Source organism: Streptomyces sp. NPDC048417 (assembly GCF_040651615.1).
Taxonomy (GTDB): Bacteria; Actinomycetota; Actinomycetes; order Streptomycetales; family Streptomycetaceae; genus Streptomyces.
This window is the reverse complement of sequence record NZ_JBEZKI010000024.1, coordinates 56241-169696: the sequence shown is the minus strand read 5'-3', so window position 1 is coordinate 169696 and position 113456 is coordinate 56241. Positions and strand designations below refer to the sequence as shown.

Annotated in this window: 100 protein-coding genes and 10 pseudogenes (2 of these 110 cut by a window edge); 45 read left to right on the top strand and 65 right to left on the bottom strand. The window is 69.5% G+C overall.

What is annotated here, in order from left to right; genetic code table 11:
- From AB0D59_RS33935 to AB0D59_RS33925, 3 genes are all read left to right on the top strand, one after another.
- A protein-coding gene (locus AB0D59_RS33935; protein WP_362573847.1) for a hypothetical protein crosses the window boundary here: on the top strand, positions 1-300 show its 3' portion. The gene continues 186 nt to the left of window position 1, outside the view; only the last 300 of its 486 coding nucleotides appear in the window; the start codon falls outside the window, past its left edge; its stop codon occupies positions 298-300.
- A gap of 32 nt (positions 301-332) precedes the next feature.
- A complete protein-coding gene (locus tag AB0D59_RS33930) occupies positions 333-1127 on the top strand; it encodes a winged helix-turn-helix transcriptional regulator (RefSeq protein ID WP_362573844.1) in 795 nt (264 codons plus the stop codon).
- 98 nt (positions 1128-1225) lie between these two features.
- Positions 1226-2074 carry a DUF317 domain-containing protein gene (locus AB0D59_RS33925; protein ID WP_362573841.1) on the top strand — a complete coding sequence of 283 codons (849 nt, stop codon included), beginning with the start codon at positions 1226-1228 and terminating at the stop codon, positions 2072-2074.
- A gap of 72 nt (positions 2075-2146) precedes the next feature.
- Here the strand turns inward: AB0D59_RS33925 and AB0D59_RS33920 are convergent, their stop codons facing one another.
- A complete protein-coding gene (locus AB0D59_RS33920) occupies positions 2147-2335 on the bottom strand; it encodes a hypothetical protein (protein WP_362573939.1) in 189 nt (62 codons plus the stop codon).
- Between the two features lie 521 nt (positions 2336-2856).
- Between AB0D59_RS33920 and AB0D59_RS33915 the strand changes: the two genes are divergently transcribed.
- Together AB0D59_RS33915 and AB0D59_RS33910 are read left to right on the top strand one after the other, a co-directional pair.
- Positions 2857-3081 (top strand): hypothetical protein, encoded by a 225-nt coding sequence (locus AB0D59_RS33915; protein WP_362573839.1) that lies wholly within the window; start codon positions 2857-2859, stop codon positions 3079-3081.
- Between the two features lie 128 nt (positions 3082-3209).
- A complete protein-coding gene (locus AB0D59_RS33910; protein ID WP_362573836.1) occupies positions 3210-3506 on the top strand; it encodes an esterase in 297 nt (98 codons plus the stop codon).
- A 135-nt stretch (positions 3507-3641) separates the two neighbouring features.
- Here AB0D59_RS33910 and AB0D59_RS33905 read toward each other — a convergent pair whose 3' ends face one another.
- The gene (locus tag AB0D59_RS33905) at positions 3642-4166 is read right to left on the bottom strand and encodes a proline dehydrogenase (protein ID WP_362573833.1); all 525 of its coding nucleotides are present in this window, start codon (positions 4164-4166) and stop codon (positions 3642-3644) included.
- A gap of 557 nt (positions 4167-4723) precedes the next feature.
- Here AB0D59_RS33905 and AB0D59_RS33900 point away from each other — a divergent pair.
- Both AB0D59_RS33900 and AB0D59_RS33895 read left to right on the top strand, forming a co-directional pair.
- Positions 4724-5542, top strand: a complete 819-nt coding sequence (locus tag AB0D59_RS33900) for a hypothetical protein (RefSeq protein ID WP_362573830.1) — start codon at positions 4724-4726, stop codon at positions 5540-5542.
- 88 nt (positions 5543-5630) lie between these two features.
- Entirely contained in the window at positions 5631-5786 is a 156-nt protein-coding gene (locus tag AB0D59_RS33895) for a hypothetical protein (protein ID WP_362573828.1), read from the top strand.
- A gap of 373 nt (positions 5787-6159) precedes the next feature.
- Here AB0D59_RS33895 and AB0D59_RS33890 read toward each other — a convergent pair whose 3' ends face one another.
- The 8 genes from AB0D59_RS33890 to AB0D59_RS33855 all read right to left on the bottom strand — a co-directional run bounded on the left by AB0D59_RS33890 (position 6160) and on the right by AB0D59_RS33855 (position 12687).
- On the bottom strand, positions 6160-6567 hold the full coding sequence (locus tag AB0D59_RS33890; RefSeq protein WP_362573825.1) for a hypothetical protein: 408 nt from the start codon (positions 6565-6567) through the stop codon (positions 6160-6162).
- Between the two features lie 67 nt (positions 6568-6634).
- Positions 6635-8380 carry a relaxase/mobilization nuclease domain-containing protein gene (locus tag AB0D59_RS33885; RefSeq protein WP_362573823.1) on the bottom strand — a complete coding sequence of 582 codons (1746 nt, stop codon included), beginning with the start codon at positions 8378-8380 and terminating at the stop codon, positions 6635-6637.
- A gap of 2 nt (positions 8381-8382) precedes the next feature.
- Positions 8383-8733, bottom strand: a complete 351-nt coding sequence (gene mobC, locus AB0D59_RS33880; protein ID WP_362573820.1) for a plasmid mobilization relaxosome protein MobC — start codon at positions 8731-8733, stop codon at positions 8383-8385.
- A gap of 272 nt (positions 8734-9005) precedes the next feature.
- Positions 9006-9227, bottom strand: a complete 222-nt coding sequence (locus AB0D59_RS33875; RefSeq protein WP_362573817.1) for a hypothetical protein — start codon at positions 9225-9227, stop codon at positions 9006-9008.
- 92 nt (positions 9228-9319) lie between these two features.
- The gene (locus tag AB0D59_RS33870; RefSeq protein WP_362573933.1) at positions 9320-10315 is read right to left on the bottom strand and encodes a DUF2637 domain-containing protein; all 996 of its coding nucleotides are present in this window, start codon (positions 10313-10315) and stop codon (positions 9320-9322) included.
- Between the two features lie 26 nt (positions 10316-10341).
- A complete protein-coding gene (locus tag AB0D59_RS33865; protein WP_362573815.1) occupies positions 10342-10938 on the bottom strand; it encodes a WhiB family transcriptional regulator in 597 nt (198 codons plus the stop codon).
- A gap of 100 nt (positions 10939-11038) precedes the next feature.
- Positions 11039-11746 (bottom strand): ATP-binding protein, encoded by a 708-nt coding sequence (locus tag AB0D59_RS33860; RefSeq protein WP_362573812.1) that lies wholly within the window; start codon positions 11744-11746, stop codon positions 11039-11041.
- Positions 11746-12687: a hypothetical protein gene (locus AB0D59_RS33855; protein WP_362573809.1), complete on the bottom strand. Its 942-nt coding sequence runs from the start codon at positions 12685-12687 to the stop codon at positions 11746-11748. Before AB0D59_RS33855 ends, AB0D59_RS33860 begins: the two co-directional genes overlap by 1 nt.
- 1194 nt (positions 12688-13881) lie before the next feature.
- Here AB0D59_RS33855 and AB0D59_RS33850 point away from each other — a divergent pair.
- A complete protein-coding gene (locus AB0D59_RS33850; RefSeq protein WP_362573807.1) occupies positions 13882-14784 on the top strand; it encodes a helix-turn-helix transcriptional regulator in 903 nt (300 codons plus the stop codon).
- Positions 14785-14796: 12 nt separating this feature from the next.
- Here AB0D59_RS33850 and AB0D59_RS33845 read toward each other — a convergent pair whose 3' ends face one another.
- From AB0D59_RS33845 to AB0D59_RS33830, 4 genes are all read right to left on the bottom strand, one after another.
- Complete coding sequence (locus AB0D59_RS33845) at positions 14797-15321, bottom strand: peptidylprolyl isomerase (RefSeq protein ID WP_362573805.1); 525 nt, start codon at positions 15319-15321, stop codon at positions 14797-14799.
- 311 nt (positions 15322-15632) lie between these two features.
- Entirely contained in the window at positions 15633-16832 is a 1200-nt protein-coding gene (locus AB0D59_RS33840) for an amidohydrolase family protein (protein WP_362573802.1), read from the bottom strand.
- A gap of 28 nt (positions 16833-16860) precedes the next feature.
- Positions 16861-17976 (bottom strand): MAB_1171c family putative transporter, encoded by a 1116-nt coding sequence (locus AB0D59_RS33835; protein ID WP_362573799.1) that lies wholly within the window; start codon positions 17974-17976, stop codon positions 16861-16863.
- Positions 17977-17979: 3 nt separating this feature from the next.
- Positions 17980-18576 (bottom strand): hypothetical protein, encoded by a 597-nt coding sequence (locus AB0D59_RS33830; RefSeq protein WP_362573796.1) that lies wholly within the window; start codon positions 18574-18576, stop codon positions 17980-17982.
- Between the two features lie 642 nt (positions 18577-19218).
- On the opposite strand from AB0D59_RS33830, the gene AB0D59_RS33825 reads away from it, so the two are divergent.
- Entirely contained in the window at positions 19219-19659 is a 441-nt protein-coding gene (locus AB0D59_RS33825) for a TIGR03618 family F420-dependent PPOX class oxidoreductase (RefSeq protein ID WP_362573793.1), read from the top strand.
- Positions 19660-19718: 59 nt separating this feature from the next.
- On the opposite strand, the gene AB0D59_RS33820 is transcribed toward AB0D59_RS33825, so the two are convergent.
- The 12 genes and pseudogenes from AB0D59_RS33820 to AB0D59_RS33765 all read right to left on the bottom strand — a co-directional run bounded on the left by AB0D59_RS33820 (position 19719) and on the right by AB0D59_RS33765 (position 32539).
- The gene (locus tag AB0D59_RS33820) at positions 19719-20192 is read right to left on the bottom strand and encodes a hypothetical protein (RefSeq protein ID WP_362573790.1); all 474 of its coding nucleotides are present in this window, start codon (positions 20190-20192) and stop codon (positions 19719-19721) included.
- A 303-nt stretch (positions 20193-20495) separates the two neighbouring features.
- Positions 20496-22829, bottom strand: a complete 2334-nt coding sequence (gene fxlM / locus AB0D59_RS33815; RefSeq protein ID WP_362573788.1) for a methyltransferase, FxLD system — start codon at positions 22827-22829, stop codon at positions 20496-20498.
- 122 nt (positions 22830-22951) lie between these two features.
- Positions 22952-23998: pseudogene (locus AB0D59_RS33810) on the bottom strand (ABC transporter ATP-binding protein); the annotation flags it as partial.
- Between the two features lie 5 nt (positions 23999-24003).
- Positions 24004-24897 (bottom strand): phosphotransferase, encoded by an 894-nt coding sequence (locus AB0D59_RS33805; protein WP_362573785.1) that lies wholly within the window; start codon positions 24895-24897, stop codon positions 24004-24006.
- A 562-nt stretch (positions 24898-25459) separates the two neighbouring features.
- Positions 25460-26263 (bottom strand): SAM-dependent methyltransferase, encoded by an 804-nt coding sequence (locus AB0D59_RS33800; RefSeq protein WP_362573782.1) that lies wholly within the window; start codon positions 26261-26263, stop codon positions 25460-25462.
- A 527-nt stretch (positions 26264-26790) separates the two neighbouring features.
- Positions 26791-28155 carry a cytochrome P450 gene (locus AB0D59_RS33795; protein WP_362573779.1) on the bottom strand — a complete coding sequence of 455 codons (1365 nt, stop codon included), beginning with the start codon at positions 28153-28155 and terminating at the stop codon, positions 26791-26793.
- Positions 28152-29471 carry a cytochrome P450 gene (locus tag AB0D59_RS33790; RefSeq protein WP_362573777.1) on the bottom strand — a complete coding sequence of 440 codons (1320 nt, stop codon included), beginning with the start codon at positions 29469-29471 and terminating at the stop codon, positions 28152-28154. The genes AB0D59_RS33795 and AB0D59_RS33790 overlap by 4 nt, the downstream gene beginning before the upstream one ends.
- Positions 29468-30001 (bottom strand): ATP/GTP-binding protein, encoded by a 534-nt coding sequence (locus AB0D59_RS33785; protein ID WP_362573931.1) that lies wholly within the window; start codon positions 29999-30001, stop codon positions 29468-29470. The genes AB0D59_RS33790 and AB0D59_RS33785 overlap by 4 nt, the downstream gene beginning before the upstream one ends.
- 49 nt (positions 30002-30050) lie before the next feature.
- Positions 30051-30413 (bottom strand): DUF742 domain-containing protein, encoded by a 363-nt coding sequence (locus AB0D59_RS33780; RefSeq protein ID WP_362573774.1) that lies wholly within the window; start codon positions 30411-30413, stop codon positions 30051-30053.
- Positions 30410-30886, bottom strand: coding sequence for a roadblock/LC7 domain-containing protein (locus tag AB0D59_RS33775; RefSeq protein WP_362573771.1), 477 nt, complete (start codon positions 30884-30886; stop codon positions 30410-30412). The genes AB0D59_RS33780 and AB0D59_RS33775 overlap by 4 nt, the downstream gene beginning before the upstream one ends.
- Positions 30873-32309 carry an ATP-binding protein gene (locus AB0D59_RS33770; RefSeq protein WP_362573768.1) on the bottom strand — a complete coding sequence of 479 codons (1437 nt, stop codon included), beginning with the start codon at positions 32307-32309 and terminating at the stop codon, positions 30873-30875. The genes AB0D59_RS33775 and AB0D59_RS33770 overlap by 14 nt, the downstream gene beginning before the upstream one ends.
- A 35-nt stretch (positions 32310-32344) precedes the next feature.
- Positions 32345-32539: a hypothetical protein gene (locus tag AB0D59_RS33765; RefSeq protein ID WP_362573765.1), complete on the bottom strand. Its 195-nt coding sequence runs from the start codon at positions 32537-32539 to the stop codon at positions 32345-32347.
- 856 nt (positions 32540-33395) lie between these two features.
- Between AB0D59_RS33765 and AB0D59_RS33760 the strand changes: the two genes are divergently transcribed.
- The 4 genes from AB0D59_RS33760 to AB0D59_RS33745 all read left to right on the top strand — a co-directional run bounded on the left by AB0D59_RS33760 (position 33396) and on the right by AB0D59_RS33745 (position 37972).
- Positions 33396-34802 (top strand): helix-turn-helix transcriptional regulator, encoded by a 1407-nt coding sequence (locus AB0D59_RS33760; protein WP_362573763.1) that lies wholly within the window; start codon positions 33396-33398, stop codon positions 34800-34802.
- Complete coding sequence (locus AB0D59_RS33755) at positions 34799-35527, top strand: haloacid dehalogenase-like hydrolase (protein WP_362573760.1); 729 nt, start codon at positions 34799-34801, stop codon at positions 35525-35527. The genes AB0D59_RS33760 and AB0D59_RS33755 overlap by 4 nt, the downstream gene beginning before the upstream one ends.
- A gap of 100 nt (positions 35528-35627) precedes the next feature.
- Positions 35628-37100 carry a helix-turn-helix transcriptional regulator gene (locus AB0D59_RS33750; protein ID WP_362573757.1) on the top strand — a complete coding sequence of 491 codons (1473 nt, stop codon included), beginning with the start codon at positions 35628-35630 and terminating at the stop codon, positions 37098-37100.
- Entirely contained in the window at positions 37097-37972 is an 876-nt protein-coding gene (locus AB0D59_RS33745; RefSeq protein WP_362573754.1) for an aminoglycoside phosphotransferase family protein, read from the top strand. Before AB0D59_RS33750 ends, AB0D59_RS33745 begins: the two co-directional genes overlap by 4 nt.
- Positions 37973-38172: 200 nt before the next feature.
- Here AB0D59_RS33745 and AB0D59_RS33740 read toward each other — a convergent pair whose 3' ends face one another.
- Positions 38173-42330 carry a trypsin-like peptidase domain-containing protein gene (locus AB0D59_RS33740; RefSeq protein ID WP_362573751.1) on the bottom strand — a complete coding sequence of 1386 codons (4158 nt, stop codon included), beginning with the start codon at positions 42328-42330 and terminating at the stop codon, positions 38173-38175.
- A gap of 4 nt (positions 42331-42334) precedes the next feature.
- Positions 42335-42670, bottom strand: coding sequence for a CU044_2847 family protein (locus tag AB0D59_RS33735; RefSeq protein ID WP_362573749.1), 336 nt, complete (start codon positions 42668-42670; stop codon positions 42335-42337).
- Positions 42671-42933: 263 nt separating this feature from the next.
- On the opposite strand from AB0D59_RS33735, the gene AB0D59_RS33730 reads away from it, so the two are divergent.
- Positions 42934-43542, top strand: coding sequence for a hypothetical protein (locus AB0D59_RS33730; RefSeq protein WP_362573746.1), 609 nt, complete (start codon positions 42934-42936; stop codon positions 43540-43542).
- A 353-nt stretch (positions 43543-43895) separates the two neighbouring features.
- Here AB0D59_RS33730 and AB0D59_RS33725 read toward each other — a convergent pair whose 3' ends face one another.
- Positions 43896-44534, bottom strand: coding sequence for a hypothetical protein (locus tag AB0D59_RS33725; RefSeq protein WP_362573743.1), 639 nt, complete (start codon positions 44532-44534; stop codon positions 43896-43898).
- Between AB0D59_RS33725 and AB0D59_RS33720 the strand changes: the two are divergent.
- The 5 genes and pseudogenes from AB0D59_RS33720 to AB0D59_RS33700 form a co-directional block, all read left to right on the top strand.
- A pseudogene (locus AB0D59_RS33720) lies at positions 44535-44714 on the top strand (hypothetical protein); the annotation flags it as partial.
- Between the two features lie 150 nt (positions 44715-44864).
- The gene (locus tag AB0D59_RS33715) at positions 44865-45221 is read left to right on the top strand and encodes a hypothetical protein (protein WP_362573928.1); all 357 of its coding nucleotides are present in this window, start codon (positions 44865-44867) and stop codon (positions 45219-45221) included.
- A 5-nt stretch (positions 45222-45226) separates the two neighbouring features.
- On the top strand, positions 45227-46528 hold the full coding sequence (locus AB0D59_RS33710; RefSeq protein ID WP_362573740.1) for a radical SAM protein: 1302 nt from the start codon (positions 45227-45229) through the stop codon (positions 46526-46528).
- Complete coding sequence (locus AB0D59_RS33705; protein ID WP_362573737.1) at positions 46525-47433, top strand: radical SAM protein; 909 nt, start codon at positions 46525-46527, stop codon at positions 47431-47433. The genes AB0D59_RS33710 and AB0D59_RS33705 overlap by 4 nt, the downstream gene beginning before the upstream one ends.
- Before the next feature lie 7 nt (positions 47434-47440).
- Entirely contained in the window at positions 47441-48226 is a 786-nt protein-coding gene (locus AB0D59_RS33700; RefSeq protein ID WP_362573734.1) for a hypothetical protein, read from the top strand.
- Positions 48227-48276: 50 nt separating this feature from the next.
- On the opposite strand, the gene aspS is transcribed toward AB0D59_RS33700, so the two are convergent.
- Positions 48277-49599, bottom strand: coding sequence for an aspartate--tRNA(Asn) ligase (aspS, locus tag AB0D59_RS33695; RefSeq protein WP_362573731.1), 1323 nt, complete (start codon positions 49597-49599; stop codon positions 48277-48279).
- A gap of 1237 nt (positions 49600-50836) precedes the next feature.
- Here aspS and AB0D59_RS33690 point away from each other — a divergent pair.
- Complete coding sequence (locus AB0D59_RS33690) at positions 50837-51271, top strand: hypothetical protein (RefSeq protein WP_362573728.1); 435 nt, start codon at positions 50837-50839, stop codon at positions 51269-51271.
- A gap of 25 nt (positions 51272-51296) precedes the next feature.
- Here AB0D59_RS33690 and AB0D59_RS33685 read toward each other — a convergent pair whose 3' ends face one another.
- Entirely contained in the window at positions 51297-51773 is a 477-nt protein-coding gene (locus tag AB0D59_RS33685; RefSeq protein ID WP_362573726.1) for an NUDIX hydrolase, read from the bottom strand.
- 110 nt (positions 51774-51883) lie between these two features.
- On the opposite strand from AB0D59_RS33685, the gene AB0D59_RS33680 reads away from it, so the two are divergent.
- Both AB0D59_RS33680 and AB0D59_RS33675 read left to right on the top strand, forming a co-directional pair.
- Entirely contained in the window at positions 51884-53095 is a 1212-nt protein-coding gene (locus tag AB0D59_RS33680) for a helix-turn-helix transcriptional regulator (RefSeq protein ID WP_362573723.1), read from the top strand.
- Between the two features lie 557 nt (positions 53096-53652).
- Positions 53653-54216 carry a helix-turn-helix transcriptional regulator gene (locus AB0D59_RS33675; protein WP_362573720.1) on the top strand — a complete coding sequence of 188 codons (564 nt, stop codon included), beginning with the start codon at positions 53653-53655 and terminating at the stop codon, positions 54214-54216.
- A 241-nt stretch (positions 54217-54457) separates the two neighbouring features.
- Here the strand turns inward: AB0D59_RS33675 and AB0D59_RS33670 are convergent.
- Positions 54458-55002, bottom strand: a pseudogene (locus AB0D59_RS33670) (glutamate--tRNA ligase); the annotation flags it as partial.
- Between the two features lies 1 nt (position 55003).
- On the opposite strand from AB0D59_RS33670, the pseudogene AB0D59_RS33665 reads away from it, so the two are divergent.
- Positions 55004-55533: pseudogene (locus tag AB0D59_RS33665) on the top strand (transposase); the annotation flags it as partial.
- A gap of 536 nt (positions 55534-56069) precedes the next feature.
- Here the strand turns inward: AB0D59_RS33665 and AB0D59_RS33660 are convergent.
- Genes AB0D59_RS33660 through AB0D59_RS33645 form a run of 4 tightly spaced genes read right to left on the bottom strand, consistent with a single transcriptional unit; the run spans position 56070 to position 60828 of the window.
- Positions 56070-57071 carry a Gfo/Idh/MocA family oxidoreductase gene (locus AB0D59_RS33660; protein WP_362573717.1) on the bottom strand — a complete coding sequence of 334 codons (1002 nt, stop codon included), beginning with the start codon at positions 57069-57071 and terminating at the stop codon, positions 56070-56072.
- Entirely contained in the window at positions 57064-58509 is a 1446-nt protein-coding gene (locus AB0D59_RS33655; protein WP_362573925.1) for an NDP-hexose 2,3-dehydratase family protein, read from the bottom strand. Before AB0D59_RS33655 ends, AB0D59_RS33660 begins: the two co-directional genes overlap by 8 nt.
- A 5-nt stretch (positions 58510-58514) precedes the next feature.
- Entirely contained in the window at positions 58515-59828 is a 1314-nt protein-coding gene (rfbH, locus tag AB0D59_RS33650) for a lipopolysaccharide biosynthesis protein RfbH (RefSeq protein WP_362573714.1), read from the bottom strand.
- A 37-nt stretch (positions 59829-59865) separates the two neighbouring features.
- Entirely contained in the window at positions 59866-60828 is a 963-nt protein-coding gene (locus AB0D59_RS33645; RefSeq protein ID WP_362573711.1) for an NAD(P)-dependent oxidoreductase, read from the bottom strand.
- Positions 60829-60980: 152 nt separating this feature from the next.
- Here AB0D59_RS33645 and AB0D59_RS33640 point away from each other — a divergent pair, with 152 nt between their 5' ends.
- Positions 60981-61598 (top strand): dTDP-4-dehydrorhamnose 3,5-epimerase family protein, encoded by a 618-nt coding sequence (locus AB0D59_RS33640; RefSeq protein ID WP_362573708.1) that lies wholly within the window; start codon positions 60981-60983, stop codon positions 61596-61598.
- Here the strand turns inward: AB0D59_RS33640 and AB0D59_RS33635 are convergent.
- A complete protein-coding gene (locus AB0D59_RS33635) occupies positions 61565-63232 on the bottom strand; it encodes an FAD-dependent oxidoreductase (RefSeq protein ID WP_362573705.1) in 1668 nt (555 codons plus the stop codon). The genes AB0D59_RS33640 and AB0D59_RS33635 overlap by 34 nt on opposite strands.
- Complete coding sequence (gene rfbB, locus AB0D59_RS33630; RefSeq protein ID WP_362573702.1) at positions 63229-64209, bottom strand: dTDP-glucose 4,6-dehydratase; 981 nt, start codon at positions 64207-64209, stop codon at positions 63229-63231. Before rfbB ends, AB0D59_RS33635 begins: the two co-directional genes overlap by 4 nt.
- Positions 64210-64506: 297 nt before the next feature.
- On the opposite strand from rfbB, the gene AB0D59_RS33625 reads away from it, so the two are divergent.
- Together AB0D59_RS33625 and AB0D59_RS33620 are read left to right on the top strand one after the other, a co-directional pair.
- Positions 64507-65286: a cyclase family protein gene (locus AB0D59_RS33625; protein WP_362573699.1), complete on the top strand. Its 780-nt coding sequence runs from the start codon at positions 64507-64509 to the stop codon at positions 65284-65286.
- Positions 65283-66035, top strand: a complete 753-nt coding sequence (locus AB0D59_RS33620) for an alpha/beta fold hydrolase (protein ID WP_362573696.1) — start codon at positions 65283-65285, stop codon at positions 66033-66035. Before AB0D59_RS33625 ends, AB0D59_RS33620 begins: the two co-directional genes overlap by 4 nt.
- On the opposite strand, the gene AB0D59_RS33615 is transcribed toward AB0D59_RS33620, so the two are convergent.
- Positions 65992-66843 carry an ABC transporter permease gene (locus AB0D59_RS33615; RefSeq protein WP_362573693.1) on the bottom strand — a complete coding sequence of 284 codons (852 nt, stop codon included), beginning with the start codon at positions 66841-66843 and terminating at the stop codon, positions 65992-65994. The genes AB0D59_RS33620 and AB0D59_RS33615 overlap by 44 nt on opposite strands.
- Positions 66843-67844, bottom strand: a complete 1002-nt coding sequence (locus AB0D59_RS33610; RefSeq protein ID WP_362573690.1) for an ATP-binding cassette domain-containing protein — start codon at positions 67842-67844, stop codon at positions 66843-66845. The genes AB0D59_RS33615 and AB0D59_RS33610 overlap by 1 nt, the downstream gene beginning before the upstream one ends.
- Before the next feature lie 180 nt (positions 67845-68024).
- Here AB0D59_RS33610 and AB0D59_RS33605 point away from each other — a divergent pair, with 180 nt between their 5' ends.
- A complete protein-coding gene (locus AB0D59_RS33605) occupies positions 68025-69128 on the top strand; it encodes a polysaccharide pyruvyl transferase family protein (RefSeq protein ID WP_362573687.1) in 1104 nt (367 codons plus the stop codon).
- A gap of 61 nt (positions 69129-69189) precedes the next feature.
- On the opposite strand, the gene AB0D59_RS33600 is transcribed toward AB0D59_RS33605, so the two are convergent.
- The 6 genes from AB0D59_RS33600 to AB0D59_RS33575 all read right to left on the bottom strand — a co-directional run bounded on the left by AB0D59_RS33600 (position 69190) and on the right by AB0D59_RS33575 (position 75792).
- A complete protein-coding gene (locus AB0D59_RS33600) occupies positions 69190-70410 on the bottom strand; it encodes a nucleotide disphospho-sugar-binding domain-containing protein (protein ID WP_362573683.1) in 1221 nt (406 codons plus the stop codon).
- Between the two features lie 16 nt (positions 70411-70426).
- Positions 70427-71320 (bottom strand): glucose-1-phosphate thymidylyltransferase RfbA, encoded by an 894-nt coding sequence (gene rfbA, locus AB0D59_RS33595; RefSeq protein ID WP_362573680.1) that lies wholly within the window; start codon positions 71318-71320, stop codon positions 70427-70429.
- A gap of 21 nt (positions 71321-71341) precedes the next feature.
- On the bottom strand, positions 71342-72595 hold the full coding sequence (locus AB0D59_RS33590) for a nucleotide disphospho-sugar-binding domain-containing protein (protein ID WP_362573677.1): 1254 nt from the start codon (positions 72593-72595) through the stop codon (positions 71342-71344).
- 62 nt (positions 72596-72657) lie between these two features.
- A complete protein-coding gene (locus AB0D59_RS33585; protein WP_362573674.1) occupies positions 72658-73767 on the bottom strand; it encodes a nucleotide disphospho-sugar-binding domain-containing protein in 1110 nt (369 codons plus the stop codon).
- A gap of 52 nt (positions 73768-73819) precedes the next feature.
- Positions 73820-75028: a nucleotide disphospho-sugar-binding domain-containing protein gene (locus tag AB0D59_RS33580; protein ID WP_362573671.1), complete on the bottom strand. Its 1209-nt coding sequence runs from the start codon at positions 75026-75028 to the stop codon at positions 73820-73822.
- Between the two features lie 11 nt (positions 75029-75039).
- The gene (locus tag AB0D59_RS33575; RefSeq protein ID WP_362573668.1) at positions 75040-75792 is read right to left on the bottom strand and encodes an SDR family NAD(P)-dependent oxidoreductase; all 753 of its coding nucleotides are present in this window, start codon (positions 75790-75792) and stop codon (positions 75040-75042) included.
- A 168-nt stretch (positions 75793-75960) separates the two neighbouring features.
- Here AB0D59_RS33575 and AB0D59_RS33570 point away from each other — a divergent pair, with 168 nt between their 5' ends.
- The 5 genes from AB0D59_RS33570 to AB0D59_RS33550 all read left to right on the top strand — a co-directional run bounded on the left by AB0D59_RS33570 (position 75961) and on the right by AB0D59_RS33550 (position 83133).
- A complete protein-coding gene (locus AB0D59_RS33570; RefSeq protein WP_362573665.1) occupies positions 75961-77472 on the top strand; it encodes an FAD-dependent monooxygenase in 1512 nt (503 codons plus the stop codon).
- 84 nt (positions 77473-77556) lie between these two features.
- The gene (locus AB0D59_RS33565) at positions 77557-78315 is read left to right on the top strand and encodes a TetR/AcrR family transcriptional regulator C-terminal domain-containing protein (protein WP_362573662.1); all 759 of its coding nucleotides are present in this window, start codon (positions 77557-77559) and stop codon (positions 78313-78315) included.
- A 108-nt stretch (positions 78316-78423) separates the two neighbouring features.
- The gene (locus AB0D59_RS33560) at positions 78424-81546 is read left to right on the top strand and encodes an AMP-binding protein (RefSeq protein ID WP_362573660.1); all 3123 of its coding nucleotides are present in this window, start codon (positions 78424-78426) and stop codon (positions 81544-81546) included.
- Positions 81546-82301: a glucose 1-dehydrogenase gene (locus AB0D59_RS33555; protein ID WP_362573657.1), complete on the top strand. Its 756-nt coding sequence runs from the start codon at positions 81546-81548 to the stop codon at positions 82299-82301. Before AB0D59_RS33560 ends, AB0D59_RS33555 begins: the two co-directional genes overlap by 1 nt.
- A gap of 61 nt (positions 82302-82362) precedes the next feature.
- Positions 82363-83133, top strand: a complete 771-nt coding sequence (locus AB0D59_RS33550; RefSeq protein WP_362573654.1) for an alpha/beta hydrolase — start codon at positions 82363-82365, stop codon at positions 83131-83133.
- 31 nt (positions 83134-83164) lie between these two features.
- Here the strand turns inward: AB0D59_RS33550 and AB0D59_RS33545 are convergent, their stop codons facing one another.
- Together AB0D59_RS33545 and AB0D59_RS33540 are read right to left on the bottom strand one after the other, a co-directional pair.
- Positions 83165-84622 (bottom strand): NDP-hexose 2,3-dehydratase family protein, encoded by a 1458-nt coding sequence (locus tag AB0D59_RS33545; protein ID WP_362573651.1) that lies wholly within the window; start codon positions 84620-84622, stop codon positions 83165-83167.
- Positions 84619-85812 (bottom strand): nucleotide disphospho-sugar-binding domain-containing protein, encoded by a 1194-nt coding sequence (locus AB0D59_RS33540; RefSeq protein WP_362573648.1) that lies wholly within the window; start codon positions 85810-85812, stop codon positions 84619-84621. The genes AB0D59_RS33545 and AB0D59_RS33540 overlap by 4 nt, the downstream gene beginning before the upstream one ends.
- Positions 85813-86002: 190 nt before the next feature.
- Between AB0D59_RS33540 and AB0D59_RS33535 the strand changes: the two genes are divergently transcribed.
- Positions 86003-87202, top strand: a complete 1200-nt coding sequence (locus tag AB0D59_RS33535; RefSeq protein WP_362573645.1) for a nucleotide disphospho-sugar-binding domain-containing protein — start codon at positions 86003-86005, stop codon at positions 87200-87202.
- On the opposite strand, the gene AB0D59_RS33530 is transcribed toward AB0D59_RS33535, so the two are convergent.
- From AB0D59_RS33530 to fabG, 4 genes are read right to left on the bottom strand one after another with little or no spacing between them, the layout of a single operon-like run.
- A complete protein-coding gene (locus AB0D59_RS33530; RefSeq protein WP_362573642.1) occupies positions 87195-88427 on the bottom strand; it encodes an FAD-dependent monooxygenase in 1233 nt (410 codons plus the stop codon). The genes AB0D59_RS33535 and AB0D59_RS33530 overlap by 8 nt on opposite strands.
- A gap of 23 nt (positions 88428-88450) precedes the next feature.
- Complete coding sequence (locus tag AB0D59_RS33525) at positions 88451-90679, bottom strand: AMP-binding protein (protein WP_362573639.1); 2229 nt, start codon at positions 90677-90679, stop codon at positions 88451-88453.
- Positions 90672-91610 carry an aromatase/cyclase gene (locus tag AB0D59_RS33520; RefSeq protein ID WP_362573636.1) on the bottom strand — a complete coding sequence of 313 codons (939 nt, stop codon included), beginning with the start codon at positions 91608-91610 and terminating at the stop codon, positions 90672-90674. The genes AB0D59_RS33525 and AB0D59_RS33520 overlap by 8 nt, the downstream gene beginning before the upstream one ends.
- Before the next feature lie 29 nt (positions 91611-91639).
- Positions 91640-92425 carry a 3-oxoacyl-ACP reductase FabG gene (gene fabG, locus AB0D59_RS33515; RefSeq protein WP_362573633.1) on the bottom strand — a complete coding sequence of 262 codons (786 nt, stop codon included), beginning with the start codon at positions 92423-92425 and terminating at the stop codon, positions 91640-91642.
- Positions 92426-92613: 188 nt separating this feature from the next.
- Here fabG and AB0D59_RS33510 point away from each other — a divergent pair, with 188 nt between their 5' ends.
- On the top strand, positions 92614-93057 hold the full coding sequence (locus AB0D59_RS33510; RefSeq protein ID WP_362573630.1) for a nuclear transport factor 2 family protein: 444 nt from the start codon (positions 92614-92616) through the stop codon (positions 93055-93057).
- Positions 93058-93137: 80 nt separating this feature from the next.
- On the opposite strand, the gene AB0D59_RS33505 is transcribed toward AB0D59_RS33510, so the two are convergent.
- The 4 genes from AB0D59_RS33505 to AB0D59_RS33490 form a co-directional block, all read right to left on the bottom strand.
- Complete coding sequence (locus AB0D59_RS33505) at positions 93138-93392, bottom strand: acyl carrier protein (protein ID WP_362573627.1); 255 nt, start codon at positions 93390-93392, stop codon at positions 93138-93140.
- Positions 93393-93438: 46 nt separating this feature from the next.
- The gene (locus tag AB0D59_RS33500; protein WP_362573624.1) at positions 93439-94695 is read right to left on the bottom strand and encodes a ketosynthase chain-length factor; all 1257 of its coding nucleotides are present in this window, start codon (positions 94693-94695) and stop codon (positions 93439-93441) included.
- The gene (locus AB0D59_RS33495) at positions 94692-95960 is read right to left on the bottom strand and encodes a beta-ketoacyl-[acyl-carrier-protein] synthase family protein (protein WP_362573618.1); all 1269 of its coding nucleotides are present in this window, start codon (positions 95958-95960) and stop codon (positions 94692-94694) included. The genes AB0D59_RS33500 and AB0D59_RS33495 overlap by 4 nt, the downstream gene beginning before the upstream one ends.
- Positions 95961-96102: 142 nt before the next feature.
- Positions 96103-96906, bottom strand: a complete 804-nt coding sequence (locus AB0D59_RS33490) for an AfsR/SARP family transcriptional regulator (protein WP_362573615.1) — start codon at positions 96904-96906, stop codon at positions 96103-96105.
- A gap of 412 nt (positions 96907-97318) precedes the next feature.
- Here AB0D59_RS33490 and AB0D59_RS33485 point away from each other — a divergent pair.
- Positions 97319-97924, top strand: a pseudogene (locus AB0D59_RS33485) (histidine kinase); the annotation flags it as partial.
- A gap of 361 nt (positions 97925-98285) precedes the next feature.
- Here AB0D59_RS33485 and AB0D59_RS33480 read toward each other — a convergent pair.
- The 5 genes and pseudogenes from AB0D59_RS33480 to AB0D59_RS33460 all read right to left on the bottom strand — a co-directional run.
- Entirely contained in the window at positions 98286-98945 is a 660-nt protein-coding gene (locus AB0D59_RS33480) for a response regulator transcription factor (RefSeq protein ID WP_362573612.1), read from the bottom strand.
- 107 nt (positions 98946-99052) lie between these two features.
- A complete protein-coding gene (locus AB0D59_RS33475) occupies positions 99053-100159 on the bottom strand; it encodes a PLP-dependent aminotransferase family protein (protein ID WP_362573922.1) in 1107 nt (368 codons plus the stop codon).
- A 106-nt stretch (positions 100160-100265) separates the two neighbouring features.
- Positions 100266-101330 (bottom strand): class I SAM-dependent methyltransferase, encoded by a 1065-nt coding sequence (locus AB0D59_RS33470; protein ID WP_362573609.1) that lies wholly within the window; start codon positions 101328-101330, stop codon positions 100266-100268.
- 131 nt (positions 101331-101461) lie between these two features.
- Positions 101462-101605 carry a hypothetical protein gene (locus tag AB0D59_RS33465; protein ID WP_362573606.1) on the bottom strand — a complete coding sequence of 48 codons (144 nt, stop codon included), beginning with the start codon at positions 101603-101605 and terminating at the stop codon, positions 101462-101464.
- 595 nt (positions 101606-102200) lie between these two features.
- Positions 102201-102308 (bottom strand): annotated as a pseudogene (locus AB0D59_RS33460) (transposase); the annotation flags it as partial.
- Positions 102309-102425: 117 nt separating this feature from the next.
- On the opposite strand from AB0D59_RS33460, the gene AB0D59_RS33455 reads away from it, so the two are divergent.
- The 6 genes and pseudogenes from AB0D59_RS33455 (at position 102426) to AB0D59_RS33430 (ending at position 105828) form a co-directional block, all read left to right on the top strand.
- On the top strand, positions 102426-102851 hold the full coding sequence (locus AB0D59_RS33455; protein WP_362573604.1) for a winged helix-turn-helix domain-containing protein: 426 nt from the start codon (positions 102426-102428) through the stop codon (positions 102849-102851).
- Positions 102848-103000, top strand: a complete 153-nt coding sequence (locus AB0D59_RS33450; protein ID WP_362573601.1) for a hypothetical protein — start codon at positions 102848-102850, stop codon at positions 102998-103000. The genes AB0D59_RS33455 and AB0D59_RS33450 overlap by 4 nt, the downstream gene beginning before the upstream one ends.
- A 27-nt stretch (positions 103001-103027) precedes the next feature.
- Entirely contained in the window at positions 103028-103330 is a 303-nt protein-coding gene (locus AB0D59_RS33445) for a hypothetical protein (RefSeq protein ID WP_362573598.1), read from the top strand.
- Positions 103331-103413: 83 nt separating this feature from the next.
- Positions 103414-103524 (top strand): annotated as a pseudogene (locus AB0D59_RS33440) (transposase); the annotation flags it as partial.
- 301 nt (positions 103525-103825) lie between these two features.
- Complete coding sequence (locus tag AB0D59_RS33435) at positions 103826-104470, top strand: TetR family transcriptional regulator (RefSeq protein ID WP_362573595.1); 645 nt, start codon at positions 103826-103828, stop codon at positions 104468-104470.
- Between the two features lie 125 nt (positions 104471-104595).
- Positions 104596-105828: pseudogene (locus tag AB0D59_RS33430) on the top strand (IS4 family transposase).
- Positions 105829-106203: 375 nt separating this feature from the next.
- Here the strand turns inward: AB0D59_RS33430 and AB0D59_RS33425 are convergent.
- From AB0D59_RS33425 to AB0D59_RS33415, 3 genes and pseudogenes are all read right to left on the bottom strand, one after another.
- Positions 106204-107562 (bottom strand): annotated as a pseudogene (locus AB0D59_RS33425) (IS1380 family transposase).
- 285 nt (positions 107563-107847) lie between these two features.
- The gene (locus AB0D59_RS33420; RefSeq protein ID WP_362573592.1) at positions 107848-108387 is read right to left on the bottom strand and encodes a hypothetical protein; all 540 of its coding nucleotides are present in this window, start codon (positions 108385-108387) and stop codon (positions 107848-107850) included.
- A 34-nt stretch (positions 108388-108421) separates the two neighbouring features.
- Positions 108422-110164: an IS481 family transposase gene (locus AB0D59_RS33415; RefSeq protein WP_362573919.1), complete on the bottom strand. Its 1743-nt coding sequence runs from the start codon at positions 110162-110164 to the stop codon at positions 108422-108424.
- Positions 110165-110843: 679 nt separating this feature from the next.
- On the opposite strand from AB0D59_RS33415, the gene AB0D59_RS33410 reads away from it, so the two are divergent.
- From AB0D59_RS33410 to AB0D59_RS33395, 4 genes and pseudogenes are all read left to right on the top strand, one after another.
- Positions 110844-111113, top strand: a complete 270-nt coding sequence (locus tag AB0D59_RS33410) for a helix-turn-helix domain-containing protein (protein ID WP_362573589.1) — start codon at positions 110844-110846, stop codon at positions 111111-111113.
- A gap of 110 nt (positions 111114-111223) precedes the next feature.
- Positions 111224-112558, top strand: coding sequence for a site-specific integrase (locus AB0D59_RS33405; protein WP_362573588.1), 1335 nt, complete (start codon positions 111224-111226; stop codon positions 112556-112558).
- A 32-nt stretch (positions 112559-112590) separates the two neighbouring features.
- Positions 112591-112710 (top strand): annotated as a pseudogene (locus tag AB0D59_RS33400) (3-hydroxyacyl-CoA dehydrogenase family protein); the annotation flags it as partial.
- A 231-nt stretch (positions 112711-112941) separates the two neighbouring features.
- Positions 112942-113199: a hypothetical protein gene (locus AB0D59_RS33395; protein WP_351700458.1), complete on the top strand. Its 258-nt coding sequence runs from the start codon at positions 112942-112944 to the stop codon at positions 113197-113199.
- Here the strand turns inward: AB0D59_RS33395 and AB0D59_RS33390 are convergent.
- A protein-coding gene (locus AB0D59_RS33390; protein WP_362573586.1) for an NUDIX hydrolase crosses the window boundary here: on the bottom strand, positions 113196-113456 show its final stretch. Its footprint extends 276 nt past the window's final position; 261 of the gene's 537 nt are visible here — the last part of the coding sequence; the start codon falls outside the window, past its right edge; the stop codon is at positions 113196-113198. The genes AB0D59_RS33395 and AB0D59_RS33390 overlap by 4 nt on opposite strands.

The window sequence follows — 113456 nt, the reverse complement described above, 5'->3', positions numbered from 1 at the left end:
CGCTGGCGGCTGGTCATCCAGTACCGGGACGCTCCCGCCTCCTCCCAGCACAAACGGGAGATCTACCTCCTCGCGGTCGGCGAACGCCAAGACCAGGCCGCCTACCGCACCGCGGCACTCCGGCTGGAGCGCGAACGGACGGCCACCGCCACGTCCCCGCACGGCCGGCGAGCCCAAGCCGCCAGGGCCCGCTCCCCCCAGTACCGCGCCGGACGACCGGCCACCACAACCCAGCAGCCTGCGGCAACGACCGCCGTCACGAACCGCACCGCGTCGTCACGCGCCGCGCGGTCCCGCTGACGGCGCTCAACCACCCTTCGGAGAACCCCACCGTGCCCGTCCTCTCCACCGCACCCACCCGTCACACCGAACTCGTCGACCAGGCCGTCGCCCTCCTCTCGCCCCGCTGGACCACCTGGACCCTGCAGACCATCCAGCAGCACGGCCCCATGCGACTCGCCGACATCAACTCCGCACTTCCCTGGGTAGGCGTCCACGCCATGGCCCAGATCGTGCGCCGCATGCAGACGAGCGGCCTCCTGGACCGGCCTCAGGTCGGGGTGTACGACCTCACACCGCTCGCCCGCGACACCCGACACGTCCACCGTGCGCTCTCGGCCTGGCACCGGAACCACCTCGCTGACGGCACGGCGTCACTCGCGGAGCCGGAACGCGTAGAAGACTCCCTCGGCCGGCTCCGCGGGAAGGGCACGATCCCCCTCCTCCACGCCCTCGCGCAGCACGGCCCCCTTCCCAACGGTGCGCTGCGAACCGAAGCCGCACTCACCACCGGCTCCTTCCACTACCGCATCACGCAGCTCCAGACCGACCAGCTCATCACCCGCAGGGGCCCCTTCTCCGGTCGAGGCTCCGAGTACACCCTGACGTCCGCGGCCCGGGGGCTCACACCGGTGTACGCAGAACTCGCGGAGTTCGCCCGCAAGGCACACCCAACGACAACTCGCCCCACCCAACTCAGCCCGCCAGCACAGCTGGCCGTACAGGCGAGCGCGGCTACGCGCCGCAGTCCCGCGGCATCTCCCGAGTTGTTCTCGCACGTCCCCGACTCGCAGCCACACGTGCCTGCGTACGTCACCGCGCTCTCCCACCCATCCCGGACCAGGTGACTCCAGTGCCCACGGCCAGACCCCTCCGCGCGACCGCGCCCTCGCGCCCTCACACGGGCCGCTCAGCCGCCCGTGCCCCACCCCCCGAAGGCCCTCTCATGCCCAGCCCCGCTCCGCCTGCCCTCGCCCCGCACTCGAATGTCCTGGTCAGCCCCGGCTACCTAGCCGGTCCCGGCGACAGCCGCAGCATCTTCGACACCCTCGACCACGCCCCCGGTTGGGCCAAGACCATCGCCTTCGGCACCGACACCTACTACACGAGCCCATGCCAGCGCGTACGCGTCGCCAACGCCCTGGAGAGCTTCTACGGCGGGTGGACCATCACCTACGCCGAAGACCCGCTAGGCGTGCCCGACTGGATCACCACGTTCGACCGGAACACGCCCAACGAGATCGTGGCCGCCTTCACCGAGATCCTCGTCGACGGACTGCACAACAACTTCGCCGACTACCTCAGCGGAGGCCCGCACTACACGGGTATCAGCCCCGCGTCCCTCACCGCGCGACACCGGTGGGAGGCTGTACGTGGCACCCGGCCGTTCCGTACGGTCTCCCCCGACGGCCACGCCGCCTATCAGATGGCCGACGGCTGGCTGCACGAGTACGACGAGCTGCTCACGCCCGAGAAGTCGACGTGGCGCATGTCCGCCGGCCCCGACCCCGTGTACACGCCGAGCTGGCGGGCCTTCTTCAGCCGGTACACCCCGCAGCACCTCATCACCGCCTCCGCCGCCGCGTTCACTGACCCCACCCCTGTGCCGCGCGCCCTGGACCAGATTCCCGACCGTCACCACTCACTGGTCTCGGTCACCCGCACCGAAACGACCAGGCCCGACCCGCTCTCCACGGCGGCGCTGGCCCGCAGCACCCAAGCGATGCGCTCATCTCCGCCTCCAGCCGCGCCAACCGCGCTCACCACGCACGCAGGCTCCCGACGGCAGCGTTGACCCTCACCCATAGCCCCGGAATCCCACCGTGCCGATCACCGCACCTGACGGGGATCCGTACGTCTCCCCGCTCTACCTCGCTGGCTGCACCGTCACCGACGACCAGCACTGGAGATGGCGCTGTGGAGACGCCGGATCAAGAAGGGTTCCGGCCTCGTCGATCACAGCGACCGCCGCATCCTCACCAGTCAGGCCCTTGGCGTTCTCGCCCCAGAACAGCCGCTCGATCTCGCGCCGGGTCGAGGGCCGCCCCGGCGACATCAAGCCCGCTCCTCACTCTTCTCTCCACGCGGCCCTCGACCGGCCGCTCCCGCACCAGCTGAGCGGACCTCCGTTTCATTCCGCGTTGGACGCACAGCAGTCCTCGCACCCGCAGCAGTTCGCGCACGGCAGACGCACACTGCGGGCAACGACTGGAGACACCGGCCAAGACCATGTCAACGTACGGGAGCCCGGAAAAACAGCAGGTCAACGAAGGGTTCTCTGTTCGTGACGCTCACCACCACCGCCCCGTTCCGGCCTCCTGCAGAACCTCCTCTACCCGCCCTCGGCGAGCGTGAGTGGCTCCTCGAATGCCACTGCGCCCGACCCGTGACCGACCTTCTCAAGGACCAGGGATGGGACGTCGTCGCCGACCCGGACTGCAACGTCCACTGTTCTTTCGGACAGACACCCCGGCACAGGCCGTCGCGGGATTCCTCTCCGCTCTGATCGCCTTCCCACCCGCTACTGCACCTGGCTGTGACACCCGCTTCCGAACTCTCATCACCCAGGAGACTGTCTTGCGCTACAAGATCACTGTTGGCCAACTGGTCCATCAGCTCCAGAACTTCGACCCCGACCTGCCTGTGTGCCTCGCCACCAATCCCGACTGGCCCTATGCCCACCGCATCGGCCGCATTCTAGAGATAACTGGATCGAACGGAGCCGTCTATATCGCTGAAGACGGCCAGGAGTGCGTGCTGCCGCCCGCCGTCCGCAACCAGTTGGACTGGGCCAACGTATGACGTACCGCCCGCACGCACGACACGTCGCTTCACCGATCAGCTCCCGCGGCTTCTCGCAACGCCTGCTCCTCAGTGACCTGGTCCGTCACCCCATGCCGCAGTCCGCGCGTGGTGCTCTCCTCCGCTGCGTGCCTCCTCGTCCCACCCAGCCGATCCACACGATGTGGATAACCGACCTCAACGCCGACCGCCTCCAACCCGGCTCCATCCTTCTCAGCTGGGAGCCCCGCCTCGGAGACGGAATGGATGTGACCGCACACCTCCGTCTGGCCTCGGCCGAGGTCCTCCTCGCCAGCTGGCCGGACCTCCACGGCGACTGGACCGCCGTCGTGCACCCCACGATTCACGAGGTCATTGGGCTTCACACCGCGCTGTCCATCGCCACCGACGCGCTGCACCTCGCCAACCACCTGGCGACCCGCTGACGATCCGTTCACCGCGAACTTCCGAGGGCCGTCCCACGACTGGGCCGGCCCTCGTGGCACGGGGACATCGCAGCCTTGTATCGGACAGCCGGGATGTCTTCCTGATGCAAACCGCCGATGCGCCCACAAGCGGGACTAACGTGTCCCGCTGTCGCCCAGGACCTCGGATGCCGCTACGCGAAGGTGCTTCACGGCCTGGTAGAGCAAGTGCTCCCGCTCGGCGGCGAGCGCGGTGTCCGCGGCCTTGGCCGAGGTGTCTTCCGCGCGGGCATCACGCACCATCCGCCGCACGACTTCGGCGAGGCCGTCGGACGCGTGAACCACGCCGTACAGCGCCTCCACTACAGAGGTCGGGCCCTCCAGGATGACAAGTTCGGCGGCCCTGTGGACACCGCGGGCCTGGGCGACGAAGTGTTCCATTTTCTCGTCGACATCCCGCAGGTCCGGCCGGTCAACCCGCAGCGCGTCGCGTACCGCGTCCAAGGCGACATCACGGTCGTACAGCGCGCAAAGGTAGTTCGCGTAGGCGTCCCGGCGGTGCTGCCGACGCCACTGGCCGAACTGCGAGCGCGCCGCCGCACGTCCGGCGACCATCGCGGAGCCGAGGGTCGCGAGTGAGCCTACGGCGGCGCCGAGCAGCGCGGTGAGTCCAGCGTCCATCGCCCCATTCTGCCTACGCCCATACCAGCTAGAAGTTACGTGGAATCTGCCTGGGTGATCATGTAGCCCGGCTTCGTCCACGGACCTGGGGAATGGTCTGAGAAGCACATCGGCGTTGGTGGCCAGGTGGCCGGTACTCGCCCGGCATGAAGATGCGGCGACCTGGTTGGCAGGCGTGGGAGGACCTCGGTCGTGCGCCGCGGACCTTGGACGCGTACGCACGGACGGCCGCTTCCCTGCCTCAGGACGCGCACGGGCCCAGGTGTGCGTGTTCCCCAGGTTCGCTCTTTGCCACGAATCTACGCAGCCAACGGGTTCTCAGACGGCAACCTTGAGGTCCTGGAGATGAGCTCTGATTCGCTCTCACTGCTCGATGAGCTGCTATTCCAGCCCAACCCATCCTCAGGGGGGTGATAGGGGGTGTGGCTCTATCAGTTCCTCCGGCACCGGTGAAGACGGGGCACGGGACGTGCAGTCGGGGTTCGGCCGGACCGCACGGTAGGGGCATGCTCTTCGCGGGGGCGCCGAGGCGGCGCTTACGGAGGGGAGCGGAAGCCATGGCCGAGCGAGTGATGAGCCGGGAAGAGTCGATCGAGTATCTGTTGCGGCGCTCGCAGCGGCGCTACGAAGAGTTCCCGATCCGTCAGGAGTTCGTCCGGACCCGCTTCAGGACCGAGTACGGGGAACCGACCTTCGGGCCGGGGCCCCTGTCCAAGCTTCTGCGAGCCCCACTCGCCCTGGAACTGCTGCTGCTGGTCTATGCCGTCACGACCGGCGGCGACTTCGGCGTTACCGAGCGCTCGCAGCTGTGGGCGCGGGCAGCCGGCATCTACATGCGCCCCGACAAGGGGGCGAGCGTGGCCGTCTCCCGCCAGTGGCAGCACCTGGAGAAGCTGGGCCTGATCGACCGGGTACAGCACCGTCGCTACAAGCGCATCGTCAAGCGTCGGGAATGCGGCGGGCGGATCGGAGGGCTCGCGAGGCCCTACACCGTCCCCTCCGGTGCGGCGAACGATGTCTACTTCCGGGTTCCCTTCGCCTACTGGCGCGAGGGCCTGCACGAGAAGCTGGGGATGCCCGGCAAGGCCGTCCTGCTGGCCGCGATGAGCCGGCGGAAAGAGACCTTCACCCTCCCGCAGGACACCCGCGGCGCCATGACACTGGGCCTGAACCGCCACACGATGGCGCGCGGCATCGGCGAACTGCTGGACCTTCAGCTGCTGGTGAAGAGCGGGACCGACGAGGTGGAGAACGCGCTCACCCCGCGCGGCTTCCAGTGGGTGCACACCTACCAACTCGCCCCGCCGTTCAACGGGAACCTGAGCAACTCCGAGAGAGAGCGCCAGACGGCCGAGCAGCTCAGGCAACCGGGATGACCGCCGACCATCAGCGACCGCGGGGCCGAGGACCGCCGGGCACGGCCGCCGCCCGAACCAAGCGACGAACAGGAAAGGAGGGATGAGAATGGCACTCCACCGTGAAGAACGACCGCGGTCGAAGGCCCGGCACGGCCAGCTCGTGCGCTGGTCGAGGACCGCGCGCGGCGCCTTCGCGTGGCACGCGCTGGACACCGTGCTGCTGGCCGTGCCGGTCGTGCTCAGTTGGTGGGCCGGCCGTTGAGGACGGACCGGCCCCTGGCTACCTGATCCGGGGGTCCGCGCTCGCTTTCGCAGGGCAGGGCGTGGGCCTCCGGCCTCGACGGCCGCCGTCGGCGGGGCCTGCCTGGTACTCGCCGCCCGGCCAGGGTAACCCCAGGCAACTGGGGAGGGCGAGGGCCGCGATGCCGTCGCTGGGGTCACCGAGGAGGGGCTGGAGGCCGCCCTCGATCTGATCGAGGTCCGCAGCGAGTCTCTGACCGTCCCACGCCTGATTGACAAACCTGATTCCACAGAATTGACGTGTGTCCAGAGGCGAGACCAGGTCGTTCGCAAGGAACCTCGTGAGTCTGAGTGCATGCGTCAGCACGCGACGTCTGCGGCGCCCGGCCGCAGGGCTATTCGGGCCTGGGCTCGGTCAGATAGATGCCGACGAGCGTGCCGTCGTAGCCTGCGGCGTGGGCCGCGGCGTCCAGGCTCGGGTAGTCCTGGCCTCCGACGTCGATCATCGCCTCGTAGTCCGCGCGGGTCAGTTCGCGCTCGACCCACTGGTGTGCGCAACGGCAGCGGATGCTGATCTCGTCGCGGTCGCAGATCACCATCCAGTCGCGCCGGGCGCCGCACCGCGAGCACATCGCGGGGATCCCGGTGATGACGATTTCCTCGGGGTGGGTAGTGGCGCGGAGGCCGATGCTGCCGTCGCCGAGTTGCGTCTCCTGCTGGAGCCGCAGCAGAGGATCGTCGCCGAGGGCCGTCTCCGGCAGAACGGTTCTCTGAGGGTGGAGGCCTTCGTCGAGTATCTGCATTGTCTCCTTCTCCATATCAACCAGCCCTAACAGGCGCCGGCCGTCGGTGTCCAGCTCTTTGTGCTGCTCAGCGCTTTGGCCCCCGGTGGCGGGAGTCGACACGGCGGGTGTCGGCCGACCCATCGGGCGCTTGCGGCGGGGACGGGCGAGGGCGTGATCGGGTTGTCTGCGCGTTCGTACGGGCGCGTGGCGGGTCCATGGTGGCGGGGAGTTTACCGATGCGTCGTACTCGCCAGACGAGGACGTCGGTGACGCTGTCCGCGGTGTCCAGTTCACGCCATTCGATGGCCTGCTGGAGCAGGGCATCGGGGTCGTGTCCTGCGCGCTCGGCCTGGTCCAGGGTGGCCACGAGTGCGTCCCAGCCGGGTTCGCGGCGTAGGCAGTCGGCATGCTCGGGTAGGACTGTTTCGAGAGTGCCGGCGTACCCCTCTCGTACGGGTCCGGGGAGGCGCCGGCCCTGCTCGCGCATCGCGTTCATGGGAGCGGCGGCGGCCGAGCGGTAGGCGCCGCGCAGGTGTTGTGCGGCTCGTTGAGCGGCGGCTGCCTGCTGGGCGTGGCCGCGGGCGGAGTGCCAGCGCGCGGCGGCGAGGGTGACGAGGACCATCGTGGACAGGACCATCGCGGTGGCGCCACCGTCTTCGCCTTTGCCGAGGGCGTTACCGGCGCGGATGATGCCGCGGGCGGCGGAGCGGATGGCTCGGTTGTCGGCGCGCTCGGCGCGGATGTGAGAGCGGGTAGCGCGTTCGAAGGCGCGGGCGGCCTCGGAGAGTTCCCCGCGGGTCGAGGGCGGGGCGGTCTGGGCGAGAGCGTCGAGGAGTTCGCTGGCGCCGACGAGTTGTGCGGCGGAGTCTTCGTCATCGTCCCCGTCGAGGATCGATACGGCTCGTTCGGCGACCGTGACTGCCTGGCGCCGTGCAGGGGCCGGGCGAGGTACTCGGTCATCCCCATGGTCCGTGATGGGCTCGCCATCGAGGCGCCCGGCCTCCAGGCGCTGGCGGATCCTGGGGAGGGAGAGGTCCGGGGCGAGTTTCGAGCCGGAGAACCAGACGGGTTCGGCGTCGCGGTTGCGGTCGCCTGGCAGGGCGACCTTGTATCCGAGTGCGTCGCCGGACGGGGCGATGCGTTGTTCGACGCGAAGGCCGGCTTCTGCGAGGCGGTGGAAGAACTCCTCCTCGCTGGCGGCTCCGGCCAGGGCGTGGCGGACGCTCTCCCGCAGGGACTCGCGGGGGGTCTCGGTCCGGCCGGTTCGCTCGGCCTTGGAGCGTTCGGCGCTGGTGGGGCGCTGGGCGGCGGTGCGATCGCCGCCGTTGAGGATCTGCAGGCCGAACTCCTTCTCGATCTTGCGGCATTCGGCCTGGGCGCGGATGCCGTCCTCGTGGCGGCGGGGGCGGCGGCCGTCTTCGCGGACCAGGGTGGCGACAAGGTGGATGTGGTCGTCGGCATGGCGTACGGCGATCCAACGGCAGGCCTTGTCGTCGCCATGTTCGGCGATGCCGGTGGCGTGGACGATGCGGCGGGCGACCTCGGCCCATTCGGCGTCGGTGAGGTGGCGGTCGCCGGGTGCCGTGCGCACGGGGCAGTGCCAGACGTGCCGGGCCGGGCGCCGGTCCTTCGGAAGGGCGAGGACGGGGAGGTCGAGCCGGTCAGCGAGTTGCTTGAGAGTGGCGGCCGGATCGCGTCCGGGGTCGTGGGCAAGTTCGGGCATCCAGGATGCGACGAGGTGCGGGTCTGTGTGCTCTTCGCGGCGGCCGGGTCCGTAGAGGTAGTTGAGGAGTCCGTACGTGCGGCTGCCGGTGGAGATGTCGGGGACCACCGTCAGCGCCGTGCGATCTCGATCGCGGCGGCCTCGACCCGGTCCGCGGCCCGCAGGACGCGCGCGACCGCGTCGTCCGCGTACTCCACCTGACCGCCGGAGTTGAGGATGCGGGCCACCTGGTTCAGGTTGTTGCCGGCGCGGGCGAGCTGTGCGCTGGCGGCCATCAGTTCTTCGACCCGGCCGCGCTGGTCCAACAGCCAAGGCTGCGGGCCTCCTTGGTCCCGGGCGACCGAGACCGCGGCGTCGGCGAGGAACCCGGCGGTCTTCAGGCCGACGGCTTCCGCGGCGTGCTTCACCAACGCGAGTTCGTCGGAGGTCAGTCGGACGCTGCGGACTTGGTCACGGTGCACGCTCTGGCGCAGGCGAGGGCGCGTACGCGTAGTGGCGGGCGGGTTCGGGTCCTCTCCTGGCCGCGATCCGCCCTCGGTCACGGCTTCCGAGCACGGCGCCCCCTGGTGCCGGGCTTCCGCCGCCCCTCCCGGGGCGGGGGCATGCGCTTCCGAAACTCCTCCGCGGCCCGTGGCCGCGGAGGAGTTTCGGAAGCTACAGCTTGCTCGGCCTCGTGCCGGGCAGTCGTCTTGCCGCAGGTCAGAGGTTGTTTCGGGTGATTCGGAGCCTGCCATCAGTGCGTCTGGGCCTTCTTACGGCGCACGTCGCGGAGGATCTCGGCGACGAAGTCGATCGCGAGGACCGGGTGATGCAGGGTGCGGGGCGTGCTGGCGGGGGTTCGCTGCACGGTCCAGGTTCCGTCCGGGCCGGGTTCGGCACGGTGCAGGTGGCCGTACCGCCGGAGCACGGTGATCCAGGCGTCCGCTTCGGCCGGGGTGGTCGGCGTGGTGCGCAATGTGTGTCTCCGGTGTGTGGGGGAGAGTTGGTGGGGTGCGGGCGGGCGGCCAAGTTGTGGCCGCTGGCCGCCCGCCTGTCCGGGCCGGTCGGTCAGCCGGTCCTGGTGGCCGACTTTTGGCTGCTCTCGGCGCGGAGTTGTCGCATCAGGGCGGTCAGTCGGTCGTTGGACAGCGTCTTGCCCTGTCCGCGGATGGCGTCCGCGACGACCTCGCGGGTGACCTTGCCCGCGTCGGCGACCGCCTGGCGGGCGATCGGCAGGAGGGTGTCCGCGGACGCGGCGGTGTCCGGGCCGCCAGTGCCCGAGGCCTCTGAGGCGTTGTCCCGGCTGGTCTCCAGTTCGGTGGCCGTGGGGGCGGCGAGCCGGAGACGGGTGATCGGGGCAGGTCTGCTGACCGGCTGTCCGCCCAGGTCAGTGGTGTCTCCGCCGTGCGTGGACTCCGGCTCCGGGACGCTCTCCGGGTGGTGTCCGGACGCCTCCTCCCGGTCAGCCATTCGCGGCACGTCCGGGCCGGAAGTGACCGCCGGACGGCCGTTCTCCGGCCGGGAGAGCGCGGCCGAGTGCCCGGAGGTGACCGGGACCGGCCGGTGTCCGTCCGCCGCCTGCGGAGTCTCCGGCCGGTCAGTGGTGATCCGGTCAGTGCGGACGGCGACGGTGTCCGGGTGTCCGTGGTGACCGGCCTCGGTGACCCGGCGGGCGATGAGGATGTACAGGTGGACGGCTCCGGCCAGGGCGAGCGGGGCGAGGGTGGACAGGGCGCCGACGGTGACGTCCCCGAGTCGGAGTCCGCCGCCTTCGGGATGCTGCTGGTTGAGGCGTACGGCGTGGAGGGCGTTGGCCCAGATGCTGGCGGTGGTCGCCGTGCCGAACAGCGCCCACACGTACAGGCGGGCGGCGAAGGCGGCGGTGCGCAGGACCAGGAGGGCGCGTACTCCGTAGGCGATGAATCCGTCGATCACCAGAGGGAAGAGGAACGTGAGGGGTCCTCGGACGTGGATGGCGGTGGCCATCTGTTGCAGGGCGTCGTACGAGAGCGCGCATCCGGCGCCGCCGAGCGCGACGATCGCGGCTCGGTCCCAGCCGGTCATCCGCGCCGGTGTTGGGGCGTTGTGGCTCACGCGGCCGTCCCGAGGTCGCCACGTGCGGGGGTCTCGGCTGCGGGTGCCTTGAGCTCCGTGGTGGGGCTGGCCTTGGGCTTCTTCTTCCCCTCGTTCACCTTCTTCCTGTGGTCGACGGCGCGGTTGCGGATCTTCCGGCGGGTGCGTCGGTAGAGCTTCTCGGCGTGTTCCTCGGTGATTTTGAGCAGCCAGGCGAGGCGCTCGGCCGGCACCTTGGCGTGGTAGGCGGCTATGACGACGGCGTCGCGCTCGGCCTGGGTGAGGTGGATGTCGCGGCCGGCGAGTACGGCGTTGACTCGGGCGTAGTCGCAGCGACGGTGGAGCTTGCGGTGCAGGGGGTCGCGTTCCTCTTCGGTCATGCCGCCCCGGATGCCGTCGCGGTCTCCGTTTTCGAGGGCGGCGTCCAGGCAGGTGGCACGGACGGGGCACTGCGCGCACAGGGCCTTGGCGGCGCGGATGCGGTCCATCTCGTCGGGCTCGGGGAAGAAGATGTCCGGATCGACCTGGTGATGGGTCGTCGAGCGGCAGGCGGCGCTGTCGTGCCAGGTGAGGTCGCCGAGGGTGCGCGGCGTCTGGTTCTCGGTGCTGTGCATGTGGGTGTCTCCGGTCGCCCCGGGCGCGTTTTGGGCAGGCGCGTCCCAAGGGTTGGTGCGTGAAGGAGGCGGGGGTGGTGGCAGCCGGTCGCGGCGGGGATCAGACGGCGGGGACGCGGCGACGCTCGGCTGCGAGGGCTCGTCTGCGGTCGGGGCCGTCGAGGATGACCTTGTCGCTCATCTCGGTCAGCCGGGAGGCGACCCGATCGCCGATGTGCTGACGCAGGTCGGCCATGCCGAGGTTGGTGGTGATCAGCGTCGGGAGCATCTCGTTGTAGCGGCGGTTGATCAGCCGCATCGTGATCTCCTCGGTCCACTCGCTGTTCTTGGCCGCGCCGAGGTCGTCGACGATCAGCAGGGGGCAGCGGGCGAGGTCCATCAGCTCCCGCTCGCCGTCGTGCCCGGGGCGGGGTCGCAGTTCGGCGTACAGGTCGGCGGCCGTGGTCGCCTTCCAGCGCAGCCGGACGCCGGCGATGAGCAGCGAGCGGATCGCGCCGTACGCCTGGTGCGTCTTGCCTGTGCCGGTGGTGCCGACGATCAGCAGCGAGCGGCCCTGCGCGATGCCCGGGGCTCCCTCGGGTCCGGGGCGTCCGGCCTCGGCGATCTCGCGGACCCAGGCGGCGACCGCCGGGTGGTCGGCGACGGCGGCCTGGTAGCGGGCCGGGATGCGGGCCTGTGCCGCCTGGAGGGCGGGGATCGGTTCGACCGGGTCGGTGAGTTGCACGGCCGGGTCGATACCCCGTGAGGTGAGGATGTTGGCCAGGCGTCGGGCGATGCCGCCGACGGGCTGGGCGTCGTGGTCGCGCATCACAGCTCCTCGGCGTAGGCGGCGGCAGGGTCGGCGGGATTGGCCCAGGCCCGGTGACCGGGCACGTTAGGCCGCGATTCCGTCCGCACCAAACCGGTGGGGGTGGCGTTCATGGCCTCGTGGACCAGGCTCGGCAGGGTGCTCGGGTGCAGCCCCTTCGCCCGGTGGCGGGCCAGACCGGCCCGGACGTGGTCCGGATCGATGCCCTCCGCGAGGAGCTTGGCGGTCTCCCGTCCGAGGTGACCGAGTACGCCGCTGGGCGGGCGGTGGGCACAGGCAGCGGCGTACTCGGCCATGAGCTGCTGAGTCGAGACGGTCTCCGGTGCGGGGGCGCCTGCTCCCCCCGAAGGAGAAGTAGTTCCTAGATCCAAGTTCCTAGGTCCTAGATCCGGACCGTGAGGGCTCATCGAGGGCTCGCTGAGTCCTCCGTGAGCGCTCCGCGAGGGCTCACGAAGTGTGTTCTGAGCTGCGGTTTTGTGAGGGCTGGGGATCTCGTCCCGGGTACGTGAGCCCTCACTGAGCCCTCCGTGGGTCTTCACGGAGGACTCAGTGCCGTCTCCGTGAGCTCGCGGTGCGTCCGGAACGGGCTGCTCGACATCGTGGTGCGGGCAGGCCGGGAAGCGGACGCCGCTCGGCCGGTTGATCTTCTGGTGCTGGCGCCAGGTGACGACGTGCAGGTACCTCTTGCCGTCGTCACCTCCGTAGCGGCAGATCAGGTGGGCAGCGGCGAGTTGGGTCAGGTCGTCCTCGACGTCCACGGGTCCGTGCTCCGGGCGCAGCGACCACAGCAGTCCGGTGATCACGGCAGGCTGGTCGCGGAAGCGGCCGTGGTCGTCGGCCTGGGTGAGGAGGCCGAAGAAGGTCCGCTCGGCGGCGAGGGAGACGGCGGCGAGCGACTCGGACGCGAAGGCTTCGGGCTTGATAGTTCGGATCCGGGCCACGGGTCAGCGGCCCCCGTCCGATGGAGCGCAGGCCCACGCCGTGGGACGCAGGGACCCGGTGGTCAGGTCGAGGTCATGCGCCCCGTCCCAGTTCGCCTCGGGAAAGGCCCGGATCACCCAGCGGGCGGCGGCGGTTCGCTGGGTCCGGTTGAGAGATATGGGTTGTCCCCGCTCGTCGTACGCGCGGGTATAGGGACTCGGCCAGGTCTGACCGGGCTGGCGCTGCGAGACGCGGAAGATGCGGGCACCAGGCACCATGTCCGCCAGGAGGACAGCCAGGCGGTGCTGACGGATACGGTCCGGGGGTTCAACAGCCTTGGCGGGCCGGGCGGTGATCGCCCTTCCGCTTCGGGACGCGGGCATGCGACAATTCCTCACTCGTAGGTGGGGTGGGACGGCCGTTCTCGTCGAAAAGGCCAGCCGACTCGCCCCGGTTATGAATCCGCACCCTCAGGGGTGGCGGGCTCGGCGCCCGGGAGCCGCTAACTCCTGGGCGCCGTCCTCATTTCCTGCCGGAAATCGCAGAGTTGACGCTGGGCGTGGTTTCGCTTTCCTCCATTGCGGGGTCGTCGCTCGGCGGTGCCGGCGTTGGACCAGCAACATATGCAACACGTGGTGAACACTCCAGCGGACAGCGGGCACTGTGGGAAGCCGACGCCAACTCGACATATACCGCTGGGGCTGGAGAATGCTCCCGGCGGAAGGTCGTGCCGGGTATAGCACTCCGGACCGAATCCCCCACCGCTGGGTGAGCGAGGTTCAGCAGGGGCGGGGATTGGCGCGGGATCGGATATCCACAGTTCCCGAGATCTGGATCCAGATGTGGTTTCCGACGTCCGTTCGACGCAGCAGAGACATGCGGCACTCCTCACGTGACAGCCACTCACAGGTCCCGTTCTGGGTAGGGAGTGGCCGAGGGTGCGCCTTCCGCCCACTCAAGGCTCGAAGCCGCACACGTTCCAACGCCCGAGGGACGGAGCCCTCGGTACCGATTCCTTCCGGGAGCCCTCCGCGCACGGGATGCCGCGGTTGCACTCCGACAGCCCCACCTCGGCCGGGAGCGTTGGCGGGGTCGAAGAGGAAGACCGAGCCGCGTGCGATGCCGCTCACTCTTCGCTAAGCTGAAGCTATTCCCGGCTAGAGAAAAAGTCAACACACTGGATCGACTCCAGCTTGCATAAAAAGCGAGGTCAGATGCCTGCCCGCCACTTCGACCGGAGCCGTCTGCGTGTGGTCCGGCGAGCCGCTGAGATCTACCAGGCCGCCGTGGGCGAGGCCCTGAGTGTCTCCGACTCCGCGGTCGCCAGCTGGGAGAGCGGTGCGCAGACTCCCGATCCGGAGAAGCTTCCCGCTCTGGCCCGCGCGCTCGGCCGGGAGCTGGACGACCTGTTCCCGCGGTCCGGCCCCCCCGACCTGACCGATCTGCGCTGCGACGCCGGCTACTACCAGTACGAGACGTCCGAACTGATCGGAACCCGGAGCGCCGGGCCAGTGGCGGCGGCCGAACGCGGCGAGCGACGCCTCAAGGACAAGTACGTCCCGGCGTTGGCGTCGGCGTACGGGGTCAGCGAGGATGAGCTGCGGCAAGCTGAGGCCAGATCAATCGCCAAGGCACAGGGGCTGCATATCGACGAACCCGAGTTGTCGGGAAAACGGGCGGGCTCGCGTCCCGACGGCCCTCCGGAGTCACTGGCCGAGAAGATCACTCTGCTCCTCGACAACTCGTATCCCAGCCCCCCTGGCCCTCCCTCCGATGCGGAGATGGCCAGCGCAGTGAACGCCCACGCCGGAGCTCAGATCATCACCAAGGAGGAGTTCCGGGACCTCCGTACCGGCGTCGCCGAATCCGCGCCGTCTGCCGTATTGGACGCACTGGCGGCGGTCGTCGGCGTCTCCCGGATGTACTTCGAAGCGGATGACACCGTGGCCGCCCAGGTCTACGAGGGTCTTCAGCTCCTGGCGGCCGCCAAGAAGGGAGCCGTAGGCCGGGTGAGGGCTCGTGGCCTCGGCGCACAGGGGCTATCACCGAAAGCCATGGCGCTGGTCAACGAGTTGGTGGCGGAGCTGGAGGAGAAGGAGACGGACAGAGACGAGTGACGCCGAACCGACTCAGGTCCCCTGTCGGTGGATCTTGATGAACTGGACGACGACATCCGTGATGGGGCGACCGTTGTGGCCAGTAGGGATCTTCGCGACGGCGTCGACGACCTCTTGCCCTTGGATCACCTCGCCGATGATCGTGTGTCGGCCGTTGAGCTGCGGCGCAGGCCTGAGGGTGATGAAGAACTGCGAGCCGACGGTGTCCGGCGCCGTGGTGGTCATGGCCACCATGTACGGCCGGTCGAAATTCAACGACGGGTCGATTTCGTCCGCGAACTCCCAGCCCGGCCCTCCGGTGCCATCGCCTTGCGGGTCGCCTCCCTGGATCATGAGGCCGGCGACCACCCGATGGAAGATCGTTCCGCTGTAGAGCGGCCCGAAGCCCAGTTCGCCCGTCCGTGGATCTCTCCACGTCCAGGTCCCCCGGGCCAGACCACTGAAGCTCGCGACCGTCTCCGGCGCCGACTCCGGAAACAGCCTCACGACGATCTGCCCCAGCGTCGTATGCAACGTGGCGGTCAGCTCTTGCACCATGGACTTCCGTCCCGTCATCCGTGTCCCCGCACATGGAACAGCACGACTGCGCAGGTCAGGGCGAGGACACGCCCGTCGCACGCTCGAACATCAGGCCCCACCGAACCCCATCCGGCACGGCCGCCGTCCTTGGAGTCGGTGGACGACGGTCCGCGTACCGCACCGCCGGTCCGCTGCGGGAGCCTGGCTGCCTACGACTCGTCACCGAAGATCACGATGGCGCCATCATCCTCGCGTCGGAATCGGAGGACGATGGCGGCGGGTCCGCTTGGCCCAGACCGCCCTCCGTGAGCCTCGCGCCGCCCGAGGGGCTACGGCTGATCGGCCCCAGAGCCTGACTTGCGCACCTGGCCGGCAGCGATCACCGCACGGATCTCCTGGAGGGCATCGAGGTCGGTCAGCGGATCTCCGCCGACGACCAGCAGGTCGGCACGGAAGCCGGAGGCGATGCGACCGGCCGAGGCGCCGAGTCCCAGAGCGTCGGCCGCGTGGGCAGTGGCCATGTCGATGATCCTGCCGTTCGTGATACCCAGGTGCGCGTAGAACGCGAGAGCGGGTACGAGCGACCCGTCGAACCCGGTCCGCTGCACACCGGCGTCGGTGCCGGCGATGAGTTTGACTCCGGCTTCGGCCATCTCCCGGACCTGCCCGAAAAGGACCTTCGCCCGCTCCTCGCCGAAGACACGCGGCACCATCTGCCAGTGGGGGCTGACAGCCGGGCAGACGGCGATGTCCCGATCGATGATCTTCTTGAGCACGTCTCGGCGCAGGCCGAAGCCGTCCTCCGTCATCCAGGAACAGTGCTCGATGGTGTCCACGCCCGCGTCCACGACCGCCGAGATGCCGCCCACCCCGTGGGCGTGCGCGGCCACGGGCACGCCGGCCTGATGTGCTTCGTCCACCAGAGCGCGAAGCTCGTCCGCCGAGAACTGGCTCTGCCAGCTCTTCGGCCCGTCCTTGGTCAGACCGCCTCCGGTCGCCATGACCTTGATCACGCCGGCACCCGCCGCCAGGTTGCGTCGCACCAAGTCGCGGACTGACGCCTCGCCGGAGACCTCGCCGCCCAGGAAGTAGCAGTGGCCTCCGGGCGTGGTCAACGGGGTGCCCGCGGACACGACACGAGGCCCAGGTGTGTCGCCTCGGCCGATCTCCTCGTTCAGACGCAGAGCCAGGTGATTGCGGTCGCCCAGGTCCCGAACGGTCGTCACACCGCTGCGGACGAGTTGCTCCGCGCGTCGGCGCATCTCCGACAGGAGGTGTTCGTCGTCCGAAGCACGGAGAGCGGCCACCGGGTCGCTGCTGCCGTCGAACACCAGGTGGACGTGGGTGTCGATGAGCCCGGGAACGACCGTCGCGTCGGGAAACGCGAGGTGCGTCTCGTCCGCGTCCGCACGGACGGCGAGCTGCGTGCGGGGTCCGACCGCGGTGATCGTGGCGCCCTCGACGAGGATGGCGCCGTCCTCCAGGTACGTCCCGGAACCGGTCAGGATCCGGTCGGCCGTGATCAGCATGTCGTGTCGTCTCCTCGTTCTCTCGTGGTCACGCGGTCAGCCGGAGTACGTCCGAAACCGCGATCAGCTGACGGACGTCCTCGTCCCGGTCTTCCCCCTTCGGCATCGCGAGGGCGACAGCCGGCCCCGGTGCCGGTACATCGTTCTTGATCATGTCGGCGGCGACGCGCAGACGCTGGGCCAGCTGAGCGGGCTCAAGGTCCAGGAGGTTCACGTCTTCTCCCCTGCCCACCACGTAGGGGCTGATGTCGACCAGTCCGTCCCGGCACTCCACTATCCGGCGGTGGTACCGGCGGTGGACACCACGGGCCCGCCACCGATCCCAGAGCCCCAACGAAGCGGGACGCAGGTGGTTCTGGGGATAGACCTCGAACAGGAGCTGCCACAGGGGGGCCAGCCGACGGTGATCGCGTCGCCGACGCAGCCACAGCCGCATGGCAGTGGCCCTGGCGCGGGCAACCGAGTACGTGACGCCCGCGGCGAAGAGGAGGCTGGACACGACCAGCAAGAGCGACGCGTAGGTGTTGACCCGATACGGCACAGAACCACCGCTCCACCGCACGGTGACGAAGACCGCGCGGATCGCGGAGGCCGCGGCCATCCCGGCCAGGCCGATCGCGGCCATCCACAGGCCCGTGGCGTGCGGCCGGCGTGACATGCGCGCGTAGGCGGCCGACCACCATGCGGCGGCACCGATCGCGTACATCAGGTACAGGCCGGCGACGGTGTAGAAGAGGAAGATCTGGGGGACCGTCATGTCCACGGTGACATACGGCTTGCCGAGTTCATCCCGCGGCACGGTCACGGCGGCCAGGGTGATCCCCACCGCGACCAGGGCCATGACGACGCCTTCCCACCGGGCACGACGACGCGCTCCCGGCCCGTCCGCCGAGTACAGGTAGAAGCACATCAGGAAGTAGACCGCCAGCAACAGCAACAGGTTCTGGGCGAGCCGGGCCATGCCGTGCCCGGCGAGGGTGTCGATGCCGCTGGCGCCTCCCGGCATGGCCGCCGGATACGACAGCCCCATGAACAGGAAGGCGAGTGCCACCGACCGCGTGGGGGCGTCGTGCGGAGCACGGATCCACAGGTAGAGCCGCCACGCGACCGCGACAGCGATGATCAGCAGAAGGTACTTCGCCACGACCTACAACCACCCTCGCCGGTCGCCCAGAGCAGACTGAACCCGACGCACTCGCGGGTCCTCCGACAACGGAGGAAGCGCGTCCACCACCGAGGACCACTCCAGGATGATCGTGGCCGCCAGCTCGACCGAGCACTCCTCCGCGTCCTCGTACGAGCATCGGGCGGCGACCCGCCGGATCAGCTTGGGGTCCAGGACGGGCATCAGGACTGACCACTCCTCGACGAACTCGTCCCGGGACTCCTCGGCGGCGTCACGGCCTTCCTCCCACTCATCGACGAGGATGTGGAGGAGTTCGTGCAGGATGATCTGCCGCTGGTGCAACGGAGTCGTCTCCTCCTGGTAGAGGATCACGTCCGTCTTCGGCATCTCGACCCACAACCCTGAAGGACCGGGCTTCTCCAGCGCGAAAGGACGCAGGGCCATCGGACGTCCGCGCCGCTCCCCCAGCGCCCTGGCAAGCTCGTCCACATCCAGAGGCGGGACGATGCCGAGGCTGCGCAGCTCCTGCCGCAGGCGTCGGTGCAGGCCACGCTCCACAGTGCGCTTCTCGGCCGTACGCCACCGCCCCAGCCGCCGGCGCCACACCCGCCCCGTCACGGGAACCTTAGGTTCCGGCTCGCCAAGGCGGCTTTCTCCCGGAGACATTGCGCAATCCCTTCGTACCGACCGAACGGGGCTCCCGCTCGGAGCCGTACGTCAGCCACCACGGGTCAAAGACGTTTGCGTCCCGGGCGGCGCTCACGAAGCGCTCGCAGACAACGAGACCAGCACCGTCCGCATGGAGCGAGCCGCCCGAAGCGATGGGGTTGCGAAGGCGTGAGAGCCCTTTCCGGACGCGTCTGATCGCTAGCGCGAACGGAAGTCAACCGATCGGAGCCTTTCGAGGCGGTTCCCGGGAACCTCTCGGACCTTACGTGAGGCTCGTAAAAGACCAAGAATCGAAAGGCTCCCAGTGCGATCCGAGAAGGGCTGAAAACAGCCAGATAAAAGGTGTCAAATCAACCAACGGTAAAGTTGATCAAGGCCTTGAGCTGCCGCTTGCCCTTACGTTCATTTTGGTCGCCTCCACACGCCCGTCACACATTTTCGTTATGTTTTCGAGATATTTGGGACAGAAGCATCAGGCCCATATGGGATTTTATGGGCATGTAGTGCACTCAGCCCCAGAGCGTCGAATCGAGTGCGGGGGCGGTCACGAGTGCGCAAGCCCACCCAAGGCGCCGCGTTATCCTCCTGGTCATGCTTGCGGATATATTCAGCCAGACGCCTGGGTACTCAGAGTTCTGGAGTGAGTACCACTTGTGCACGATGACCACTCTTCGCCCTGACGGGAGTCCGCACGTCGTACCCGTGGGCGTGACGGTCGATGTCGATGCTGGCGTCGCTCGCGTTATCACTCGCAAATCCAGCAAGAAGATCGCCAACATCCAGGCGGCCCGGCCGGATCAAGCACATGTGGCTGTCTGTCAGGTCGACGGAGGACGCTGGGCGAGCCTGGAGGGCACAGCCGAGGTCCTCACCGACGCCGCCGCGGTGGAAGATGCCGTCAGCCGCTACGCCGACCGGTACGGACGGACTCCAGCCCCGGATCCGGAGCGCGTTGTCATCGAGATCACGATTACTCGGGCCATGGGCCTGGCCAGTCGTTCCCGGCCGACACCGTCGGGGCGCACTGCCTGAAACGAAGTTTCTGGGCACTGGGACCGGTGCCGCGCTCCGTGCTGGGCGAGATGGTCGGCTTACCTGCCCGCAGTGGCGAGACTTGCACGCATAGCGGCTTGGAGGTCCTTGCGGGCTTGGTGGAACCGTTCCAGTCCTTCGAGGTACTCCGGCGACGCCAGGGAGAGGCCTGGTTGTGAGCCGAGTAAGTCGCGCCATTGGCGAAGCAGCCTGTACGCCTGATCGGACTTCTCTCGAACCGCCTTTGGCGCTTGCAGGGCGACTCTGTAGCGCTGCGTCAGTACGGAAGTATCACGAAAGGCGTCCAACGCCGCCTGGTACCGCGCGGTCGCATCATTTTCCCTGAGGATGATCACCCGCAGGACCGACGAGCTGTCATTCAGGGCGGCGAGGTACGTGCTGTAGAGATCCCGGAGGGATTCGTGCATGCGGTTCGCTTGTTCACGGCGGGATCGTGTGCGGTCGACGATCCAGGTCGAGCCGATCCCTAAGGCGGCACCAACGACCGTGCCCAGCAGCGTCCCCCAGTCCACGCGTGCCACCGTAGTACGTCCAGCTCGTCGCTGAAACCGGACGAATACCGACACTGTTCTCTCTGTTCACCGACCAACAATGAAGCTCTGAGCAGCCGGCTGGGGTACTCATCGGCGTCTCGCCACTGGGTGGCAGCCGGACGTCCCGTCAGTCGACCAACCGCACCAGGACGCCCGCGCACGTCCGTGAACAGGGCGATCACCTGTCCACCCCTGCGCACGTAACGCTCCATACGCGGCTGGCGACGTCGCCGGCCTTCTCCTACGGGGGCCCATGACCTCCAGGCGTCATGGCCGCCGGCGTCACGAGACGCTCTCCCCCACGGGCTGACAGCCCGCTGCATCAGCGGTCGCGGGGCCGGACGATTCCCAGGCGAACACGAGGTCGGCGTGGGGCTTCCTGATCACACGCTGGTTTGACTCGACGGGGTAGTGGGCGCGGGCGGGGTGGATGGTGAGCGTGGGGGTGCTGTCGCGGGCGGTGTGGTCCCAGGCCGTGACGAGGCTGGCCATCACGTCGGCCAGGTCGTCAGCTTGAGGGCCGTAGGCGTGGACGCCGAACTCCCAAAGCCCGTCGCCGTCATCGCTGATCTTGCGATGCAGCAGGTGGGCGAGAGAGTCGTCGCGGACGAGGGTGGCGGCGTCCGAGCCCTTGGGGGGTTGGAGTACGCCGGTGTCGAGGGCCTTGTCGACGGACAGCCGTGCGAACCCGGTGTCGAGGTGGGTGGCCAGCCACAGCATGAGCCTGTCGAAGGGCACCTGGCCGGGGATGGTGACGCCGGTCCACCGCTCGGTGCGGGGCATGTCGAAAGCGGCTTCGAGGCGGCTGGTGTCGGTGGGGGTGCCGTCGGCGAAGCGTACGGTGATCTCGCCGCCGCGCAGCTCGACAGTGTGGTCCGGGCGGTGGCCGGGGCCCTGGAGGGGGACGAACCCGCACACCTCGAAGCGATCGGCGATCAGCAGGCCGTCGCGTTTGGTGAAGGCGATGGACCAGGTGTAGCCGTGGATGCGGAGTGGGACGACGAGGCGGCCGCCCTCGGTGAGGCAGTTGATCCAGGCTGGCGGGACGTCGCGGGCTTCGACGGTGACGACGACGGCGTCCACGCTGCCCGGTGCGGCGAGATTCGCGGGTGCCTGTTCACCATCGCCGAGATGGACGCGGACCTGGTCGTATCCGGTGTCGTCGAGGAAGCGACGGGCGCGGTCGGTGACGTATGGGTCGATGTCGATGGTGATCACCGTGCCGTGCGGGCCGGCCAGCTCCTTGAGGAGGGCGGCGTTGTAGCCGCCCGAGCCGATCTCGATCACGGTGTCGCCAGGCTGAAGGGCGGCATCGCGCAGCATGACCGCCTGCAGCCAGGGAGCCGAGACACTGCTGGTGGTCTTCCCGTCAGGGGTCTGCCTGGTGACGGGGGCCTTCTTGGCGTCGTAGGCGTCGGCCAGAGGGACATCAGGCAGGAAGCGGTGGCGAGGGACGTGCCGGATGGCGGCCTCGATCATGCTGCCCGCGTCCATGTCGCCCTCCTCGATCAGCCAGTCGGCCATCGTCTGGCGCAACTCAGCCGCTTCCCCGGCCTCTTGGGCGGCCTCGGAGATGGTTGCGGGAGCGATCGGGTAGCGCTGCACAGGCGGCAGTCCGGTCAGCAGGCCGGGCCACACGGTATCGATGACGTGCGCGCTCGGCGTGAACAGCGGTTGGTCGAGATGGGGCAGGTCCGTGACCTCGTGCCATTCCCAGCGGCTGGTCAAATGGGGCTCGGTGACGACCGGTTCGCCGGAGTAGGAGGTGATGCGGACCGCGGCCGTCATCCGCGGGATGCCGTGCGTGGAGTCCATCAGCAGGGCCAGCAGCCGGGCACTTCCCGGGTCGGCCGTGAGGCCGGTTTCCTCCCGCAGCTCCCGCACGGCGGTGGCGAGGAAGTCCTCGTCGGCGTCGTTCTTCCCGCCTGGCAGCTCCCACACCCCGCGCCGCCTCGACCAGCCGAGCAGGATCCGCCCTGCGGTGTCGGTGACGACGACCCCCGCCCCCGTCAGTGCGTGCGCGGAGGGCTCGTTCTTCCCGGTACAGGTGACGTGGCCCGGGGCGGGGCCGCGCAGGACGATGAACGCGAGCCCGTCGGCGTCGTGCCGTTCGGCGAAGCGCCATCCCTCGCACAGCAGGCCGAGTTCGTCATCGTCGAGGGCGATGACGCGCCGGTCGTCGGGCACGTTCGTGGTGGTGGGGGTGATGACGACGAGGGTGCCGTCAGGGCGCAGCCGTTCGCGCAGCCGGTTCATCACGCGGGTGCGGTCACGGATGAAGGCCCAGGCGAGGCGGATGGTGATCAGGTCGTACGCGGGATGGGGCAGGCCGATGGTGCCGTCGCGTTCGATGTCGTGCACCAGGTAGGTGACCGCCGGGGTCGTGGGAGCGTGGGTGAGGGCGGCGGGGGCGAAGTCGATGGCGTCGACCGTGTAGCCGGTGTCGGCCAGATGGCGGGCGAGTTCGCCGATCCCACAGCCCACGTCCAAGGCGAGGCCCTGGTGGAAGGCCGGGGCGTGCTCGGCCAGCAGCCGGCGCTCGGAGTCGCCGAGGTGCCGGAAGGTCTTGCCGTCTGCGTAGTGGGCGTCCCACTCGTCGGGTGTGGTGAAGGCCATCGGGATAGTTCCTTGCCTGGGATCGGGTCAGATGAGGGCTTCCGTGCTCAGGGCGCACAGTCCGAGTTGGATGAGTTCGGGGTCGTCATGGGTACGGCCGTACGCATGCCGCTTACTGCGTTCATCGCCGCGCCGTAGATGACCAGCTGGGACAGGGCGCCCAGCGTGGTCTGCACGGCGAAGACCGCGGTCCCGGCGATCGCCGGCTCGATCCTTCTGGTGGCGACGAGCCAGGCCAGCGCGGTCCAGGTGGCCACGAGAAAGGTGCCGCTGATCGCCGAGCTGGTCAGGTTGATCTTCAGCATCTTGGACGCAGCGGCGAGGGTGCGCGCGTCGATCCGCTCCGAGATGGCCCGGTACCAGAAGGTCAGGTAGCCGGTCATGGTGTTGGCCCGGATCTCGTTGGTGAACTTGGCCGAGGTGGCCCAGCCGCGCAGATTGGTGCGCACGTTGCGGGTGCCGACGTTGGCGTAGTGAGTCTCGTAAGTGACCCGGGCCTGCAGGACCGCGCCGATCCCCGCAGGCACGACGGCGAGCAGCAGCAGGGGCAGCAGCAGCGGGTGCAGCACCGTCAGCACCCCGCTGGCGGTGACCAGGCGAATGGCGGCGGCGGTGAGCCGGTTGGCGTCCTGGATCATGATGTGGCTGCGGACCACCCCCATCTCCGCGGCTTCCTGCCGGTCCGCGCATCCGTCCTCGGCACGGGCGGCGGCCTCGATCCCGCACACCGCCGCCACCAGGGCGCTGTCCGCCTCCGTCGTCAGCCGGGGCGTGATCCGCCCGTCCGCGTACGAGGACAGCGCACCCGCCGTCCGCCCGGTCAGCGCGATCACCACCAGGGCAGGCAGTGCGTGGTGGAGCCGGTCCGCGACCGCCCCGGCGCCGAACACGGCACGCATCGCGTGCGCGGTCGCCGTCAGCTGGACGGCGGAACCGACACCGATGGCCAGCTGGCAGCCAGCCAGCAGTACCACGGCCACCCGGTCGATCGCCCACGCCATGCGCGCGGTCCGCGCCAGCACCGACGGCAACCGCCGGACCAACTGCGCGAACCCCGTCTCCTCCAGCGGGTTCTTGCTGTACTTACCGCCGTAACGCAGCTGGGCGGGCGGCGGGGGCGGCACCCGGCCCGCTCCCACCGCACCGCTCACCCGCTCCGGTCGGGACATGACGCTCACCGTGCACACACCTCGTCGTACACCCGGTCGAGCACGACTCCCCAGCCTGCCGCGGCCACCTGGTCGCCCAGGGCGCGTGCCTCGGCCAGCCGGCGCGCGGAGGTGAGGGCCGTCAGACAGCGCAGGGCGATCTCCTCGTCGTGGCCGGGAGCGCGGCCGTAGCCGGTGAAGAACGCCGTGCGCAGGCGGGGCTGGATCGCCCAGGACCCGCAGGCGAGGTGGACGAAGTCCAGGACCACGGGGGCGAACCGCGTCGACTCGAAGTCGCGCAGGGCCAGTTGCGCGTCGGCGGACCAGAGGAGACATGAGCCCAGAGGGCCACCGTGGATGTAGCCGAGAGGCAGCCGGCCGGCGAAGCGCAGCCGCTCGGCGAGGCCCGTGACCCGCTTCCGTTCGTCCGCCGAGAGGCGGTCGCCGACCGTACCGAGGTGCGCGGCCGCCTCGTCGGCCAGGCGGGACAGGACCGTCGGCGCATCGTGGTGCGCCGTGCCGGTGTGCCTTGCGGCCTGGTGCAGTCGGGCGAGGAGGTGTCCGGCCCGCCAGTGGACCGTCCTGAGATCGGCCTCCGGCATCCGCAGCTCGTCAAGGGGCGTGCCGGGCAAGGTCGTCACGATCAGGGCCAGGTGTGCGGCGGAGGTGGCCAGCAGGCGTGGGGCCGTGCCGGGGCCGAGGGCGGGCACGGCGTGCCGGTGGGCGAAGGTCTCCCGAGTGAAGGCGCCCGGGTCGAGGGCGGTCCTGACCTGGAGACGGGCGCCGTCACCGGTGCGTACGACGTCCCACGCGGGGGCGAGCGGCAGGTCGGTCACGGCGCCGCGCAGCACGACGAGCGGGCCCTGGGTCCGTTCCGCCCAGGCCATGACGGGTGCCGGTGGTGACTGCTGCGCGGTCATGCCCCCCACCTCGGTGTCAGGCGTGGCGTATCCAGGGCGTACGCCGGGGTGCTGCCGGCTGCGGCCACCGTGCCGTTGCGACAGGCCGCCCGGACGGCCGCGGGGCGCGCGGCAACCGGATGAGCAAGAAGAGGCACAGGGACGGGATTCATGATTCCTCCGGATGGTGGCCGAGCGACGACACGACGGGACAACAGCGGTGCCTGGGCCACGAGCGTCCCGAACACCGCCAACTGCGCCGCATCTGAACCGCGTTGGGGATGACGATGATGACCGGGACAACGACCCGCCGGCCCGACTCGAACACGCGTGTTTGAGTCGGATCCCCAGCCGCGTGAATGCGGGGATCGCATCTCGCCGACCGCCATCCAACGCGCTTCTCGGGACGCGCAACGTGGCCGAATCGCCGCGAGCGGATACGCAAGTGACCCATGGGACTGGTGGGAACTGGGCCTTGGCGCAGACCCGAAGCCCGTCCCATCCATGACGGGGGACGCGGACGGGACGGGCGGCATGTAGGTCTGGCGCATCGGTCGGCAGGCCGGCGTGGAAGGCGGCCAGGTCACGGTTTGACGGCGACGGCCGCGAACGCTGCTGACGAACCAGGGGTGTAACCGGGAGAAGGGACGCCGTGCCAGTGGGCGGTCTCCGCCAGTCCGGGGGCGAGTAGGGTCCATCCGTCGAAGAACCGGCCGACTTCACGAGGGCCGCGCAGAGCGATGGGACTGATCGAATCGGTGTACAGATCACCGACCTTGTTCATCGGTCCTGGGTGCAGTGCGGCGGTGGGGTGGGTGATGGAGAGGGCGCTGCCTCGGGCCAACCGACCGGAGAGAGCCGAGACGGCGGGATAGGCGAGGTGGTCGGGTAGTTCGTGCAGGACGTTGTGGGCGAGCACGGCAACCGGCCGCGACAGATCCAGAGCGCGGAGCAGGTCCGGATCGGCGAGGATGCTGTCGGGCTGGGCGAGATCCGCATGCACATGCGCCGTGCGGTGGGGGCGTGGCGCGGTGAGCAGTGTGGCGGCATGGGCCATGACGATCGGATCGTGGTCGACGTAGGCCACGGCGATACCGCTTCCGCGGGGCGTGGCCGCGGCGGCGGTCTCGTACAGCGTCGGGGAAGTGGGAAGCCCACATCCAAGGTCGATGAATTGGGTGATGCCTAGCCGGCCAGCGAGCAGGGCCACCACTCGGGTGGCGAAGGCGTCGTTGATGGCGACCGCATCCTGGAGGAACGGGGCAACATCGAGGAGTCGTTCGGTCAGTTCGCCGTCAACGGGGTAGTGGTCCTTGCCCCACCGAAGGCAGTCCTGGACCCTTGCCGAGCTGGGCTTCGCCGTCAGCTGCCGCAGAGTGGCCGCCAAGCCCAGAGCGGGCAGCGGGACAGACGGTCCGACGGTGTGTGGGGTGGGTGCGCTTCGGCTCTCCCGAGCAGGCTGTGCGGCATGGTGAGCCGCACTCCGGCGGCTGGCGGATGCGGCTTGTATGCGGCGCGGTTCGATCCCATGCGCTTGCTCCAGCAAGCGCAGCAATTCCTGTGTCTGCCTGAGCAGCACCAGCAGGTGTTCGTACGCCAGATCCGGCCGCGGCCTCGAACCGGCACGGTCTTCGACACGCTCGACAAGTGTCCGGAGTTCCGTCTGCTTCCCTCCTCCGACATTGCCGGTGGGCGGATGGACGGTCGTGACGAGTCGCAGTGCGAGTGCTTCGAGGGATGTGAGGGTCGCGGCGACAGCCATCGGAGCGCTCGGGAGGCGGAATGCGATGGCGTCCAGCTCCCGCCGCGCGTTGATCAACACCGTGGGCACGTCAGTGCCCGAAGTGGACGCGGCGGGAGTGGTGCTTGTCATGGGAGCGCTCCGTACGGTGCGGTAGAGGTGGAGGGACCAGGTCAGGCAGCGGGTGTATCGGCGGCGGGCCCGCGAGGTGGCGTTCGGTCGGGAGCCGTCAGCGGTGCGACCTGGACCGTGTGGTGGTCAGGGCTCGTGGGCGTGACCGGTGCACCGTCGAGGTGGACGGGGATCTGCTGGTGGCCGTTGGAGATGAACGAGGCGAGGGGGCGCAGGTTCTCGGCGGCCGTGGCCAGCGTGACGCGGGGGTACCGGCCGAAGAGGGATTCGAGCGCGATGCGGGCTTCGAGGCGGGCGAGGCCGGCGCCAATGCAGTAGTGCGCTCCCACGCCGAAGGACTGGTGGTTCTTGCGCGTGGGCCGGGTGACGTCGAAGCGGTCCGGGTCGGTGTGGATGCGGGCGTCGCGGTTGGCGGCGGCGTAGTTGATGACGACCAGGTCGCCGGCGTCGAAGGTCAGCCCCGTCTCCGCGTCGTGGATGTCGACGGTGGGGAAGCGGGGAAGGATGTTGGCGATCGGGGCCTGGTGGCGCAGGGTCTCGTCCACGACGTCGTCCATCGTGATGCTGGCGGTCTCGGCGGCGACGAGGGCGAGCTGGTCGGGGTGGGCCATGAGGTTGACCGCGGCGTGGTCGATGAGGTTGACCGTGGTCTCGTGGCCGGCGCCTATGAGGAGCAGGAGGCTGTCGATGAGTTCCTGGTGGGACAGGCGGGTGTCGGTGGCGGAGTCGTGGGCCTTGATCAGGTCGGTGGTGACGTCGTCTCCGGGCATCTCGCGCTTGGCGGTGACCAGTCCGTCCAGGGCCTTGTAGAGGGCGAGGTTGCGCGCCTCGGCTTCGGCCTCGGTGAGGTCGGTGGCGAAGGCGCCGCCGATCAGCTCGCGGAAGGTGTCGTGGAGGTTGTCCGGGACGCCCAGGAGGATGTTGACGACGCGCAGCGGCAACACCCAGGCGAAGTGCTCACGAAGGTCCACGGGGCTGCCGGTGCCCCGGTGGCGTTCGAGGTCGTCGAGAAGGGCGTGGGCGATGTCCTCGATGGCGGGGGCGAGCGCGCGGACGCGGCGGATCTGGAAGCCGGTGCCGATCAGGCGGCGCAGGCGCTTGTGCTCCGGTCCGTAGGCGCTCAGGGCGTTGCGGACCTGCGCCCACAGGCGAAGGGGCCACTTCTCCGGGATCTGCCCGTCGGTGAAGGCGGGCCAGTGCTGGTGGGCGTCCTTGGAGACGCGGTCGTCGAGGAGGAGGCGCTCGATGAGGCCCGGGTCGGTGACCGACCAGGCGGCGACGCCTCCGGGGAGTTCGATCCTGGCGGCCGGTCCGAGGGCGCGCAGCTGGCGTGCCTCGGCGTGAAGGTCGGAGCCCGAGGGGTCTATCGCGAACGGGCAGCTGGGCGTCGGGAGTTGAGTGGTCATCGCGGTCCTCTGCTGGGGTTCGGGACGATGGAGGTCGTGCGGGGGAAGGCGACGGGGAGATGTGCCCAGCCGCTCTGGAAGGTGCCGGGGCGGCGCACGAGTTGGGTGGGTTGGCAGGCGAGGGTGAGGTCGGGAATCCGGTCCAGGACGCGTTCGATGGCGGTCTCGGTGATGACGCGGGCGAGGTCGGGTGCCGGGCAGGCACGGATGCCCGCGCTGAAGGCGAGGTGCGCCCGGTTGCCCGAGCGTCGGTCGGAGCCGGCGGCGAGGGCGGGGTCGCTGTTGGCGGCAGCGAAGGACACCAGGATCGGGATACCGGAAAGCAGCCGGATGCCCTCGTAGGTGTGTTCTTCGCGCAGGTAGAGGGGGCAGTAGCTGGACACCGGCGGGTCGTCCCACAGCACCTGGTCGAGGGCGTCGGAGATGGGCCGGACGCCGGTGTGCAGGTCACCGCTGAACCGGTCGTCGGTGATGAGCAGGAGCACGGCGTTGGCGATCAGGTTGGTGCACGGGGTGGTTCCGGCCCCGATCAGCAGGAGGATCTGCTGGATCATCTCCTCGTCCGACAGCTGGGCCTGGTGGGACACGAGCCAGGAGGTGACGTCGTAGCCAGGCCGGTGCCGTTTGAGCCTCGTGAGGGCCAGGCAGGCTTCTTCGAGTTCGGTGTTCACCCGGGCCGCGTCCTGGGTGGTGTCGAACAGCCTGGCGATCGAGGTGACGATGGTCTGGCCGATGTCAGGCGGGCAGCCGAACATCTCGATCAGTACCTGCATGGGCAGGGGATCTGCGAACTCGGCGACCAGGTCGGGGTGTTCCTGGTCCATGAGGCGGTCGAGCAGGCTGTCGGCGATGCGGGCCACGCTGGCGGTCAGGGCGTGGGTGTCGACCCAGGAAAGGCTGTCGGTGACCGCGCTGCGCAGGCGGGTGTGGTCGTAGCCGTCGAGCCACAGCGCGTTCTTCCGCGGTCGCATCATCATCAGCGCGGGGGCGTCGGCGGGTACGCGTCCCTCGCGCAGGGCCTGCCAGTGGTGCGGGTCCTTGCGGAAGATGCTCGGGGTGTTGCGCAGCAGGTACAGGGCGGAGCGGTAGGTGGTGGTGATGTAGCCGTAGACCCCGTGGTCGATTTCGCACGGCGCGATGGGGCCCAACGCCCGGAGCCGCTCGTACGTCTGGCGCGGGTTCGCACTGAATTCGGGCCCGTGGATCGGTAGCGGCTGCTGCGGGGCGGCCGCGTGCGGGTATCCCGCCGTGCTGTAGGGGCAGCCGTTGGCCGCAGAAGGCCAGGGGGGCGTGGGCCCGGGAGATGGCATGGTCATCGGGTTGGCTCCGGCAACAGGGTGAGGAGGTAGGACACGAGGCTGATCAGGGCGTTCTTGGAGCTGGGCCGGTCGCGTGCGTCGAAGAACACCAGCGGGGTCTGCTCGGACAGGTCCATGGCGGCCCGCAGCTCGTCGACGGTGTGCCGCGGAGCGTCAGGGAACTCGTTGACCGCGATGGCGTAGGCCAGCCCGAGCTCCTCCACCGCGCCGATGACGGGATAGCTCTGCGCGAGGTGGCGCGTGTCCACCAGGACCAGCGCCCCGAGTGCGCCGTGGGCGAGGTGACGCAGGATGGGGAAGAACCGTTGCTGCCCAGGAGCGCCGAAGAGGTAGAGGACGAGTTCAGGGCTGAGGGAGAGCCGGCCGAAGTCGAGGGCGACCGTGGTCGCGTTCTTGTCCGGGCGCCCGTCCAGGTCGTCGACCGGGACACTGGCGGCGGTCATCACCTCCTCCGTCCGGAGGGGGCGGATCTCCGACATCGTGCCGATGACGGTGGTCTTGCCCACGGAGAAGGCGCCCGCGACCATGATCTTCACGATGGTCTCGTCACCGCGTAGATGGGTCCCCTCGGCGGGGTTAGAGCTTGCGGAGCCCCTCAAGGACTGCCTCCAATACCTCTCGGTCGGCCGCCTGGACGGCGTAGAACTTGCCGCTGGTGGTGATGTGGCCTCGTTCCATCAGGTCGGCGAGCAGGACCCGAAGGACACTGAGGGGAAGCACGAGATACGCCCCGATCTCGGCCACGGTCAGTGCTCCCGGCTGGCACAGCTCCAGCACGCGGCGCTGCTCCGGGGACAGCCCCGTTCGGTCCAGGCCGGGACCGGAGATGCGTACGGTCGTGACGAAGTCGAAGTGGTTGCGGCTCGGCTCGGAGCGCCCGCCCGTCACGACGTGCAGACCCACCAGCCCCGGCCCCCGGACACGCCGGGACGCGGTCATGACGCGGACGGTGCCGGTTGCCGTGGGGGAAGACCGAGGTAGTCGCCGATGCGGTCTACGACCTTCTCCATCTGGTACGACACGGCCTCGACGTCCGCCTTCTGGCTCATGGCCACGGCCAGGTACGTGCCGGCGCGGGCGGCGATGATGATGATGTACGCCTGCTCGTACTGGATCAGCGTGCGCTGCCACGGGCCGGCGGAGAAGGGCTCGTCCTCGCTGCTCCTCGGCTTGCTGGCGAACTCGGTCGACTCCTGGCTGACGGCCTGCAGTCCGGTGACGGCCGCGGCCACCCGCTCGGACATGGCCCTGGGGATGTCCTGGCTGCGGTCGATGTCCTTGGAGCACACGACCGGCAGTCCGTCGGCCGACAGCACCATGGCGCGCAGGACACCCCGCTGCGCGAGGAGTTCCTCATCGAGCATCCAGCCCAGCCCGCTCAGCATGTCGAGCTTCTTGTTAACGGTCGTCATCGGTGTGCTTCCCTTCGTCGGGGAGGTGGGAGCCCGGGCCTGTGGGTTGGCCGCCCTGGGTGCCAGCGCGTTCGACGCCGCGCAGGAAGGCGCCCACGGCACGGCCGCCGTCACTCGGGGTCTGGGTCTCGTGAACAGGGGAGGCGGCATGCCGGGGCCTGGCGCCTTGCCGGGTGCGCTGCGGGAGGCCGCTGTCGGCGCGCGTCGGATACCGCGGCGGAACATCAGGGGCTGAGGCCTGTTCTGCCGGCGGCGCCGAGGCGCGGTTGGTGACGGGCGGGTGCGTTCGTGCTTGCTCGGCGGCTTTCGGTACGTCCGCGAGGGGCACCAGCAACTCCTGTGGAATGAACACCCAGGCCCGAACACCGCCGGTGGCGGATACCTGATCGGCACCCGCCCGGAAGCCGTAACGGTCGGCGTACTGTCCAGCCGTCACGAACCCGAGCTGGGGCGGGTTACGCATCTGGGTGATCCAGATCTGCTGGCCACCGGAGAGCAGCAGGCCGGCGTTCGCGCGGTTCTCGGGCGTCATCCCGATACCCGCGTCGTCGATGAACACGGTCACCCCGTTGGCTGCCGAGACGTACCAGACCTGGACCTTGGTGCCCGGCTCGGAGTGACGGGCCGCGTTGTCGAGCAACTCGGCCAGACTCAGCACGATGGGTTCCACCGCCCGGCTGGTCACGGCGAAGGGGGCCTCGCCGGTGATCTCGATGCGGTCGTAGTCACGGATTCGCGAGACGCCGCCGCGCACGACATCGATCAGGGGTGCGGGGTCGCGCTGGCGCCCGGGCCAGGAACCGATCAGCACGCTGAAGGCCTGAAGACGCCGGGCCAGCTGGTTGCCACCGTGGGAGATCTCGATCGCGTCCGCGAGCACTTTCGGGTCGTGGTGACGCTCGACCATGGCTTCCACCGCGCCCTGCAACTCGTTCACGAGCGGCTGGATGGCACGGATGAAGGTGCCCAGAGTCGTGCGGGTCACGTTCTCCGCGCGGTCGGCGGACTGGACCGTCGTCTCGTGCACCGTGCGCAGGACTTCCGCCAGAGCCCGGCCGAACTCGCCTTTGCTGAGTTCCGGGTGGAGCGAGGGCGGAGCCGCTGCCTGCTGGCCGCTCAGCACGGTGTGGATCAGGTGGGGCACCTGCTGCTGAGCGAGATGCCGCACCTCGTCGTCACGGGCTTCGACCGCGTGCCGTTCCATCCGCAAGGACGTCTCCAGGCTGGCGACGCGACGCTCTCCGTCGAGCGACGCGGCACGAAAGCGCACGGCCACGACCACGGCTGCGACAGCAGCCAGGGCCAACAGCCAAAGGACCGGATCCAATACGCGCGAGGTCATCAAATCCCCGAAGTAGAAAGAAAGGTTGGCGATGGGGAGGCATCGGTCCCCCGATGCCACGCGGTGCAGGACGAATGACACATCTGCGATTCAGCCCGGCGGCGTGAAACCGACGGCTAGAAACTGATCTTCCCGACGATCTGGGCAAGGCTCGTCACGGCCTGCGTGACGGTGGGCGCGATCGAGGAGTCGGCGAGGTAGAAGCCGAACAGCGTGCAGACGACCGCGTGGCCCGCCTTCAGCCCGCTCTTCTTGACGAGCAGGAAAGTGATGAACCCCAGCAGGACGACGGCCGAGACACTAACCGCCATGCCGGACCTCGACGTTCCGTACCCCGGCGGACCGCGTCAGGGACAGCCAGTGAAGGAGCGCGGACGCGTGGGTGCTCGTGTTCCGCGGGCCGGGCGGAAACAGCCACACCCCCGAGCAACGCGACTGCGGCGTCGGCGGTTCGCGGGTCGAGCACTCCCAGACACCCGGGCGGCACAGCGTCTGTGGAGCGTGCCACCGGTAGGCGGTGTCCGACTCGACGGGGATGTGCATCCTGGCGTGCGACTCACAGCAGAAAACCGGGCCCACCGAAAGGCCGTCCTGCCGGACGCCCTCCACCGCACGGAGCCCCACCCCGAGCCCGACCTGCACGACGTCCACGGCGCCCAGCCGTGGCCTCGGGAACGCCGCCAGTTGAACCCCCCAGCTCAACTCGGACTGCGTGGGAGACGGCGACCGCGCCTGCGACAGCACGGGCCAGCCGGGCGGAGAGCTCCAACCGTGCGACGGCTCCACGGGACCCGCCGGCCCCTGCGGCTGGAAGTGATCAGAAGCAACGCCAACTCGACCTGAAACGAACATCATCGGGAGACTCCTGTGCGTCCGAACGGACCGACTGAGCCGCTCGTCCGGGCGACTTCTGCCACCGGAGCGGGGGGCTGGCCCCCAAGACTGTTCACTGAACAGTGATTACGCACATGCCGAAGGTGATATCACTAAGGTGATTCCGGCTCCGCGAAATGAAGTCCGGAGAACCGCACATCTCGCTCGGGGGAGGGAAGGGTGCCTCGCCAGGCACAACGGCGTTGTGATCGATGCGGCTGCTCCCTGAGCCAGTACAACCCGGATTCCCTGTGCGCTTCCTGCGCCCGCTCGCAACCCAGGCAAGCCCATTTCATGCCGTTCATCCCGGAGTATGTCTGGACGGACAACGAAGTCCGAAGTGCCCTTGGCAACTGGGATTTCAGCCGGGCCAGCCGTCTCATCCGGCTCCGAAGCGGCCTTCGCCAGGAGGACATGGCCCAGCTCACCGGGATGAGCCAGTCCTTCCTGTCCATGTTGGAGTCGGGCAACCGACGGCTCACCAACATCGACAAGATCATCGAGTTCCTGACAGGCCTCGGCGTGCCGTCCGACCTGGTCGCCCTCCCTCTGCCACATGCTCACGGCCCAGCCCAGCAAGCACCGCAGGTCCCGTTCGCCGGCGACGCCGATCCGAGCCTCCCCTGGACCTCGGCCCGTATGGTGGAAGCACTGAACAGCGCGGTGGGAGGCAACGCGATGAACCGTCGACGATTCCTCACCGCGAGCGGCATCGCCCTCACCACCTTCGTCAACGCCTGGGACACCGCCGAAGCCGAGCCTCTGACCAGGGCAGCAGAGGGGAGCCAGCTCACCGGCGACCTCCTGGACGCCCTGCAACGCACCACCGACAGCCTCCGCACCATGGACGCGAGCGACGGCAGCGGAACCCTCACAGCTCTCGGGAACAGCCACCTCCAATTCCTCAAGCACCTGCTGGAGGAGACGTCGTACGACGAGGAGACCGGACGCCGCCTGGCTGCGATCATCGCCGACACCGCCACGCAGACCGGCTGGTTCGTCTTCGACTCCGGCGACCGGGACCGTCCACTCAGTTACCTGTACGCGGCCCTGCGCGCGGCGAAAGCCTCACAGGACGTACGGCTCGGGGCCGGTGCCCTGTCCTACATAGCCATCCACGGCTACTCCACCGGGGCCCCGCACCATGCCGTGGCCGCGGCCCAGCGTGCCCGGGACAGGGTCAGGCACCTCGGTACACCGGCACTCGAAGCCATGCTCCTGACGCGGCAGGCCCGCGGGCACGCCAAACTCGGCGAACGCCAAGCCGCCCTCACCGCGCTCGGACGTGCGGCCGAACTCAGCGCCCAGGGCCGCTCCGAACACGATCCACACTGGCTGTACTGGGTGAACGAGGGCGAGATCCACGGCCAGACCGGCAGTTGCCACCTCGACCTCGGCGACCCGAGCAGCGCCGCCGTCAGCTTCACCAAGGCACGGCAGGCACTCAACCCGGCGGACCACCGGACCCGGGGCCTATTCCTCTCGCGTGCCGCCACCGCCCACGTCGAGCAAGGTGACGTAGAAGCCGGGGCCGCTGCGGCGCACGAGGTGCTCGACCTGGCCGCGAAGCTCCGGTCGGCCCGGTTCGACAGCCACGTCGCGGACATGATCCATGGGCTCCGTCAGGTCGCCCACAGCCCGTACGCTCAGGACGTACTGGAGCGTCACGCCGCCATGCCGGCAACAGGGAGCCGAATTTGACCGCCGCACCTCGGACCCTCGTCCTGTGGGACATCGACCGCACCCTGTTGTACGTCGGCGACATCGACAGGCAGGTCTACCGGGAGACCTTCGCCGAGATCGTCGGTCGCCCCGCGGAGCGCCTCCCGGCACGAGGTACCGGCGTCACCATGCCCCTGGCGATCCGCTCCCTCCTGACGGACAACGGCGTCCCCGAGGCAGAGGTGCCGCACCTGTTGCCGCGCATGGTGGAACTCCTCCCCCGACGTCTCGCCGCGCACACGGAAGACCTTCGCCAACAAGGTGTCCTCCTGCCCGGAGCCGTCTCCGCCCTCAAGAACGTGCAGGCCCAACTGGGATACGTACCGACGGTGGTCACGGGAAACCTCAAGCCCAACGCCCTCCTGAAGCTCCAGGCGTTCGACCTCACCGGCTTCCTGGAGACCGAGATCGGGGGGTACTCGTCCGACAACGACCACCGCCCGAGCCTCGTAGCCGTCGCCCAGACGCGCGCTCAGGCCAAGTACGGCACACGCTTCTCCCGCTCCAACACGGTCATCATCGGCGACTCCCTCGAAGACGTCCGCACGGGCCTCGAAGGCGGAGCACCCGTGATCGCGGTCGCGTCCGGTAAGACCCCCGCCGTCGATCTGGCGGCGGCCGGAGCCGACGTCGTACTCGACAGCCTCGAAGACGTTCCGCGACTCCTGGAAGCGATCACGACACTGACCCGCTCCGGCCTCTGAGCACACCCCGCCGCCCACCGGCTGGGGTATCACCGGCGTGATACCCGCCCGCGAGCGCCCGCACGTACGCTGCCGTCCGCAGACCAGGAACGGGGGCGCGATGCCGAGGAACCCTCGCACATGCGCCGGCTGCGGATGCCGGTTGAGCCAGTACAACCTCGACGAACGGTGCGCGGCATGCGCCCGTACCAAGGGGTGGGAACCGCAACCAGTCCGGAGCATCCCGGACGTGGTGTGGACCGACCGCGACATCCAAACCGCCATCACGGCCTGGGACTTCGGCCGCGCAAGCCGACTCATCCGGGAGCGGGCCGGTCTTCGGCAAGAGGATATGGCGTCCATGGCCGGCCTGAGCCAGGGCTTCCTGTCGATGCTCGAAGCCGGCAGTCGTCGTCTCACGAACCTCGACAAGGTCGCCCGGTTCCTCGACGGCATCGGCACGCCGGACGCCCTGCTGGCTCCGCCTTTCCGCGAACAGGGGCCGTACGACGTCTCCGTCCCCGCACAGATCGGATGGGCGCCCGTCGACGTGTCCCTCGGCGTGACCGAGACCACCGACCTGAACCAGTTGGCGGCCCAGGCCGCCGCGCAGTCCGTGCACTTCGCGGATGACATCACGAAGAGCAACGTGAGTGAAGTGGAACTCGAAGGGATCGAGGCCACCCTCGCCCGGATCGCCGGCGACTACGTCCACGCACCGCTGCACCGGATCTTCGCGGACCTCGTGTCCACACGCGATCATCTCTTCGGCCTGTTGAACGGCCGCCAGCCTCTCGGCCAGACCAGAAGCCTCCTCCTGCTCGCCGGCACCAGCTCCCTGCTGCTCGCTCACGCGTCGCAGAACCTGGGCGCCGAGGACGCCGCCGTCGCACAGTTGCAGACGGCCTGGACGTTCGCCGAACAGTCCGATCACAACGACCTGCGAGCCTGGGTGAAAGGCACGGCCGCCCTGATTGCCGAGTGGTCGTCGCGAAGGCAGACAGCTCTCGACTACACACGGCAGGCGGCCCTGCTGTCCCCTGGTGGAGAAACCCGTATCCGGATAGCGGCGATCGAAGCCCGGGCGGCGGCGCGTATCGGCGACCGCCGGACTGCCACGGCCGCCGTCGAGGAACTCAAACGGGCCCGGGACCGGCATGGGGCTCCAGACGCGCTGACCCGGTTCGGAGGCCTGCTCACGTTCCCAGAGGCGAAGCAGCACTACTACATCGGCGGAACATTCGCGCTCCTTGGGGAGCACCGACTTGCCGAGCAGCACGCGACCACGGCCGTCGAACTCTACGAGGCCGGCCCTCCCGAGCAGCGGTCGTACGGCGATGAGGCCCTGGCGCGCCTCGACATCGCGACAGCGCGCATCACTGCAGGGGAGATCGAGGGAGCCGGAGAGCAACTTCGGCCCGTCCTGGATCTGCCGGCGGACCGACGCATTCGGCAGGTCGGCGACGCCGTGCAGTCAGTGGCTAGGCTGTTGGAGCATCCACGGTTCGCCCGGAACCTCGTCGCGCGTGAACTCTCCGACGCGGCCCGCGGCTACCAGGCGATAGACACCCGAACGAAGGTCCTTGCCCCATGACGACGACGGTCTCTCCCGAGTCCGCCGCCCGCATGGCCTGCCGAGCGTCAGGCCTGGCAGACCACTCACTAACCCGACTCCACGACCACGCCACGGCCGTGTTCCTCCTCTCCGACGAAGGCATCGTCGTACGCGTCAGTCCCGTCTCCCAGCGGCCACGTCTCGATACGGCGGTGTCGCTGACCCGCTGGCTCGTCGCGAACGGCTTCCCGGCGACAGAGCCCGCGGATCTCCCCCAGCCGCTCGTCTACGCTCCGCATGCGGTGACGTTCTGGCACCACTACCCGCAGCCAGAAGGCAGCGGGCCACCGGCCGGCTCTTTGGGCGACCTGCTACGGGAATTCCACTCCTTGCCGATGCCGCCGATCCAGCTTCCCCGGTTTCAGCCCCTCACCTCACTCAAGAGCTCCGTGGAGTCGAGCAGCTACCTGACGTCGGTCCAACAGGAGTGGTTGGCGGCGCGGCGGGAGGAGCTTCTGGACAGCTACGGCAAGCTCGACTTCCCTCTGGGCCAGGGTCACATCCACGCCGACGCCTATCCCGGAAACACGCTCTGGAGTAGTGACGGCGTGCGGCTCGGCGACTGGGACGAGGCAGCGTTCGGCCCTCGCGAGATCGACCTGGCCAACACCTTCCAAGGGGTCCGTTTCGGACGCACTGCCGCAGACCTCGACGAATTCAGCCGTCGGTACGGATACGACATCCGGCAGTGGGATGGACTGCCCGTCCTGCGAGCGATTCGGGACCTGCACACACTCGGCGCCTTCATACGACGCGCGGATCGGGGGGACGAGGCGGCCGGAAAGCAGCTTTCACACCGAATCGCGACGCTCATGGACGGGAGGGAAACGGCCTCGTGGAGTACGGCCTGATCGTGGGCTTTCGGGAATCGGCCGATGGCGGCACATCTCACACAACTTCGTCGGGCAGCAGTGATGCACGCCTTGGACCATGTCAACCCTCACGTAGTTGGTTCTGAAGGCAATTCAGTGAAGGATCACCCTGGCGTACAGCATGAACGCGGAAGCCGTAGAACCGGGATTCACAGCTTGTTGCAGGCACGAGGCCGGAGTCACGGGCACACTCGCCCGACTCTCCTTCCTGGCAGAAAACCTTCCCGTTCGTCCTGGCTGAGATCGCGGCCGACGTTCCCGCAGACGGTATGGACAGCCTCTCCCAGCTCGGGAAGGCCGGTGTCCCACAGACGTACGGTTCGGTCGCTGCCGACGGAGGCGAGGATGCGGCCGTCAGGGCTGAACACCACGGACCACACCGGACCCGTGTGGCCGGTGAGCGTGGCACGCACCTGCCCCGTGCCCGCGTCCCACAACCGCACTGCCCCCTCGTCGCCGCCGGTGGCGAGCGTACGGCCGTCCGGACTGAACGCCACCGAACGCACCGGACCGGTGTGACCCGTGAGCGTGGTACGGGTCCTGGTGGCGGCGATGTCCCACAACCGAGCGGTCAGGTCCTCGCTCGCCGTGGCAACGGTGCGGCCGTCCGGACTGAACGCCACCGCGTCGACCGCGTTCGTATGCCCGGTGAACGTGGCTCCGGGCCTGCCCGTGGCCACGTCCCACATCTGCACGGCGTTGTTGCCGAGGGCGGTGGCAAGGCTGTGGCCGTCCCGACTGAACGCCACCCCGTTCACTCTGAAGCCCGCCCCTTGGGTGACAGGGATGGAGACGCGGACCTTGTGGGTGGCCACGTCCCACAGTTGGGCGGTGTTGTTGTCGGTACCGGTGGCAAGCGTACGGCCGTCCGGGCTGAAGGCGACCGAGTCCACGGCCCCGGCTTGACCGGGCAACGTGCTGCGGATTCTTCCGGAGGGCACGTCCCACATGCGCACCGTCTGGTCATCGCTGCCGCCGGCGACGATGCGTCCGTCCGGGTTGAACGCCAGCGACGAGAAAGACCCGGCATTCCGGGCCAGAGTGCCGCGGGCTCGTCCTGATGCCACATCCCACAAACGCACCGTCTGGTCGTCGCTGCCGGTGGCGAGGAGGCGCCCATCCGGGCTGAAGGCGGCGGCCCTGACGGTAGCGGTATGACCGGTGATGGTCTTGCGTGCTCTGCCGCTTAGCAGGTTCCACAGGCGGGCGGTCTTGTCGTCGCTCCCGGTGGCGAGGGTATGGCCGTCCGGACTGAACGCCACCGCCTCCACTGCGTTCGTGTGCCCGGCGAGGACAGCGCGGTTGGCGCCGGTTGCGACGTCCCACAACCGTGCGGTCTGGTCCGCGCTCCCGGTGGCGAGGGTGTGCCCGTCCGGACTGAACGCCAGTGCCCAAGCCTCAGCCGAATGGCCGGACAAGGTGAGACGGGTGGTGTGAGTGGCAACGTCCCACAGCCGTGCCGTCTGGTCCGCACTCCCGGTGGCGAGGAGGCGCCCGTCCGGACTGAACTTGGCGGGCCAGACCGGCGCTGTGTGGCCTCGGAGGACGACCGACGCCTGATGAGTGGTCACGTCCCACAGCCGGGCGGTGTCGTCCTTGGAGGCGGTGGCAAGCGTGCGGCCGTCCGGACTGAAGGCGACCGAGTACACCCAGTCGGTGTGGCCGCGCAGGATGGCACCGGGCTTACCGGTGGCCGTGTCCCACAGCCGAGCGGTGTCGTCGTTGGCACCGGTGGCGAGCGTGCGGCCGTCCGGGGCGAACGCCACGGAGTTGAGGCCGTCGGTGTGGCCGGAGAGGACTCTGCGGAGACGTCCCGTCGTCACGTCCCACAGGCGGGCCGTCCGGTCAGTGCTGCCTGTGGCGATGGTGCGCCCGTCAGGGGAGAACGCGACCGACCACACCGCGTCGCTGTGGCCCCTGAGCACGGTCCGGGTTCTGCCGGTGCGGCTGTCCCACAAGCGAGCCGTGCCGTCCGTACTGCCGGTGGCGAGCGTGCGGCCGTCCGGGCTGTACGCGACCGAGTACACCTCTCGCTCGTGGCCCGTGAGTGTCCGGTGCAGCGGCAGGGCAGCGGCGTCCTGCAGACTCGCGGAGGCTTCGGGGGTGTGGCTCGTGCGGTAGGCCTGGACGGCCAGCAGGGATGCCAGGTCGGGATTGCTCTGGATCAGCTGACCAGACTTGACGGCGATCTGCCGTGACAGGTCGGCCTGCTGCTCTGCCCTGGCCCTGCGCCACTGCCACGCCGCTCCCCCGGCCGCGATCAGTACGAGGGCCAGCACGCATGCCAGGACGGCGTTGAGGCGCCTGCTGCGTCGGATGACCTCCTGCTGGCGTTGCCGACTGACGGTCAGATACGCGGTGATCTCCCCCGGCAAATGGCGTTGTTGCGCCCACTCCAGGCCCTCGGCGAGCGCTGTCCCGGTCAGCAGGTCGCCGGGGTCGGACGTTTCGTCCCAGCGGGCTCTCGCGGCGCGGGCATGTTCCAGCCAGCCCTGGAAGCGGTGGTCCTGGCGGACCCATTCGTGCAGGGTGCCCCAGTCACGGATGAGTGCGTCGTGGATCAGTTCGGCCACCGGATGCGCCGAGGTCGTGTCGGCGTCCTGCGACGTGTCCGGCGCGTGCGTGGTGACGATGCGGTGCGCGGTCAGGGCGGCGAGGACCTCGTCGAAGTCGCCGTCGTTCTCCGGATCGCGGTTGGGATCGGTCGCCAGGTCGCGAAGCTCGCGCAAAGGGACCTGCGCGCGGACGGCGGGAATGTGGTGGACGGGATCCGCGGGTCGCACCAGTGAGGTCAGGATGCGCTGGGCGATGGGACGCTGGCGCGGCGGAAGCCGGTCCAGGGCGGTGTCCGCCCAGGTGGCGAGGCTGCCCGTCACTCCGCCGATGCGCTGGTAGGCCTCGTGGGTGAGGAAGCCCTCGTGGCGTCTCAGCCACAGCTGGCTCAACGCCACCTCCACCAGGGGGAGCACGGTGGCCGTTGCCTGGCCGGCGGCCGTACCTTCGGGGCTGGTGGTGAGCACGTCGGTGACGATGAGCCCCGGCAGTCCAGGGTCGAAGTGTGCGCCCGCCTCGCGGGCGGGCAACGTGGCCATGTCGTGCAGTTCGTGCTTGCTGAGCACCGCCGGTACGTTGAGGAGTCCCGGCATCGCCGCTTCCAGCAGCTGTGGAGCCACGGCGGCGAGCCGAGGGTAGAAGTCGTCACGCATGACGAGGAGCACGTTGAGTCGATGGTTGGCCTCCAGCGCCTCAGTGATCTGACTGGTGACGCCCTGGCGGCCGTCCGGTGCGCCGACGCTGCTTTGTGTGAGCAGTTCCTCGAACTGGTCGACGACGAGCAGGAGGCGCTGCGCAGTGGGATGCGCCGCGAGTGCACGGGCCACGGCCCCGGAAAGCCCATCGGTGCCGGCTTCGGAGAGCCCCGCTCGCACCCATTCTGCCGCCAGGTCCTGCCTGGGACGGACAAGCAGGGGAAGCCAGCTGTCGCTGCCCGGCAGTTCGCCGCTGGCCAACGCCGGCAGAACACCGGCGTGGATCAGGGAGGTTTTGCCCGAACCGGAGGGCCCCAGCAGAATGGTCAACCGTCGTTGCCGCGCGAGGCCCGCCAGCACCTGCCGTACCGCCTCCGCTCTGCCATGGAACCACCGAGCATGTTCGGCGTGGAACGGCTCCAGTCCCCGGTAGGGAAACAGTTCCTCCTCGGTCAGCTCGGGCCGGATCTCTCGCAGAACCTGCTCAGGAGTCACGTAGGCGATGCCCTGCCCTCTCGCGTAGACGTCCGGAGAGGTGATCTCGGTGAGCATCCCGATGACTAGCCCGGTCACCTCGTCGAGCACAGGCGCCCCGCTGAACCCGGTGGTCAAGTCGTTGGCGGCGGTCAACTGCAGACAGAGTCCCCGGCTCCCGGTGGCACGCAGCAGATCGCCACACACACCGAAGCCGAAATGCCCGCCCGGTGGGGCCTGAGCGGGAAAGCCGAATGAGCGCACCTGGTGGCCGCGGCAACCTTCGGCGGAGCCCAGAGGCAGCGCCGTCACGCCTGGTGGCGTACCTGTCAGGCGCACCACGGCGACGTCGTCCCCGTCCGGGGAGCGCCATGACTCCCCCACGACCCGCCCCCTTACCCGAGGAGCGCCTTCCACCTGCGGAAAAACCAGTTGGACCGTCCCCCCAGGGCCGGGCCCGGCGGCGAGCACGACGTGCGCGCAGGTCACCAAGAGATCCTCAGCCACCAGGAACCCGGCTCCCGTCACCTGGCCCGATCGCCCGATGATCTGGGCCACAGCAGTGCGCAACTCTCGTGCGCGTCTGCTTACCCAGCCCGACTCCGGCGCGTTCATACGATCATCCCAATTTCCCGTCATCGCCGGAGGCCGGGAGATCGTTCGCCCACCGTACGGTCACGTGCAGGTGAGCATGCGCGCCCGCCCTGGTGATGACCGCCCCAGCCTCCACCGCGAGGTCGACACCGAACTCGACGGCGAGTTCATGAGGACCGGCGCTGCGCAGGGCTACCGCTGCGGCGCGAGCCGCAGCGGTGATCGGCCCCAACGCCTCCTGGAGACTTCCCGGCAGGTCATGGACGACTTCGCCGACACGACCCGCCTTGACGGGCCCCTCCACCGTGGACGATGCCTCGACCAGGACGCAGCCTCCGTCCTCCAGTGGAATCCGAGCCAAGTGAACCAAGACACCTCCTCCATCGCCGCTCCGGCCGACTCTTCAAACATGGAGAGAAGCAAAAGTCCGGTTGCCGACTATGCGGACAAGACGTCGCCGGCAGGGACGCCAACCTGATCGTGCTCCAATCCGGCACGCGACGCACCTCCCTGTAGGCCGTTCGCGGACCGTGTCAGGTCGACGCCATCGGGCGATCCAGAACGCATCCTGCGGTTTCCAGTCCACGTCTCGACGGCCACGTAACAGAGCGTCATCATTGATCCATGACCGCGCTCAGCCTCGCCCGGCGGCTCGCCGACCACATGCAGCGCTTTCTCGGCGATGGCCCGTTTCTCCAGACCGGCGGATGGACCCACATGGGTGCTGTCATCTGCGACGCCAGCTTTCATGCTCGCTGCAAGTACGAGGCGACCCTCCGGCCACGACTCCTGCGGCTTCAAACGGACTGGCCCGATGCGGCAACCGTCCACGGCTTCCAGAGACGACTCGCTACAGAAGACCTTGCCGTCGCCATGAACTTCAACCACTCCCGGAAGGTCGCGACGGCCCACGCCATCACCGACCTGCTGGCTGCCAAGGGGGTCGACACCCGCGACGAGCTCCACGCATGGCTCGACCACGAGACCAATCGCGCCGCTCTACGCACCGTGAAGGGGGTGGGACCGAAGAGCGTCGACTACATCGGCAATCTTGTCGGCCGTTCGCAGGTCGCCGTCGACGTACATCTACGCGCCTTCGCTGCGGACGCCGGTGTACCGCACCTCCGCTACGAAGAGCTGCGAGCCGTGTACGAGGGGGCCGCCGCACTTCTCGGCCACGACCAGGGAGGACTGGAGCACGCCGTCTGGCGGTACAAGTCCGGGCCGGTGTAGCCGATACCTGCGCCAACCACCCACAACCAGTTTTGCGCTCTGTCTGTGGCAGTGCGCCTCAAGCCCTCTGGTGAGCCCGGAACGGCTCAGAACCAGGAGAGGTCCCGCCGCCTGGATGGCGGCGGGACCTCGGTGGCTGACCGGCCCTCGGCGCGCAGTCTAGGTCTGGGGCTCCTCTCCGCACAGCAGGTCGTGGGCCTCTCTGACTCCCGGGTAAGTTCCGGGCTCGCGACCGTACTTGATCATGCCCTGGCTCTTTCCGTACCAGGTGGTGACGGTGCCGTACACCGGCTTGTCGGTGTTGGCGGCGCCGGAAGACCGGTAACTTAATGTCGGCTGAGCCTTCCTGCCCGTCAGCTGGACCTGGCGGCCTGTGCTCGTTCCGCAGCAAGTAGACGGTCGAGGTTGTCCCGCGCGCTTTCGAGCGCAGTGAGGATCTGCGCGCGGGTCTGGTCGAAGTGGGAATCAACCTCGATGCCGAGGTCATGCCGCAGCGTGACCCGCAACAGGTAGACACCATCGGACAACGGACCGCTGAACCATTCCTTGGCCCGCTGGTACACCTCGTCGAGGTCTCGGCTGCCCGGCAGGTGTTTCACAACTGTGTACCCGACACCGAGCGATCTGTTCAGCGTCGAGGCGACCTCCAGGACACTCTTCGCCAGCGCCATCTGGGCCCGGGAGTACTGGTCGGCCCAGGCCTCCTTGGCGGCGTCGAGAACTGCCGGATCGAAACTCTCGCCACGTTCGGACGCCAGGACGGCGTCTCGGGCGGCGACCCGGTAAGCGCGGGCGGTGGTGTTGAGACGGGCATAGAGATCACGCTTCGCCTGCAGCGCTCGCTCATCACGCTCGTGCTCCCGCTCACGATCCGCACGCCGGTTCTGCTCCGCTGCTTCGGCGCGGCTTGCACGCTGGCTGAGCACCGCTCCACCCAGAGTCCCGCCCAACGTTCCTCCGACGCTGATGAGCGCGACCGCAAGTGTCGTCACATCCAACAGAAACCCTCTCCACCAGAGGCTTCGCATGCTTGCCTATCAGTCTGGGCCGACGTGTCCAGCTCCGCCTTGCGCTTTCTGTCAGCACAGCTGCGGGCCCCACCGCCAGCGGCGCGGACCCGCTGGCGACGTCTGGGCGCCGCCCCCCAGGCTCGGGTTGCCCCTTCTACCCTCTGCCAGCACGGACCGTATATCTCTCGGGTTATATCACCCACGAAATGTGCCGTCCGCCCAGCGACGCGGAAGGCTGCTCCCCGCACACCTCTCGTTGTGCACTGGCACCACCGAAGCCAACACAAGCCGAGCACGGGAAAGGAGAGGGTCATGCCAACTCCCCGGCGCACCAAGGGCGATCACCTGATCTACGCCGACGTCGTCGACTCCAAGAGCAAGGCAGGGGTCTGGATGGGCGAGCGCGATGCCTTCCAGGCCAAGCAGGCCGAGATCCTGGAAGCGTTGAAGGACAACACGGACTGGGTGCCCGTCGAGAACGCGATCATGGTGGTCAGCACCGAGCCCGCCGGCATCACGATCATCGCCGCGAACCCCACCCTTCCGGGCGTGATCGTCCTGGCGGACGGCGGCTCCCCGGAAGCCTCGGCACAGCTGCAGGCCTCAGGAGAGGAACTCGTCCGCAAACTGATGGCCGAGCGCGGCATCCTGGCAGAGGAAGCCGCGTAACACCAGTGGCCTCCTCGCAGCTTCTGTGGGGGAAGTACATCCGGTACGACCGGGACGGCGAGGCGGCCCTCCTCGACCCGGTCACGCTGGACAGCGTGTACCTCGACCGCGGGGAGGTCACCGATCTCTCCGCGGTTCCCCCGACCGCAACGCACACAGCTCTCGCCGAGCTCGGCTTCTCGCCGGACGGTCCCGACCGCGACCAGCGCGAAGCACTCCGCAGCCGACTCCAGAGACTGGGACTGGAGCCCTTACCCGTACGGATCAGCGGTCTCCGGATCGTCCTCACCGACGCCTGCAACATGAAGTGCAGCTACTGCTTCGTCGAGACGAACACCGGCAAGCCGGACATGACGGAGCAGGAGCTCGCTGACGGCCTGACCTACCTCTTCGAAACCAACGTCGGCCGGGATGAGGTGGCCATCCAGTGGTTCGGGGGCGAGCCGACGACTCGGTTCGACCTGATGCAGCGCGGGGACGAACTCGCGGATGCACTCGCCGAGCAGCACGACGTGCAGCAGGTACGCCGAACCGTCGTCACCAACGGCGCCCGGATCACCGACGCAATGATCGATCACTTCTCCCGCTATCGCTACGGCGTCGGGATATCCGTCGACGGCCCACCCTCGGTCAACTCCGAGCACCGGAGACTGCTGGGCGGACAGCGAGCCGACGACCGCATCCGGCGCAACGTCGGCCGACTCCTCGATGCCGACGGCATCCACGTGGGCTGCAACCTCACTCCCACGCCCGCGAACATCGGGCGCCTGGCCGAGACCGTCAAATGGATCATCGACGAGCTCGGTCTGAAGTTCATCTACGCCAACACGCCCATTCCCGCCGGCGGGCGCTGGACTGTCGACGGCACAGAACTCGCCGAGGAGCTGTACCAGGCGCGCCTGGTGGCCCTCGGCCGAGGTGGGATGATGTTCTCCGTCCTCGACCGGGCGTTCCAGGCTCTCGACCAGCGCCGCCCCATGCTCTTCGACCACATGCAGAGCGACCGCACGCTCAACGCCGCCTTGCTGCCCGGCAGCCGAGTCAGCCTGTGCGACATCAACTTCACCGAGCCGGCCTTCCTCCACGCCCTTGAGGAGTTACGAGCCGACCCGGCGCTGTTGGGCGGCATCGCCAAGGAGATCGCCCCGATCCCCGAGTGCGGCGAGTGCCCGGCACTCGCGATCTGCGGCGGTCCCTCCCGCAACGAACAGCTCCTGATCGCAGGGGAACGACCGGACCCGCAGATGTGCGCCTTCTACCAGAGCACGGTGGAGATCGCCGTATGGGACAGTACGGGGCTCCAGTGAGCGCAGTTGTCGCCCACCCCGAAGCGCCGACCACGCCACCCCGCGTGCGGTACCGCACCGCACTGGTCAGCACAGCGGGCCATTGCAGGATCGCCTGCGGGTTCTGCTTCCGCGCCGACCGCGCCCACGGGTTCCTAGGTGTCTCCACCTACACCCGGACCCTGTCCCGGTTGAAAGAGATCGGCGTCGAGGGAATCTGCCTCACCGGAGGCGAACCCGCACACCACCCCGAGCTACGCCAACTGGTGCGACTTGGGCACCAGTTCGGCTTGCCGGTGTCCGTGGTCACTTCCGCCCGCGACCCTGAGGACGTGGACCGTCTGGCCAGCCTGGCCCACCTGCTCGTGAACGTCACCGTCTCCGCGGACTCGGCCGGCGCCATGGAACTCGGCCTCACGACCCGGTCCGTCACCTCAGCCATCGAGACCCTGAAGCAGCTCCCCGCACACCGGCAGGTCCTCCACCTCACGTACTGGAAGCTCAGCGACCAGGAGAGTCAGGACATCTACCAACGCGCCGCCGCGGCAGGGGTCGAGATCCAGCTCAGCCCCGTCGCCCTCGATGACGCGGGTCGACGGCGCGCCGGTCCCACCGTCCACAGCTACCTCGACCAGCAGAGAGCCGACACCACCCACCTGGGTCGCTACTTCCACCTGACGCCAAGGTTCCTGGAGTACCTGACGGGGCTTCGGACGATGCTCCTTCATCCCGAGGACCGCCCCGTCTGTTCATCCGCCTCCCTGTACGTGTCCGCAGGTGGCGAGATCCGCCGCTGCCCGTACGGCAGTACAGGAGTGAACGTCCAGGCGCCCCGAGCGGAGATCGCCCAGTTCCTCGATTCCGATCCCCAGGATCGGACCACGCCTGAGTGTGCGGCGGTCTGCCGCGCCGACGAAACCCGGTGAGAGGCCTATGATGACGCTCGTCACCACAGCCGAAGAGTTCACGGGGCGATGGCGCACTCCCCCCAACCTCCGCGTCGGCGGCACTTTGGCCGGCACCGGCTATCCGTTCCCTCCCGCACGTGACGTCCTCGACGTCATCCGGCGGGACGAAGAGGTACGGTTCACGATCCTTGGTGACGAGGACTGGTCCGTGCGTATGGACCGTACGGCGGCCTTCCGCACCGCCCCGATCGAAGAAGTGGTCACGTGGAGCTTCCGCCTCGTCCACTTCGACCTCAGCCGCTTCTACGACGGCCTCCTGAGCGGGTTCCAACAGCACGTCATGGTCCCGTGGCGGACCCGGATGTCCAGCTGGGGTTTCACCTGGCAGCGGTGCGCACCGATCCTCTTCGTCTCCACGGCCGGGGTGTCCTCGACGTACCACAACGACAACTCGCACGGACTCGTGTGGCAGATCGAGGGCACCAAGACGTTCCACAGCTACCACGACCCCGACAAACACCTCAGCGCCGAATCCGCCGTGGTGAGTGAGACGACCGGAGAGGAACCACCCGAACACGATCCGACCGATCGCCAGTCCGTGCGGATGGACCCAGGCGACCGGCTGTGGAGCCACGCGCTCACCCCGCACTGGGTCACCACCGAATCCCCGGTGGCCATGAGCGTCACTCTGGCGCACGGAGGCCTGTGCCATCAGGGCCGCTTCTCGGAGCGGGAGCTGGCGCTCCGCGCGTACTGGGACAGGCATCCCGAAGAGGCGTGGAAACTGGACCTGCGCAACGTCCGCTACTGACAGCAGGAACCGGGTCCGCCCCTTAGAGGGGCGGACCCGGTTCCCTGTCTCTACGGAGTCAGCCGGTTCGGCCCCCGGAAGAGGAACGTGGCTTCCCGAAGCGAGTCGAGGCCGAGCAGCACCATCAGCACGCGGCCGAGCCCCATGCCCAGACCGCCGTGGGGCGGGCAACCGTAGCGGAAGCAGTTCAGGTAGTCCTGCATGGGCCCGGTGCTCATGCCCTTCTCCGCGGCCTGCTTGAGCAGCACGTCGTAGCGGTGCTCACGCTGAGCGCCGGTCGTAACCTCCAGCCCCTTCCAGAGCAGGTCGAAGCTGAGTGTCAGGCCCGGGTTGTCCGCCGGCCTCATGTGGTAGAAGGGCCGGATGCTCGTCGGATAGCGGGTGATGAACACCCACTCGTGCCCGGTCTGCTCCTTGACGTAGGAGGCGATACCTCGCTCGCCTTCCGGGTCCAGGTCCTCCTTCACTCCCTCCGGGTCCCAGCCCTTCGCCCGCAGGATCTTCTGCGCTTCGGCCATGGTGACGCGCGGGAACGGCGTCTGCGGCACCACGACCTCGACGCCGAAGGTCTCCCTGATCGCGTCGCCGTGCAAGTCGGCGACCTTGGCGATGCCGTGCGTGAGCATCTGCTCCTCGAACGTCATCACGTCCTCGACGCCGTTGATCCAGGCAAGCTCGACGTCCACTCCCGTGAACTCGGTCGCATGCCGGGACGTGAACGACGGCTCGGCACGGAACACGGGCCCGATCTCGAAGACCCTGTCGATGCCGGCCGCGATGGCCATCTGCTTGAAGAACTGTGGCGACTGTGCCAGATAGGCGGAGCGGTCGAAGTAGCCGAGTTCGAACACCTCGGCTCCGGACTCGGACGCCGTGCCCATCAGCTTCGGCGTGTGCATCTCGGTGCACCCCTGCGTGTAGGCGTACTCGCGCATTCCCTGCTCGAACGTGGTCTGCACGGCGAACAACAGCTGCGCCTGAGGCCGGCGCCGTACGTCCAGGAACCGCCAGTCGAGGCGGTGCTCCAGCCCTGTGTGCTCGTCGATGGGCAGCGGCGTCTCAGCCCGGTTCAGGATCTCGACCGACTCGGGAACGACCTCAAGGCCGCCGAGCTTCACGATCGGGTTCTCGACCACGCGGCCGGTGATCCGGACGGCGGACTCCGTGGTCAGTCCCTCCAGTGCTGCCTCGACCTCGTCGCTTTCACCCGAGCGTTTGTGAGTGACCTGCACCATGCCGGTGTGGTCACGGACGACAACGAACTGCATCTTGCTCTGCAGGCGGAGCGTGTTCACCCAGCCCGACACGGATACGGTCTGCCCGACGTGTTCTCGCAGGTCACAGACCAGTACGCGGCTAGTCGTGTGGATCATCGCAGCCCTCCCAGGGGCGTCGTCATGATCCCTTGGGGGCGCGGACGAGAAGGGTACTCGCGGTGCCACCGCGCCTTTACCGCCACTCGGGGAGAGCGGCGGCCTCATTCATGCCCGATGACGGGGGGCGGCCGACGGGGCATTGGGTCGTAAGACCGTTCCTCCCCGCACTCAGGAGTGTCTTCGCATCGGGGCGCGAGATTGCCTTCCCAGCTACCGGCAATTCTCTCGGCTCACGTGATCCCGAAGCTACTCGTCTCCATCAACGCGTTGCCAACGAGCATAGCGGGAACGCCAGGGATGCGGCGGCAAGATCACGCCAGAGTTGGTACGGGGCCCCTGAGACGCCTCTCGGCACTCCTGTCTCCGACGAACAGGTGCAGGCACGAGCGCGTGCGCCATCGCGATGGCAGATGCCGACGCCGGGCCTGGTTGCGGTCGCGCCGGCCGCCGCCCTGCCCCCTGGGGGCGGGCGTCCATCGTGTGGCCCCACGGCTGCCGGAGGTCCGTACCTCATCGAGACGGGAGGCCGGAAGAGGCCACGAAGACTTGGACCCCATCAAGACGGGATGGATATATCACCGGTGTGATTTGAGTACGCCGCCGATCAGGTTCTACGCTCCGACGCAATTTCAACGCAGATCTCGCACTCGTTCGTTTGGCCGCTCAGCGCGATCAAACGGTACGCAAGGGCATTCGGTGGCCTTTTCGCCGAACTCGGCCGGGCTCCTCACGGAAGGGCATCCTGACGATGGATGAAACGTCACGCGCCGGAGCCCCCATTGAGATCCTCTCGACCCTCAACGTGCCGCCTGGCAGAAGCACGAAGTACGTCTTCGGAACGTCCGACAGGTCCACCTTCGAGGCCGTGCGGCTCTGGGAAGGCGACCGGGAAGCCTACTCGGTGTGTATGTCCGCCCAGGCAGGATGCAGGTACGGCTGTACGCATTGCGCTACCACTTTCGCTCGTACACCCTTCGTGCGGAATCTGCGGCCAGAGGAGATCACCGCGGCGGTGCAAGCGGTGGCGGAACCCGTTCGAACCCCCCAAGGCCCCCTCGTCTGGGTCGACTTCGCCGGAGTCGGGGATGTCGCCGGGAACTGGACCCATGTCACCTCAGCGGCGAGAACGATTGCGGACCGGGACTTGGCGAAGCAGGTGAAGGTAACCAGCATTGCCCCACAGGGATGGGTTCGAAGGCTCCTGCGGGCAAACGCCTGGTTGCCGGACCGCTTCATGTTCTCCCTGCACGGCGCCACCACGGCTCAGCGCCGCGCGATCATCCCCCGCGCGGACGATCCCGCGACCGTCCTACCACTGTGGGCCGCCGTCGCCGAGCAACGCCCGGTGGTAGTGAACTACGTCCTCTGCGAGCACAACACGCGGCCGGCGGACGAGGCCGCGCTGACACAACTGCTCGCTCCGTACGCCGGCCGATTCGTCCTGCTGCGGCTCTCCAGCATCAACCCCGTGCACGGCAGTCCCCTACGCCCGAGCGCCAGGGAAGCGGACTTCATCGCCGCGCTGTCCCGCGATCTGGAGGGCTGGGTCGTATCGCATCACCTGTCCGCCGGGCGCGAGGCGGCCGCCGCCTGCGGGCAGCTGCGTTCGGAGATACTGGACCTCGCTCCGCGAATCAGCCGTACGGGACAAGCCGACACCATGGGCTGAGTCGATCCCAGCCGCCGCACGAGAACTACGGCCTCGGCTGCTCCCCGTGTTCGAGGTACACGGGACCGCCGTTGGCTCGCGAGGCAATCGCGGCCTTCACCCTGCGTGACAGCCTCGGGACCAGGAGCTCGTCGAGTTGCTCGGATGGAAAGAACTCGGCGGTGAGAAGCTCGTCGGGAGCGACCTTGATGGAAGCGAAGTCCTCTCGGGTGAGTTCCCCGCCGTCGAAGACGTACAAAACCTTGTCGCCCTCGGCGTCACTCGGAGCCCAGTCGACGGCGAGGAGAATGCCGATCGGCGGAGTGATTCCGAGCTCTTCCCCTACTTCCCGTCGGCAGGCGGCCAAGGGCGACTCCGCATGCTCGACATAACCGCCGGGGATCTCCCACATCGGCTTGTAGGAAGGCTGGACGAGGAGGACGTGTTCGTCGGCGTTGAAGAACAGCGCACCGGCCGCCATACGGGGCCGCGCCATGCGCTGTTCCTGCTCATTGAGGGCCATGGGCCTCAGCCTACGGTCCGGGTCCGCTGCGACCTCGCGCGGCTACGCGTCTGGCGCGGGCGGAGATTGCGTGTGGATACTCCTGGCAGCGGCGGGACGGGAGCGAGCCCATGCGAGGCATGACCGATCATCTACCCTTCGGCAAGCGTGTGCGGTTCTACCGGCAGCGCCGCGGGCTGAGCCAGCGGCAGCTCGGTCAGCTCCTGGGGCGTTCCGAGGACTGGATGTACCGGATTGAGTCCGGGCGTATCCCGGTCAACAACGTGAAGATGCTGGCGGACCTGGCCCAGGCACTGCGTGTGCACCTGGAGGACCTTCAGGGCGCGCCCAGGTTGCTGGAAGACCGTGAACGCGACACAGGCAGCGTGCCGGCGATCCGGGCGGCGCTGATGCAGTCGCGCCACCTGGCGGGCTCGCTCTACGACGACCGTGAGTCGGTTCGCCTGGAACGCCTGCGCCTGGAGGTCAACGAGGCCTGGGAGCTCTACCAGAACGGGCGGTTCGCGAAGCTGGCGGAGCGAGTGCCCGGACTCCTCGCAGATGCCCGTTTGGCGACGCGGGAGCGGTCGTCCGGTCGTGAGAGATCCGAGTCGCTACGGCTGTTCGCGTTGACGTGTCACGTGGCGGCGGTACTCCTGCGGAAGTTGGGGGAGACCAATCTCGCGTGGACCGCAGTGGACCAAGGCGACATGGCGGCGGTGGAGTCGGGAGATCCATCCATCGTGCTCGCTCTCCGACGGGGCATCGCGCACGTGCAGCTCGGAGCCGGAATGCCGGCGGAGGCGGTGAACGTCACGCTCGACGCGGCCGACGGCCTCGAACGCGGGTGGTGGTCATCCGCCCCGTCCGCACTCTCCCTGTACGGGACCCTCTTCCTCAACGGCGCGGTCGCCGCGGCAAGGATGAGAAACCGGGCGCTGGCCGATCACATGATGGGCAAGGCGCACGAGGCAGCGCAGCGGCTCGGCAGCGACCGCAACGAGCTGTGGACCTCCTTCGGCCCCACCAACGTCGAGATCCATCGATTGGCGCTCGCCCTTGAGTTCGAGGATGTCCAGCTGGCCGTGGACATGGCCCCACACATCCGGACCACCGGGCTTCCTGTGGAACGGCGGGCCCGGGCCCGGCTCGACGTGGCCCGCGCGTATGCCGAAGCCGGACGCATCGACGATGCCGTCGAGGAACTGAAGCGCGCCTTCCGTATCGCGCCCGAGCAGCTGCGGGCCCACGAGTTCGCTCGCGAGTTGGCGCGCCGGCTGCACAAGCTCTCGCGTCGCCGGGACGTTCAGGATCTTGCCTTGAGTCTTGGGGCCATCAAGTAGCGGCCCAGTTCAGCCACACCGAGGGACCCGGAATATTTCTCCGGGTCCACTCCCGCGTGGACGCTTACGGTCTTCACCACCGAGCGTCGCCTGAACGGGAGGCAACAGGGTGTCTGTCCGCCGACTGGACGACAGAACTGGATCCGACGGCATCGACGACGCGGTGGTGCTGCGCTGGAGTGGCCACCCGCGGTGCGGCGGCTTGGCCCGCAACGAACTACGCCGTGCGCTACATGCGTGGGGTCTGTCCCACATGGAGGACACGGCCGTACTCGTGCTTTCGGAGATCTTCAGCGACGTCGTACGTCACGTTCGAGTACCACCGGGCAGAGAGATCGAGTCCCGGTATATACACACCAGCGACGGCCTCCGGCTGGAAGTTCACGACGATGCTGACGGCTCATACCAACCGGCTTCTGAAAGGCCCGCTCTGCAGGACGAGTTCGGATCGCAGCTCCTGCAGACATTGACCCAACGCTGTGGCGTGGCCCGACAAGCCGGAAACCGCTGGGTCGTTTGGGCGGAGTTGGCCCCTGACTTCCGGAGGGGGCCCTGCGATGACCGCTGACCGACGGACTCACCAGCTGTTCGCCCTGTCCGAGGAGATACAGGTCCTGCCCGCCTCCGCCAGCGAAAGAAGCGAAGACCGTGAAGCCGACGTCTGGGAGGGGATCGACTTACGCAACCACAACTCGTACACGGGACGCAGCGGACGCTCCGTCCGGCGCTGCCGCCGCTGCCAGTGCATTCTCAGCCGCTACAACGAAGACTCCTACTGCGGTAGTTGTGCCCGCAACGCACTGAGCAAGCCCCGAGTCGTACCAACTGTGCCAGCCGAGGTGTGGAATCGCGCCGACATTCAGGCGGCACTCTTCGCGCGGGATTTCGGCCAGTTATGTCATCTCGTACGCATCGCGAGCGGATTGCGCCAGAGCGACATGGCCGACCTCACGGGATTGAGCCAGGCATTCCTGTCCATGCTGGAGTCCGGCGGAAGACGGCTGACCAACATCGACAAGATCGTCGAACTGCTGGCAGGACTCAACATCCCGGCCGACCTCGCTGGCCCCACGCTCCTGCCAACGACCGAGTCAGCCGAAGAAGCCTACCACGCCAGCTAGTCCGGGAGATTTTCAAAAACTGAAGGTCTCCAGGAGTACCTGGAGAGGGTGCCCTGATCCCCCGGCATGGGGATCTCGTTGAAAGACCCCTGTCAGCCGCCCTCCTGCCGGGCACGGACCCCGGCAGCCAGAAGAGTCCAAGCCGGTGTAACAGAACCTGATCCGCTTCGACATGACATGCTTCCGTGACGCCTGGTCCCGTCTCCTAGGGTGAGGCAACGGGACCGTGATCACGAACTGATCAGCCGGTGAGCTTGGCCAGCGCCCCGTCGATCCGCGCGAGGGTGCGGTGCTTGCCGAGGACTTCCAGGGACTCGAAGAGAGGCAGACCGACCGTGCGGCCCGTGACCGCGACGCGCACGGGTGCCTGGGCCTTGCCCAACTTCAGGCCGTGCTCCTCGCCGGCGGCCAGGACCGCCTCCTTGAGGGACTCGGGGCTGGTCCAGTCGGCCGTCTCCAGCTTGGCGCGGGCCGTGCTCAGGAGAGCCAACGCGTCGCCCTTCATCGCCTTGCCCAGGACGCCTCGTCCTCCACCGGCTCCTTCAGGAACAGGAAGTCGACGTTGGCCGTGATGTCCGACAGGACAGCCACACGGGTCTGGGCGTAGGGGGCAATCGCTTCCCACGCGGCCTGGTCGAAGTCCTCGGGTGCCCAGGTGGCGTACGGGGCGCGCAACCACAACTCGCAGGCCTCAACGAACTTCTCCAGTGGCAGGGCGCGGATGTACTCGCCGTTGAACGCGGTCAGCTTCTTGATGTCGAAGAAGGCCCGCGAGGCGTTGACGTCCTCCCTGCTGATCCTGGACACCCAGAGTGTCCGGGCGGCCACCGGGGTCCCCGCGGCCACGACGGGCAAAGACGCCGCGAAACGGGTACCGGGTCGCAAGCGGGGACTGGCCGTGGACGCCCTCGGCCTGGTCATCGCCATCACCGTGCTGATCGCGAGCGTCCACGACAACGCCGCCGGCATCACTCTGCTCGACTAGGTCGCCGTCGCGGCCGGCGGTTCCGTCAGCAAAACCCTGGTCGACCAGGGTTTCAAAAACCAGGTCATCACGCACGGGCCGCCCTCGGTATAGACGTCGAGATCGTCCAGCGGAACCCTGAGGAGCAGGGATTCGTTCCGCAGCCCAAACGGTGGCGGGTGGAGCAGACATTCGGGATCTTGATACTGCACCGGCGGCTGGTCCGCGACTACGAACACCGCCCGATCTCCTCCGCCTCACGCGTCTACTGGGCCATGACCCACGAGATAGCCCGCCGGCTCACCGACACGAACACGCCCACCTGGCGCGATCCGCGGGTGGCCGGCGCGTGAACCTGAACCCTCTCCTCCAGGCACTCGACCTTCAGGAAGACGCAGCCCGGGCCCTGGCCGACGATCTCCGCACCCAGATCGACACCCTGCAGACCCAACTCCGTGAGGCCGAACCACGTCTGGAACACCTCGCTCCTGCAGGAGGCACTGGCCACGCCGCCCCAAGGAGATCGCGCCGTCGACCTACTGGCCGTGGCCGACCTGATCGCCCTCGCCGAACTGATTCTGTACAGCGGGATCACAGCCGTCGCCGGAGCCCGCGGACTGCACGGCCTGGAACTCCAGGTACACGCAACCGGCGTCTTTCCCATCGCCCAGCCCGACGCCGAGGACCCGACCGCCACCGCCACACACCTCGGACTGGACCAGAAAGCGTGGACTCGCGCGCGCCACCACCACTGGTTGGCCCAGAGTCGACGGAGCACCCTTGCTGATCTGCCGGCCCCGCCCAGCAATCCCTTCCGGGTTCGTCGTACCCCGTTCGGCGTGAATGTTTATGGACGCGACCCACTCTGCAGGGCGGGCTCCCTGAACTGTCACCGCACACCGTCCGCAGTGACATCCCCTGCCCGGAAGCGAATCTCGTCCAGCAGCCGCGCCTGGAGGACAGTCGCCTCGGCGACGTCGGCGCGGACACCGTCGGCGCGAACCGCCTGGACGAATACCTCCACCGTAGCCGCCACCTGGTCATCCGGCTCCAGCACGATCTCCCTCGCCCCGGTATCGGCGACAATCCGCAAGCGTGGCACATGATCGGGGCCCGGAGTGAAGGCCGGTTCGACAAAGATGCGGCCCCGGCTTCCCCAGTACTCGTAGCAGGATCGGTAGAAGTGCTCCATGCCCCAGGTGAGCTGGACCGGGACGCCGTCCAGGACCCGTCGCAGGAGCGCGCCGCCCGCCGTGTCCACCAATCGCTCGGGGCATGTCCGTGTCATGGCGCCCACCACCTCCAGCTCGGGCCCCACCAAGTGCATCGCCGCCCGGACCGGGTAGTAGCCGACGTCCAACAACGCGCCGCCCCCGAGTTCGGGCCGGTGGCGGATGTCCGTCTCGGGAGTTGGCGGGATGGCGAACGCGGCGGAGAACGCACGCAGTTCCCCGATCACGCCCTCACCCAGCAGCCGAGCCGCCGCGGCGTGCTGGCTGTGCTGAAGGAACAGGACGTTCTCCATCAGCGCCAGGCCCCGGTCTCGTGCGAGACGCACCAACTCGACCGCCTTGGCCGGGTCGTCGGTCAGCGGCTTCTCGGCGAGGACGTGTTTGTCGGACAGCAACGCCCGTTCGGTCCAGTGGGCGTGCAGGGCTATGGGCAGCGGGACGTAGACGGCGTCGACGCCGTTGTCCGGGCGCAGCACGTCCTCGTAGCGGGAGAAGGGTGTGCCGCCGTATCGGGCCGTGAGCTCGGCGGCCCTGTCGGGCGTGCGGCTGGCGATCGCGACCACTTCGGTGGCGGGGTGTGCCGCGAAGGCCGGCAGCATGCGACGGCGGGCGATGGAGGCGGCCCCCAGGACGCCGATGCGCACGGGCGTGTCAGGCATCGGTGACCCATCCCCGCGCGTTCAGGCAGGCCACCAGTGTGCGGGCCTGCACGTTGAGGTAGTTGCCGTGGCGGAGCAACGAAGCAAGCTGACTGAGTGTCATCCAGCGATGGTCCGTGGGAGGGGTGGTGGGGAGGGCGGACTCGTCGACCTCTACGACCAGGTAGCGGATCTCCGCGTCGAGGAAGCGGCCGCCCTCCTCGGAGTGGACGGCGTCGTACCGGATGCTCCCGGCGGGAGCGGTGAGTACCAGGTCGAGAAAGGGGTCGTGTTGCGAGCCCGAGCCCCGGTGGTTGTCCGGCGCACACTGGACGGTGGGCCCCAACTCCACCGTGTCGGCGAAACCGCCCTCGGGCTTGGCGTGCATCAGAACATGCAGCACGCCCCCGACGGAGCGGGCCAGGAAGGCCGCCACACCTCGGCTGCGCGGCCGGATCAGGGGCTGGCTCCAGCCGCGTACCTCACGGTTGCTCGCCTCCACGCCGACCGCCACGACGTCGAAGAAGCGTCCCTCGTCATGGCTGATCTCCGTCTCGGAGCGGGTCCAGCCGGGCAGGCCGTCGAGCGGGACGAGTTCGGCGCGCATCGCACGGCGGGCGCGCTGGTCGGTGAACCACGACAGGAGTTCGACGTCGGTGTGCAGCGCGGCGGAGTGCGGATCACGCGACCGTTCCAAGGCCGTGCCGAAGGCGTCCGCCGCCTGCTCCGGGCTGCGCCCGTGCGGGGGCAGACAGGCGAGAACCGTACGGGTGTCCATGTTCACGAGGTTGTCCTCGTACAGCAGCCGGTACAGCTGGCCGAGGGTCAGCCAGCGGAAGCCTTCCGCGGGTTCGATGTCGTCGGCCGTCTCGACGATCACATTGCGGTTGCTCTTGCGGAAGAACCATGAGCCGTGCTCCGACTGCAGCACATCGACCAGGACCCGCACCGGGCGCTCCCCGGTGAAGTACTCGACATAGGGGACGGCCGATCCCGCGTGGGCCCGTGTGTAGTTGCTGCGGGTGGCCTGCACCGTCGGGGACAGCTGGAAGAGGTTGGGGTTGCCGGGCTCCATCTTGGACTGCATCATGAAGTGCAGAACGCCGTCGAACTCCTTGGCCAGGATGCCGAGGATGCCCACCTCGGGCTGCCGGATGATGGGCTGGCTCCACGCACGGTAGGGCCCCTCGTCGGCGGTCGCCCGCAGGCCCTCGACGCTGAAGAACCGGCCCGTGTGGTGCACCAGGTTTCCGGTGTCCGGCGTGAAGTGCCAGCCGTCCAGGTCGGCGAACGGTATCTGCTCGACCCGGAAGCGGCCGATGCTGGCGCTCTCGGCGAGCCAGCCGGCGATGTCCTCGGTGCGCGTCCACTCGCCCGAGGGCAGAGCGGCGGAGCGGGCGAAGCGCACACCGGGGTCGGTGTCCTCGCGGGACCGTAGCACCTGCGGCCCGGTGTCCATGGCTGTCATGCCCGGCCGCCCTTCGCCGTGACGAACTCCCGGACAGAGTCGGCCATGTAGTCGATCATTTCGTCGTCCAGTCCCGGATAGACGCCGACCCAGAAACTCTGCTCGGTGATGATGTCGCTGTTGACCAGGTCGCCGACGACCCGGTGCGGTGTGCCGTGGTAGGCCGGATGGCGGGTCAGGTTTCCGGCGAACAGCCGTCTGGTGCCGATGCGCCGGTCCTCCAGGAAGGTCACCAGTTCCGCACGGCTGAACGGCGCCCCGGGATCGACCGTGATCACGAAGCCGAACCAGCTCGGTTCGCTGCGCTCGGTCGCCTCGGGCAGGATCAGCCAGGGGAGGTCGTCCAGCGCGGCGCGCAGACGCTGCCAGTTGGCTCGCCTGGCGGCGATGAAGGAGTCCAGCTTGGTCAGTTGGGTCAGGCCGAGGGCGGCTTGGAGGTCGGTGGCCTTTAGGTTGTAACCGACGTGCGAGAAGATGTACTTGTGGTCGTAGCCGGCCGGCAGCGTGCCCATCTGGTAGTCGAAGCGTTTCAGGCACTTGTTGCTCTCGCCCGGCTCGCACCAGCAGTCCCGGCCCCAGTCGCGCATCGACTCCACGATCCGGGCGAGCCCCAGGTCGGAGGTGAGGACGCAGCCGCCCTCGCCCATGGTCAGATGGTGCGCCGGGTAGAAACTGACGGTGGTCAGATCGCCGAAGGTTCCGGTCAGCCGCCCGTCGTAGGTGGAGCCCACCGCGTCGCAGTTGTCCTCGATGAGGAACAGGTCGTGCTGCTCGCACAGGGCGGCGATCTCGGTGACCTCGAAGGGGTTGCCGAGCGCGTGCGCGATGATCACGGCACGGGTCCGCGGCCCGATCGCCGCTTCGACCCGGGCGGCGGTGGTGTTGTACGTCTTCAGGTCGACGTCGACGAAGACCGGCACCAGCCCGTTCTGCAGAATGGGGTTGACGGTGGTGGGGAATCCCGCGGCCACCGTGATCACCTCGTCGCCGGGACGCAGCCGCACGTCTTTCAGCAGGGGCGACAGCAGCGCGGAGAGCGCCAGCAGGTTGGCCGATGAGCCCGAGTTGGTCAGATGCGCCTTGCGCCGGCCCAGCCGCCGCGCGAACGCCGACTCGAACCGGCGTGAGCTGGTGCCGGCCGCGATCCGAAGGTCGAGGGCCGCCTCGACCAGCGCCACCCGGTCGTCCTCGTCCAGTACCGCGCCGGACGGCCAGATCTCGGTGACACCAGGCACGAACCCGGAGTCGTCCTGCTGGTCCTGGTGGTACTTTCTGACCTCCTCCAGGACCAGCGTCTTGTGTTCGTTCATCTGCAACCTCTTCCTTGGTCGGGGCGTCGTCGATGTGTCAGGGGGGAGTCACCAGAAGGTCCCGCAGCGACTGTTCGAGCGGGCGGCGCGGCTGCCAGCGCAGAAGCCGGCGGGCCAGACCGATGTCGACCTTGTGCCATTCGGTGTCTGCGCGGCTGACCAGCTCCTCGTCTTCTTCGATCACCGACGCGTCGAGTCCGCTCAGCTCGATGAGCCGGGCGACGACCGCGCGGACACCGGACGCCTCGCCGCGTCCGATGTTCAGCAGCCGCTCGCGAGGCGGCACCGGCCCGAAGCCGGCGCGGGCCGCCGCGACGACCGCGTCCGCCACATCGCGTACGTCGATGAAGTCCCGCCGCGCGCGGAGAGGGGAGAGCCGCAGCGGCGGGACGGGCGGTTCGCCGGGCGCCCTGCGGGCTACCAGCGCGAGATGCGCCGCGATCATGCCGAGCAGGCTGCCGCGCGGTGCGCGCGGCCCGCAGACATTGGCGACCCGCAGCACGACGCCGTCCAGCCAGCCCTCCTCGGTCGCGCGCAGCACGGCCTCGGTGGCGAGCAGTTTGGAGCGCCCGTAGGCGTTGACCGGGGTGGGCGGGCAGTCCTCGCGCAGCGCGACACCGGCGACGCCCGGACCGTACTCCTGGACGGAGCCGAGATGGACCAGCCGCGGCCGGCGCTCCAGTGAGCACAGGACCTCCAGCAGTCGCCGCGGCAGCACGACGTTGCTGTGGCGGAGTTCGTCCTCGTTGACGTGCCAGACTGCGCCCGCCGCGTTGACCACCACGTCGGCGGCCCGGGACCGCAGAAGATCGGCCAGCTGCCCGTAAGGGGCGCGGCCGACGTCGAGGCGGACGAAGGGGACCGCCGCCGATCCGTCCGTGCTCGAACGGACGATGCCGAGGACGTCCGCGTCCGCGGCCGTGAACGCCTCGCAGACATGACCGCCCAGAAACCCGCCAGCGCCCAGAACGACAACCGAGGGCCGTTCGTACCGCGACACTCTCCGCACCTCCAGTGCGCCCATGGCCGGATCTCTGGCTCAGGTGTGAACGTGCAGGCATCGTGGTCGAGCCAGCTTGAGAACGGGTGGACCGACGGCGAAAGGCGGGGCGCTACCGGCATTCGAGCGGGCACCCCTACAGTCCGACGGCCATGGGGATAGAAGAGATGGCCGTGCTCGACGCCTACCGTCTGACGCCACGGCTGATCCGCGACGAACGTGGCAGCTTCCACGAGTCGTACAAGTACTCGGAACTCGCCGACAGCACCGGCCACGTCTTCCGGCCTCGCCAGGTCAACTACTCGGTGTCGGCGCGCAACACGCTGCGCGGGATCCACGGTGTGGCCCTGCCGCCCGGGCAGGCCAAGTTCGTCAGCTGCGTCCGTGGCCGGGTGCTGGACATCGTGGTGGACCTGAGGCTGGGATCACCCACGTTCGGGGCGTACGACACCACCGTCCTGGACGCCAGGGACGGCACGGCGGTGTACGTCGCGGAGGGACTGGTGCACGGGTTCGTGGCGCTCGCCGATGACACCTGCATCAGCTACCTGTGCTCGACGGAGTTCGTGCCCGGCACCCAGTTCGAGATCGCCCCCTTCGATCCCGGACTGGACCTCCCCTGGCAGACGGGTCTGACCGGCCGGCCGCTGCTGTCCCGCAAGGACGCCGAGGCGCCCACGGTCGCGCAGGCCGCGGACCGGGGCGTCCTCGCACGTTATGACGAGTGCCTTGCCTACTACGAACGGCTGCGCAAGGAGGAGCGCCGGTAGCCGTGCCCGGGTGCGCGGAGTCCGACGGCCCGCAGGGCTGCCGGGGCGCCGTCCGCGACCCGGGGACCGCGAGCCGCGACGTACCCGTCGGGCCGGACCAGGATCCAGCCGCCGGGCGCCGTACCGAGCCCGGCGGACAGCCGTGCGCCCGGATCCCGCAGCGGATCGGGCCAGTCGCCCGGGGCATCGGCATCGGGTACGACGGTGCGCACCCTCAGCGCTCCCCGGTGGTCGTCCGCCAGTGAGCGCAGCGATTCCCCCGTCTCGCCCTCGGCGCTCTCGCCCGCCGCGGTGAACACCAGCAGGGTCCACTCGGTGCCCCGCAGTTCGGCGGTCAGCTCTCGCCAGCCGGCGGATTCGGCAAGCATTCCCTCGGTGACCTTGGCCAGCCGGTCGCCGGCTTGGAGACCATCATGGGCGGTGAGGGCCAAGGGACCGTCGGCGTAGGACAGATCGAGGGCCGACATGCCGCCCATGATCTTTCGCTGGATCTTCGACTTCAGCGGCGGCACGGAACGGACGATGGTGAACAGCCCACGCAGGGCGGCGGCCGCCCAGCGGTTGTTCAGCTGGATGAGGACCGTAGCCATCCGCGTCGACTTCAGCAGGGCGGCGCCCACCGGCACCCGCTCCGCGCTGTAGGAGTCCAGCAGGGCCTCGTCGGCGTGACCGCGGATGACGTCGGCGAGCTTCCAGCCGAGGTTGACCGCGTCCTGGACACCGGTGTTCATGCCCTGGCCGGAGGCCGGGCTGTGCACATGCGCGGCGTCTCCGGCCACGAAACAGCGGCCGGCCCGCATGGCCGGGATCATCCGCTGCTGGATCGTGAACACCGACACCCATGTCGGGGGGTGGACCCGCACCTGACGGCCGCTGCCCGCCTCGATCTTGCGGGCGAACCGGGCGGCCAGCTCCCGCTCGTCGGAGTAGTTCGCCTCGGCCGTGTCCAGCAGGCGCCATTTGTCCGTGTCGGGGAAGGGCACCAGCATCACGGTGCCGGCCGGGGTACGCATCCAGTGGATGCTGTCGCGTGGCAGATCGCACTCGACGAACGCGTCGGCGATCAGCCAGGTCTCGCTGCTGTCGCCGACCAGGGGCAGACCGAGCTGTTTGCGCACGGTGCTGTGGCCGCCGTCGCAGCCCACCAGCCAGCCTGGTGTCACGGTCTCGGCGCGGCCGTCCGCGTGCCGCAGCTCCGCCTCCACCAGGTCGCCGCGGTCGCTGAACTCCTCCAGGCGCACGCCCCATTCGACCTCGACGCCATGCCCGGCGAGGGCCGTGCGCAGCACCTTCTCGGTGATCGCCTGGTCGACCATCAAGGTGAAGGGGAAGCGGGTGGGCAGCCGGCTGTAGTCGGTGTCGAAGCGGATCAGCCGGCGTCCGCCCTGATGCAGGGTGAAGTGCTCGACGCATCGGCCTTGCGGCAACAGGTCGTCCAGGACGCCGAGCTGGTCGTACACCTCCAAGGTCCGCGCATGGGTGGCCAGCGCCCTGCTCGTGGTGGCCGGGCCGCGCGCGGCGTCGACGATCCGCACCCGGACACCGCGCCGCGCCAGTTCGTGCGCGGCGGCGAGCCCCACGGGTCCGGCTCCGACGACGAGTACGTCGAGCTCCGCCGTCGAGTCCTCGCTCATCGGTGCCCCTCCGGCTCCGTGTACGGCTTCCACCAGTCGGGGTGGTCCTGGTACCAGGTGACGGTTCGCGCCAGCCCCTCCTCGAAAGAGATCCGGGGCACGAAGCCCAGCTCTTCGCGGATCTTGGTGTCGTCCAGGGCGTAGCGCAGGTCGTGGCCCTTGCGGTCGGCGACCTGCTCGACACTGGACCAGTCGGCGCCCAGGAGAGCGAGCACACGCTCGGTGATCTCCCGGTTGGTCCGCGCGTCGCCGCCACCGATGTTGTACGTCTCGCCGGGCCGTCCCGCGGTCAACACCAGCTGCAGGGCGCGGCAGTGGTCGTCCACATGCAGCCATTCGCGCACATTGGCGCCGTCCCCGTACAACGGGAGGCGGCGCCCTTGCAGAAGCAGGGTGACAAACCGCGGAATCAGCTTCTCCGGATGCTGGTGGGGGCCGTAGTTGTTGCTGCACCGGGTGATCGACACCGCCAGGCCGTGGGTGCGCCAGTAGGTGCGGGCCATCAGGTCGGAGGCCGCTTTGGACCCCGCGTAGGGCGAGTTGGGGGCCAGCGGCCACTCCTCCGTCCACGCGCCTTCGGTGATCGAGCCGTACACCTCGTCCGTCGAGACATGCACCACGCGCTCGACTCCGGCCCGCAGGCAGGCGTCCAGCAGGGTCTGGGTCCCCACGACGTTGGTGCGCACGAACTCGGCGGCGGAGAGCACCGACCGGTCCACATGGGACTCGGCCGCGAAGTGAAGCACCGCGTCATGTCCCGGCAGCACCTGTGCCAGCAGGTCGGCGTCGCAGACGTCGCCCCGGACGAAGGTCAGCCGAGGATGCGCGGCCGGCAGGTTGGCGCGGTTGCCGGCGTAAGTGAGGTTGTCGACGACGGTGACCCGAGCCTGCTCGTATCCGGCGTAGCCGCCGTCCAGCAGGGTGCGCACATAGTGGGAGCCGATGAACCCGGCTGCGCCTGTGACCAGGACTTTCATGCCGACCTTCCTTCCACGCCTGCATTCGGTACGGCCGCCTTCGCGAGCGGCCGCGGCCGGGTGCTGTCTCTCATCGCTCCCCCTCCGCCTCGGGCTGCGGCACGACCCGGCCGTTCCGGGCCGCGATTGCCGCCGTGACCGTGCGCGACGACGGTCGAATCTCTCTCGCACACCGCTCTCGGCGGCCTCGATCCGCACCGGGCCCAGGTGGTTCGATCCCCTCTCGAGCGCGTGCTGTCACAGTGCTGCCCCCGTCGGAGGACCGGCGGCACCCATCGAACCGTCAAGGGGAAGCACGTGCGGATCATCGACCTGTCGTCGCCGGTGGACGCCACCGGCTGGGAACCCGACCCGATCGTCCACCGGATCATGACGCCCGCCGAGGGCGCGGTGCACATGAGCGAGGAGATGAAACTCCACTTCGGTCTGGAGTTCGACCCGGCTGAACTGCCGGGCGGGGAGCTGCTGTCGCTGGACACGCTCACCCTGACCAGTCATACCGGAACGCATGTGGACGCGCCGTCGCACTACGGCTCGGTCGGCACGTACGGCACGCCGCGCACCATCGACCAGATGCCGCTGGACTGGTTCCTGCGGCCGGCCGTGGTCCTGGACGTGACGGACGTGGGCATCGGCACCATCGGCGCCGACCGCGTCCGTGCGGAGCTGGAAAGGACCGGACATGACACGCAGCCGCTCGATATCGTGCTGCTGCACACGGGCGCCTCCCGGTTCACCGGCACCCAGCGCTATTTCACCGACTTCGCGGGCGTCGACGGTCCGGCCACCGAGTACCTGCTCGATCTGGGTGTGCGGGTGATCGGCACGGACGCCTTCAGCCTGGACGCGCCCTTCGGCCACATGATCCGCGAGTACCAGGAGACCGGGGACCGCTCCGTGCTGTGGCCCGCGCACTTCGCCGGCCGGCGGCGCGAGTACTGCCAGATCGAGCGGCTGGCAGAGCTGGACCGGCTGCCCCCGACGGGTTTCCGGGTGGCTTGCTTCCCGGTCCGCATCAAGGGGGCGGGCGCGGGCTGGACCAGAGCCGTCGCCCTGCTGGACGAGGAGACGGTGTGACCCGGCGTCCGCGTCTGCTCTGCTTCCCGCACGCCGGCGCCTCCGGTTCCGTCTTCGCCGGCTGGCCTGCCGCGCTCGGCGACCATACCGAGGTGGTCCCCGTCGCCCTGCCCGGGCGCGGGGCCAGGGAGGCCCGGACCCGGATCAGCGGCCTCGGGCCGCTGCTCGCGCATCTCATGGAGCTCACGGAGCCGCTGCGCACGGGCCCGTACGTGCTCTACGGGCACAGTCTGGGCGGGCTGATCGCCCACGCCCTCGCCGCGGAGCTGCGGCGGCTCGGGCTGCCGCGCCCCGGCCTCGTCATGGTCGGGGCGGCAGTGCCGCCGCATCTCACCGCCCCGCTGCGGGGCTGTGCCGAGCTGCCGGACGCCGACCTGCTGGACCTGCTGGTTGCGTACGGCACCATGCCGGAGCGGGCGCTGCGGTGGCCGCAGCGGGTGCTGCCGGCGCTCCGCGACGACCTGCGGCTCGCGGAGGCGCTGGCCGCCGCGAGCGTCGGCGCGGTGGTCGATGCCCCACTGCTCGCCGTCGCCGGGAGCGGGGACGCCGTCGCGCCGCCCGCGGTGATGGCCGAGTGGGCCCGCTGCGCCGGCTCCTCCTTCCGGCTGGCCCGGGTGCCAGGCGGACATCTCTTCGCCGACCGGCCCCCAGTGCTGCGGCTGGTACGTGCGGCGCTCGCCGCGGCCGGGGCGCGACCGGGCCGCCTCAGCGTCCGGCCCGCTGGTGCCGCAGTACCGACAGAGGCATGAAGACCGCGATCAGCAGGAGCGACCAGCCCAGGGTAGCCGTCACCGGGTGTCGCAGCGGCCAGGTGTCGGCCGCTGCCGCTGTGGCACCCGGGTTGTGCCACAGCTCGCGGCAGGCGGCGACGGCGGCGCTCACGGGGTTCCAGTCGGCGATCGTCTGGAGCCAGGCCGGCATCCCCGCCGTGGGCACGAAGGTGTTCGAGATCATGGACACCGGGAAGACGAGGATCAGAATGTGGTCGGCGGTCTCCTCGTCTGTGACGATGAGTCCCAGGAAGGCGCCGACCCAGGTCAGCGCGTATCGGAAGAGGGCGAGCAGCCCGAACCCGGCCAGTGCCGACCCGACGGAGCCGTGGGCGCGCCAGCCGACCACCAGTCCGCACAGCGCCATGACGAGCAGTTCCAGCAGCCCGACGATGAGGTCGGCGCCGGCCTGTCCGAAGGGGACAGTGGCCCGGGACATCGGCATCGAACGGAACCGGTCCATGATGCCGCGCTTGGAATCGCGGGCGATGGCCGAGGTGGTCGCCATGACGCCGCCCATCGACATCATCACGAAGAGCCCCGGCATCAGGAACTCGCGGTAGTTGCCCCCGCCGGGAACCGCGATGGCGCTGCCGAACACGTACCCGAACAGCACGATGAAGACGACGGGCACGACCAGCGTGGCGATCAGCGCGCCGGGTGCGTGGCGCAGATGGGTGAGATTGCGCCGCACGATGGTCAGGCCGTCCAGCAGCATCCAGCGCAGCCCGCCCGAGCGGAAGGGCGTGACGCCGGACGGCGTCGTCTCGTCGGTGGCGATGGTCATCAGGCCGCCCTCCCGGCGGGCTCGGTGTCGGTCGGATCGGTCAGGGCGGCGGTGTCGGTCGTCGGTTTTCCGGTCAGCTTCAGGAAGACCTCGTCGAGGGTCGGCTTGCGCAGCGAGACATCCTCGGTCTCGACACCTGCCGCGTCGAGGGCGCGCACCACGTGGGGCAGGGTGACGGCCCCGGCCGAGGCGACGCTGACCTGGCGCAGTTCGCGGTCGATGGCGGGCAGGCTGCCGGTGAGCCTGGCCAGCACCTCGGCCGCGGTGGTGATCCCCGCCTCCGTCACCACGACGTCGACCCGGGTGCCGATGGCCGCCTTGAGCTCGTCGGGGGTGCCGGTCGCGATGACCCGCCCGGTGTTCACCACGGCGATCGAGTGCGCCAGCCGGTCGGCCTCGTCGAGGTACTGGGTGGTGAGCAGGACCGTTGTGCCGTTGTCGACGAGTGCGCGCACGGCGTCCCAGATCTCGCCCCGGCTGCGGGGGTCGAGGCCGGTGGTCGGCTCGTCGAGGAACAGTACGGGCGGGGCGACGATGAGGCTCGCGATCAGGTGCAGCCGGCGCAGCATGCCGCCGGAGTAGGTCTTGGCCAGGCGGTCGGCGGCATCCATCAGACCGAACCGCTCCAGGAGTTCGTCCGCCCGGCGCCGGGCGGCCCGCTCACCGATGTGGTAGAGGCGGCCGAACATCCGGAGGTTCTCACGGCCTGTCAGCTTCTCGTCGACGGCGGGGTGCTGGCCGGCGAGTCCGATGTGGAAGCGCACCTCGGCCGTCTGCCGAGTCACGTCGTACCCGGCGACGCGGGCGGTTCCCGCGTCCGGATCGGTGAGCGTGGTCAGTACCCGTACGGCGGTGGTCTTTCCAGCTCCGTTGGGGCCGAGCAGTCCGCAGACGGTGCCGGCCGGCACGGAGAGATCGAGTCCACGCAGGGCGTGGGTCGCGCCGTACTGCTTGCGCAGTCCTTCAGCGAACACCATGGGATCGCTGGATTTCTCGGGCATGCGCCCTCCTGTCGCTGGTCGCGTCACGCATCTCGGAACGTTGTACGCAGAGAGACAGTAGGCAACTCGGAACGCCGTACGCAACTGTCTTGGGTGAGCGCCTCCCCGTCTCGAGTCCGCCTCCACCACGGCCCCGAAGGATGACCGCACCACCCGCGCAGTACCTACGGAGGGAACGCCATGGCCCGCACCGTCCACTACCTCGTCTCCGCGGCGGGCATCCCGAACTACGGGGACGACGCCATCACCGCGGGCTGGCTGCGATATCTCGCCGCCTCGGCGCCCGACGACGACGTGGTGCTGGACTGTGTGGGGCCCGAGCGGGCCGCGAAGGATCTCGGCGGGCTGCACTCGCGGGCCCGGTTCACCGACGCACTGTGGCGGCTGTCGCGCGCGCCCGGCGCACCTGGGCCTGGTGAGGCGGTCGACCGGGTCGAGCGGGCTGTGGACGCCGTCCGGCCCCGGTCCGGCGCGTCGCACGAGGAACTGCGGCCCCTCCTCGCGGCCGACACGGTGCATGTACTGGGCGGCGGCTACCTCAACGGGCTGTGCCCGCCCCACCTCGGGCTGCTGGCCGGCGTGGGGGCGGCCGTCCGCCGCTCGGGCGGCCGGGCCTCGCTGACCGGCATCGGGCTCGCGCCCGCGTTCCTCGACGGGGGGAGCGCCCTGCGCCGTGCTGTCGCCCCGTTCCAGGTGGTCGACGTGCGCGACGAGGTCTCGGCGCGCATCCTCGGCCGCGCGGACGTGACCTGCACCGGCGACGACCTTTTCCTCGACCTCGGCTACCACACCTACCGCGGCGGACGGCTGCCTGAGGTCATGCTGTGCGCGCAGAGCCCGGCGCTGCTGGACCTCATGCAGAAGACCGTCGAGGAGTGGGGCGTGCCCGAGAGCTCGCTCGGCCTGGTCGAGTGCGACCCCGGGGACGATCACGAGGTCTTCGCCGAGGCGCAGCGGCGCTGGCCCGCCGCCCTGGCGTATCCGGCAGCCTCGCTCACGGCGCACGGCATGCCCGCCGCGACGGGACAGACCTGGATCACCTCGCGCTTCCACCCGCATCTGGTGGCTGCGGCCGCGGGTGCCTCCGGAGTGGCCGTCGAGCACGGCCCCGCCGACTACTACGCGGTCAAGCACCGGTCGCTGGTCGCTCACGGGTCGGCCTGGCTGGTCACCGACGACCGCACCGTCCCGCCCCGCCCCGGCGCGGGAGGCTTCTCCGCCCGGACCGTCGCGGAGCGCCGCGCCGCGAAGCAGCGGCTGGCCCACCGGATCCACGGCGCCTGAGACGACGTTCCGGGCGGGTCCGCAAGAAGGCGGGCCCGCCGAGAACGTCGGCCCGCGCGCGTCAAAGACGTTCGAGCTCCCGCACCACGGCCGCCGGGGCGGGAAGCGAGGCGATCTCGGCGGCGAGGTCCGCGGCAGCGGGGCGCAGACCCGGAGCGGACAGGACGTCCTCCAGCGCGTCCGCCAGAGCGCCGGGGCGGTTCGCGAGCGCGTCGGCGTCGACCGAGCGGGCCACCCCGCGGGCCGCCAGCCCGGCCGCACACTCCAGGAACACCGGATGGCCCGGCGGCAGCACCAGCTGGACGGCGCCGCGGGCACAGGCCGTCATCGCGGTCCCGACCCCGCCGTGGTGGACGACCACGTCCTGGGGCGCCAGCACGGCATTCAGGGGGATCCAGTCGACGCACCGGATCCGGGGCGGCAGTCCGCGCAGAGCGTCGCGCAGTTCGCCTGGCACCGAGACCACCGACTCGGCTCCGGAGCGGGCGGCCAGCGCCTCGGCCACCTCCCGGTACCGGTCCGCCAGATCTCCCGGGCGGATGAAGTCCGCGCCGCGCTGTGCCGCTTCGGTGCCGAACATGCCGAAGGCCACGTACACCCGTCCGCCGCGGGATGGTCGCCGGGCCCAGTCGGGCAGCAGATCGGAGCCGTTGCAGGAGACGAAACGCATGGGCAGGGCCGGGTCGGCGGCCGGGAGCTGGAGGCTGGGCGGACACGGGTCGAGGACCAAATCGGCCGTCCGGGGGCCGTCGTCCAGACCGTGTTCGGCGCACAGCGGTGCCAGAACCGTCCCCGCCCGCTGCACCGCCTCCGAGGTCAAGGAGTCCGGGCTGCCCCACCGGTGGAGCACCAGCGGCACCTTCAGCACCCCGGCCACCACCGCGCCGGCGAACTCGATGGGGTCGCACAGCAGCAGATCGGGCCGCCAGCGGCGCCCCGCCTCCAGGTATCCGTCCAGCACCCGGCGCACCCGTTGCTCCCACGGATGACGCTCCGCCTGCCGTTCCCGGGCCGTCGACGCCTGCCGCTGTTCCTCGGTCAGCCCCGCCGACAGGCGGGTGAAGGCCGGCACCGGGGCCGCGGGACGCTCCGCGGGAGGCGGGAGCCGGTCGAGCGGGAGCTCCGGTACGGCGAGGCCGCACAGTCCGACCTGTCGTGCTGCCTCGGCCACCTGCAGCCGCCCGGCGACCACCACCTCGTGGCCCGCCGAACGCAGCGCCCAGGCCGTCGCGGCCATGCGCACCAGATGGCTGGGGGCGAGGGCGACCAGCATGACCCGCATCAGCGTCTCCTCCGTGTCACAGGGACCCGATCAGGCGCGCGCCGGTGGCGACCGCGGTGTCCATGACGTACTGGCCGTAGCCCGACGTGGCAAGTTGCTCACCCAGCCGGTAGCAGGTGTCCACGTCGATGAATCCCATCCGCAGGGCCACCTCCTCCAGGCAGGCGATCCGGATGCCCTGGCGTCGCTCCAGGGTCTGGATGTACTGGCCCGCGTCCATCAGGGAGTCGTGCGTGCCGGTGTCCAGCCACGCGAACCCCCGGCCCAGGTTGACCAGTTGAGCTTGGTCGGCCTCCAGATAGCGGCGGTTGAGATCGGTGATCTCCAGCTCGCCACGGGCCGAAGGGGCCAGCTGTCCGGCCAGGTCGACGACCTGGCCGTCGTACAGGTACAAGCCCGTGACGGCCAGGTTGGAGCGCGGCAGGGCCGGTTTCTCCTCCAGCGAGACCAGCCGGCCCGCCGCGTCCACCTCGCCGATCCCGTACCGCGTGGGATCGGCCACCGGATAGCCGAAGAGAACGCAGCCCTCGGTCAGGGACGTGTACTGCCGCAGCAGTTCGGAGAATCCGTTGCCGTGGAAGATGTTGTCGCCCAGTACCAGGGCGCACGGTTGACCCGCGACGAAGTCCGCGCCGATGAGGAACGCCTCGGCCAGTCCCCGCGGTTCGGGCTGCTCCGCATAACAGATGTCCAGCCCGAGCCAGGAGCCGTCGCCGAGCAGGTGCTGGAACATCGGCAGGTCCCGGGGGGACGAGATCAACAAGATGTCCCGGATGCCTGCCAACATGAGCACGGACAACGGGTAGTACACCATGGGCTTGTCGTAGACCGGCAACAACTGTTTGGAGATGCCGCGGGTGAGGGGCTGCAGCCGCGTCCCGCTTCCGCCGGCCAGGATGATGCCACGCATGGAGGTCGACTCCTTCTCGTGTCACGTCGATGACCGCAAGGCTGGGCCGACGGCGTGGAAGTGGACCGGAGGGCCGCTGGAGCTTGCCGACGCGGCGTCGGCCAGCATGCCGACGACCACCGAGGGGGCGGGCATGGCGGCGATCTCGGCGGCCACGCGTCGGGCACCCTCGCGCAGCGCCGGGTCAGCGAGCAGCTGCGCCGCCGCCTTCGCCACCTGTGGCGCGTCGGCGGTCCCGTCGGCGGGCAGGGTCAGCCCCGCCCCGGCTGCCGCCACCTGTTCGCCCCACCGCCGCTGGACAAGATGCCCGGCCAGCACCAGCTGGGGCACCCCGCAGGCGAGGCTCGTCGTCCCGGTGCCCACCCCGCCGTGGTGGACCACGGCCGCACAGGTCGGCAGCAGCACGTTGAGCGGGAACGACTCCACCACCCGGACGCCCTCCGGCAACGTCCCCGCCGCGACCCGCGAGGCGTCCCGGACGGTCAGCACCACCTCGCAGCCCTGCCCCGCAAGACTCTCCAGCAGCGCCCGGTGCGCCTCCTCGCCCCAGGGCGCGGACGGACTGGCGCCGGAGATCCCGGTGGTCACACAAACCCTCGGCCGGTGCTCCGCCCAGAGCCAGTCCGGCAGCACCCCCGGGCCGCTGTAGGGCACGTACCGCATGTCGATCCGCCGCACCGGAACCGGCGCGCGCATGCTCGGCGGGCTGGGGTCGATCCACACCGTGTCCTCCATCGGCAGCGGACGTGCCCCGAACCGGTGGAACAGCGGGTCGAAGTGCGGCCGGAACTGCTCGTCCGCGAGATCGAAGACCCCGTCGACGGTCGCCCCCCAGGTGTGACCGAGGGCGGGCACCCCGAGCGCGGCCGCCACCACCTGCCCCACCAGCGCCCCGGTGTCGTGGACGACCACCCCGGGACGCCAGGCGCGGGCCGCGGCGACGGCGTCGTCCGCCATGCCCTCGGCGATCGCGATCATCTTGCGACCGCCCGCGGCCACGAGTTCCCGCTCGGTCGGCGTGAACCCGCTGCCGCCCTCCGCGGCGCCACGGCGCCGGACCCGCTCGGCGAAGTCGTCCTTGACCTGCCCCACCAGGGTTCCGATGCGCTCCTCGTCCCCGAACGCCACCGCGGGCAGCCCCGCCCGGGTGATCTGGCCCACGTAGGGCGGACGGGTCGCGACCAGTACCTCGTGGCCGGCGAGCTGGGTCGCCCAGGCCAACGGGATCTGCCACTGGACGTGCGACGGGCCCTGCGCCACGAACAGCACACGCATGACGGTTCCTCGATTCCTCGGTTCCTCGGTTCCGCGTGGGGCCGGCCGGACGGGCGGCGGCCTCAGACGAGTCGTTCGAGTACGGCGACCAGCTCGGCGGGGCCGGGCTGGGACCGGATCTCCGCGGCCAGCCGGTTCGCGGCGGCGGCGTATCCCGGGGCGGACAGCAGGTCCTCGAACGCCTCGGACACCTCCCGCCGCTCCGCGGTGGCCGCGTCCGGCACCGCGCGCCCCGCGTGGGCGCCGGCCACCAGCTCCGCCGTGGTGCGCAGGAACGGCTGGTCCGGCGGGAGTACCAGCTGGGGCACGCCGTGGGCGAGCGCGGTCAGCGCGGTGCCGGCTCCGCCGTGGTGCACGATCAGATCGCAGCCGGGCGCCAGATGGCCGAGCGGCAGCGGATCGGCCACGCGCACCGTCGCGGGCAGCGGTCCGACCCCCGCGCGCCTGCCGGGCGGGAGCAGGAACACCGTCTCGACGCCGGGGGTGGCGGCCGACACCTCGATCACCTGACGGAACGCGGACGGCAGCCCGTCTGTGGCGTACCGGGCGCCACCCCATATGCCGAGGCAGACGGCCACTCGGCGCCCCGCGGGCGGCAGCAGGGCCCACGCCGGAGTCGTACCGCCTCCTCCGTACGGCACGAAACGGACCGGGTGCCCCGGCGCGAGGTCGGGAGAGCGCATGCTCGGCGGGGAAGGATCGACGATCAGGGCGGGCCGGGGCAGTCCGCCCGCGGACCCGGCGGCGACTGCCACCGGGCGCAGCGGCTCCTCGACCTTGCGGTGCAGTCGCGTGCTGAACGCCTCGGGGCCGTAGCGGTGCACGACGAGCGTGATCCCGAGGGCTCCGGCGGTGATCCAGCCTGCATGGTCCAGGGGGTCGGTGACCAGCAGGTCCGTGGACCAGGCGGTGGCCAGGCGCAGCCAGTCGGGCAGATAGGCCTCGGTGCGGACGAGGCCGTGGTCGCGGCCGGTCCCGGGCACGTCGACGTCGGCGCCTGCCACGTCGGCCGGGGTGATCTCGGTCGCCGCGAGGCCCGCCGCCACGGCGGTACGGGCGACCTCCTGGTCGGCGATGACCAGCACTTCGTGGCCGGCCGCCTGCAGGGCCCAGGCCAGCGGGACCATCGGCAAGAGGTGGCTGGGCACGAGCGCGCTCAGCGCTACCCGCATGATCTTCCTCCAGGAGGGTGCGACGGGCCGTCGGACAGAGCCGTCGGGGGTGTCACGGGCACTGCGCCGCCAGGATGTCGACGACCTCGGCGGGCGAGGGCATCGCGGCCGCCTCGGCGGCCAGGCCAGTGAGCGCCGAGCAGTAGGAGTCGTCGCGGAGTAGGCCGGCCAGCGTGTCGGCGGCCCGTTCGGGAGTGCGCTCGGCGCCGGTCAGCACCACGCCGGCGCCGCCGGCCGCGACCCGGTGACCGACCTCGGAGTAGATCGGCGACTGCGCCAGAACCAGCTGGGGCACCCGGCAGTGCACCGCGGTCATGGCCGTGCCGGCCCCACCGTGGTGGACGACCGCGTCGCAGTGCGGCAGCAGCAGCTGGAACGGCACGCCCTCGGCCACCCGGACCCCTTCCGGAAGACCGGGCAGCAGGTCCCGTTGGCCGGGGCCGATGGCCAGCACCACTTCGGCGGTCAGGCCCCGGGTCATTGTCATCATGTCGTCGATCGTCCGGGTGACGGCGTCGGCGCCGGTCTTGCTCAGGGCGACACCGCTGGTGAAGCAGACGCGAGGGATGTCCGCGCGCCCCGTCAGGTCGCGGGGGACCTCACCGGGGCCGTTGTAGGGCACGTAGCGCATCTCGACGCGCTCCACCGGCACCGTCTCCGGGAGCCGCATGGACGGCGGGGTGGGGTCGATCAGGCGCCGAGTGGCCGGGCGGGCCGCCACGCCGTAGCGCTCGAACAGCTCCAGGTAGCCGGGCAGCGGGGTGCCCGCCCGCCGGTCCGCCAGCTCGGTGCCCAGCACTGTGGCGACCTCCCAGCCGTGGGCCGTCCCGGGAACGCCGAGCACGGCGGCGAGCACCGGCCCGGCGAAGCTCAGCGGGTCATAGACGACGAGGTCGGGCCGCCACTGTGCCGCGTGGGCGAGCAGGTCGTCGAGCATGGCGTCGGCCACCGCCAGCTGGCGGCCGGAGGCCGCGCGCAGGGTGTGCTCCTGGGCCTCGGTGAGCGCCTCGGGCCGACCCGCCCAGCCCGCTGCCCAGTCGTCGTCGTACCAGGCCCGGAAGTCCTCGCGGCGGCCCAGCGACACGAGGTCGACCGGCCGTCCCACGGCGACCGCGGTCAGCCCGGCGTGGCCGATGGCCTGGCGGCAGGACTCCGGCGCCGCGACGCGCACCTCGTGCCCCGCGGTCTGCCATGCGCGGGCGAGCGGCACCATCGGGAAGAGGTGACCGGGGGTCGACCAGGTCACGAACTGCACACGCATGGAAGGCACCCTCACTTCCCGCCGGTCACGGAGACCAGTTCGCCGGTGATGTTCGAGTTGGCGGCGGAGCCCAGGAAGAGCACCATGGCGGCGATGTCCTCCGGAGTGCTCAGTTGTCCCGTCGGGGTCTGCGCGACCTCACGCTCGCGGACGGCGGCGGGCAGCGCCTCCAGCACTCCTTCGGTCAGGGTCAGCCCCGGGGCGACGACATTGGCCAGCACCCCGTCGGGGCCGGCGTCCCAGGACAGGCTCCGGACCAGGCCGTGGAAGCCGGCCTTGACGGTGCCGTAGAACTCCTGGCCGGCCCTGCCGTGGCGGGCGACATGCGAGGACAGCAGTACGATCCGGCCCCACTTCGCGGCGCGCATCGGCCGCAGCACGGCGGTGACGGTGCGCAGCGTCCCGGTGAGGTTGTGCTGGAGGACCGCCTGCCACTCGGCGGGATCGACGTCCTCGGCGTGCTCGTGCGGGGGCCGGCGGCGGCCGCGGGTGACCGCGTTGGCGACGAGTACGTCAAGTCCGCCGCAGCGCTCGGCCACCTCCTCGACGGCCGCCGCGGGTGAGGCGGGCTCGTCCAGGGCATAGCGCACCGGGAACGCCCCGTGGCCCAGTTCTTTCGCCAGCGCGACGGCACCCGCCTCGTCGTAGCGGTGGGCGACGGCGACCCGGGCGCCTTCCGCGGCGAACGCACGGGCGGCGGCCCGTCCGATCCCCCGGGTCGCGCCGGTCACGAGCACGGTACGTCCTTCGAGTCCAAGGTTCACGCGGTGACGGTGTGCCCCGTCGCTGGAGCCGCGGTGCAGCACTGGTGGATCCCCGTTCCAGCGCCGCTCCAACGACGGCCCAGCGGGCGGTGCCACCGTTGGGCCGGGCGCGGATCCCGCGTCCGCCCGGGGCGCCCGGGCCGCCGTCGAGCCAACGAGGAGTGAGCCGTGCCCAGCGCTGCAGAATCGACTGAGGTACTGGTCGTCGGAGGTGGGCCGGTCGGCATGCTGCTGGCCGGGGAGCTTCGGCTGAACGCGACCGAGGTGACCGTGCTGGAGAAGCTCCCCGAGCCGAGCGGGCGCTCGCGGGCCTTCCGGCTGCAGCCGCGCACCCTGGAGATACTCGACTCGCGCGGGCTGCTGGACCTGTTCGAGCGGGACCATCTCCAGTGGCCGAAGGCGCACTTCGCGGGGATCCAGCCGCTGCTGAAGCTGGACCGGCTGGATGGCGCGCGTCCGTACTCGCTGATGATTCCGCAGGCCGAGACGGAGCGGCTGCTGGAGGAGTGGGCCACCGGGCTGGGCGCGGAGATCCGCCGCGGACACGAACTGCTGAGCCTGGCTCAGGACGAGGAGGGCGTGACGGCCACGGTCGCGGGCCCGCGCGGCAATCACACGATCAGGGCCCGGTATCTCGTGGGCTGCGACGGCGGGCGCAGTACGGTGCGCAGGGCGGCGGGTATCGGCTTCTCCGGCACCGGCGGCAGTGTGACCGCGCTGCTGGGCGATATCAGGCTGACCGACCCCGGGGCACTGCCGGTCGGCGTCCCCGGAACGCTGCGAACCCCCGCCGGGCTGCTGATGGCCGTGGCCCTGGAGGAGGGGGTGACCCGGGTCCTGACCACCGAGTTCGAGGGTGCCGCGGGTGCGGACCGCGACGCTCCCGTCACCCTGGAGGAACTGCGCGCCGCCGTCCGGCGGGTGACCGGGGTGGACGTACCGATGGACGGACAGACCTGGCTCTCCCGCTTCAGCGACGCGACGCGCCTGGCGGAGCGGTACCGCGAGGGACGGGTCCTGCTCGCCGGCGACGCGGCGCACGTGCACTTCCCGATTGGCGCGCAGGGCCTCAACCTCGGTCTGCAGGACGCGCTGAACCTCGGCTGGAAGCTAGCCGCCGAGGTCGCGGGCCGGGCGCCGGAGGGCCTGCTGGACAGCTACCACCGCGAGCGGCGCCCGGTGGCCGTCCGGGTACTGCGCGAGACGCAGGCGCAGCTCGCGCTGATGCATCCGGACGAACGCGTGGACGCCCTGCGTGAGCTGTTCGCCGAACTGCTGGCCCTGGACGAGGTGAACCTGCTGCTGTCGGAACTGGTCAGCGGGCTCGATGTGGTCTACGACCTCACGGGCGGCGCAGACTTGCCGGTGCACCCGCTTACTGGGCGCCGGGCGCCGGACATCGCCCTGGAGACCGTCTGGGGAGTGACGCGGACGGCCGAACTGCTGCGCTCCGGCCGCCCGGTCCTGCTCGATCCGACGGACTCGGGGAAGGCCGCCGCGGCGGCCGCCGGCTGGGCGGACCGCGTCGACGTGGTGACGGGCCGGTCCGCGCAGGACGTGTCCGCTCCCGCCGTCCTGGTGCGTCCGGACGGGTATGTCGCGTGGGCGGCCGAGCAGGGGGACGAGGGGCTGCGGGCGGCGCTGACCAGGTGGTTCGGAGAGGATTCCGCGCTGTCGTGAGCCCCGGGGGCGCCGGAATCCCGGCCACCACCAAAACCTGGTATGTTGTACGCAGTATTTGGTGAGGCTGCGAGGTGGCGGACCATGGCAGGCCCTGTGGAACCGGCCAGGCGCGAGCCGATCTGGCTGCGCCCGGAACGCCCGGAGAAACCGCAGCGCGGGCCGCAGCCCGCGTACACCAGGTCCGAGATCGTCGCCGCCGCCGTCGCCATCGCCGACCGCGAGGGCGTCGAGGCGATGACCATGCGCAAGGTCGCGACGGCCATCGGCGCGGGCACCATGTCGGTCTACCGGTATGTGCCGAGCAAACAGGACCTGTACGACCTGATGGTGGACACCGTCTGGAGCGAACTCGCCATCCCCGACACCCCCGGCGACTGGCGCCCTGAACTGAGCACCCTGGCCGCGGAACTGCGGGTTGCGGCGCACCGCCACCCCTGGGCGGTCTCGGTGGGCCTGTCGGGGTGGGGATTCGGCCCGGGCTTCCTGCGCTGCTTCGAGTTCGCCCTCTCGGCGCTCGACGGTCTCGGCATGCCCGTCAGCCGCATGGTCGAGGCCGTCCAATTGCTGGTGATCTTCGTTGAGGCATTCGTCACCAACGAGCTGCGCGACGCCGAACTGGCCCGCGAGACCGGCATGTCGGAGCAGCAGCGCTGGATGGCCAGGATTCCCTATGTGCAGCAGGTCGTCGCCAGCGGAAGATATCCGATGTTCGCCAGGCTCCTCACCGAGGGCGATCACGTCAACGCCGAGCTGCAGTTCACGCGCGGCGTCGACCGGGTGTTGGACGGCATCGAGGCCGGGATCGCCCAGGAGACCTCCCCGCCCGGGCCGGGTCGCTGACTGCGGGCCGGGCCCCAGACGGCCGCCGCGGTCGAGTGCGGCTCCAGTTGGTCCCGTCATCGTTGACCGGTGTCGCGATCCAGCGGCATCGAATGGAGGGAGGGGCCGATGACGAGCGATCAGCCGGGAGACGGAGCGGCTGGCAACGGGTCCACCATGCACGAGCGGTTCTCCTGGCACGCCCGCAACCGCCCGGCGGCGGTGGCGATCGTGGACGGCGACCGACGGGTCGGCTACGCCGAACTGGACGCCCTGGCCGACGACTACGCCGCCCGGCTGGAGGAGCGGGGCGTCGGTCCGGGTGACAAGGTGCCGGTACTGATGCCGCGCACCGCGGAGTTCGTGGCCGTCCTGCTGGCCGTGCTCAAACGCGGCGCCGCCTATGCGGCGCTCGACGAGCGATGGCCGCGCGAACGGCTCGCCTCCCTCGTCACACGGCTCGGCCCCCCGCTGCTGGTCACCGCCGCGGGCCCCTGGAGCGTGCCGGTGCTGGCTCCCCCGGCCCCCGGCAGCGGCGGCGGCAAGCGGCCCTCGCCGGTTGAGGTGGACGGCGGCAGTCCCAGCACCGTGTTCTTCACGTCCGGGTCCACCGGCACCCCCAAGGTCGTGCTGTCGACCCACCGAGGCGCGCTCAGACTGCTCGGCGAGGACGGATTCCGCGTGTTCGGGCCGCACAGTGTCGTGCCGCAGATCGCCCCGGTGCCCTGGGACGGTTTCACGCTGGACTGCTGGGGCGTCCTGCTGAACGGTGGCACCTCGGTCTTCCCGGACGAACCGATACCGACGCCCGCGCTGCTGCGCCGTCTGGTCAAGGAACACGGAGTCAACGGGGCCCTGTTACCCACCGCCCTGCTCAATCTGGTCGTCGACACCGACCCGGACGCCCTCGGCGACCTGGACTGGGTCCTGACCGGCGGGGACCGGGCCTCGGCGGCGCACCTGCGACGGCTGCTGGAGCGGCATCCCGGTCTCGACGTCCTCAACCTTTACGGACCGGCCGAGTGCACCATCGCGGTGACCGCGCGCCGGGTCCTGCCCGAGGACTGCGCCGACCCCGCCGGCGTGCCGCTCGGCAGCGTGCTCCACGACACGCAGGTGTATGTGCTCGACGGGGACCGGCCGTGTGCGACCGGTGAGAGCGGCGAGGTGTGCGTCGGCGGCGGAGGGCTGGCCACGGGCTATCTCGACGACCCGGAGCGCACGGCACGGGCGTTCGTGGAGGTCCTCCTCGACGGCGTCCCGCGCCGCCTCTACCGGACGGGGGACCTGGCCCACTGGGGCGAGGACGGACTGCTGTACTTCGACGGACGCAACGACCTCCAGGTCAAGGTGCGCGGCCACCGGGTCGAACCGGGCGAGCTGGAGCGCACCGTCGAGAGCATCGCCGAGGTGGCTTGTGCCGCCGCGGTCCCCCTGCTGGGCGCGAGCGGCGGCTACGAGCACCTGGCCCTGTTCTACGTCCCCCGCACCGACGCCACCGCCCCCGACACCGACGAGCTGCGCCGGGAGCTGGCCCGGCGGCTGCCGCCCTATCTGGTACCGACTCGCATCCACCGCGTGGATGCACTGCCCATGTCGGCGAACGGCAAGGTCGACCGGCAGGCCCTGCGGGAACGACTGGAGACCCGGCAGACCGGCACGGCGGCCCCGGCGACGGTCCCGCCGCCCGTCGCCGAGCCTCTGGCGGACCGGATCGCGGCGGCGATCGGCGACCTCACCAGGGTCCGGCCGGTGCCGTGGGACACCTCCTTCTTCGAACTCGGCGCCAGCTCCCTCGACATCGCCCGGCTGTGTACCCGCCTGGGCGAGGAGGAACGGCTCGCCGTGCCGCCGTCCACGGTGTTCGCGGCTCCGACCGTACGGTCTCTGGCGGCGGCACTCGAAGACCTCCGGCGTACGGCCGGGACGGGGGAGGGGGCGGCCGGTCCCGGCGCCGACGGCCGCGTGACACTCCCCCTCCACCACGCCTTCTTCCTGTGGGAGGACGTCCCCGAGGAGTCGGCGGTCGCCTATCTCTGTCCGATGATGTGGTGGATCGACGGCGAACCGGACGAGGAAGCGCTGGTGGCCGCCCTGGGCGATGTGCACGCCCGGCACGAGGCACTGCGCGCGCGGTACACCATGGCGCCCGGCCCGACCGCGTACGTCGCCCCGGACCACGGCTCGCCCGAGGTGCATCGGCCGGCACCGCGGCCGACCGACGCCGAGGCCGTGGCGGAGGCACGGCGGGAGCTGTTCAGGCCGCTGGCCATCTCCCGGGGCCGGATCTGGCGCAGCGTGCTCGTGCGCAGCGCGGAGAGCGGGCGGACGCTGCTCGGTGCGGTGGTGCACCATGTGGCCTACGACGGTGCCGCCGAGTCGGTGCTCGCCGACGATCTGGGCACCGCGTACGCCGCACGGCGGGCAGGCGTGGAGCCCGTCTTCGCCGGGCCCGCGGCGTCCCTGCACCAGCTCTCCGCCGAGTATGAACGGCGGCTCGCCGCCATCGACAGGGCATCTCAACTGGGCTATTGGGAGACGCAGTTGGCGGACCTTCCAGATGTGGTGCTGCCGGGACGGCAGCCGGGCGAGGCCCGCGCGGGAGCCCGGTACACCGTCGTGGTGGACGTGCCCGCCGGACAGCTCGCTCCGTGGGACCGGCACATCCGCCGGCTCGGCACCTCCCGATTGGTGTTCCTGGCCGCCGTCTGCGCGGCCGCCCTGCGCACCCTGACGGGGCAGGACGACCTCGGTCTGATGGTGCCCTTCTCGCGGCGGCTGGGCCCGCCGGGACGCACGGTTGCGAACCGCGTCGACATGCTCTGTCTGCGCCTGCGTCCCCGGCCTGCGGAGGACATGCTGGACCACGCCCGCTCGGTGGTGGCCGAGGCGATGGCGGCGCAGGACGTGCCGTTCTTCGAAGCCGCCCGCGGCCTGTTCGCCGCTCAGCGCTCCGACACAATCCTCAGCACCCCGGTGCTGATCCTCCAAGACGACCCGGAACCGGACCTGCGGCTGCCCGGCTGCACCAGCCGGTTCGAACGGCCCGACACCCCTACGACCATGACGGAACTGGAGATCCAGGTCCGCGCCACCGGCACGGGCGGACTCACGCTGACGATCGCCGCGTGGACCGATCGGTTGCCGGCCGCGACCGCCGAGCGGCTCGCCGCCGAACTCGGCCGGCTGCTGGGCCAGTGCCCCGGCCCCGCCACCACCACCGACGCCGGCCGACTGAGGGAACAATGGTAGTGGGACAGCGGTTCGACGGGCGCGTCGTCCTCGTCACCGGCGGGGCGCGCGGCATGGGTGCCGCCGAGGCACGCCGGTTCGCCGCCGAGGGCGCCCGGGTGGCCGTAGCGGACGTCCTGGACGAGGAGGGCGCCGCGCTGGCCGCCGAACTCGGCGACCGGGGCTGCTACATCCATCTAGACGTACGCCGCCAGGAGGAGTGGAACCACGCCGTCGAGCAGGTCGTCGACCGGTTCGGCAAGCTCGACGCGCTGGTCAACAACGCGGGCGTGATGCTCCTCGGACGAGTCGAGGACATGTCGCCCGCGGACTTCATGAGCATGGTGGAGACCAACCAGCTCGGAGTCTTTCTGGGCATGCAGGCCGTGATCCCCGCCCTGCGCGCGGTCGGCGGCGGCACCATCGTCAACATCTCCTCCACGGCGGGCCTGGCAGGCGACATGTATCTCGCCGCCTATTGCGCATCCAAGTTCGCGGTGATCGGCATGAGCCGGGTCGCTGCCATGGAGCTCGGTCCCGAGAACATCCGGGTGAACACCGTGTGCCCCGGCATCGTCGACACCGGGATGACCCAGGACCTGCACGCCGAGGCCATGGCGAAGCTCGCCCGCCAGCTGCCGCGGCGCAGATTCGGCACCACCGAGGAGGTCGCGTCCGCCGTGCTCTTCCTCACCGGCGACGAATCCTCGTACATGACCGGCACCGAGACCGTGGTCGACGGCGGCCGGCTCGCCGGGATCCTCCCCGCCTGGTGAGGGTCTCGCGGCACATGCGACTGCACAGCACGACAGAACCGAGAACGGAACGAGGGTGCCCATGGGTTCGTATCTGAGCGTGTCCGGACTGCGGACCTACTACGAGACACACGGCAGTGGAGAGCCAGTGGTGCTGCTGCACGGCGGCATGTCCACCGCGGAGAGCTGGGGGCCGCAGACCGAGGCCCTGTCCCGGCACTACGAGGTCTTCGTGCCCGAGCGGCGCGGCCACGGCCGCACCCCGGACGTCGAGGGCCGGATCGACTATCCGATCATGGCCGAGGACACCATGGCCTTCATGGACGCCGTCGGCCTGCCGCCCGCGCATCTGGTCGGCTGGAGCGACGGAGCCGTGGTCGGAGCGCTCGTCGCGTTGCGCCGTCCTGAACTGGTCCGCAAGCTCGTGCTGATCGGTCAGTACTTCACCGCGGACGGTCTGCGACCGGAGGGCCGAGCCCTGTTCGAGGCGGCCGAGGCGCTCGCCGGGATGTTCCGGGACACCTACGCCGCGGTCTCCCCGGACGGAGCCGATCACTTCCCCGTCGTCTTCGGCAAGATGCTGCGGATGTGGCAGGAGGATCCGGGCCTCGGCACGGAGCAGCTCTCCGGGATCAAGGCACCCACCCTGGTTATGCAGGGCGACGACGACATGGTGGCGGTGGAGCACAGCGCCGCCGTCGCCAAGGCTGTACCGGGGGCGCAGCTCGCCGTGGTCCCCGGGACCTCGCACGCCCTGCCCGTGGAGAAGCCGGACCTGGTGAACCGGCTGATCCTGGACTTCCTCGCGGCATGGCAGCCGCCGAAGTTCCTGCCCCTGCGGCCAGCTGTGTGACGGCCAGCGAGCCCGTACGCTCCCGGCCGCGTCAGTACAGCGACTGCAGCGCGGCCACGAGCGTACGGGCCTGCATGTTCAGCAGATAGCTGTGCCGCAGGAGTTCATGGACCTGGGCGACGGACACCCAGACGAATCCGTCGGGCGGGCACGGGTCGAAGTCGTCCGGTGCCTCGATGACCAGGTAACGGCTCTCGGCCCGGTGGAAGCGCGCGCCCTCCTCGGAGAGCACCGCGTCGAAGCGGATCGCGGACGCCGGCGCCGCCAGCACCTCGTCCAGATATCGGGGCCGCTGCCCGGCAGGCAGTCCACGGTAGTTGGAGGGGGTGCACTGCACCGTGGGGCACAGTTCGGCCACATCGATGAGCCCCGCCTCGACGCGGGCGTGCAGCAGCACATGCAACACGCCGTCGAACACCCGGGTCATCAGGGCCGCCACACCGCCGGGCACCGGGGCGAACAGGGGCTGGGTCCAGTGTGCCACCTCGCGGTTGGGCGCCGTCACCTCCAGCCCGACGACCTCGAAGAACCTGCCGTCCGGCCGGCGTACGACGCCGCCGTCGCGGTGCCACTCCGTCAGCGAGCCCAGCGGGACGCCGTGCTGCCGTACCTGGTGGCGGGCCTTGACCTCGTTCAGCCGGCCGACCACTCCGACTGTGCTCTGCACCGTCGGGGCGGACGGGGACTGCGAGTTCAGCAGCGCTGCCCCGTACGGACTTCCGGCCCGGTCCGGGAGCATCCGCAGCGGCAGCAGTGCCAGCAGCGAACACGCCTCCATGGTCAGGTGGTTGGGCCTGGACAGCAGCCGGTGCAGCTGACCGAGTGTCAGCCAACGGTAGTCATCTGTGAGCTCGAGGTCGCCTACCGCCTCCACGACCAGATGCCGGTTGCGCTTGCGCAGGAACCACGCGCCGCGCTCCGACTGCAGGCTGTCCACCAGGACCCGCCCGCTGCCCGGGATGCGGAAGTGCTCCATGAGCGGGGTGCCGCGGCCCTGATGGACGCCGGCCAGATTACTGCGGGTGGCCTGCAGACTCGGCGCGAGATGCACCGTCCGCACGTTGCCGGGCTCCATCTTCGCCTGCACGAGGAAATGCGGCACCCCGTCGAACTGGGCCACCAGGAAGCCGAGTACACCGATCTCCCGTTGGGACATGATCGGCTGCTCCCAGCCGCCGGCCGGCTCCTCCCCGGCGTCCGGGACGCTTTCCACCCGAAGGCCCTGCACGGTGAAGAAGCGGCCGCTGCTGTGCCGCAGATCGCCCGTGTCCGGCGCGAACTCCCACTGCCCCAGCTCCTCCACCGGGACCCGCCGCACCGTGAACCCGGGCCGCCGGCGCTGCCGTGCGAACCAGGCGTCGAAGTCCTCGTTGGGCGTGACCGGGCTGTCCTGCGCCAGCGCGGACGCGGTGAAGGCGTCGAGCAGCTTCTGGCCGCCGGCCGGCAGCGGGCTCCTGCGCACGGCCGCGGTCCCCGGGCGGGAGGTCATCGCACCAGCCCCTCGATCGCCGCCACCGCCGTGGCCGGCAGCGGCTGTGCCTCGATGTCCGCCCGCAGCGCGGTCGCGGCCGAACGGGGCGCGGCATCGGTCAGCAGAACGTCCACCGCCTTGCGCACCGCCTCGTCGTCCGCGGCGTCCTGGTCGATCTGGAGGCCCGCGCCGACCGCCGCCAGCCGCTCGACGTTGAATCGCCCCTCGGGGATCTTGGTGATGCCCAGCTGCGGCAGGCCACGGGCCGCGGCGGTTGTCATGACGCCCGTACCGCCGGTGTGGACGACGGCGGCGCAGCCGTCGGCCAGCATGCCCAGCGGAATCCAGCCGACCTGCCGTACGTTGGCGGGCAGCGGGCCCAGATGGTGCAGCTGCTCCTGTCCCACGGCGCCCGTGGTGAGCAGCACCTCCACGTCCAGCGCGGCGACCGCCCTGGCGATGCGGCCGAACAGCTCGATCACGCCGGGTCCCATCTTCTTCTGCTGGGAGGTTCCCCAGGTGACGCAGACCCGCGGCCGGGCTGGCGGCTCTCGCAGCCAGTCGGGTTCCACGCCGGGACCGTTGTAGGGGATGTAGCGGATGTGGCAGCGGTCGATCTCCCGGCCGCCCGGCCACCGCAGGCTCGGCGGGCAGGGATCGATCCACAGCGTGGGATCGACGCGCGGGGCGACCTTGCTGCGGGCGAACAACTGCAGGAAGTCAGGGTGCGGTTCGGTGCCGGTCCGGTCGACGATCTCCAGGCGCAGATGGCGCGCCATGCCGTACAGATGGCCCACGCTGGGCACGCCGAGGACCTGGGCGGCCACGGGACCGGCGAAGGTCACCGGGTCGTGCACGATCACGTCGGGACGCCAGCTCCGCGCGTACTCCACCAGACCGTCCACCATGGCTTCGGCGATGCTGAACTGCTTGAGCGCGAGCTGGTCGGTCACCCGGATCCAGGCGGCCTCCTCCGGCTCGCCGGGATATCCGCTGCGGGGCACGAAGATGCCCCGCCGGTACCAGAAGTCGCTGTCGATGTCCCGGCCGACGGTGACCGACGGCAGCCCCGTACCCGCGACGGCATCCGCCAGTTCCGGAGTGCTCGCCACCCGCACGTCGTGCCCGGCGGCCACGGCCGCCCAGGCCGTCGGCACCAGGGGGTAGAGGTGCGGGCGGGCGGCGTAGGTCGTGAACAGGATGCGCATGGTGCGCGACCTCCTCGCATCGGACGGACGCCGCTACGCTAGAGCGGTCGGCCGGAGGGGAACTGGAGCGTCCCTGGAGCTGCGGAAAGCCGCTCACCTGGTGCACCAGAGCGGCTTGAGCCGGGTTCCCTAGCGTGCGCGGCCCGGCACCCCGCTCGGGTGCCGCCGCCGAACGAAGCCGAGGACAGCCATGCGCGTTCTGATCATGTGCACTCCCGCCGCCAGCCATCTGACACCGATGGTTCCGCTGCTGTGGGCACTGCGCACCGCCGGACACGAGGTACTGGTCGCCGGGCAGCCCGACATCACCGACGCCGCGGTCGCCGCCGGGCTGCCGGCCGCGGCGATCGGTGACCGCTACGACGCCGCGGAGGTCCTCCGCTCCGGTCTGGCGCCGGGCAGGCGCCCCAACGAGTCGGGCCGGGCCCAGGTGACCGAGCTCAATCCGGCGGTGCTGATCCAGCCCTGGCTCCTGCACGCCCGCTATCTCACCTCCGACTACCTCGCCTTCGCCCGGCAGTGGCGGCCCGACCTGGTGCTCAGCGACCCCATGGAGCTGAGCGCGGCGGCGGTGGCCGGGATCCTGGAGGTCCCGCTGGTGCACCACCGCTGGGACCTGGACACGGGCGGCGACGGGGTGCGCAAGCGGGCTCACGCGTCGCTCGGCGCCCGGTTCGCCCGCCTGGGCCTGCGCGGGGAGCTGCCCCGGCCGGTCCTCAGCGTCGATCCCTGCCCCCCGAGTGTCCAGCTGCCCGCGGCCGTCGAATCCGCGACACCGGTGCGCTATGTGCCCTTCAACGGCTCCGGCACCGTCCCGCAGTGGTGCGAGCGGCCACCGCTCGGCCGGCGGGTGGCGGTCACCTTCGGGGCGATGACGGCGCTGCTGAACGGCATGCCGATGATCCGGCACGTCGTCGACGCGCTGGCCGGCCTGCCGGACACCGAGACCCTGGTGACCCTGCCCGGGCCGTACGCCGCCCAACTGGCGCCGTCGGCGCCGTCGGTGCAGGTCGTCGAGCCCCTGCCACTGCATCTCTTCCTCGACTCGTGTGCCCTGGTCGTGCACCACGGGGGAACGGGCTCGACGCTCACCTCGTGCGCGTTCGGGCTGCCGCAGCTGGTCCTGCCGCAGCTGGGCAACGAGCCGCTGTGGGCCGACCGGCTCGCCGCGGCCGGCGCGGCGCGCGCGGTCACCGTCCCGGAGCAGCAGAACGACCCCTCGCTGCTGCGCGACGCGGCCCGCGCGCTGCTGGAGGAACCGGACCATGCCGAGGCGGCGCGGCGGATCGCCGCGGAGATGGCGGCGCTGCCCACCCCGGCGGACGTGGTGCCACTACTGGAGAAGGCTGCGGCGCACCCCGCACACCGGCCTGGCCGGGCGGTCAGCTGAAGCACTCCTCGGCGATCCGGATGTCCGGGTTGCCGTAGGCGATCCTGTGCAGCACCAGGCGGAACAGCGGAGTGCGCCGCATCAGTGCGGCCAGCCGGGGGCGCGCCCGGGTGGCGAAGAACCCCGTCGACAGCATCAGACCGCTCTGCACGCTCTGTATCCGCATGACGGTCGCGATGTCGGGGGCGCGCCGCTCCTCGAAGGCCGACAGCGCGCTCCGGCTCGTATCCCCCCGGTCCAGGGCGTCGATCAGGACCGGGTGGAGCACGACCGCGTCCTGGACGGCGAGGTTGATGCCCTGCGCCCCGATCGGGCTGTGTGTGTGGGCGGCGTCGCCGATCAGCACCAGGCCGTCGTCGGCCCATCGTTCGGCCCGCCCGGAGAACACGTCGAGCAGAGTCAGGTCGCGCGTCGAGGTGACCTGCTCGTGGATCAGGTCTGCGTACCGCGGGACGGCGCGGGCGAGTTCCTCCTTGATCGCGGGAAGTCCCCGGGCGGCGACCTTCCGGTAGCCCTTGTGCGGTAGCGTCCAGCCGATCTGCACCCGGTCGGGCCAGGAGTCGTACACCAGCACCGGTCTGCCGTCGGCCCGGTACACCTGCACGGCCCGTGATGCCCCGGGTTCCCGCGCGCCGCCGTCGAGCTTGAACCAGAGCACGTCCTGGTCGAAGACGTCGCTGCGTCCCGCGTCGATCCCGGCCAGTCCGCGCACCTTGGAGAACCGGCCGTCCGCCCCCACCACGACCCGCGACCGCACGACGAAGGGGCCGGATGGCCCGTCGCCGGTGACACCGGCGACGCGACCGTCCTCGTGCACCAGAGCGCCGGCTCGGTGCCCCTTGAGGAGCTGGAAACCGTCGTACTTCTCGCACTGCTCGGCCAGTTCGGCCAGCACATGGGACTGCGGAAGACTCAGCAGATGGTCGTGCGGAGCGGGCAGCGACCCGTAGTCGATGTCCAGCAGGACCCGTTCCCGCTCCACGAGCTGGAAACGGGCGTGCTCATGGGCCCCCCGGGCGCGCGCGCCCGCCAGCACGCCGAGCCGGTCCAGCAGCGCCAGCGCGCCCGGCTGCAGGATCTCCCCGCGGAACTCGCGTCCCAGGGACCGGTTCCGCTCCAGTACGACGACGCTGCGGCCCGACCTGATCAGCAGCAGGGCCAGCACCAGACCGGCCGGCCCGGCTCCGACGACGCAGACGTCCGCCCGTATCTCCCGCGTGGCCATCGGCCCGCTCCTTCCGCCGCCGCTCAGCGCGTGTCGCCGCGTCGCGTGCCCGCGACCGGGGTCACCGGATGCGCAGTCACCTCCGCCGAGGCCAGTACGGCCGCCCACTCGGGGCCCGCCTGGGCGGCGCGCAGTGCTTCGGCGTCGCCCCACCAGGTCAGTGCGGTGTAGGCGGGGCCGGCGACGGAGCGGGCGAGGTCGGCACGGCCGAAACCGTCGGCCTTGACCAGGGCCTCGGTGTAGGCGCGATAGGCCTGCTCGAACGCCTGGCCGGCCTCCGGGCCGTCCGACACGGTGAACTCCTCCACGAGCAGCACCGTCCGGGCGGAGTCGGCCAGGACCTCGGCCTCGGCGCGCAGCACGGACATCGAGGGCGCCGCAGCCACGTCCACGATCTTGTGGAACTGGGCGGCGTGCTCCTGGAAGACCGGGTCGGCGAGCACCTTCCTGAAGTCGTCCGGGGACTTCCACCAACCCAGATTGACGTAGACACCGGGCTGCTCGCTCCGGCGTACGGCCTGATGGTCGAGGAAGCCGTCGCGGGAGCGCATCCACTGGACGTGTTCGAGGAAGCGGCGCTCGAACTCCTCCGCGTGCCCCGGGTCCTTGAGGGTGAAGGTGTTGACGACGGTGAACGGTGTGCCGGACATGGTGGTCCTTTCGGACGGCGGAGGGACGGGACGGTCGGCGGGTGCGGGGCGCTCCGCGGCCCCGGCGGCCAGCAGGCCCCGCAGGTCGCGGCGCTGGATCTTGCCGTTGGCCGAGCGCGGGATCGTGTCGACGGCCTGCGCGTGCCGCACCTGCTGGTAGTACGCGAGTTCGGCGTTGACCGAGGCCAGGACCTCGACGAGCGCGGCGGACCGGTCGGCGCGCTCCGGTGCCAGGACCACGAGGGCTGCGGCAACCGCGCCGCCGAGACCGTCGGGCAGCCCGAGCACCACGGCCTCCCGCACCAGCGGATGCCGCTGCAGCACCCGCTCCACCTCCGAGGGCGCGACCAGGAAGTTGTCGCACTTGAAGACGTCCCCAATGCGGTCCACGATCACCAGCCGCCCGGAGTCGTCGATCCGGCCGATGTCGCCGGTGGCGAACCAGCCGTTCGGACCGACCCCCGAGCCCTCGGGCCTGCCGAGGTAGCCCTTCATGACCTGGGGCCCGCGCACCTCGACCTCCCCGGGGTGACCGGCGGCCAGCACCGCCCGGGTCTCGGGGTCGACGATCCTGCACCCGGTGCCGCGCAGGGGCCTGCCGACCGAACCGTGCACCGGGTCGCGCGGGTCGTCGCTGTGGGTCAGCGGGGAGGTCTCGGCGAGCCCGTATCCCTGGATCACCGGGACACCGAACCGCGCGGTCAGCTCCCGCGCGGCGGCCACCGGCAGCGCGGATCCGCCCGAGGCGATGGTGCGTACGGTGGTCAGGGCGGGTACGTCCGCGGCCGGGGCCGAGGCCAGCCGGGCCAGCCGCACCGGCAGGCTGTAGAGGTGGGTGGCCCGGGCCCGGTTTGCCTCCAGCACCGCCTCCACCGCTTCGGGGGCGGCGCACAGCACCTGGGTGGCCTGTGCGCGCACCGCCGAGTTGAGGTGCATCGGGTGGTACGTCGGCAGCTGGTTCACGACCACCGACGTGCTGTCGAGCAGATGGGCCTGGGCGATCTGGGCGGCGTTGACGGTGAGATTACGGTGGGTGAGCCGGACTCCCTTGGACAGCCCCGTCGTACCGCTGGTGAAGTGCAGGCAGGCGATGTCGTCCAGGTCGGCGTGCGCGGGCGTGAAGGCTTCGGCGGCGCCCTCGGGCGGGGAGTCGATCAGGAACACATGCCGCAGATGCGGCAGCCGGTCCCGCAGCGACGTCAGCCGGGCGTAGGTGTCCGCGTCGACGAACGCGGCCTGGGCCTCGCACAGGGTCAGGACGTGCAGCAGGTTCTCCTCGCGCGCCAGCGGGTTGAGGACCGCGACGACATGGCCGGCGCGGGCGACCGCGTAGTAGGCGGCCGCGAAGTCCGGGTCCAGGACGGCGGCGACGGCGACCGTCGCGCCGGGCTCCGGGAGCTGGGCGTGCAGGGCGGACGCCACGGTGGTCACGCGCCGGTCGAGGGCCGCGAAGGACAGCTCGCGCCGCCCCGCCCTGATGGCGATCCGGTCCGGGCGGTCGCGGGCGGCCTCGGCGAGCAGATCGTCGAGGCGGCCCGCCGCGGGTGCATCAGGGGGGTTTACGTCGGCCACGGATGCGTCGGCGAAGGGTGTGTCAGTCATGGCGGGCCTCCGCGAATTCCTTGGCCAGGGCCAGCGTGGCACGGGAGTTGGCGCTCAGCGCGCCCCGCACGAAGTTCCGCGCCTCTGCCCGACCCGCCTGCGCTCCCAGCACCTTCGGCACGGAGTCCGTGTTCAGTGTCACCGTGTGCCGCGAGGTGGCGAGCACGTCGTCGCCGTCCTCGGTGAGTTCCCAGCTGCCGGTGTGCAGCAACAGCAGCGCGGGCAGGGTGGTCTGCTTGTACACGATGCGCTGGTGCGGGAAGCAGACGCGGACCGACTTCGTGGTGTGCACCGAGCCGTCCTTGGCGACCGTGTCCATCTCCAGGATCTGCAGCCCGGGCGTGTCTTCGGTCAGCTCGACCCGTCGTACGTGCGGCAGCCGCTCGGACCACAGCTGGGCCTGGTCCAGGAAGTCGTACACGTCCTTCGCGGCGCCGGCGATGCGCACCGTGTCCTCGAAAACGAATGTGGGCCCGTCCTCGGTCGTACCGCGCTCCGCCCACGCCTTGAGGGCGGCCAGCTCGGCCCGGCTGTTGCGGTCGACGGCGGCGTCGATCCAGCTCAGGCCCGCCGGGTCGTCGTCCACGGCACGGTAGTCGTGCAGGAGCCGGACCCTGGTGGTATCTGCGTCCTGTGCCTCGACGATCCAGGTGCCGCCCATTGAGGCGACCGGCGCGGCGGACACCTCCTGGCGGAAGTCGACGCGCAGCGCCGCACGATCGAGCCTGCGCCGCGATGTCCAGCCCTTGGCGGTGCCGTTCGCGGTGGCCCAGACGGCGATGCGCTCCTCGCCCTCGCCGATGGCGGTGCGCTCGACATGGACGCTGGGCGGGAACACCAGCGGCCAGTTCTCCACGTCGGCGATGATGCGGTAGACGTCGGCCGCGGGAGCGCGCACCGTCGTCCCGTGCTCAACCTCGTGCGTGGTCATGGTGGGACTCTCCTTGTCCGCCCGGGGCTTCAGAAGTTGCCGAGGCCGCCGCAGACGTTCAGCGCCTGCGCGGTCATGGAGGCGGCGGTGTCGGTGACGAGGTAGCCGACGAGTCCGGCCACCTCCTCGGGGGTGGAGTACCGTCCGAGCGGGATCTTCGCCCGGAACTTCTCGAGGATTGCGTTCTCCGTGGTGTCGTACGCGGCCGCGTAGCCCCGACGCACCCGCTGGGCCATGGGGGTCTCGACGTATCCGGGGCAGACCGCGTTCACCGTGATGCCGGTCGGGGCGAGTTCGTTGCCCAGGGCCTTGGTGAACCCGACGACGCCGTGCTTGGAGGCCGAGTAGGGGGCGCCCAGGACCACGCCCTGCTTCCCGGCGGTGGAAGCGATGTTGACGATCCGTCCCCAGCCCCGCTCCCGCACACCGCCCCGGACGAGCACCTCCCGGGTCATCAGGAAGACACTGTTGAGGTTGGTGTCGATGACGTCGTACCACAGCTCGTCGGTCAGTTCGGCGGTCACACCGCCCCCGGAGCGCCCGGCGTTGTTGACCAGGACGTCGACCCGCCCGAAGCGCTCGACCGCGGCCGCCACGACGCGCCGCACGTCCTCAGGACGCCGCACGTCGGCGGCGGTGCCGTCGACGTCGGACCCGGTCTCCGCCAGTTCCTTGACGGTGGTGTGCACCATGTCCTCGTCACGGGCGCACAGGAAGACGCGCAGTCCGCTGCCGGCCAGTGCCCTGGCGACCGCCAGCCCGATCCCGCTCGTCCCGCCCGTAACCAAGGCCACTCGCTGCTCGCCCGTCCCCATGCCCTGGGCTCCTCTCTCCGATCCGGTCCCGCCAAGCTCGCGGCCATGGCTCGAAGAGGGGTGGAGGCGGGCTGGAACTGCGTTCCTCCCGGCCGTGCGACCGACGGGATCCAGCTCGCCTCAGGTGCCGCCCGAGCCGCGGCCAGAAGGCTTGGCGGGACCCGTACCGCACTCCGGAGGAGAAACCCATGTCCGCACCACAGCAGCTGGCCGTCGCCGCAACCGCCGAACTCCGTCCGGGCGTCGAGCAGTTCTATGCACAGCAGATGTTCCTTCTGGACAGCGGGCAGGCCGAGGCGTGGGCCGAGACGTTCACCCCGGAGGGGGTGTTCGCGGCCAACGCCCATCCGGAGCCGTTCGTCGGGCGGGCCGCGATCGCGAGCGGGGCCCGACAGGCCGCCGACGCGTACGCCGCCCAAGGGGTGCAGCGGCGCCACTGGCTGGGCATGGTGGCGGTGGAGCGGCGCGACGAGGACCGGGTCCTCGCGCGCAGCTACGCCTTGGTGATCGAGACCCCGCGCGGGGGCAGCCCCGCGATCCGGGCGAGCACATTGTGCGAGGACATTCTGGTGCGCGAGGGCGAGGGCTGGCTTGTCGCCGATCGCCGGGTCACCCGTGACGACCTGTTCTGACCAGCGCACGATTCTCGCACCGACGGCGCTGCGCCCGAGCAAGGACTCGGGCGCAGCGCCGTCCGTGTGCCGTCGGGTGTTCAGGCCCGCTGAGCGCTCGCCAGCGCGTCGTTGACGTCGGTCAGCAGACGGCCGGGCGTGTCCGCATCCGCGACGGTCTCGTCGGGTAGTTGGACGCCGTGCTCCTGCTCGATGCGTCCGATGGTCTGGAGGACGGCGAGGGAGTCGTAGCCCAGGTCCGTGAAGCGGACCCCGGAGACATCCCGGTCCAGATCCAGGGCCTCGTCCTGGCCCGCGCACTCGCGCAGCAGGGCGATCAGTTCGTCGAGTGTCATGGTGGTGCCCTTCTCCGATGGATGAGGAGGAATCCGGCTCGCCGGGTCAGGTCGCGGACGTGACCACGGCCGCCGCGTTGAACCCGCCCTGGCCGCGAGCCAGCACAAGACAGCTGCGTACGGCTGTAGGGCGGGCCTCGGTGACCAGGTCGAGTCCGTACTCAGGCAGCGCCGCGGTCGTGTGGGCGGTCGGCGGGACGACCCCGTCCCGGATCGACAGCAGGGCGGCTGCCAGGTCGAGCGCGGCGCCGCCCGCGGACAGCCGGCCGGTCATGGTCTTCGGTGCGGTGACAGCCACGCCGTGGGGGCCGAAGAGTCCGGTGATCGCACGTGCCTCTGCGTGGTCGAGTGCGGGCACCGCCGCCGCGTCGGCGAAGACCACGTCCACCGAACCTGGGTCCAACTTTGCTTCTTGCAGGGCAAGTTCGGCGGACCGGCGCAGCCCCGGCTCACCGGGCCGGCCTGGGGCGGGATCGAACGTTGCGGCATACCCGGCCAGTCGGCCGTAGACGGTGGCGCCACGGGCCTGAGCGGCGTCCTCGGCCTCGAGGACGAGGACGGCCCCGCCTTCGCCGACGACATGGCCTGCTGCGTCGGCGTCGAAGGGCAGATAGGCTCGCTCCGGCGTTCGCGCCGTGGAGAGCCGTCCGCTCGCGAGGTGGGCGGTCCAGCCCCAGGGGCACAGGGTGCCGTCCACGCCTCCGGTGAGCATGAGCCGGGTGCCCCGCCGCAACTGACGACGGGCCTGGGCCACCGCGTCGAGCCCGCCGGCCTGCTCGGTCACCAGCACTCCACTCGGTCCGCGCAGCCCGTGCCGGATCGATATCTGGCCGGTGTTGACCGCGTAGAACCAGGCGAAGGACTGATACGCGCTCACATACTGACCGCCCTTGCTCCACAGTGCCTGGAGCTCGCGCTGGCCGAACTCGAAGCCGCCCGCTGATGCCGCGGTGACCACCCCGGCCGCGTACTCGGGGAGTTCCGCCGGGTCGGCGCCCGCGTCGGTGAGGGCGTGCTCAGCTGCGACCAGTGCCAGCCGCGTCATGTGATCGGTCTGCGGCAGCAGCCGACTGGGCAGCCGGTCGGCGGGGTCGAAGCCGGGCACTTCGCCGGCCAGCCGGGCTGGGTAGCCGGTGGCGTCGAACCGGGTGACCAGACCGATGCCCGACCGCTTGGCCAGGGTCGCCCGCCACCACTCCTCTACGCCTAGGCCATTGGGCGCGACGGCTCCGATGCCGGTGAAGACCGCGGTGCCGGTGCGGTCGCCTCGGCCGACGGAGCGCCGCAGGGTCTGCTCCGTCATGCCGCCCTCCGCTCCGGCCGGGTGAGAACGACCGCGCTCTGGAAGCCTCCGAACCCACTCCCCACGCTGAGGACCGTTTCGATCCTGCGCTCCCGCGCGGTGAGCGGCGTGTAGTCGAGGTCGCACTCGGGGTCCGGCTCGTGCAGGTTAGCCGTCGGCGGGACGACTCCGTGCTCGATGGCCAGTGCCGACGCGGCGATCTCCAGAGAGCCGATGGCGCCGAGCGAGTGCCCGATCATGGACTTGACGGAGCTGATGGGAACGTCGTAGGCATGGCCGCCCAGGCTACATTTGAAGGCGGCCGTCTCGTGCCGGTCGTTCTGCTTGGTGCCCGAGCCATGCGCGTTGACGTAGTCGACCGCGCTCGGATCGCAGGCGGCCTCGTCGAGGGCGACTCGGATCGCCTCCGCCATCTCCTTGCCGTCGGGCCGCAGCCCGGTCATATGGTAGGCATTGCTGCGTGAGGCGAAGCCGGCGATCTCGGCGTACACATGAGCGCCGCGGCGGCGGGCCCCTCCGAGTTCCTCCAGGATGAACACCGCCGAACCCTCGCCTAGGACGAAGCCGTTGCGACTGCGGTCGAAGGGTCGCGAGGCGTGCTCCGGGTCGTCGTTGCGAGGCGTGGTAGCGCGGATGGCGTCGAAGCACGCCACGGTGATGGGCGAGATCGGTGCCTCGGTGGCACCCGCCACCATGACCTCCGCGCTGCCTTCCCGGATCAGCTCCACGGCGTGGCCGACGGCGTCGATACCGGAGGTGCAGCCGGTGGACACCAGCGCGGTGGGCCCCTGGGCGCCCACCGCCCATGCCACCTCCCGGGCGAACGAACCGGGCACGAAGTAGTCGTGCAGATGCGGTACGGCGTAGCGGTGATCGACCAGCCAGTCCCGGCCCCCGTCACTGACGACGGAGTACTCGGTGTCCAGGCTTCTCGTGGCGCCGACGGCACTGCCGAGGGTCACGCCGATACGGGCCGGATCGACCTCCGCGAGGTCGAGGCCGCTGTCGGCGACGGCCTCCCGTGCGCAGACGACGGCGAACTGCGCCGCCCTGTCCATGCGCCGAATCTCCTGCAGGGTCAGCCCCGCCGCCGCCGGGTCGAAATCGACCTCCGCGGCGACGCGGGAGCGGAAGCGACCCGCATCGAACAGGGAGATCGTCCTGGTCGCCGTGCGACCTGAAGTGAGCAGGGACCAAAAATCCTTGGTCCCCATGCCTCCGGGAGCCACCACGCCGATACCGGTGATGACTGCGCGTCTGCTCATCCGTGTCCGTTCGTCGGTGACGGGGGGCGCCGGGGCCCGGCCCAGTGCACCGGGTCGGACCTCCCTGGTCCTTTCGCTGTCCTCGGAACAGTGGCAATCCCGTCTCAAGCCGGACTTGATTCGCGGCGGAGGGCGAACGCTTTCAGGCCGCCGGGAGCTGCCGGGCCTCTCGCCCGTCTGGCACCGGTGCCCCGTTGAGGACGGCTTGGTGCAGCCGCTGCAGCCGCGAGGTCGGTTCGACGCCGAGCTCGCCGTGCAGGCAGGCACGCAGCCGACGGAACTCGTCCAGAGCCCGCCACGGACTGCCGGAGTGGTACAGGGCGGTCATGAGGTGGGCGCAGAAGTTCTCGTTGAGCGGATAGCGGGATGTCAGCACGCGCAGCTCCGCGATGAGCTCTCCGTACCGGCGCAGCCGCAGGTCCGCCGTGATGCGCTGCTCCAGTGCCTGTAACCGGGCCTCTTCCATGCCGACGGCCTCCAGTTCGAGGAGCGGCCCGATCGGTACGTCGGCGAGGACGGGGCCACGCCATAGTTTTAGGGCGCGTCCGAGATGGGCAGAGGCAGCCAGCGCGTCGTCGGCCTCTAGCGCCCTGCTGCCGCGCTGCACAAGGTCGTGGAACGTGCGGTAGTCGCAGCTGTCGGAGTCCACCGCGAGCCGGTAGCCACCGTAGGTCGTGGTCAGGATCTCCTTCGGAGGCAAGTCGTCCACCCGGTCGTAGGCCGCCGCGATCCGGCGGCGTAGTTGAAGGATGTACGTCTGGAGGGTGGTGGCTGCGCTGCGCGGCACCGCTTCGCCCCAGACCTCCTCTATGAGCGAGGCGACTGGGACGGCGTGGCCGGCGCGCAGGGCCAGCAGGGCGAGAATCTGCCGGGGTTTTCCGGCGGTGGGAACCAGTGACGTGCCGTCGTGCTCGATCGAAAGCGGCCCCAGGACCTCGATGTTCATCGTTTCTCCCCGTTTCTCCGCATCGGTTCGACGCGGCCGTGTCGTGCGCTGCTTCCGCGCTCAAGGAGCGTTCCACCGCGCCTCATCCGGGACCAGAGCGGATCACACAACTTCAGCCATATAATTCCCACGTACTTCATGTGGGTTCTTCACAGGACAACAAAATGCCTCCTCGCCAAGGGGGCATCGCATCACAAAACGGAGTGGACATTCAAAGCCGGGACACGGAAATCCGACACCCGGTACACAGCGGATGCACAGCATCTAAAAGCTAGATTCTGGACGGGGAGGAATTTTGCTGAAGATACGTGGGGACGTTGCGCCCTGGTTGGCTCTGGGGACTGTGACACTCCTGCAGTGCAGCATCGCCTATATCGACCTGCGCGATCTTGTTCGGGCACATGGCGGACACATGGCCCTAGCGGCCTGGGCAGTGTCATTCTGCACCGTCATAGTGCTGCAGTTCTCTTTGAGCGCACCCGGGTGGGCTGGGCGCAGGCGCCGCGGTGTGATCCTTGTCGCGCAGGCGGGCGCCGCATTCATCCCGCTGGGCGTTCTGGGTCTGGACTGGGAGGGTATGTGCAGCATCTTCATGGGAACCGCGCTGCTGGCCGTGCGGACGCCGTGGTGGCGCTGGACCGCATTGGGCCTGCTCTGCTGCGGCTGGCTGACAGCCTGGTTGGCGGATATCGCCAGTACGTACACGCTGGGCCTGAGTATGGCACTCGCGGTGCCCGGCCTGGCCGCGAGCACGGTGACCTACCTTGCCGGGCTGGTCTCCCGGCTGCAATGGGAGCGGAGTCTGGTGGCCCGCGGCGCGACGCAGGAGGAGCGTATGCGCATCTCTCGGGATCTCCACGACATGCTGGCCGGAAAGCTGACCACCGTGGCACTCAAAGGAGAAAACGCGTTACGTCTCGTGAAGTCGAACAAAAAGGGCACTGAAGCGGAATTGCAGGAAATTCTGAAGCTTACCCGGCACGCCTTGGCTGAAGTTCGGTCCCTGGCCCGTGAGTACCGAAGTGTCTCACTCGGCGAAGAACTCCAGAACGCCCTCGCGCTTCTGTCGTCGGCAGGTGTCGAGGTGACTGCGAAAGGCTGGCACACGCGGGTGACGACAGAAATATCCCAAGTGCTGACCCCGATACTCCGGGAAGGACTGGCGAACATACTGCGGCACAGTCAGGCGACCCGCTGCGTCATCACATTGGGTCGCCACCCGGGGGCCGTTCGCTTTTCCATTGCCAATGACGGGGCGCCGGCCGCGCGGAAGAAACCGCACGACCGGAACGGCAGCGGGCTGTCGAACATGGCTGCCCGGCTCTCCGCCGTGGGAGGTACCTTGCACGCGGAGCGGCGCGCCCCCGCGTGGTTCGTGATCAGCGTGGAGATTCCGACGCACGGGAGCGCCCCGACCCGGCCGGCGTCAGGGATAGTAGCCAGCCTGCCTCCACAGCGATCCGCACAGCGTCCAACCGGTTACGGGCGCCAAGTTTGCTGACGGCGCTGGACAGATAGTTGCGCACCGTGCCCAGCGAGAGGTGAAGACCGTCCGCGACCTCCCGCACGCCCATGCCCTCGCTCGTCATCTGCAGCACCTTGGTCTCGCGGGTAGTGAGCGGATTGGCGTTGGTGTCCCACGCGGCGAGCATCAGTTCCGAAGCGATGATCCGCTGCCCCTCGGCGACCTGCCGGATCGCCATGATTAGCTCCCCCGGCGCCGCGTCCTTGAGCAGATACCCGCCGACCTTGAGCTCAAGGGCACGCCGCACGGTGCCCGACTGGTCGAGACTGGACAGAAGCAGCACTCGGCACGAAGGGAGGTGCTCCAATAGCTGGGCGGCGGCCTCCAGCCCGTTGAGGTCAGGCATGTTGACATCGATGACCGCGACATCCGGCCGGGTCCGCAGCGCCAGGTCCAGGATGCGGACACCCTCCCCTGCGTCGGCCACGACCTCCAGGTCACTCTCCAGCCGCAGCAGCGTGACTAAGGCGCCCCGTATGAGATGTTCGTCATCGGCCAGCAGCACTCTGATCACTGATAACCCCCGTTGTCATGCACCAACGAACTAAAGTACTCGAAAACCCTTTCGGTCTACCAGGTCTCACTGAACAGTCTCGCACGGCGGCTCAAGCAGGGGATGGTTCAAGGCCGCAACGGATCCGCCGCGACGGCCCGCGCCAACCTGCGAAGCCCTTCGGCCAGTCGCTCCGGTGTATGCGTCGCGAACGAAAGACGCAGTGCGGTCGGGTCCGGTGCACCTGCGAAGAAGGGTAGGCCCGGCACGAATGAGACCCCGTGTCCGACCGCACGGCGGAACAGTTCGGTCGCATCCTGTCCCTCAGGCAGCCGTGCCCAGACGAACATGCCGCCCTCCGGCCGATTGTGGAGAGTGCCCGCGGGCAGCGCGTTTCCAAGCCCGTCCAGCAGTATGTCGCGACGCTTACGGTAGGCACTACGAAGGCGTGTCAGATGGTCCGTCAGGCCCCGGTCGGCCAGATATTGGGCGGCGGCCGCCTGGTCAATGGTCGAGGTGTGCACGTCGGTCGACTCCTTGACGACGGCACAGGCCCGCAGCGTCGCCGCCCCCACCCGCATCCAGCCTAGCCGCAGCCCCGGTGCCATGATCTTGGAGAAGCTGCCGAGCAGTGCGGTGCGGTCGGCGATCTCCGGCAACGAGGCGAACGGCGGGATCGGCAGACCGTCGTAGCGCAGTTCACTGTAGGGGTCGTCCTCAATGATCCACAGGCCGTACCGCTCGGCGAGCGCCGCCACGGCCTTGCGGCGCTCGAAGGGCATGGTGCGGCCTGTCGGGTTCTGGAAGTTCGGTACGACGTACAGTGCCTTCGGACGGTGCCGCACCAGGCTGTCCTCCAGCGCGGCCGGGTCGATTCCGTGCTCGTCACAGGGCAGTGGGACGGCCCGTACCGAGGCCGCCGCGAAGCGCTGCAGCGCGGCCAGATATGTGGGCTCCTCGACCAGGACGGCATCACCGGGCGCCAGCAGCGCGGCCACCAGTAGTGCCAGAGCCTGCTGGGATCCTGTGGTGATCAGCAGATCCTCGGGCCCAGTGGGCAGGCCGGAACCCGACAGCCGTTCGGCGACCGCCGTGCGCAGCGACGGGTCACCCTCCACGCTGGAGTACTGCAGCGCGCGGCCGGGGGCATGCGCCAGCACCCGGGCGAACGCGGCGGCGATCCCGTCCGAGTCGAACAAGTCGGGCGCGGGAAGCCCGCCGGCGAACGAGATCATTCCGGGGCGTGCGCCGAGTTCGAGGATCTCACGCACCGGGAAGTCACCGCTCGTACGCACGTCGCGTCCCCTTCCTGGTCGTCCAACGTGTGTCGTTCGCAGGTGGCTACCGGGTGGCGAGGAAGAGCCGCCCCGTCGGGAAGCCCAGCTCGACGGCCTTGACGCCGCTGAATCCTGCGCTCTGCAGCTTGTCGACCCACTCGGCTTCGCTGAGCAGCCTCCGCTTCATGAACTGGCGGTGGTAGTAGGTGACGATGGCGCTGAACCGGCGCTCCCGTTCATTGCGCAGATACGGCACCGCGTCGGTGATCGCCATCGTGCCCCCGGGCCGCAGTGCGTCACGGCAGTTGGCGAGGACAGCGTCGGCGACCTTCTCTTCCTCGGGCATCATGTCGTGGAAGACGAAGCCGGCGTGGATGAAATCGGTGTCCTTGAGCGGCGAAGGGTCCTCGGCGATCGACTGGATGGACCGCTCGACGACGTCGAGGCGGTCGGCGACGCCGGCCTGGCGCGCGGCGAGTTCGGCGGCACGGCACGACGGTCCGTCGAGGTCGAGACCGACACCGGTGGAGGTCGGGAACCGTTGAAGCACCTCGATCAGCAGCCGACAGGTGCCGGCCCCCAGGTCCGCAATGCGCTCCGGCTCGGCCGCGAAAACGGCCTCCAGCGCGGCCGGATAGAACGCCTTGGAGCCCATCCACTGGGAGCTGACCGCCACTTGGCGGCCATCGCGCTCATAGGCGCCGGTGGGCCTGTCGGGTTCGCAGAGGTACGCACGGGCGTTCTCGATGAACGGGCGATTGGCGTTCATCACCCAGGAGACGTATCCGGCCTGGTGCTGGATTGTCGCGAAGTCCGGCACGGTCACGAAGAACCCTGCCCCGGCCGCAGGGACGGCTGTGACCAGCCCTGCCGACTCCATCGCCTCCAGATACCCGGCAACACCCTCCTCCGGAAGGTCGGCAAGGGCAGCGAGCTGCCTGACGCCGAACTCCTTGCCCGGCTCGACGCCGTCTAGGAGTCCGAGCCGGTCGCCCATCTCCAGCAGGGCGGCAGCCGCCGCGATGGCGGGCGCGTCGCCACTGGCCTCGATCTCGTCCGCCAGACTACGCTTGACTGCCTGTTCCGGAATCATCTCGGTACCACCTCGCCACTCGGTCGGGTCTTCCATGCAGCACGGACTGTGGCCGCGGCGTCTCAAGTCCGCCTCGTGCGACGGCGGAGCATGAGCGCAACGTCCGATGCCGTGGTGAAATCTCAGCCTGACTCGGCGGCTTGTGCCCGGGGCGGCCGGACAGCTTTCTACGTCGGTGTGGGGATCCCGAGCTGCTGGAACGGGTCACCGCGCGGCGCGCGGAACTGGACGAACTTGGAGAACGGGCGGCTGAGCTTGACTCTGCTGATGATCTTGGAGTTTCCCGATGCGTCGGTGTGATCGGCGGGCATGCTCGGAGCTGTTCCGAGGGCCGATACAGTTGTCGAGGTGTTCGTTGTCGCTATGTCCTCGTTCTGGTGAGCAAGTTCCGTCTCTGACCGTACAGATAGCGAGGGCGAGCAACCGAGGCCCGGTCCGGCTGGGCAAGAACGGCGGGGCGGGGGCAGCACGGGGCCCGCAGCAGGCGGAGCAGTTCGCGGGTGCTGAGGGGAACGAGCCGACCGCGGGTGCTTGGGCCGTGGCGCGCAGGCGGGTGACGGCAAGGACGGCGGCGAGCATGCTGATCAAGGTCCAGCGCATCCAAGAGCAGAGAGTTTCCAGCTCGGCAAGGGAGCCTGCGGCCTCAGGGCCAGACCGCCTGCTGGAACGGCCACCTGGGACGCGCTCAGCTTCGCGGCCGGGGTGGTGACCCTGTGATTGGAGCGTACTGCTACGACATGGCCCAGGCTCAGCTCGCGGCAGGCGGTGCGCAGCTCGCGCTCTCCGTATACCTCCTCACCCCGGAAGAACGACGCGGGTGAGCCCTGCCGTTGGGTGGTGCGGAGCAGGTCCGCTGCGAGGTGCGGCTCGGCGGCGAAGCACAGCTCGTCAGGTGCGTCGGTGGTGGTCCACGCCCAGGCGCGCAGCCATCGACTGCATCGACTTCCGCTTTCCGTCCAGCATCAGCCCGCGTAAGTACCGCTCGCCCGTGGTCTGCTGATCCCGCCGGGCTAAGCGGTTTCGGTGATGTGGTCGTCGGTTCGGGTAAGCACCTCCTGGGGGTGGTGTCCGGTGCCGAAGATTTTCAAGGCGTCGCCGTCGGAATAGCAACGGGCAGAGCTGCGGCGGTGGTTGACGCGGAGGGGCCTTCCCCGGTTCGAGCGGCTGCGGCCGGACGTGATCCGTCTGCCCGACCGCGGGATGAGCGCGTCTGAGGCCGCAGGTCTGCTGGAGTGCGACGTGACCACGGTGCGCGGTGCCGTCCATCGCTTCGAGTCCGGTGGTGTTGCGGCGCCGGCTGAAGCCCCACGGGCCGGGCGGCAGCCGCGGATCACGGCCCTGGACCGGCAAGTGGTCACTGGCCTGCTGGACGCTGCCGCGGAGGAGGGCTGCACCTGGACTGCGACCGCGATGGCCGAATGGCTGTCGGCCGAACAGGACGTGGAAGTGTCCGCCGCCTGGCTGACCGAGTTGCTGCGACGGGACGGCTTCCGCTGGAAGCGCACCCGCGACAGCCCTCGGCAGCAGGCCGACCCCGGCCTCCAGCAGGAAGCATGAACCGATTTGGAGGGTGCACGGCTGCATGGCTGGAGGCTGACGCGGGCACGGGGGACCTGATCTTCCTGGACGAGTCCGGGTTCGCCCTGACCATGCCCGCCGACTACACCTGGTCCCGCAACGGACAGTGGCCCGTGGTGCCACGCTAGGACACCAGGGGTCGCCGGATCAACGTGTTGGGCGCGCTGATCACCGGCACTGCTCCGGATCTCCTGCGGGAGCACACGACGGGCAAGATCGATGCGAAGGCGCTCAAGGGCCCTCGCGACCAGCTTGCACAGATCAGAGCATTCTACCTCCCGCTGCGCAGCCCTGAGCTCAACGACATCGAACGCATTCGACGCTCCGTCCAAGTACGAGGGCTATCCCCAACGCGCCCACACCACCACCGAAGCCGTCGCGGCGCGGTGGACAAGGCGCTGACCCGCCAGCAGACCCGGATCCGACGATCAACAGAGAACTTCACCAAAGCCGCATAGCGAGCCGAACATCTCGGCTGCGAACGCCTCCAGACGCGGATGGACCTCGTCCATCTTCTCAGGTGCCACACCCGATACAAGACTCGATGCGCCGGGCCGCCGACCTCTACCCCGGCGAGGCCAAGACCGACGCCTGCGACGCCTTCGTCATCGCGGACACCGCCCGCACCATGCCACACACCTTGCGAGCGGTGGCAACCGCTCCGCCTCCCGCTTCCGCAGCAGCCCGAGCACACCCTCGCAGCCCATCCGACCCAGCCTCTCCCACGCCAGCTGATCAACAGCTACCGCAACGAGAACACCGGTCCACCAGACCACGCACTCGTCACTCAAGAAGAAACGCACCCCTCCTATGGAGACTCCCAAGTATTCTCCTACTGAGGTAGGTGGGCTTCTTGGCGGACGGCGGAACGACCAGCTGTAGCCGGCTGCCCCGGAGGGGGCTCTGGGCTCCGGCATCGACGGCCTGCGCCTCGATCCTTTCTGAGAGGGGCTATGGGCGAATCGGGGTCCGGGCTGCGGGAGAGAAAGAAGCAGCGGACGCGGGAACAGCTGACACGCGTATCGGCACGTCTGTTTGCGGAGCGCGGCTTCGAGAATGTGGCGGTTTCAGAGATCGCCACGGCTGCCGAAGTCTCGGCGATGACGGTCTTCAACTATTTCCCGTCCAAGGAAGACCTTGTCTTCGACGCGCACGAGCGGATGGCCGATTCCCTGGCACGAGCCGTCCGCGAGCGCCTGGTTGGGTGGTCCGCGCTACGCGGCCTGCACGAGGCGTACCTGGCCGCGCTGGGCGGTAGCGACACCGTACTGACCGCACACGTTTCGGTGGAGCTCGCCCGGCTCGTGCGTGACAGCCCGCGACTACGTTCCCGGGAGCGCGAGATCGATGACGAGAAGGAAAAGGCCCTCGCCGCAGAGCTGGCCGCCACAACCGGCGCCTCGCCCAACGACCTGGCCAGCCGACTTGCTGCTGCTCAGCTCGCCGCAGCCCATCGAGTGCTGGTCGGCCTGATGCGGTGCTGGATGCTCGACGGTGTGCCGGTCGCTGAGGCGGACCGACGGGCTGCGGCGGCCGCTACGCAGGCTTTCGGCGCATTGGAGCCGCTGCTCGGCGGCTACGCCGTGCGCGAGGAGTGATCTTCGGACTGACGTGTAGAACCCGCCGGTGCCCACAGTTGTGTCGTCGGCACTGGCGGCTCGCGAAACGATGACGTTAGCCTCAATACCGGTAACTTAGGGGCAGTTCGGTCGTTGTTGTTGGTGTGGCAAGAGCGGGTCAACTGAGGTCATCTGGTGAGCGGTTGTCGGACCGGGTCGCGGTCGGGGTGCGGACCCAGGCGTTTCCCCAGTCGCTCGTGGATGAGGTGCTAGCGGAGACGGGGCGGGTGCAGCAGCGGAACCGGCTCTTGCCGGCTCGGCTGGTGGTCTACTTCGTGTTGGCGATGTGCCTGTTCTCCGGGCAGAGCTATGAGGAGGTCGCGCGACTGCTGACCGCGGGTCTGCAGGGCGCCCGGCGTTGGCGTGCGTCGTGGGTGGTGCCGAGTACGGCGGCGATCTGGAAAGCCAGGTCCCGGCTGGGGGTGGCGCCACTGCGAGAGCTGTTCGCGAGGGTGTGCCGTCCTGTTGCCGCACCGGACACTCAGGGCGCCTTCTACCGCGGCTGGCGGCTGGCCGCGATCGACGGCACCACGTTCGACCTGCCCGATACGAAGGCGAACGTAGAGGCTTTCGGCCGCCCACCCCGCTCCGGGCGCGGCGAACAGGACGTCGGTCACCCGCAGTTGCGCATGGTCGGCCTGGTGGAGTGCGGCACACACGCCGTCTTCGGTGCTGCGATCGGAGCTCTGCGCACCGGAGAACAGGCTCTGGCCCGGGCGGTCCTGGTGTCCCTGCAGCCGGGCACGCTGCTGCTGGCCGACCGCGGCTTCTACAGCGTGGACCTGTGACGTGCAGCCGCGGCCACGGGAGCGGACCTGCTGTGGCGAGTCCGCAAAGATCTCGTGCTGCCGGTGGTCGAGCAACTGCCGGACGGCTCCTACCTCACCGAGATCTTCGACCGCAGCGACATCCACCACACCCGTCGCGGGGTGCCAGTACGTGCGGTGGAGTACACCATCGCCGGCCATGAGGGCGCCTACCGGCTCCTCACCACAATCCTCGACCCGCACATGGCACCGGCCGCGGAACTGGCCGCCCTCTACGCCCAGCGATGGGAGTTCGAGTCCACCCTGGACGAAATCAAGACCCACCTCGGAGGGCCGCACCTGGTACTGCGCTCACAACACCCAGACGGGGCCGAGCAGGAACTTTACGGCTTCCTGCTCGTCCATCACGCCATCCGGCACCTGATGCACCAAGCCGCATGGCAAGCCGACCGGGACCCCGACCGGATCTCCTTCACCCGCTCACTGCGCGTCGTGCGCCGCCAGGTCACCGACCAGGCGGCGTTTTCCCCCCGGCCGACTCCTCCGCGCGGTCAAAGCCACCCACGCTGAACTCCTGGAACGCCTCCTGCCACAACGACGCCACCGGGCCAACCCTCGCGTGATCAAACGCAAAGTCGCCAGCTGGCCCCTCAAACGCGCCGTCCACCGGGCCGCAGATCGCCCACCCGCCACGGCCATCACCCTCGTTGGCGCCACCAAACCCAAACGGGTCAAGCGAACACCAAAGCCCTAAGTTACCGGTATTGACGTTAGCCTCGGTCTTTCGTGAGTCCCCGGCAGCTTGCTGACGGGGACTCTGCGCTGTGTGGTGGGGTCTTTTCGGGGCCGGGGCAGGTTGAGGGCCCGGCTTTCGCGTCGGGTGGGCGCCGGGCTCGACTTCGCCGGTGTGGTGATGCGGGTTGTCGGAACGGTCGAAGTGGCTGGTCAACCGGGGTTCGGGAGGCTGTGGAGCCTGCCGATCGCGTGGGTGATGACGTCGGTCCAGGGCCAACGGGCGGTGAAGCGGAGCCAGTGGCGGCGGCCGGTGTTCACGAGCTGAGCGGCGGCGGAGAACAGGCGCAGGCGGAGCTTCTTCGGTTCCCAGCGGCGGGTTTGGCCGGTCAGTGCGAGCATCGGCATCCAGGCGAGGAGGTCGAGGGCGAGGGAGACGATCTCCAGCCAGATCCGGTTCTGTGCCGTGTCGCGCAGGGGCAGGTTGCGCAGGCCGGTGTCGCGGGCGTTGCGATGTGGCCCTCGCAGCGGGCCCGTCTGCGGTGGCGCAGTTCGAGGTCGGCGAGCTGGCCGCTTTGGGTGTTGGTGGCGAAGCAGGTCAGCCGCAGTCCGTCGAGGTCGGTGAAGCGCAACTGGGCGCCGGGGTGCGGGCGTTCCTTTCTGACGATCAGCCGCATCCCCTTCGGCCAGGTGGTCAGGTCGGGCATGTCGGTGATCTCCGCGACCCAGGCGCCGTGCCGTTCGGTGCCGCCGGAGTCGTAGGCCGGCGTCCACGCCTTCTTTGGGATCTTCAGGACGGCCTGGTGGAGGGTGTCGGTGATGGTCATTCTGACGGAACACGAGAGCACCGGCCCCGCCTGGAGAGCCAGTCGAGGAAGGCGTGGGTGCCGCCCCCGGAGTCGGTCCGAATCAGTGTCTGCCGTCCCCGCCGCAGGCGTTTTGACAGTTGGGCCAGGGCGAGTTGGACGGTTTCGATGTGGTCGGCAGCGGTGTTGGAGCCCGCGTTACCCGGCCGCAGGAGGGCGGCCACCGGCTCCTCGGACCCGGCCTGGCCGTGGTCGACGAACGCGACGAGGGGATGATGACCGAAGGTCTTCTTCCAGGTCGCGGTGGCATCCTGCTTCTCGGAGTGCGCGAGCACCAGCACACCGTCAATATCCACGATGACGCTGCCTCACCGGCCAGGTCCCAGACCCGCCCGCGCACTTGGGAACGTGCACCCCGGATCGCGGCCAGGGTCTTCGGGCCGGACGCGGCGAGAGCATCGACGAGACGGGAGACCGTCGGATCGGAAGCCACCGGGCCGAACACACCCGGCTCGGCCCGCAGCATGCCGACGTCGGCCAGGCAGTCTCCGCCGAGTACGACGGCCAGGGTCACATCCAGCAGGATCTTGCCCGGGTCGTGCACCGCCCGCGGCTTGCACCACGGCGCCAGCGCCGCCGATATCGCGGTTTCCAAGCCGGACTTGCGGACCGTCTCGACCAGCAGCACCGACCCGGCCTGCGAGACCACCCCACGGCCGCCGCCCTCGACACGGACACGCGGGTACGAACCGCTACGCTTCTTCACCTGGAGAGTGCTTCTGTCCTTGCAAGTGACAGGACCCTCGACAAGTCCCATCGTTGCAGGTCAGCAGCACTCTCCACTTTTTTGATCAAGACCCGGACGGCCCTACTCGCGAAAGCGCGAGGTTAGGGGCCTCGCCCACCCCTTGTCGTGTGAGGTCTCAGGACTGAGTTGATACTTCTGACTCACCAGATCCTTGACAGGCTCAAGACTTACTAGACATGGCCGGGCAGCTGAAGCGCGAAGCTGGTCGGGAGTTGGTGGCTGTCTGTGCTGTGGTGGACGAGGTCAGGGCCCGTCTGTGTTTCCGAGGTTCGGATCGACGTTCCATCGCTGGGGCAGGTCTGCGTTGCAGAAGACGCAGACGAAGTGGCCCTCTCGCACGATGTTGTGTTCCTGGCAGGTGGGACACCGTCGGAAGACCACGGCGTGGGTGAAGTAGTCCGGGTGGTCGAGGTCGGCTTGATCCAGCGCCTGTGCCACAGCCGGCCACGAGGTGACGTCCGGGCAATAGCCGGTCGACTGGTTACTGACCTCGTTCACCGCCCAGCGTCCGGCCTCGGTGGAGAAGCTGATTTCGCCGGCGCTCAGCACCCGGCCGCCGCTCGCGCAGGAGACGTGTTCGCTGCGGCGTGGGGCCAGCCGCAGGACACCGTCCGTGCCGATGACGAAGGTGAACGGCTCGTCCAGGTCCTCGGTGGTCTGGGCCGTTGCCCAGTCCGCGAAGTCGGCAGCTGTGCGGATCGCTACAGCGCTGTCCGCCGACTGGACGGCGGCGATCACATGGTGAGGCCCGACATAACGGTAGGCCCGTCTGGACGTGCTCATGCCGATCAACGTAGGACACGTCGTATTGGTGTGCTCAGAGTTTCGGCGCGTGGATCTTGGCCTTCCAGCGGGTCACCGGGTGCTGGTCCTTGCGGGCGTGGAGTGAGATCTCAGCGCCTTCGTAGGTGACGCGGAAGTGCGTGTCCTCGACATAGATGGTGACGATCCGGCCTGCGTAGGTGCGACCGACGCGCAGGCGTTGGCGGGCCACCATCACGACGCCGTCGGTAGGGACCTTGCGCTCGACGCTGACGGCGGCCGGGGCCGGCGGAAGCTGCGTCGCGGCAACTCGGGCGCCGACGAGCCGCGGGCGCTCTCCGGCCGTGAACGGCGAGGGCAGGGTCTTGGCCAGCAGCCCGTCGTGCACCGCGTGGAGTAGGTGCCCGTCGAGTCGCACGGTGATCCGCCGGTTGGCGAGCTCGGAGCCGATCTTCACCCGCTGCCCGGCCAGGTTGATCCAGCCGTTCGGGTCCACGGTGCGTTCGACTTCGAGCGCCTGGTGTGAGGGGAGGTCGCCCACGCGGTCGACGGCCGGAGGAGCGGGTGGTGGTCCTGCCGGACGGGCGCCGCGGAGCTTGAGCTGGTGCAGGTGTTCGGCGTCGAGGTTGGACGCCACGGTCTTCACCACCTCGCCGTTCACCAGGACGTGGACGGTGTTCTCGTCGGCCCAGATGCGGGCTCGCAGGCCCGCCCGCCCGGCGCCGAGGCGGATGCGCTGGACGGAGGGGATGATGCTGACCTGTCCGCTGGCGGGGAGCACGGTGTCGAACTCGACCGCGCCAGCCGACGGCTCCAGGATCAGTGCCGGCGGTGCCGGCTTGGCGGGGCCGGAAACAGCCTCGGACCGCTGGGCGGGCACGACCTTGACCGGTTCTGGCTGCGGGTTGGGGCGGAACAGGCTGGCCGGTGTGGCCATGTCGAGGGCTTGATGCGGGCGGAGGTGGTTGTAGGTGTGAACCCATTCGTTGACGGCGGCCTGGGCTGCGGCAAGTGATGCGAACGGCCCGCAGTCGTCGAGCAGTTCTCTGCGCAGGGTCCGGTGCCAGCGTTCGATCTTGCCGGTGGTGGTCGGTGAGTACGGCTTGGTGAGCTTCGCGCCGATCCCGTTCTCCCGGCAGACCCGCTCGAACAGCACCTCTGCGGGTCTTGGCCGGGTGTAGCGGCCGGTGAACTGTTTTCCGTTGTCCGTGAGCACCTCGGCCGGGACTCCGTGGACCTGCATGGCTCGCACGAACGCGTCGGCCACCGCCCTCCCGGAGGGCACCGCGAGTACCTCGGCGACCACGATGAAACGCGAATGGTCGTCGATCCCGGTGAGCATCTTGCATTCACGCCCGTCGGCGAGGTAGATCCCGCCGACCAGGTCGAGCTGCCACAGGTGCATCGGCGTCTCGCGCTGCCACCGCTTGTACTTGCGCCGGTGCTGTTGCTCCTGCGCTCGCACCAGACCGTTGCGGGTCAGGACCCGGTGAACGGTGGCCCGCGACGGAGCGGGCTCAGTTCCAGTCCGCTTGATCTCGTAGGCGATCCGCCGGGCTCCCCAGCGCGGATGGGACCGGCGCATCTCGCAGACCAGGGCCTCCACCTCGGCCGGCAGCCTGTTCGGACTCGTCCGCGGCCGACGGGATGACTCCCTCAGACCTTCGAAGCCACCCGCGGCGTACTTCGCCTTCCACGTGTAGACCGACTGCCGGGAGACCCCGTACCGCTGGGCGACCTCGGTGATCGGCGAACCGTCGAGTACCTCCAGCACCGCCCGGTACCTCTGCTCGACCATCCAGTCGCCCTGCTGCGGGCTTTCCGCCTCCTGAGTCACACCCGAAGCATCTGAAGTGCCATCAGAAAATGTCAAGAGTGTCCTGAGAGCATCACGTCAACTATGTCCTGAGCCCTCACACGACACCCCTCCGCTCCAGGGACTTTTCAGGGACTTTCAGCGCTGCCTGAGGGACTTCCGAGGGACTTTTCGCCGCCTAACGCGGCAAGGCACCGAAAGATCAGAAAGGGCCTCCGACGCAGGCCAGAGGCCATTTCCAAGGCAAAGCCGCAGGTGGCGGCAGACGAGTCGGGCTGTACGCCGGGTTCTGTTCGGCAAGCGACACAGGACGTCAGGGCGAAGTCATGCACCATGGATACACAGGTTTGAAGAAGGCTCTGACTCCCGAGCGAACGCCCTACCCGGTTTCACCCGTCACTGACGCTCACGGCAGTTCGCCTACGGCAGACGACCATGACTTGAGACCCGCGCGAACACCATGCCAACGTACGAGTGCTGGCAAAACCGCAGCTCAACGAGGGGGGATCCAGCGCCATGGACTACCAAGCCTGAAATCAACAGTCGCACCTCAGCACCCCTGATGCAGCCAAAATGCGCGCTATCACAATTTCCCGGTTTCACCAATGCCAGACCTCTCCGGATCGTGAGTGCATCAACTTTCTCACCCTGGAGACCGGACATGCACGACCAGATCGCATCCACGCATGAAGCCGCGTTCTTGAACCTGAACAAGGCGGCAGAATACCTTGGCATTTCACCGAACACCCTGTATGTCTGGCGTCACCGGCGGCAGGGTCCGCCGAGCTTCCGTATGGGCCACCGCGTCATGTACAGGATCTCGGCGCTGAATGAGTGGGTCATAGCGCAGGAGCAGGCGGATTCACGTTCCAACGCTGCTCTCAATCCTCTCACCCAGAAGCCGATGAAGCGCGCCGTACGCACCCCTTGAAGGCTGTCCACGAGCCCGAAGGCAGTGCGTCGATCTTTCGAAGTCCCGGCACCCAATTTCCCACCATGCCGTACGACCATACCCAACTGAGTTCATAGGAGAACGTTCCCTTGGCGGGGTACATAGAAGACCGCTGGCTCAAGAAGAAGCCCAACAAGGACACCGGAAAGCGGGAGCGAACTGCCCTGTGGGGCCAGGGCAAGCGCTATCGAGTGAAGGGCATCCTGGGCGTCCGGGACCGCTCGTTCGACACGAGCGAAGACGCGAAGCAGTGGCTCGCCAAGGCGCAGACCGACACCACGCGTGGCGAATTCGTCGACCCCCGCGACGGGGCGATCCCCCTCGCCCAGTACATCGAGAAGCACTGGTGGCCCAGCCGATCGGACGAACCGTCGACCGCCGCCCCCATGCGCAGCAAGATCTGGAACCACATCATCCCGTTCCTGGGTACAACCGCGCTCCGGGACATCGACGCTGCTGTGCTGCGCCTCTGGAAGACCCAACTGCTGACACGGGTCGAGGCGTCCACGGCCCAGGTGATCTGGATCCACCTTTCCACGATCCTCGAAGCCGCCGTCGACGACGGCCGCCTGGTCAAGAACCCCTGCAAGACCCGCCGGACTGTCAAGGCGCCCAAGCCCGCGAAGAGGAAGGCCAAGGCATGGGCCAGGCCGACCGTGGAGGCCGTCCGGGCGTGCCTCCAGGATCGATACCGTATCGCGGTGGACCTCGGTGTCGGCCTCGGTCTGCGCCAAGGCGAGGCGTTCGGCCTCGGCGAGGAGGATTTGGACTTCGATGCCGGCGTCGTACACGTTCGCCGACAGCTGCGGTGGGACTCCAAGGGACGGCCGTACTTCTGCCTGCCCAAGGGCGGCAAAACGCGAGACGTTCCCCTCTCCCCCAACCTCGCCAAGCGTGTCCGGGACCACCTGCGCCGCTTTCCTTCGGTCGCCTGCACGCTCCCGTGGCGCAACCCTGAACCGCCGACGACCGAGTTGGAAGCGCGACAGCGCAAACCAGTCAGCGTCCGTCTGGTCCTGATCACCTCGCAGGGCAATCGCATCAACTACTCGATGTGGAACAGGCTGAGCTGGCGGCCCGCACTCGCAACGGCCGGCGTCCTGAAGAAGGTCGGCGAGAAAGTCAGGACCTACGGAGACCGCAGCCGTCGGTACCCCATCTACGAACTCTCCAGGGAGGACATGTTCCACGTCCTCCGGCACACATACGCGAGTACACAGCTTGAGGCCGGCGAGTCGGTCGTGAGCGTGTCGCAGTGGCTCGGGCATGCTTCGCCGCAGACCACACTGACGCACTACGCTCACTTCATGCCCGGGGCGGGCAAGCGGGGCCTCGCCGCCATGGACGAGTGGTTCGTTCAAGATCCACAATCGAATGTCCCTGAGAAGTCCCTGGGCACTCCGCAGGCCCACAACAGGCCATGAAGCCCCAGGTGAGAGCGGTAGTCGCGCATACTGACAACGTGTACGCCGAGTACAAGGAGCCCCTGTACGCCGCTCCCCCGCTGCTCCAGCGCATGGTCGAGGCGGGCCGGCTGGGCCGGAAGACCGGTTCGGGCTTCTACACCTACGGCTGAGCACACCCGGCTGACTACGCTGAGCACACCCGGCTGACTACAGGGAGCGATGCTCCACGGGCCCGGCACCGGCATCGGTGCCGGGCCCGCGTGTTTCACACACCGTGTGCGCCCCGGGCTCGCATATGCCCTTCGCACACTCTCCCCACGCGCTCACCAGGCGAGTTCACTCTTCATGCGCATGCAAAGGGATGCGGAACGACATCTTCGACTACGCAAAGGAGTGGACTCGTGGCCACCGAACCAGAGCATCCCGTGGTCCAAGGAGAACTCGCAGAGTTACGTCGCCGCCTCGATGTGGCCTACGCCCGGGTCGAGGGCGGGCTGAACCTGCTCAGTCACCGCACCAAGGAGACGGCCAAGGAACTGGACGACCTGAACACCCGCCTCGCCCTGCTGGAGAACGCCCGCTGGCCCCTGCCCTCGATCGCCGCGCTCACCGCACTGGGCGCCCTCGTCGTCACCGTCTGGCAGGCACTGGCCCACTAGTCGTCAGTGAGGCGCATGTGATGCAGCAGGAGTAACGCGGCCGCCATGTTGGCGGCCGGGACCTCCCCGCGGGCGATCATGTCCGGGACGAGCTTGAGGGAGACCCACTCCCGGCGGTCCGACTCGAAGTCGTCCACGGGGTGTCCGACGTACTCGCCCTCGTCGGACCAGTAGATGTGGTGCCGGGCGTCGGTGAGGCCGTTGGACGGCTCCACGGTCATGAGGTGGTGCAGGGTTCCCGGCCGCCAGCCGGTCTC

Coding starts and splice junctions, on each gene's coding strand:
- AB0D59_RS33675 (WP_362573720.1), top strand. CDS start 53,653: ATGACCGCTGACCGACGGACTCACCAGCTGTTCGCCCTGTCCGAGGAG.
- AB0D59_RS33825 (WP_362573793.1), top strand. CDS start 19,219: ATGCTTGCGGATATATTCAGCCAGACGCCTGGGTACTCAGAGTTCTGG.
- AB0D59_RS33850 (WP_362573807.1), top strand. CDS start 13,882: ATGCCTGCCCGCCACTTCGACCGGAGCCGTCTGCGTGTGGTCCGGCGA.
- rfbA (WP_362573680.1), bottom strand. CDS start 71,320: ATGCGTGGCATCATCCTGGCCGGCGGAAGCGGGACGCGGCTGCAGCCC.
- AB0D59_RS33585 (WP_362573674.1), bottom strand. CDS start 73,767: ATGCGGGTAGCGCTGAGCGCGCTCGTGCCCAGCCACCTCTTGCCGATG.
- AB0D59_RS33530 (WP_362573642.1), bottom strand. CDS start 88,427: ATGGCCACGCGGGAGATACGGGCGGACGTCTGCGTCGTCGGAGCCGGG.
- AB0D59_RS33535 (WP_362573645.1), top strand. CDS start 86,003: ATGCGCGTTCTGATCATGTGCACTCCCGCCGCCAGCCATCTGACACCG.
- AB0D59_RS33495 (WP_362573618.1), bottom strand. CDS start 95,960: ATGAGCAGACGCGCAGTCATCACCGGTATCGGCGTGGTGGCTCCCGGA.
- AB0D59_RS33560 (WP_362573660.1), top strand. CDS start 78,424: ATGACGAGCGATCAGCCGGGAGACGGAGCGGCTGGCAACGGGTCCACC.
- AB0D59_RS33765 (WP_362573765.1), bottom strand. CDS start 32,539: ATGGCGGTTAGTGTCTCGGCCGTCGTCCTGCTGGGGTTCATCACTTTC.
- AB0D59_RS33610 (WP_362573690.1), bottom strand. CDS start 67,844: ATGCCCGAGAAATCCAGCGATCCCATGGTGTTCGCTGAAGGACTGCGC.
- AB0D59_RS33680 (WP_362573723.1), top strand. CDS start 51,884: ATGCGAGGCATGACCGATCATCTACCCTTCGGCAAGCGTGTGCGGTTC.
- fxlM (WP_362573788.1), bottom strand. CDS start 22,829: ATGGCCTTCACCACACCCGACGAGTGGGACGCCCACTACGCAGACGGC.
- AB0D59_RS33745 (WP_362573754.1), top strand. CDS start 37,097: ATGACGACGACGGTCTCTCCCGAGTCCGCCGCCCGCATGGCCTGCCGA.
- aspS (WP_362573731.1), bottom strand. CDS start 49,599: ATGATCCACACGACTAGCCGCGTACTGGTCTGTGACCTGCGAGAACAC.
- AB0D59_RS33635 (WP_362573705.1), bottom strand. CDS start 63,232: ATGAGCGAGGACTCGACGGCGGAGCTCGACGTACTCGTCGTCGGAGCC.
- AB0D59_RS33685 (WP_362573726.1), bottom strand. CDS start 51,773: ATGGCCCTCAATGAGCAGGAACAGCGCATGGCGCGGCCCCGTATGGCG.
- AB0D59_RS33840 (WP_362573802.1), bottom strand. CDS start 16,832: ATGCTGATCACGGCCGACCGGATCCTGACCGGTTCCGGGACGTACCTG.
- AB0D59_RS33580 (WP_362573671.1), bottom strand. CDS start 75,028: ATGCGTGTGCAGTTCGTGACCTGGTCGACCCCCGGTCACCTCTTCCCG.
- AB0D59_RS33490 (WP_362573615.1), bottom strand. CDS start 96,906: ATGAACATCGAGGTCCTGGGGCCGCTTTCGATCGAGCACGACGGCACG.
- AB0D59_RS33890 (WP_362573825.1), bottom strand. CDS start 6,567: ATGCAGATACTCGACGAAGGCCTCCACCCTCAGAGAACCGTTCTGCCG.
- AB0D59_RS33795 (WP_362573779.1), bottom strand. CDS start 28,155: ATGACCACTCAACTCCCGACGCCCAGCTGCCCGTTCGCGATAGACCCC.
- AB0D59_RS33760 (WP_362573763.1), top strand. CDS start 33,396: ATGCCGTTCATCCCGGAGTATGTCTGGACGGACAACGAAGTCCGAAGT.
- AB0D59_RS33615 (WP_362573693.1), bottom strand. CDS start 66,843: ATGACCATCGCCACCGACGAGACGACGCCGTCCGGCGTCACGCCCTTC.
- AB0D59_RS33785 (WP_362573931.1), bottom strand. CDS start 30,001: ATGGTCGCGGGCGCCTTCTCCGTGGGCAAGACCACCGTCATCGGCACG.
- AB0D59_RS33845 (WP_362573805.1), bottom strand. CDS start 15,321: ATGGTGCAAGAGCTGACCGCCACGTTGCATACGACGCTGGGGCAGATC.
- AB0D59_RS33900 (WP_362573830.1), top strand. CDS start 4,724: ATGGCCGAGCGAGTGATGAGCCGGGAAGAGTCGATCGAGTATCTGTTG.
- AB0D59_RS33470 (WP_362573609.1), bottom strand. CDS start 101,330: ATGGAAGACCCGACCGAGTGGCGAGGTGGTACCGAGATGATTCCGGAA.
- AB0D59_RS33920 (WP_362573939.1), bottom strand. CDS start 2,335: ATGTCGCCGGGGCGGCCCTCGACCCGGCGCGAGATCGAGCGGCTGTTC.
- rfbH (WP_362573714.1), bottom strand. CDS start 59,828: ATGAACGAACACAAGACGCTGGTCCTGGAGGAGGTCAGAAAGTACCAC.
- AB0D59_RS33870 (WP_362573933.1), bottom strand. CDS start 10,315: ATGACCGGCTGGGACCGAGCCGCGATCGTCGCGCTCGGCGGCGCCGGA.
- AB0D59_RS33550 (WP_362573654.1), top strand. CDS start 82,363: ATGGGTTCGTATCTGAGCGTGTCCGGACTGCGGACCTACTACGAGACA.
- rfbB (WP_362573702.1), bottom strand. CDS start 64,209: ATGAAAGTCCTGGTCACAGGCGCAGCCGGGTTCATCGGCTCCCACTAT.
- AB0D59_RS33605 (WP_362573687.1), top strand. CDS start 68,025: ATGGCCCGCACCGTCCACTACCTCGTCTCCGCGGCGGGCATCCCGAAC.
- AB0D59_RS33525 (WP_362573639.1), bottom strand. CDS start 90,679: ATGACTGACACACCCTTCGCCGACGCATCCGTGGCCGACGTAAACCCC.
- AB0D59_RS33590 (WP_362573677.1), bottom strand. CDS start 72,595: ATGCGTGTGCTGTTCGTGGCGCAGGGCCCGTCGCACGTCCAGTGGCAG.
- AB0D59_RS33540 (WP_362573648.1), bottom strand. CDS start 85,812: ATGCGCATCCTGTTCACGACCTACGCCGCCCGCCCGCACCTCTACCCC.
- AB0D59_RS33895 (WP_362573828.1), top strand. CDS start 5,631: ATGGCACTCCACCGTGAAGAACGACCGCGGTCGAAGGCCCGGCACGGC.
- AB0D59_RS33655 (WP_362573925.1), bottom strand. CDS start 58,509: ATGGACACCGGGCCGCAGGTGCTACGGTCCCGCGAGGACACCGACCCC.
- AB0D59_RS33410 (WP_362573589.1), top strand. CDS start 110,844: ATGCACGACCAGATCGCATCCACGCATGAAGCCGCGTTCTTGAACCTG.
- AB0D59_RS33450 (WP_362573601.1), top strand. CDS start 102,848: ATGAACCGATTTGGAGGGTGCACGGCTGCATGGCTGGAGGCTGACGCG.
- AB0D59_RS33730 (WP_362573746.1), top strand. CDS start 42,934: ATGACCGCGCTCAGCCTCGCCCGGCGGCTCGCCGACCACATGCAGCGC.
- AB0D59_RS33565 (WP_362573662.1), top strand. CDS start 77,557: ATGGCAGGCCCTGTGGAACCGGCCAGGCGCGAGCCGATCTGGCTGCGC.
- AB0D59_RS33600 (WP_362573683.1), bottom strand. CDS start 70,410: ATGCGGGTCATGCTGGTCGCCCTCGCCCCCAGCCATCTGGTGCGCATG.
- AB0D59_RS33690 (WP_362573728.1), top strand. CDS start 50,837: ATGTTCTCCCTGCACGGCGCCACCACGGCTCAGCGCCGCGCGATCATC.
- AB0D59_RS33700 (WP_362573734.1), top strand. CDS start 47,441: ATGATGACGCTCGTCACCACAGCCGAAGAGTTCACGGGGCGATGGCGC.
- AB0D59_RS33415 (WP_362573919.1), bottom strand. CDS start 110,164: ATGGTCGAGCAGAGGTACCGGGCGGTGCTGGAGGTACTCGACGGTTCG.
- AB0D59_RS33790 (WP_362573777.1), bottom strand. CDS start 29,471: ATGACCATGCCATCTCCCGGGCCCACGCCCCCCTGGCCTTCTGCGGCC.
- AB0D59_RS33465 (WP_362573606.1), bottom strand. CDS start 101,605: ATGCCCGCCGATCACACCGACGCATCGGGAAACTCCAAGATCATCAGC.
- AB0D59_RS33505 (WP_362573627.1), bottom strand. CDS start 93,392: ATGACACTCGACGAACTGATCGCCCTGCTGCGCGAGTGCGCGGGCCAG.
- AB0D59_RS33715 (WP_362573928.1), top strand. CDS start 44,865: ATGCCAACTCCCCGGCGCACCAAGGGCGATCACCTGATCTACGCCGAC.
- AB0D59_RS33905 (WP_362573833.1), bottom strand. CDS start 4,166: ATGGACGCTGGACTCACCGCGCTGCTCGGCGCCGCCGTAGGCTCACTC.
- AB0D59_RS33420 (WP_362573592.1), bottom strand. CDS start 108,387: ATGAGCACGTCCAGACGGGCCTACCGTTATGTCGGGCCTCACCATGTG.
- AB0D59_RS33860 (WP_362573812.1), bottom strand. CDS start 11,746: ATGCGCGACCACGACGCCCAGCCCGTCGGCGGCATCGCCCGACGCCTG.
- AB0D59_RS33805 (WP_362573785.1), bottom strand. CDS start 24,897: ATGACCGCGCAGCAGTCACCACCGGCACCCGTCATGGCCTGGGCGGAA.
- AB0D59_RS33865 (WP_362573815.1), bottom strand. CDS start 10,938: ATGCACAGCACCGAGAACCAGACGCCGCGCACCCTCGGCGACCTCACC.
- AB0D59_RS33520 (WP_362573636.1), bottom strand. CDS start 91,610: ATGACCACGCACGAGGTTGAGCACGGGACGACGGTGCGCGCTCCCGCG.
- AB0D59_RS33640 (WP_362573708.1), top strand. CDS start 60,981: ATGGGGATAGAAGAGATGGCCGTGCTCGACGCCTACCGTCTGACGCCA.
- AB0D59_RS33475 (WP_362573922.1), bottom strand. CDS start 100,159: ATGATCTCGTTCGCCGGCGGGCTTCCCGCGCCCGACTTGTTCGACTCG.
- AB0D59_RS33660 (WP_362573717.1), bottom strand. CDS start 57,071: ATGCCTGACACGCCCGTGCGCATCGGCGTCCTGGGGGCCGCCTCCATC.
- AB0D59_RS33435 (WP_362573595.1), top strand. CDS start 103,826: ATGGGCGAATCGGGGTCCGGGCTGCGGGAGAGAAAGAAGCAGCGGACG.
- fabG (WP_362573633.1), bottom strand. CDS start 92,425: ATGGGGACGGGCGAGCAGCGAGTGGCCTTGGTTACGGGCGGGACGAGC.
- AB0D59_RS33750 (WP_362573757.1), top strand. CDS start 35,628: ATGCCGAGGAACCCTCGCACATGCGCCGGCTGCGGATGCCGGTTGAGC.
- AB0D59_RS33925 (WP_362573841.1), top strand. CDS start 1,226: ATGCCCAGCCCCGCTCCGCCTGCCCTCGCCCCGCACTCGAATGTCCTG.
- AB0D59_RS33545 (WP_362573651.1), bottom strand. CDS start 84,622: ATGACCTCCCGCCCGGGGACCGCGGCCGTGCGCAGGAGCCCGCTGCCG.
- AB0D59_RS33500 (WP_362573624.1), bottom strand. CDS start 94,695: ATGACGGAGCAGACCCTGCGGCGCTCCGTCGGCCGAGGCGACCGCACC.
- AB0D59_RS33775 (WP_362573771.1), bottom strand. CDS start 30,886: ATGACGACCGTTAACAAGAAGCTCGACATGCTGAGCGGGCTGGGCTGG.
- AB0D59_RS33510 (WP_362573630.1), top strand. CDS start 92,614: ATGTCCGCACCACAGCAGCTGGCCGTCGCCGCAACCGCCGAACTCCGT.
- AB0D59_RS33740 (WP_362573751.1), bottom strand. CDS start 42,330: ATGAACGCGCCGGAGTCGGGCTGGGTAAGCAGACGCGCACGAGAGTTG.
- AB0D59_RS33780 (WP_362573774.1), bottom strand. CDS start 30,413: ATGACCGCGTCCCGGCGTGTCCGGGGGCCGGGGCTGGTGGGTCTGCAC.